108 protein-coding genes and 1 riboswitch (1 of these 109 only partly in view) are annotated in these 115,071 nt (G+C 65.3%); of the genes, 65 read left to right on the forward strand and 43 right to left on the reverse strand.

Translation table 11 applies throughout. The annotated features are described in order from the left end of the window. Window positions 1–835 (forward strand): type VII secretion protein EccB (eccB, locus tag E4P29_RS20680; RefSeq protein WP_135047006.1); only part of this gene is annotated, 835 nt, incomplete at its 5' end. A gap of 24 nt (window positions 836–859) precedes the next feature. Here eccB and mycP read toward each other — a convergent pair. From mycP to E4P29_RS20695, 3 genes are all read right to left on the reverse strand, one after another. Continuing rightward, a complete protein-coding gene (gene mycP, locus E4P29_RS20685; RefSeq protein ID WP_245154431.1) occupies window positions 860–2,242 on the reverse strand; it encodes a type VII secretion-associated serine protease mycosin in 1,383 nt (460 codons plus the stop codon). Beyond that, entirely contained in the window at window positions 2,239–3,795 is a 1,557-nt protein-coding gene (gene eccD / locus E4P29_RS20690) for a type VII secretion integral membrane protein EccD (protein ID WP_135047008.1), read from the reverse strand. Before eccD ends, mycP begins: the two co-directional genes overlap by 4 nt. A 126-nt stretch (window positions 3,796–3,921) precedes the next feature. Continuing rightward, window positions 3,922–4,911 (reverse strand): LLM class flavin-dependent oxidoreductase, encoded by a 990-nt coding sequence (locus E4P29_RS20695; protein WP_027496339.1) that lies wholly within the window; start codon window positions 4,909–4,911, stop codon window positions 3,922–3,924. A gap of 210 nt (window positions 4,912–5,121) precedes the next feature. Here E4P29_RS20695 and eccCa point away from each other — a divergent pair, with 210 nt between their 5' ends. The 8 genes from eccCa to glmM all read left to right on the forward strand — a co-directional run bounded on the left by eccCa (window position 5,122) and on the right by glmM (window position 14,516). Further along, complete coding sequence (gene eccCa / locus E4P29_RS20700; protein ID WP_135047009.1) at window positions 5,122–9,108, forward strand: type VII secretion protein EccCa; 3,987 nt, start codon at window positions 5,122–5,124, stop codon at window positions 9,106–9,108. Then, window positions 9,105–10,589 carry a type VII secretion-associated protein gene (locus E4P29_RS20705; RefSeq protein ID WP_135047010.1) on the forward strand — a complete coding sequence of 495 codons (1,485 nt, stop codon included), beginning with the start codon at window positions 9,105–9,107 and terminating at the stop codon, window positions 10,587–10,589. Before eccCa ends, E4P29_RS20705 begins: the two co-directional genes overlap by 4 nt. Before the next feature lie 160 nt (window positions 10,590–10,749). Further along, window positions 10,750–11,115 (forward strand): WXG100 family type VII secretion target, encoded by a 366-nt coding sequence (locus E4P29_RS20710; RefSeq protein WP_167735572.1) that lies wholly within the window; start codon window positions 10,750–10,752, stop codon window positions 11,113–11,115. Window positions 11,116–11,179: 64 nt separating this feature from the next. Continuing rightward, complete coding sequence (locus E4P29_RS20715; protein WP_135047012.1) at window positions 11,180–11,461, forward strand: WXG100 family type VII secretion target; 282 nt, start codon at window positions 11,180–11,182, stop codon at window positions 11,459–11,461. Between the two features lie 111 nt (window positions 11,462–11,572). Continuing rightward, window positions 11,573–11,914: a TraR/DksA C4-type zinc finger protein gene (locus E4P29_RS20720; RefSeq protein WP_135047013.1), complete on the forward strand. Its 342-nt coding sequence runs from the start codon at window positions 11,573–11,575 to the stop codon at window positions 11,912–11,914. A gap of 184 nt (window positions 11,915–12,098) precedes the next feature. After that, entirely contained in the window at window positions 12,099–12,542 is a 444-nt protein-coding gene (rplM, locus tag E4P29_RS20725) for a 50S ribosomal protein L13 (RefSeq protein WP_027496344.1), read from the forward strand. Continuing rightward, a complete protein-coding gene (rpsI, locus tag E4P29_RS20730) occupies window positions 12,539–13,063 on the forward strand; it encodes a 30S ribosomal protein S9 (RefSeq protein ID WP_027496345.1) in 525 nt (174 codons plus the stop codon). The genes rplM and rpsI overlap by 4 nt, the downstream gene beginning before the upstream one ends. A 106-nt stretch (window positions 13,064–13,169) precedes the next feature. Further along, the gene (gene glmM / locus E4P29_RS20735) at window positions 13,170–14,516 is read left to right on the forward strand and encodes a phosphoglucosamine mutase (RefSeq protein WP_135047014.1); all 1,347 of its coding nucleotides are present in this window, start codon (window positions 13,170–13,172) and stop codon (window positions 14,514–14,516) included. Window positions 14,517–14,519: 3 nt separating this feature from the next. Here glmM and E4P29_RS20740 read toward each other — a convergent pair whose 3' ends face one another. Further along, window positions 14,520–15,560 (reverse strand): LLM class F420-dependent oxidoreductase, encoded by a 1,041-nt coding sequence (locus E4P29_RS20740; protein WP_032365620.1) that lies wholly within the window; start codon window positions 15,558–15,560, stop codon window positions 14,520–14,522. A 150-nt stretch (window positions 15,561–15,710) separates the two neighbouring features. On the opposite strand from E4P29_RS20740, the gene E4P29_RS20745 reads away from it, so the two are divergent. Both E4P29_RS20745 and E4P29_RS26085 read left to right on the forward strand, forming a co-directional pair. Then, window positions 15,711–16,016, forward strand: a complete 306-nt coding sequence (locus tag E4P29_RS20745) for a type VII secretion target (RefSeq protein ID WP_135047015.1) — start codon at window positions 15,711–15,713, stop codon at window positions 16,014–16,016. Beyond that, on the forward strand, window positions 16,013–17,986 hold the full coding sequence (locus E4P29_RS26085; RefSeq protein ID WP_167735573.1) for a hypothetical protein: 1,974 nt from the start codon (window positions 16,013–16,015) through the stop codon (window positions 17,984–17,986). The genes E4P29_RS20745 and E4P29_RS26085 overlap by 4 nt, the downstream gene beginning before the upstream one ends. 282 nt (window positions 17,987–18,268) lie before the next feature. Here the strand turns inward: E4P29_RS26085 and E4P29_RS20755 are convergent, their stop codons facing one another. Continuing rightward, a complete protein-coding gene (locus E4P29_RS20755; protein WP_135047016.1) occupies window positions 18,269–19,129 on the reverse strand; it encodes a dienelactone hydrolase family protein in 861 nt (286 codons plus the stop codon). A 99-nt stretch (window positions 19,130–19,228) separates the two neighbouring features. Between E4P29_RS20755 and glmS the strand changes: the two genes are divergently transcribed. The 8 genes from glmS to tsaD all read left to right on the forward strand — a co-directional run bounded on the left by glmS (window position 19,229) and on the right by tsaD (window position 27,713). After that, window positions 19,229–21,091, forward strand: coding sequence for a glutamine--fructose-6-phosphate transaminase (isomerizing) (gene glmS, locus E4P29_RS20760; RefSeq protein WP_135047017.1), 1,863 nt, complete (start codon window positions 19,229–19,231; stop codon window positions 21,089–21,091). Window positions 21,092–21,154: 63 nt separating this feature from the next. After that, on the forward strand, window positions 21,155–22,588 hold the full coding sequence (locus tag E4P29_RS20765; RefSeq protein ID WP_135047018.1) for an NAD(P)H-hydrate dehydratase: 1,434 nt from the start codon (window positions 21,155–21,157) through the stop codon (window positions 22,586–22,588). 94 nt (window positions 22,589–22,682) lie between these two features. Then, window positions 22,683–23,867 carry an alanine racemase gene (gene alr, locus E4P29_RS20770; protein ID WP_245154432.1) on the forward strand — a complete coding sequence of 395 codons (1,185 nt, stop codon included), beginning with the start codon at window positions 22,683–22,685 and terminating at the stop codon, window positions 23,865–23,867. Between the two features lie 3 nt (window positions 23,868–23,870). Continuing rightward, window positions 23,871–24,884 carry an alpha/beta hydrolase gene (locus E4P29_RS20775; protein ID WP_094715850.1) on the forward strand — a complete coding sequence of 338 codons (1,014 nt, stop codon included), beginning with the start codon at window positions 23,871–23,873 and terminating at the stop codon, window positions 24,882–24,884. 49 nt (window positions 24,885–24,933) lie between these two features. Next, entirely contained in the window at window positions 24,934–25,404 is a 471-nt protein-coding gene (gene tsaE / locus E4P29_RS20780) for a tRNA (adenosine(37)-N6)-threonylcarbamoyltransferase complex ATPase subunit type 1 TsaE (RefSeq protein WP_230074734.1), read from the forward strand. Between the two features lie 115 nt (window positions 25,405–25,519). Beyond that, window positions 25,520–26,194 (forward strand): tRNA (adenosine(37)-N6)-threonylcarbamoyltransferase complex dimerization subunit type 1 TsaB, encoded by a 675-nt coding sequence (tsaB, locus tag E4P29_RS20785; RefSeq protein WP_135047020.1) that lies wholly within the window; start codon window positions 25,520–25,522, stop codon window positions 26,192–26,194. Then, window positions 26,191–26,679, forward strand: coding sequence for a ribosomal protein S18-alanine N-acetyltransferase (rimI, locus tag E4P29_RS20790; RefSeq protein ID WP_135047021.1), 489 nt, complete (start codon window positions 26,191–26,193; stop codon window positions 26,677–26,679). Before tsaB ends, rimI begins: the two co-directional genes overlap by 4 nt. After that, a complete protein-coding gene (gene tsaD, locus E4P29_RS20795; RefSeq protein WP_135047022.1) occupies window positions 26,676–27,713 on the forward strand; it encodes a tRNA (adenosine(37)-N6)-threonylcarbamoyltransferase complex transferase subunit TsaD in 1,038 nt (345 codons plus the stop codon). The genes rimI and tsaD overlap by 4 nt, the downstream gene beginning before the upstream one ends. Here the strand turns inward: tsaD and E4P29_RS20800 are convergent. Further along, window positions 27,698–29,374, reverse strand: a complete 1,677-nt coding sequence (locus tag E4P29_RS20800) for an Hsp70 family protein (RefSeq protein WP_135047023.1) — start codon at window positions 29,372–29,374, stop codon at window positions 27,698–27,700. The genes tsaD and E4P29_RS20800 overlap by 16 nt on opposite strands. Before the next feature lie 521 nt (window positions 29,375–29,895). Here E4P29_RS20800 and groES point away from each other — a divergent pair. Together groES and groL are read left to right on the forward strand one after the other, a co-directional pair. Continuing rightward, a complete protein-coding gene (groES, locus tag E4P29_RS20805; RefSeq protein WP_008718149.1) occupies window positions 29,896–30,195 on the forward strand; it encodes a co-chaperone GroES in 300 nt (99 codons plus the stop codon). A gap of 98 nt (window positions 30,196–30,293) precedes the next feature. Continuing rightward, complete coding sequence (gene groL / locus E4P29_RS20810) at window positions 30,294–31,907, forward strand: chaperonin GroEL (protein WP_135047024.1); 1,614 nt, start codon at window positions 30,294–30,296, stop codon at window positions 31,905–31,907. Window positions 31,908–31,987: 80 nt separating this feature from the next. On the opposite strand, the gene E4P29_RS20815 is transcribed toward groL, so the two are convergent. Both E4P29_RS20815 and E4P29_RS26090 read right to left on the reverse strand, forming a co-directional pair. Then, entirely contained in the window at window positions 31,988–32,281 is a 294-nt protein-coding gene (locus E4P29_RS20815) for a WhiB family transcriptional regulator (RefSeq protein WP_027496361.1), read from the reverse strand. 207 nt (window positions 32,282–32,488) lie between these two features. Further along, window positions 32,489–32,632, reverse strand: a complete 144-nt coding sequence (locus tag E4P29_RS26090) for a hypothetical protein (RefSeq protein ID WP_167735574.1) — start codon at window positions 32,630–32,632, stop codon at window positions 32,489–32,491. A gap of 335 nt (window positions 32,633–32,967) precedes the next feature. Here E4P29_RS26090 and E4P29_RS20820 point away from each other — a divergent pair, with 335 nt between their 5' ends. The 3 genes from E4P29_RS20820 (at window position 32,968) to E4P29_RS20830 (ending at window position 35,533) form a co-directional block, all read left to right on the forward strand. Then, window positions 32,968–33,810, forward strand: a complete 843-nt coding sequence (locus E4P29_RS20820; protein ID WP_135047025.1) for a hypothetical protein — start codon at window positions 32,968–32,970, stop codon at window positions 33,808–33,810. A 135-nt stretch (window positions 33,811–33,945) separates the two neighbouring features. Further along, window positions 33,946–34,524: a sigma-70 family RNA polymerase sigma factor gene (locus E4P29_RS20825; protein ID WP_027496363.1), complete on the forward strand. Its 579-nt coding sequence runs from the start codon at window positions 33,946–33,948 to the stop codon at window positions 34,522–34,524. 127 nt (window positions 34,525–34,651) lie between these two features. Continuing rightward, entirely contained in the window at window positions 34,652–35,533 is an 882-nt protein-coding gene (locus E4P29_RS20830) for an anti-sigma-D factor RsdA (RefSeq protein ID WP_245154439.1), read from the forward strand. A gap of 129 nt (window positions 35,534–35,662) precedes the next feature. Here E4P29_RS20830 and E4P29_RS20835 read toward each other — a convergent pair whose 3' ends face one another. Beyond that, entirely contained in the window at window positions 35,663–36,067 is a 405-nt protein-coding gene (locus E4P29_RS20835; RefSeq protein ID WP_027496364.1) for a DUF5319 domain-containing protein, read from the reverse strand. A gap of 300 nt (window positions 36,068–36,367) precedes the next feature. Here E4P29_RS20835 and guaB point away from each other — a divergent pair, with 300 nt between their 5' ends. The 4 genes from guaB (at window position 36,368) to guaA (ending at window position 42,670) form a co-directional block, all read left to right on the forward strand. Next, the gene (gene guaB, locus E4P29_RS20840; RefSeq protein ID WP_027496366.1) at window positions 36,368–37,891 is read left to right on the forward strand and encodes an IMP dehydrogenase; all 1,524 of its coding nucleotides are present in this window, start codon (window positions 36,368–36,370) and stop codon (window positions 37,889–37,891) included. A 55-nt stretch (window positions 37,892–37,946) separates the two neighbouring features. Next, complete coding sequence (locus E4P29_RS20845; RefSeq protein WP_094650125.1) at window positions 37,947–39,086, forward strand: GuaB3 family IMP dehydrogenase-related protein; 1,140 nt, start codon at window positions 37,947–37,949, stop codon at window positions 39,084–39,086. A 189-nt stretch (window positions 39,087–39,275) separates the two neighbouring features. Beyond that, complete coding sequence (locus E4P29_RS20850; protein ID WP_135047027.1) at window positions 39,276–41,030, forward strand: GMC family oxidoreductase; 1,755 nt, start codon at window positions 39,276–39,278, stop codon at window positions 41,028–41,030. A 50-nt stretch (window positions 41,031–41,080) separates the two neighbouring features. Beyond that, complete coding sequence (guaA, locus tag E4P29_RS20855; protein ID WP_135047028.1) at window positions 41,081–42,670, forward strand: glutamine-hydrolyzing GMP synthase; 1,590 nt, start codon at window positions 41,081–41,083, stop codon at window positions 42,668–42,670. A gap of 5 nt (window positions 42,671–42,675) precedes the next feature. Here the strand turns inward: guaA and E4P29_RS20860 are convergent, their stop codons facing one another. Further along, window positions 42,676–42,933 carry a hypothetical protein gene (locus E4P29_RS20860; RefSeq protein WP_135047029.1) on the reverse strand — a complete coding sequence of 86 codons (258 nt, stop codon included), beginning with the start codon at window positions 42,931–42,933 and terminating at the stop codon, window positions 42,676–42,678. Then, the gene (locus E4P29_RS20865) at window positions 42,930–44,312 is read right to left on the reverse strand and encodes a PspC domain-containing protein (RefSeq protein ID WP_135047030.1); all 1,383 of its coding nucleotides are present in this window, start codon (window positions 44,310–44,312) and stop codon (window positions 42,930–42,932) included. Before E4P29_RS20865 ends, E4P29_RS20860 begins: the two co-directional genes overlap by 4 nt. Before the next feature lie 277 nt (window positions 44,313–44,589). On the opposite strand from E4P29_RS20865, the gene E4P29_RS20870 reads away from it, so the two are divergent. Genes E4P29_RS20870 through E4P29_RS20880 form a run of 3 tightly spaced genes read left to right on the forward strand, consistent with a single transcriptional unit; the run spans window position 44,590 to window position 47,542 of the window. Continuing rightward, entirely contained in the window at window positions 44,590–45,837 is a 1,248-nt protein-coding gene (locus tag E4P29_RS20870; protein ID WP_045842100.1) for a PspC domain-containing protein, read from the forward strand. Next, entirely contained in the window at window positions 45,834–46,481 is a 648-nt protein-coding gene (locus tag E4P29_RS20875; protein ID WP_027496373.1) for a response regulator transcription factor, read from the forward strand. Before E4P29_RS20870 ends, E4P29_RS20875 begins: the two co-directional genes overlap by 4 nt. A 53-nt stretch (window positions 46,482–46,534) precedes the next feature. Then, window positions 46,535–47,542: a MerR family transcriptional regulator gene (locus tag E4P29_RS20880; RefSeq protein WP_135047031.1), complete on the forward strand. Its 1,008-nt coding sequence runs from the start codon at window positions 46,535–46,537 to the stop codon at window positions 47,540–47,542. Between the two features lie 23 nt (window positions 47,543–47,565). On the opposite strand, the gene E4P29_RS20885 is transcribed toward E4P29_RS20880, so the two are convergent. Then, window positions 47,566–48,786 (reverse strand): serine/threonine-protein kinase, encoded by a 1,221-nt coding sequence (locus E4P29_RS20885; protein WP_209205483.1) that lies wholly within the window; start codon window positions 48,784–48,786, stop codon window positions 47,566–47,568. 205 nt (window positions 48,787–48,991) lie between these two features. Between E4P29_RS20885 and E4P29_RS20890 the strand changes: the two genes are divergently transcribed. The 4 genes from E4P29_RS20890 to E4P29_RS20905 are packed head-to-tail and all read left to right on the forward strand — an operon-like array spanning window position 48,992 to window position 52,724. Then, window positions 48,992–49,855 (forward strand): hypothetical protein, encoded by an 864-nt coding sequence (locus E4P29_RS20890; protein ID WP_135047033.1) that lies wholly within the window; start codon window positions 48,992–48,994, stop codon window positions 49,853–49,855. Beyond that, on the forward strand, window positions 49,852–51,426 hold the full coding sequence (locus E4P29_RS20895; RefSeq protein ID WP_135047034.1) for a DNA polymerase Y family protein: 1,575 nt from the start codon (window positions 49,852–49,854) through the stop codon (window positions 51,424–51,426). Before E4P29_RS20890 ends, E4P29_RS20895 begins: the two co-directional genes overlap by 4 nt. Window positions 51,427–51,452: 26 nt before the next feature. Next, window positions 51,453–52,205 carry an alpha/beta hydrolase gene (locus E4P29_RS20900; protein ID WP_135047118.1) on the forward strand — a complete coding sequence of 251 codons (753 nt, stop codon included), beginning with the start codon at window positions 51,453–51,455 and terminating at the stop codon, window positions 52,203–52,205. Between the two features lie 9 nt (window positions 52,206–52,214). Further along, entirely contained in the window at window positions 52,215–52,724 is a 510-nt protein-coding gene (locus E4P29_RS20905) for a hypothetical protein (protein ID WP_135047035.1), read from the forward strand. Window positions 52,725–52,736: 12 nt separating this feature from the next. Here E4P29_RS20905 and E4P29_RS26095 read toward each other — a convergent pair whose 3' ends face one another. Both E4P29_RS26095 and E4P29_RS20910 read right to left on the reverse strand, forming a co-directional pair. Continuing rightward, complete coding sequence (locus tag E4P29_RS26095) at window positions 52,737–52,886, reverse strand: hypothetical protein (protein ID WP_167735575.1); 150 nt, start codon at window positions 52,884–52,886, stop codon at window positions 52,737–52,739. 64 nt (window positions 52,887–52,950) lie between these two features. After that, window positions 52,951–53,961, reverse strand: coding sequence for a helix-turn-helix domain-containing protein (locus tag E4P29_RS20910; RefSeq protein ID WP_135047036.1), 1,011 nt, complete (start codon window positions 53,959–53,961; stop codon window positions 52,951–52,953). A gap of 4 nt (window positions 53,962–53,965) precedes the next feature. On the opposite strand from E4P29_RS20910, the gene E4P29_RS20915 reads away from it, so the two are divergent. Further along, the gene (locus tag E4P29_RS20915) at window positions 53,966–54,730 is read left to right on the forward strand and encodes a class I SAM-dependent methyltransferase (RefSeq protein WP_135047037.1); all 765 of its coding nucleotides are present in this window, start codon (window positions 53,966–53,968) and stop codon (window positions 54,728–54,730) included. Window positions 54,731–54,738: 8 nt separating this feature from the next. Here E4P29_RS20915 and E4P29_RS20920 read toward each other — a convergent pair whose 3' ends face one another. Both E4P29_RS20920 and E4P29_RS20925 read right to left on the reverse strand, forming a co-directional pair. Beyond that, a complete protein-coding gene (locus E4P29_RS20920) occupies window positions 54,739–56,739 on the reverse strand; it encodes an SDR family oxidoreductase (RefSeq protein ID WP_135047038.1) in 2,001 nt (666 codons plus the stop codon). Between the two features lie 34 nt (window positions 56,740–56,773). Then, complete coding sequence (locus tag E4P29_RS20925; RefSeq protein WP_032387027.1) at window positions 56,774–58,903, reverse strand: MMPL family transporter; 2,130 nt, start codon at window positions 58,901–58,903, stop codon at window positions 56,774–56,776. Between the two features lie 127 nt (window positions 58,904–59,030). Between E4P29_RS20925 and E4P29_RS20930 the strand changes: the two genes are divergently transcribed. Both E4P29_RS20930 and E4P29_RS20935 read left to right on the forward strand, forming a co-directional pair. Further along, entirely contained in the window at window positions 59,031–62,306 is a 3,276-nt protein-coding gene (locus tag E4P29_RS20930; RefSeq protein ID WP_135047039.1) for an error-prone DNA polymerase, read from the forward strand. A 55-nt stretch (window positions 62,307–62,361) separates the two neighbouring features. Further along, complete coding sequence (locus E4P29_RS20935; RefSeq protein ID WP_135047040.1) at window positions 62,362–62,862, forward strand: metallophosphoesterase; 501 nt, start codon at window positions 62,362–62,364, stop codon at window positions 62,860–62,862. A gap of 18 nt (window positions 62,863–62,880) precedes the next feature. On the opposite strand, the gene E4P29_RS20940 is transcribed toward E4P29_RS20935, so the two are convergent. The 4 genes from E4P29_RS20940 to E4P29_RS20955 form a co-directional block, all read right to left on the reverse strand. Next, window positions 62,881–63,606: an SDR family oxidoreductase gene (locus E4P29_RS20940; protein WP_135047041.1), complete on the reverse strand. Its 726-nt coding sequence runs from the start codon at window positions 63,604–63,606 to the stop codon at window positions 62,881–62,883. Window positions 63,607–63,645: 39 nt separating this feature from the next. Continuing rightward, window positions 63,646–64,599, reverse strand: coding sequence for a HAMP domain-containing protein (locus E4P29_RS20945; RefSeq protein WP_135047042.1), 954 nt, complete (start codon window positions 64,597–64,599; stop codon window positions 63,646–63,648). Between the two features lie 76 nt (window positions 64,600–64,675). Then, window positions 64,676–66,580 (reverse strand): HNH endonuclease signature motif containing protein, encoded by a 1,905-nt coding sequence (locus tag E4P29_RS20950; RefSeq protein WP_135047043.1) that lies wholly within the window; start codon window positions 66,578–66,580, stop codon window positions 64,676–64,678. A 114-nt stretch (window positions 66,581–66,694) separates the two neighbouring features. Further along, entirely contained in the window at window positions 66,695–67,018 is a 324-nt protein-coding gene (locus tag E4P29_RS20955) for a helix-turn-helix domain-containing protein (RefSeq protein ID WP_245154433.1), read from the reverse strand. Between the two features lie 71 nt (window positions 67,019–67,089). Here E4P29_RS20955 and E4P29_RS20960 point away from each other — a divergent pair, with 71 nt between their 5' ends. Further along, a complete protein-coding gene (locus tag E4P29_RS20960; RefSeq protein WP_135047044.1) occupies window positions 67,090–67,848 on the forward strand; it encodes an SDR family oxidoreductase in 759 nt (252 codons plus the stop codon). 26 nt (window positions 67,849–67,874) lie between these two features. On the opposite strand, the gene E4P29_RS20965 is transcribed toward E4P29_RS20960, so the two are convergent. From E4P29_RS20965 to E4P29_RS20980, 4 genes are all read right to left on the reverse strand, one after another. Next, window positions 67,875–68,429, reverse strand: a complete 555-nt coding sequence (locus tag E4P29_RS20965) for a DUF6764 family protein (protein WP_209205484.1) — start codon at window positions 68,427–68,429, stop codon at window positions 67,875–67,877. Window positions 68,430–68,919: 490 nt separating this feature from the next. After that, window positions 68,920–69,387, reverse strand: coding sequence for a MerR family transcriptional regulator (locus tag E4P29_RS20970; protein WP_135047045.1), 468 nt, complete (start codon window positions 69,385–69,387; stop codon window positions 68,920–68,922). Between the two features lie 28 nt (window positions 69,388–69,415). Then, a complete protein-coding gene (locus tag E4P29_RS20975) occupies window positions 69,416–70,315 on the reverse strand; it encodes an SDR family NAD(P)-dependent oxidoreductase (protein WP_135047046.1) in 900 nt (299 codons plus the stop codon). A 44-nt stretch (window positions 70,316–70,359) separates the two neighbouring features. Then, complete coding sequence (locus E4P29_RS20980; RefSeq protein ID WP_209205485.1) at window positions 70,360–70,824, reverse strand: tRNA (cytidine(34)-2'-O)-methyltransferase; 465 nt, start codon at window positions 70,822–70,824, stop codon at window positions 70,360–70,362. 33 nt (window positions 70,825–70,857) lie between these two features. On the opposite strand from E4P29_RS20980, the gene E4P29_RS20985 reads away from it, so the two are divergent. From E4P29_RS20985 to E4P29_RS20995, 3 genes are all read left to right on the forward strand, one after another. Continuing rightward, window positions 70,858–71,466 (forward strand): pentapeptide repeat-containing protein, encoded by a 609-nt coding sequence (locus E4P29_RS20985; protein ID WP_135047047.1) that lies wholly within the window; start codon window positions 70,858–70,860, stop codon window positions 71,464–71,466. Between the two features lie 56 nt (window positions 71,467–71,522). Further along, window positions 71,523–72,380: a bifunctional methylenetetrahydrofolate dehydrogenase/methenyltetrahydrofolate cyclohydrolase gene (locus tag E4P29_RS20990; protein WP_135047048.1), complete on the forward strand. Its 858-nt coding sequence runs from the start codon at window positions 71,523–71,525 to the stop codon at window positions 72,378–72,380. A gap of 82 nt (window positions 72,381–72,462) precedes the next feature. Further along, on the forward strand, window positions 72,463–72,708 hold the full coding sequence (locus E4P29_RS20995) for a DUF3017 domain-containing protein (RefSeq protein WP_245154440.1): 246 nt from the start codon (window positions 72,463–72,465) through the stop codon (window positions 72,706–72,708). Between the two features lie 20 nt (window positions 72,709–72,728). On the opposite strand, the gene E4P29_RS21000 is transcribed toward E4P29_RS20995, so the two are convergent. Both E4P29_RS21000 and E4P29_RS21005 read right to left on the reverse strand, forming a co-directional pair. Further along, complete coding sequence (locus tag E4P29_RS21000; RefSeq protein ID WP_135047050.1) at window positions 72,729–73,874, reverse strand: homoserine O-acetyltransferase; 1,146 nt, start codon at window positions 73,872–73,874, stop codon at window positions 72,729–72,731. After that, window positions 73,871–75,220: a bifunctional o-acetylhomoserine/o-acetylserine sulfhydrylase gene (locus E4P29_RS21005; protein ID WP_135047051.1), complete on the reverse strand. Its 1,350-nt coding sequence runs from the start codon at window positions 75,218–75,220 to the stop codon at window positions 73,871–73,873. The genes E4P29_RS21000 and E4P29_RS21005 overlap by 4 nt, the downstream gene beginning before the upstream one ends. Window positions 75,221–75,374: 154 nt before the next feature. Further along, a riboswitch (SAM riboswitch) is annotated at window positions 75,375–75,497 on the reverse strand. A gap of 371 nt (window positions 75,498–75,868) precedes the next feature. Here E4P29_RS21005 and E4P29_RS21010 point away from each other — a divergent pair. Further along, window positions 75,869–77,008 (forward strand): MFS transporter, encoded by a 1,140-nt coding sequence (locus tag E4P29_RS21010; protein WP_032367243.1) that lies wholly within the window; start codon window positions 75,869–75,871, stop codon window positions 77,006–77,008. A gap of 3 nt (window positions 77,009–77,011) precedes the next feature. On the opposite strand, the gene E4P29_RS21015 is transcribed toward E4P29_RS21010, so the two are convergent. After that, entirely contained in the window at window positions 77,012–78,067 is a 1,056-nt protein-coding gene (locus E4P29_RS21015; RefSeq protein WP_135047052.1) for an ABC transporter substrate-binding protein, read from the reverse strand. Between the two features lie 135 nt (window positions 78,068–78,202). On the opposite strand from E4P29_RS21015, the gene E4P29_RS21020 reads away from it, so the two are divergent. The 9 genes from E4P29_RS21020 (at window position 78,203) to yhjD (ending at window position 86,398) form a co-directional block, all read left to right on the forward strand. Beyond that, window positions 78,203–78,877 carry a response regulator transcription factor gene (locus tag E4P29_RS21020; RefSeq protein ID WP_032371022.1) on the forward strand — a complete coding sequence of 225 codons (675 nt, stop codon included), beginning with the start codon at window positions 78,203–78,205 and terminating at the stop codon, window positions 78,875–78,877. Further along, window positions 78,874–79,848, forward strand: coding sequence for an ATP-binding protein (locus E4P29_RS21025; RefSeq protein WP_135047053.1), 975 nt, complete (start codon window positions 78,874–78,876; stop codon window positions 79,846–79,848). Before E4P29_RS21020 ends, E4P29_RS21025 begins: the two co-directional genes overlap by 4 nt. Window positions 79,849–79,944: 96 nt before the next feature. Beyond that, entirely contained in the window at window positions 79,945–81,375 is a 1,431-nt protein-coding gene (locus E4P29_RS21030) for a DUF4173 domain-containing protein (RefSeq protein WP_135047054.1), read from the forward strand. Between the two features lie 41 nt (window positions 81,376–81,416). Beyond that, window positions 81,417–81,701 (forward strand): DUF6412 domain-containing protein, encoded by a 285-nt coding sequence (locus E4P29_RS21035; RefSeq protein ID WP_135047055.1) that lies wholly within the window; start codon window positions 81,417–81,419, stop codon window positions 81,699–81,701. 117 nt (window positions 81,702–81,818) lie between these two features. Then, window positions 81,819–82,154: a DUF6412 domain-containing protein gene (locus E4P29_RS21040; RefSeq protein ID WP_245154434.1), complete on the forward strand. Its 336-nt coding sequence runs from the start codon at window positions 81,819–81,821 to the stop codon at window positions 82,152–82,154. 63 nt (window positions 82,155–82,217) lie between these two features. Continuing rightward, window positions 82,218–83,120, forward strand: coding sequence for a membrane protein insertase YidC (yidC, locus tag E4P29_RS21045; protein WP_135047056.1), 903 nt, complete (start codon window positions 82,218–82,220; stop codon window positions 83,118–83,120). Window positions 83,121–83,172: 52 nt separating this feature from the next. Beyond that, window positions 83,173–83,979 (forward strand): exodeoxyribonuclease III, encoded by an 807-nt coding sequence (locus tag E4P29_RS21050; protein WP_135047123.1) that lies wholly within the window; start codon window positions 83,173–83,175, stop codon window positions 83,977–83,979. 272 nt (window positions 83,980–84,251) lie between these two features. After that, window positions 84,252–85,292, forward strand: a complete 1,041-nt coding sequence (gene trpS / locus E4P29_RS21065; protein WP_135047057.1) for a tryptophan--tRNA ligase — start codon at window positions 84,252–84,254, stop codon at window positions 85,290–85,292. 86 nt (window positions 85,293–85,378) lie between these two features. Beyond that, window positions 85,379–86,398 carry an inner membrane protein YhjD gene (gene yhjD / locus E4P29_RS21070; protein WP_209205486.1) on the forward strand — a complete coding sequence of 340 codons (1,020 nt, stop codon included), beginning with the start codon at window positions 85,379–85,381 and terminating at the stop codon, window positions 86,396–86,398. Window positions 86,399–86,442: 44 nt separating this feature from the next. On the opposite strand, the gene E4P29_RS21075 is transcribed toward yhjD, so the two are convergent. Then, window positions 86,443–87,759, reverse strand: a complete 1,317-nt coding sequence (locus E4P29_RS21075; protein WP_135047059.1) for a D-alanyl-D-alanine carboxypeptidase family protein — start codon at window positions 87,757–87,759, stop codon at window positions 86,443–86,445. A gap of 260 nt (window positions 87,760–88,019) precedes the next feature. On the opposite strand from E4P29_RS21075, the gene E4P29_RS21080 reads away from it, so the two are divergent. The 4 genes from E4P29_RS21080 (at window position 88,020) to E4P29_RS21095 (ending at window position 92,195) form a co-directional block, all read left to right on the forward strand. Continuing rightward, complete coding sequence (locus E4P29_RS21080) at window positions 88,020–88,970, forward strand: substrate-binding domain-containing protein (RefSeq protein WP_245154441.1); 951 nt, start codon at window positions 88,020–88,022, stop codon at window positions 88,968–88,970. 27 nt (window positions 88,971–88,997) lie between these two features. Then, the gene (locus tag E4P29_RS21085) at window positions 88,998–90,056 is read left to right on the forward strand and encodes an ABC transporter permease (protein ID WP_032366677.1); all 1,059 of its coding nucleotides are present in this window, start codon (window positions 88,998–89,000) and stop codon (window positions 90,054–90,056) included. 2 nt (window positions 90,057–90,058) lie between these two features. Beyond that, window positions 90,059–90,871 (forward strand): ATP-binding cassette domain-containing protein, encoded by an 813-nt coding sequence (locus tag E4P29_RS21090; protein WP_135047061.1) that lies wholly within the window; start codon window positions 90,059–90,061, stop codon window positions 90,869–90,871. Window positions 90,872–90,956: 85 nt separating this feature from the next. After that, complete coding sequence (locus tag E4P29_RS21095; protein ID WP_135047062.1) at window positions 90,957–92,195, forward strand: acyl-CoA dehydrogenase family protein; 1,239 nt, start codon at window positions 90,957–90,959, stop codon at window positions 92,193–92,195. A gap of 61 nt (window positions 92,196–92,256) precedes the next feature. Here the strand turns inward: E4P29_RS21095 and E4P29_RS21100 are convergent, their stop codons facing one another. From E4P29_RS21100 to sdhC, 4 genes are read right to left on the reverse strand one after another with little or no spacing between them, the layout of a single operon-like run. Further along, window positions 92,257–93,039, reverse strand: coding sequence for a succinate dehydrogenase iron-sulfur subunit (locus tag E4P29_RS21100; RefSeq protein ID WP_027496417.1), 783 nt, complete (start codon window positions 93,037–93,039; stop codon window positions 92,257–92,259). Between the two features lies 1 nt (window position 93,040). Next, window positions 93,041–94,792 carry a succinate dehydrogenase flavoprotein subunit gene (sdhA, locus tag E4P29_RS21105; protein WP_027496418.1) on the reverse strand — a complete coding sequence of 584 codons (1,752 nt, stop codon included), beginning with the start codon at window positions 94,790–94,792 and terminating at the stop codon, window positions 93,041–93,043. A 16-nt stretch (window positions 94,793–94,808) separates the two neighbouring features. Beyond that, window positions 94,809–95,261, reverse strand: a complete 453-nt coding sequence (locus E4P29_RS21110; protein ID WP_027496419.1) for a succinate dehydrogenase hydrophobic membrane anchor subunit — start codon at window positions 95,259–95,261, stop codon at window positions 94,809–94,811. After that, window positions 95,261–95,671: a succinate dehydrogenase, cytochrome b556 subunit gene (sdhC, locus tag E4P29_RS21115; RefSeq protein ID WP_072692119.1), complete on the reverse strand. Its 411-nt coding sequence runs from the start codon at window positions 95,669–95,671 to the stop codon at window positions 95,261–95,263. Before sdhC ends, E4P29_RS21110 begins: the two co-directional genes overlap by 1 nt. A 265-nt stretch (window positions 95,672–95,936) precedes the next feature. Here sdhC and E4P29_RS21120 point away from each other — a divergent pair, with 265 nt between their 5' ends. Beyond that, window positions 95,937–96,350, forward strand: coding sequence for a cytidine deaminase (locus tag E4P29_RS21120; protein WP_135047063.1), 414 nt, complete (start codon window positions 95,937–95,939; stop codon window positions 96,348–96,350). Next, window positions 96,343–97,626 (forward strand): thymidine phosphorylase, encoded by a 1,284-nt coding sequence (locus E4P29_RS21125; protein ID WP_135047064.1) that lies wholly within the window; start codon window positions 96,343–96,345, stop codon window positions 97,624–97,626. Before E4P29_RS21120 ends, E4P29_RS21125 begins: the two co-directional genes overlap by 8 nt. Window positions 97,627–97,635: 9 nt before the next feature. On the opposite strand, the gene E4P29_RS21130 is transcribed toward E4P29_RS21125, so the two are convergent. Both E4P29_RS21130 and E4P29_RS21135 read right to left on the reverse strand, forming a co-directional pair. After that, on the reverse strand, window positions 97,636–99,003 hold the full coding sequence (locus E4P29_RS21130) for an aspartate aminotransferase family protein (RefSeq protein WP_135047065.1): 1,368 nt from the start codon (window positions 99,001–99,003) through the stop codon (window positions 97,636–97,638). Further along, window positions 99,000–99,464 (reverse strand): Lrp/AsnC family transcriptional regulator, encoded by a 465-nt coding sequence (locus E4P29_RS21135; protein ID WP_135047066.1) that lies wholly within the window; start codon window positions 99,462–99,464, stop codon window positions 99,000–99,002. The genes E4P29_RS21130 and E4P29_RS21135 overlap by 4 nt, the downstream gene beginning before the upstream one ends. Before the next feature lie 142 nt (window positions 99,465–99,606). Between E4P29_RS21135 and E4P29_RS21140 the strand changes: the two genes are divergently transcribed. Next, window positions 99,607–101,109 (forward strand): gamma-aminobutyraldehyde dehydrogenase, encoded by a 1,503-nt coding sequence (locus E4P29_RS21140; protein WP_135047067.1) that lies wholly within the window; start codon window positions 99,607–99,609, stop codon window positions 101,107–101,109. Further along, window positions 101,106–102,527: an FAD-dependent oxidoreductase gene (locus E4P29_RS21145; RefSeq protein WP_135047068.1), complete on the forward strand. Its 1,422-nt coding sequence runs from the start codon at window positions 101,106–101,108 to the stop codon at window positions 102,525–102,527. The genes E4P29_RS21140 and E4P29_RS21145 overlap by 4 nt, the downstream gene beginning before the upstream one ends. Window positions 102,528–102,602: 75 nt before the next feature. Here E4P29_RS21145 and E4P29_RS21150 read toward each other — a convergent pair whose 3' ends face one another. Together E4P29_RS21150 and E4P29_RS21155 are read right to left on the reverse strand one after the other, a co-directional pair. Further along, a complete protein-coding gene (locus E4P29_RS21150) occupies window positions 102,603–103,457 on the reverse strand; it encodes a universal stress protein (RefSeq protein WP_135047069.1) in 855 nt (284 codons plus the stop codon). A gap of 19 nt (window positions 103,458–103,476) precedes the next feature. Then, window positions 103,477–104,979: an APC family permease gene (locus tag E4P29_RS21155; RefSeq protein ID WP_135047070.1), complete on the reverse strand. Its 1,503-nt coding sequence runs from the start codon at window positions 104,977–104,979 to the stop codon at window positions 103,477–103,479. 196 nt (window positions 104,980–105,175) lie between these two features. On the opposite strand from E4P29_RS21155, the gene E4P29_RS21160 reads away from it, so the two are divergent. Beyond that, entirely contained in the window at window positions 105,176–106,300 is a 1,125-nt protein-coding gene (locus E4P29_RS21160; protein WP_135047071.1) for an adenosine deaminase, read from the forward strand. Window positions 106,301–106,330: 30 nt separating this feature from the next. On the opposite strand, the gene E4P29_RS21165 is transcribed toward E4P29_RS21160, so the two are convergent. Genes E4P29_RS21165 through E4P29_RS21180 form a run of 5 tightly spaced genes read right to left on the reverse strand, consistent with a single transcriptional unit; the run spans window position 106,331 to window position 109,787 of the window. Beyond that, window positions 106,331–107,611, reverse strand: a complete 1,281-nt coding sequence (locus E4P29_RS21165; protein ID WP_209205487.1) for a primosomal protein — start codon at window positions 107,609–107,611, stop codon at window positions 106,331–106,333. A 15-nt stretch (window positions 107,612–107,626) separates the two neighbouring features. After that, a complete protein-coding gene (locus E4P29_RS26200) occupies window positions 107,627–107,941 on the reverse strand; it encodes a YbaB/EbfC family nucleoid-associated protein (RefSeq protein ID WP_209205488.1) in 315 nt (104 codons plus the stop codon). After that, complete coding sequence (locus E4P29_RS21170) at window positions 107,938–108,276, reverse strand: hypothetical protein (RefSeq protein WP_135047072.1); 339 nt, start codon at window positions 108,274–108,276, stop codon at window positions 107,938–107,940. Before E4P29_RS21170 ends, E4P29_RS26200 begins: the two co-directional genes overlap by 4 nt. A gap of 41 nt (window positions 108,277–108,317) precedes the next feature. Beyond that, window positions 108,318–109,454, reverse strand: a complete 1,137-nt coding sequence (locus E4P29_RS21175) for a C40 family peptidase (RefSeq protein ID WP_135047073.1) — start codon at window positions 109,452–109,454, stop codon at window positions 108,318–108,320. A gap of 6 nt (window positions 109,455–109,460) precedes the next feature. Continuing rightward, window positions 109,461–109,787: a type VII secretion target gene (locus tag E4P29_RS21180; protein ID WP_135047074.1), complete on the reverse strand. Its 327-nt coding sequence runs from the start codon at window positions 109,785–109,787 to the stop codon at window positions 109,461–109,463. Between the two features lie 177 nt (window positions 109,788–109,964). On the opposite strand from E4P29_RS21180, the gene upp reads away from it, so the two are divergent. Both upp and E4P29_RS21190 read left to right on the forward strand, forming a co-directional pair. Further along, the gene (gene upp / locus E4P29_RS21185; RefSeq protein WP_027496434.1) at window positions 109,965–110,588 is read left to right on the forward strand and encodes a uracil phosphoribosyltransferase; all 624 of its coding nucleotides are present in this window, start codon (window positions 109,965–109,967) and stop codon (window positions 110,586–110,588) included. Window positions 110,589–110,620: 32 nt separating this feature from the next. Further along, on the forward strand, window positions 110,621–111,511 hold the full coding sequence (locus E4P29_RS21190) for a DUF2797 domain-containing protein (protein WP_245154435.1): 891 nt from the start codon (window positions 110,621–110,623) through the stop codon (window positions 111,509–111,511). A gap of 1 nt (window position 111,512) precedes the next feature. Here the strand turns inward: E4P29_RS21190 and E4P29_RS21195 are convergent, their stop codons facing one another. Beyond that, entirely contained in the window at window positions 111,513–113,114 is a 1,602-nt protein-coding gene (locus tag E4P29_RS21195) for a phospho-sugar mutase (RefSeq protein ID WP_135047075.1), read from the reverse strand. Next, on the reverse strand, window positions 113,111–113,938 hold the full coding sequence (locus tag E4P29_RS21200) for a purine-nucleoside phosphorylase (RefSeq protein WP_135047076.1): 828 nt from the start codon (window positions 113,936–113,938) through the stop codon (window positions 113,111–113,113). The genes E4P29_RS21195 and E4P29_RS21200 overlap by 4 nt, the downstream gene beginning before the upstream one ends. Window positions 113,939–114,023: 85 nt before the next feature. On the opposite strand from E4P29_RS21200, the gene E4P29_RS21205 reads away from it, so the two are divergent. Further along, the gene (locus E4P29_RS21205) at window positions 114,024–114,728 is read left to right on the forward strand and encodes an enoyl-CoA hydratase-related protein (protein WP_135047077.1); all 705 of its coding nucleotides are present in this window, start codon (window positions 114,024–114,026) and stop codon (window positions 114,726–114,728) included. A gap of 117 nt (window positions 114,729–114,845) precedes the next feature. Beyond that, window positions 114,846–115,071, forward strand: the 5' portion of a protein-coding gene (locus E4P29_RS21210; RefSeq protein ID WP_209205490.1) for a M20 family metallopeptidase. It continues 938 nt past the right edge of the window; the window shows 226 of its 1,164 coding nt (coding positions 1–226); it begins with the start codon at window positions 114,846–114,848; its stop codon lies beyond the right edge, outside the window.

Genomic DNA, 115,071 nt, shown 5'->3' on the forward strand with positions numbered 1-115,071 from the left:
CGACCGAGCTGTCGTTCGCGCGCTGGGCCTCGAGGATGCGACGCCGACGCCGGTGAGTGCCGGTCTGCTCAACGCGGTGCCGCAATCACCTGCGGTGACGGCTCCGTTCATTGCCCGAGCAGGTGAGATCCCCGCTTACCCGTTCGACAACCGGCCTATCGGCTCCGTGGTCAAGGTTGCCGGCCGTGACGTTCGGTACTACGTCGTGCTCGAGGACGGGATCCAGGCCATCAGCGAAACCGCAGCCCTACTCGTCAAGTTTGCCGACTCGCAAGGCAGCCCCGACATCGCGGCCGTCAATCCCGACGTCCTGGCCGACGCTCCCAAGACGATGTCCGGGCTCGATGTAGCGACGTTCCCACCGACGACTCCCGACATCGTCGACTCGGGCCGGCGGCCGGTCGGGTGTCTGACGTGGTCACCTCTCGATGTCGCCGACGGTGGGCCGACTGCGCAGCTGGTCGAATCCGCAGGACGTGCGTTGCCACTCGATACCACCGCTTCACCGGTGGAACTGGCTCAGGCGGACGGCGGCGGTGATGCGGTCGACCAGGTCCATCTGTCACCGGGTAGCGGCGGATTCGTTCGAAGTACCGGTATATCGACGGCCAGTAGCCGTCAGGACAGCTTCTTCTTCGTCGCAGACACGGGAGTTCGCTATGGAGTCGAGGGTGCGGATGCAGCGTCGGCGCTCGGCTTCGGACTGCCGGCACCTGCACCGTGGCAGATTCTGCAATTGTTGGGCAGCGGGCCGACTCTGGGGCGCGGTCAGGCGCTGACCATGCACGACGGCGTCGCGGCGGACCCGCAGGCAGCCGCAGTTCCGTCCAAGTAGTCCCCGGTGAGTGGGCTGCGCCGATCACAGTCGTCGGCGCAGGGGAATGGAGACTGCCATTCCGAGGCCCAGAATCACCGCGACCACCACCGACCCGGTCACCGCTGCATCGCGCGGCCGGTGATCGACGGCGGCAGGTGGGAGCGGCGCACCGATCGCGACCGCGTCTGCCGGGACGGTTCGCTGCGTCGGCGTCACGACGTCGGTCACCGCAGCGAGTGGATCGACGACGCCGTGGCCGACCACCGGATTCCATCCGTCGGCCGGCGCATGAGCTGTTCGCTCGATGCGATCGATCACTTGGAGAGCGGACAGATCGGGCCTGTACGCCCGCACCAGTGCGGCTGTCGCAGCGACGAGCGGTGCGGCGAAACTGGTTCCGGTCATGGGTACTACGCCGTCGGTGCCGCGAATTCCGTTGGCCAGACCGTTGCCCGTCGGCGACAGTGACGTCATGTTGGAGCCCGGAGCAGCCACGTCAACCCATGGCCCGGCCAAGCTGAACGACGAGGGCGAACCGTCCAACTCGACCGAACCGACGGTCAACACGTCATCGAACCAGGCAGGTGTCGCGATGGTCGCAAACCCTTCCCACGGGTCCGCCTCGGGCCGGACCGGGTCGAGCATGGGGTTCTGTGTCCTGCACGCTTCGCTTCCGAAGTTGCCTGCCGCAGCCACGACGACGGCGTCACTCTCACGAACGGCGTACTGCACTGCAGCGCCGAGTGGGCCGTCGGCAACGCCTGCGCCGGCCGGGACGCACGCCACTTCGGAGATGTTGATGACCGATGCGCCTGCGTCGGCCGCCGCCCGGATTGCCATGGCCATCGTCCGTACGTTGCCGTACCCGGCAGCGTTCTCGGGTTCGGTCGTCGTCTCCTGGTCGGTCCTGTTGTCCACGACTTGAAACACGTTGCTGGACTGACGAATCGACAGGATGCGGGCGTCCGGAGCGCCGCCAGCGAACCCGCTACCCGAGGCCGTCTGTGCGGCGATGAGGCCGGCCACCATCGTGCCGTGCGCGTCACAGTCGGCCAACCCGTCGCCGGTGCCGACGTAGTCGCCTCCCGGAATCAGACCCGGCAGACGTGGGTGAGGCGTGACGCCCGTATCGACGACGGCAATCAGTTGACCGGCTCCGCGAGTGATAGGCCACACGGAGGCGAAGTCGAGTGCCTGCTGCGCAGTCGGAACTTCCTGTGCGTCGATCGTTTCGGACGGGACGGCGCACGCGTTCTTCTGCTCGGTCGGTTCCAAGGGTCCGGGAGGGCTCGGCGGTGGCAGTTGCACCGGATCGATGAGCGGGCGTTCGGCGTGCGCGAAGGACGGTCCGATCAGTGCTTCGTAGGTGAGGGTCAGGACAGTGAGCGCGGCAACGGTGTGCGCACGACGCCGGCGCGTGGTCACAGTCCGCGGACGGCGCTGTACAGACCGCACACCCATACTGCGATCGGAATGACGAGGGCGATCGCGGCGTATTCCACCAGTTCTGCCGATCGCCGCATCACCGGCGAATAGTTGCGGGTCGGAACCAGGGCCCCGAACACGGATGCGACGACGGCGGCGGCCAACGCCGCGCCGAACAGCTCGAGTGCACGGTCCGGAAAAGTGATCACTGCTCCGACCGAGAGCGAGAACAGGACGACAGCACCGCCTCCGACGAGTGGGATGGCATGTGTCACAACGGCATACGTGCGTCCGCGCAGGAGTAGCACCAGCGCACACAGTGCAGCGAGGGCGATGCCGGGCCACCCGGAACCGGTCGCGGTGTCGCTCGCCGCCGCAGCGAGTACTCCCATCACCACCACGATCGTGAACGCCGTGAGCAATCCCGTCAGGTAGCTCCGTGCCCGCGTGGCTGCCATCTGCAGATCTGCGAACGACATCGAATCGAGCTCTGCCTCCTGGGCGGTGTCCAATGGGGCACCAGCGGTGGGAACCGGAGGCAACGGAAGCCGCGCCTGCATCATCGACAGTCGGGCCGACACGGCGATTCCGGTCAGACCGACGAGTGCTGCGACGGTACCGATGGCCGCCGGCGTCATCACGGTGAACAACGCGCAGGCCGCCGCGGCGAACGCCGACACTGCCAGCACGATCGACGCAGTGAACACGGCAAGCCCGCCACCGCCGATTCGCAGAGACAACAGAGCGATCGAGCCGGCCATGGCCGAACCCAACATCACGTGGGCGGCGCCGAATTGGCCGGGTACGAACAGAGTTCCACCGGTGAACATCAGCGCCGAGGCACATCCCCCGAAGAGCACCGCGACGGCCACCTGCTCGTACAGCCGGCCGAGGATCATCCCCGCAACGGCGAACAGGACCGCGGACGTCACCGCGGCGACTGCCTCGACCGGGCTGCTCGTGTTCTCGGCACCGGCCCGCACCGGGCCACTCAGAAGGATTCCGCAGGCGAGCAGGACCGTCGAGCCCGTGATGATCGAACCGACCGTGCGTGCAGTACGCGCAGTCCACTGAGCTACGTCGTCGTTGCCGGCCCGGGCCACGGCGTCCATGAGATCGTCGAACAACGGAGTCGGTGCCGGACGCTCGGCGACACCCAACACGAGCAGATCGCCGTCACGTACGCCCAGTTCCGACATTGTGGACGTCGACGGTAGCGGCGGACGTCCGATACGGGACAGCGTCCAGGCCCCCGACAACCCGTCGGACCCGGAGTTCGCGGTCCGGCTTCGGACCGGACCCGGTCCCTCAGCAGGCTCCGCTCGTGACGCGATCATGTCGACGATCCCCGGAATCAACAGCGACACCGGAACGTCCACGGGCAGAGCCATATCCACCTGGGTCGACCTCGCCGACACCGTCACCCGGCATACGTCCTGGGCGAAGACGGCACGCAGCCCCACCGCACGTCGGGCCGGGTCCGATGCGATGGTCGGTTCGGCTGCGTTGGACGGTGTATTCGTTCTTGCGGGACGGCTGTCGGCGCGTGTCATGGATATCCCCCCGGATGCGTGCAGTGCACTGTCGATGCCCGCCCCCGGGCATCGTGCGTCCACACCCTACGACATCACGCCGACACTCGGCCGGTCGTCGTCTCCGCCGAGACCTGCTCGCAGCAGTCAGGCAGGAACCAGCTCGCTCACCTGGGCCAGCAGCTCGAACGACCTGAGCCAGGATCGACGATCGGAGACGCCCGAGGCGACGATCAACTCGTCTGCTCCCGTGCGTTCGGCGAATCGGTCGAGGTACTCCCTGACCATGTCGGGCGTCCCGACGGCCGAGTACTTCGTCATCTTCGAGATCTGTTGCCCCGCCGGTGCTTCCAGCACCATGTCGGCTTCTTCGTCGGTGAAGGTGCGACCCCGTCCGAGCAGCAGGCTCACGCGGCTTCTCTTGGTGCGGAGGAACTGGGCCTGAGCCTCGGCAACCGTGTCTGCGGCGATCACGTTGACACCCACGATGAGGTGAGGTTCGGACAGCTGCGCCGACGGACGGAAGTCGCGGCGATAAATCTCTACGGCCTGTTCGAGTGCGTCGGGTGCGAAGTGCGACGCGAACGCATAAGGCAGGCCGAGGGCTGCCGCGAGCTGTGCGCCGAAGAGGGACGATCCGAGGATGTACAGCGGCACCTCGGTGCCGGCACCCGGCGTGGCACTGACTCCGGGGACGAGAGACTGCTGGGACAGATACCCCTGCAGCTCCTGGACGTCCTGGGGGAATCGGTCCGAGGACGCCGGGTCGCGGCGCATGGCGCGCATGGTCACCTGGTCGCTGCCAGGGGCACGGCCGAGTCCGAGATCGATCCGGTCCGGGAACAACGTGGCCAGCGTGCCGAATTGCTCGGCAATGGTGAGTGGCGCGTGGTTGGGAAGCATGATCCCGCCGGAGCCGAGTCGGATTCGCTTCGTGTGTGCGGCCACATGCCCGATCAACACCGATGTCGCCGACGATGCGATCGTCTTCATGTTGTGATGCTCGGCGTACCAGATGCGCTGGTAACCCCAGTTCTCGGCATGCTGGGCGAGCGTCACGCTGGCGTCGAAACTGTCTCGGATAGTTTCACCCTCGCCCACGTGTGCGAGATCGAGGATGGACAGGGGTACGGACACGGAAGCCGACCTTTCGTTCGTCGAACATGTGCGGCCTTGGAGCCGCATTCTTCGTTCAACCGAATTCGGTGCCGTTCTATTTCTGTATCCCGATGCGTCGACGCAACTGTGGACCCTTCGGTTGCGCATGCGTTAGCCTGTCGTCCACGCGGCCTCGGGGGGAGGTCGCCGCGAATGCAGTTGTGGGGGCGCGGCCGTGGGGGCTGATCGATGAGTACCGTGCGCTTCGTTCGCGGCGCGCGCCGGGAAGTACCGCGGTCACCGGGCGGCGAGGTCGTACTTCAACCGCCGCCTCCCGTACCGCGCGCGGTACCCGGCAATCTCCTGATGAAGCTGATGCCGCTGGTGATGGTCGCCGCCATGGTCGGAATGGTTGCGCTCATGTTCACTTCCGGTGCGGCAGCGAACCCGATGATGTTGATGTTCCCGGCCATGATGCTGATGTCGATGGTGGGCATGTTGGCCGGCGGGGGCAAGTCCGGGGGAGCACGTACCGCCGAGGCGAACGAGGACCGTAAGGACTATCTGCGGTATCTCGACCAGCTTCGACGAGACGTCGCCGACACCGAGCGAGATCAGCGCAGGGCACTCGAGTGGAGCCACCCGGATCCGGCCACTCTGTGGTCGACGGCCGGAACGGAGCGCATGTGGGAACGTCGGACTCAGGACGCCGACTTCGCGCACGTGCGGGTCGGTCTCGGCGATCAGCGTTTGGCGACTCGGCTGGTGCCTCCCGAGACCGGACCTGTGGAAGAGTTGGAACCGGTGTCCGCGGTGTCGCTGCGCCGATTCGTGCGAGCACACTCGGTGGTGGCCGAGTTGCCGATTGCCGTGTCGCTGAGGGGATTCGCCGCTCTGTCGATAGCCGGAGATCGCGACGCCGCTCGTGCGATGGTGCGCTCGATGGTCGCGTATCTCTGTACTTTCCACGGACCGGACCACCTCGCGGTGGCCGTCGTCTGCGGCCCCGACACCGTGGAGCAGTGGGAATGGACCAAGTGGCTGCCGCACACACAACACGACGTTTTGCGAGACGGTGCCGGTTCTGCGCGAATGATCTTCGGCAGTGTCCTCGAGCTCGAGAGCGCGCTGGGGGATGTCCTGTCGATGCGGAATCGCTTCGCACGTGGGGCGGTGACCAGTGGGGTCACGCAGTTGGTGATCGTGGTGGACGGCGGACTGGTTGCCGACCGTTCGACCGACCTCACCGACACCGGTCTCGATTCCGTCACCATCGTCGACCTGTCCGGGTTGTGCGCGCGACTGGCCGCAACCCGTGGACTCCAGCTGATGGTCGAGAACGGCTCGATCGGCGCGGTCAGCGGCACGGCAGTAGAGGTTTTCGCTGTGGCGGACGCGATGAGTACCACCGAGGCACACGCCGTTGCTCGACGCCTTTCTCCGTATCGCGCGCCGTCGTCGCCTTCGGCTCTCGACACCGTCGACGACGAGGGGGCCGCAGTGTCGGGATGGAACAGCCTCGTCGGAATAGCCGACGTCGGTGCGCTCGATACGGATCGAGCGTGGACCGTGCGTCGCGGTCGAGACCGGTTACGGGTACCCATCGGCGTCGCACCCGACGGCAGCGCGGTCGAGATCGATTTGAAGGAGTCTGCCGAGAACGGCATGGGTCCACACGGATTGTGCATCGGCGCAACGGGTTCGGGTAAGTCGGAGTTTCTGCGTACCCTCGTTCTCGGGTTGGTGTCCACCCACGCCCCGCAGCAGTTGAACCTGGTACTGGTCGACTTCAAGGGCGGGGCGACCTTCGCGGGGCTCGAGGCCGCGCCGCACGTTGCGGCCGTGATCACCAACCTGTCCGAGGACCTGGCTCTGGTCGACCGGATGCGTGATGCCCTCGCGGGCGAGATGAACCGTCGGCAGGAGTTGCTGCGCTCGGCCGGAAACTTTGCCAATGTGTCCGATTACGAGAAGGCGCGCGCAGCGGGAGCTGCTCTCGCGCCGTTGCCCGCTCTGTTCGTCGTGGTCGACGAGTTCTCGGAATTGCTCAGTCAGCAACCGGAATTCGCGGAATTGTTCGTGGCGATCGGGCGGCTCGGACGTTCGTTGCACATGCACCTGTTGTTGGCCAGTCAGCGTCTGGAAGAAGGCAAGCTGCGCGGACTCGACAGTCATCTGTCCTACCGAATCGGTCTGAAAACGTTCTCCGCCAACGAATCACGCTCGGTTCTCGGTGTTCCGGACGCGTACCACCTGCCTGCTCAGCCCGGTGCCGGCTATCTCAAGTGCGATTCGGCCGAGATCGTCCGCTTCGCTGCGGCCTACGTGTCCGGGCCGTACGTTCCACCGCGTTCGGCTGCGGGGGCACCCGCCGCGCAGGGCGTCGATATCCGTCCGAGGCCGTTCACCGCATATCCGGTCGTGGTCGATCCGATCGAGAACGACACCCGTGTCGAGCCGATAGCCGAACCGGATCCGGTCGAGACCGACGACACCGGCGCGACCGTTCTCGACGTCGTCGTCGGCCGAATCGCCGGCCGCGGTATGCCGGCCCACGAGGTATGGCTACCGCCGTTGGACAAGGCTCCGACACTGACCCGGATCCTGCCTCGGTCGGTACTGAACGGCGGTGTCGATCCGCTGAGCACCCTTCGGGCTCCGATCGGCATCATCGACAGACCGTTCGATCAGCGGCGGGATCTGCTGACCGTCGACCTGTCCGGTGCCGCCGGACACGTGGCGATCGTCGGGGCGCCGCAGTCGGGCAAGTCGACGGCTCTTCGGTCGCTGATCATGGCTCTGGCGATGACGCATACACCCGCCCAGGTCCAGTTCTACTGCTTGGACTTCGGCGGCGGAACGCTGGCCGGGTTGGCCGAACTGCCGCACGTCGGGTCGGTGGCCAACAGATTGGACGTCGACCGAGTACGCCGGACCGTGGCCGAGGTTGCGGGAGTCGTTCGTCAGCGCGAGAGGACATTTCGTGATCGCGGCATCGATTCCATGGTCGAGTTCCGGCGCCTGCGGGCAATGCAACCGGCCGATCCGAACGACCGGTTCGGCGACGTCTTCCTGGTGATCGACGGATGGCAGTCCGTCAGATCCGACTTCGAGAGTCTCGAACAACAGATCGCGACGCTGACGACTCAGGGACTGGCATTCGGTCTGCACCTCGTTCTGACGGCCTCTCGCTGGGCGGAAGTGAGGCCCGCGACGAAGGATCTGATCGGGACCCGGCTCGAGCTGCGACTCGGAGATCCGTCCGACTCGGACATCGGCCGAACGAAAGCCGCCAGTGTGCCGCAGGGCCGGCCGGGCCGGGGCATGACCAGGGACGGTCTGCACCTGCAGATCGCACTGCCGCGGGTCGACGACAGTCGATCGGTGGCCGACCTGTCCCGAGCTGTCGCAGAGTCCGTCGACGCGATTGCCGCAGCGTCCGCCGGGCCGTCTGCGCCGCCTGTCCGGATGTTGCCGGAGATGATCGAACGGTCGGAGGTGCTCGATCGACTCGCCGGCACCTGGCCCCGCGACCGCGGCACCGTTCCGGAACTGCGGGTTCCGATCGGTATCGACGAGGCCGAGCTGGCTCCGGTGACGGTGGACTTCGCCGAGAATCCACATTTCGTCGTCTTCGGCGACAGTGAATGCGGGAAGACATCCCTGTTGCGCGGGATCTGTCGATCGTTGGTCGACGCGAACCCACCCGATCGGGTGAAACTGATCGTGGCGGATTACCGTCGAACTCTTTTGGGCACAGTCGATTCCGAGCATCTCGCCGGCTACGCGGCCGCGCAGGCGACGTTGACGGCGATGATCGTCGATCTCGCCGGCAGAATGAGCAGGCGCATGCCGGGATCGGACGTCACTCAGCAGCAGCTCCGCGAACGGTCGTGGTGGGACGGCCCCGAGGTATTCGTCGTCGTGGACGATTACGACCTGGTGGCCACTGCGTCCGGAAACCCGTTGTCGCCCTTGGTCGAGCATCTGCCACACGCCCGGGACATCGGACTGCACCTCATCGTGGCACGTCGCTCGGGCGGGGCAGGGCGGGCACTGTTCGACCCGGTGATCGGGCGGCTACGCGACCTGGTGACGCCAGGTCTGGTCATGAGCGGGAGCCGAGACGAGGGGAGCTTGATAGGCACCGTGCGTCCGAGCCCGATGCCGCCCGGACGTGGAGTGTTCGTCGATCGGTCCGGCCACGCGCTCGTGCAGCTCGGACACTCGAGTTGACGAGGCCGCAGTGGCGTTACGCGGCCGTGCATCTGAGTCATTCGGAGATTTCTGTCGTCGCGTCCGGCGCGCCGCTGCAGGGTCCACGCGAACACGTCGGATCCGCATACGCGATATCGGAGGGTGGCCGACTCGTCTTCGGGCGGGCGGGCGCGGACACCGAGATTCCCCCGCTGCTGTGTCTCGACGACCGAACGATCCTCGTAGGCGGCGCAGTGTGGGACCGCGGCGAGGTACTGCACGGGATCGTGTGGTCGGCGCTGCACGGAGCCGGGATACTCGACCGCCTCGATCTGCTCGAGATCGCCTATCCCTCGACGTGGGGCGACGAGCGTTGCGAGCTCCTCCGGGCCGTGTTCGCCGCGTCGGCGAGCGAGGTCGTCGTCGTGGAGACGGCGATCGCCGCGGTCGCGTCGGCGGGGGAGCGCGCACCGGCTGCTGCTGTGGTGATCGAAGTGGGCACCCTCGATACGACGGTCGTTCTCGTGGACGAGGCAGGAACTCACAGCGGCGACATCGGAGCAGTACTTGCTGTCGGAACACGAAACGACAGCTGGCGACGACGAGCCGAAGACTACCTTCGGTCGACGGTGTCGCGATGTCCCGAGGACATATTCATCGTGACGGAGTCGGGCGAGGGCGCGAGGCCCACTGCGGAAGATCCGGCACGATGGCTGACGGGGCTCGATGTGGCCAGGTCTCTGTACCGACGCGCGGGAGCGGAGGTCGAGACTGCCCCACCAGGGCGGGCCGCGGCAGGGCGTTCGGCGGCATGGCTCGACGAGGTGACCGTCGCGGGGCCGCCTCCCCGGAGAAACGGATTGTCGGTTCGAGCGCTCGGTGCGGTCGCCGCATCGGTCGTCGTTGCCGGTGGTGTCGTCGCGCTGACGTTCGTCCTCCGATCTCCGGGAGAGGCGGCCGTCGCGACCTCGGCGCCGTTCGCAGTGCCGGCCACCCAGGCCGTCTCGGCCACCGAAGCCACCTCCGCAACCGACGCCACCTCGGTGGCCGAAACACCTTTGGCGACAACGGTATCGGCGACCGACCTGCCACCGTCGGCGACGTTCGTCTCGGGCCGGGCGTCGCTGCGACTACCGGCGACCTGGACCAGGATGGAGGACCCGGCCCGGATGGTGTTGATTCCGCCGACAGCCCCCGAGCGTCGCATCGTCGTCACAGTGAAGGAACTGGTGCCCGGCTCGACGCTCGAACAGGTTGCGTCCGAGCTCGGTGCGGCAATCGACGCGCGTGGGCCCGACTCCACGATCGGGTCTCTGGAAGCCGCGCGCGATTTCGGCAGTCGGGTGGGGATGTCGTACGTCGAGAGGCCGGCCGATGCGTCCACTGTGCTGTGGCGCGTGCTCGTCGAATCGGATGTGCAGGTGAGCATCGGCTGTCAGTTCGAGGGACCGGACTCGTCCGCGATCGACACCGAATGTGATCAGGCCACCCAGACTCTGGAGATCGTGCCGACGAGTTGAGGCTTCCGCGCAGATTTTCGCCTGATGCCGGAACCGAACGGAGGGGTGGCTGCGTCCAAGGAGGTGTAGGGGAGTGAGCGGGCCGCACGCGGTCCCTCGGTCGAGCGACATGTGCGCCGCGGGCGTACGTGGATACGAAAATCGAAGCAGAGGAGTCGAAGTGGGATATCCAGGGGGACCGGAATCTACGGGTTCGTCGAACGGCGTCACCGTCACACCGCAGGAGCTCGTTGCTGCCGGTGCGACGATCGAAGGCCTGAGCGTGTCGATCAATGCGTCCAACTCGGCAGTGCGTTCCATCGTCGAGCAGACCGCCGAGGCGTGGGTGGGCAAGGCCGGCAAGTCGTTTCAGGATGTCATGGCGCAATGGGACACCAGTGCGCAGAAGATGCGCAGCGCGCTCGAGCAGATCTCGTCGGACATCAAGACCAACGGCCACGGTTACTCCGATGCGGACGACGACAACGTGGCGGCTGTGAATCAGGTGGCGGGATCACTCGGTTCGGGACTGACCACGTTCAACTGACGGCACAACCGGCCACCGCACGACCGACCGCACGACCGAGCTCTATTTAGGAGACTGATTCGACATGAAGTACGACTTCGCTCAGATCGCGGCGTTGACCGAGGCGATGAACAAGCAGGCGAACGTGACCAAAGATCTTCTCGCCGACGTGGACGGCACTGCGAAGAGACTCTACGAATCGTGGGAGGGCGACGCGATGACGTCCTACTACGAACTCCAGCGTCAGTGGAACTCCGCGTCCGATGAGCTCAATCTCATTCTGTCGAGCCTCGTGGCGGCCGCCCGCACCGGCGGCGAGACCATGCACGGGGTTGAGATGGCGAACAAGGCGCGCATGGCGCGCTGACCGTCGACCTCGAACGGCGTATGCCCCGATCGGCTCTGTCGGTCGGGGCATACGACTGTCGAGGGGGCGCGGCACCTGGCGTGGGTTGCGGTGGCGGTGTGTACTGGACGGATGACGGATTTCGGGACGGCTATCGATGCCGAGCGATCTCGCGCCGAACACCGCCTGCACTCCCTTCGCGACGAGCTCGCGTCCGTCATCGAAGGCAGCCGGTGGACCACCGACGACGACGAACACGACCCGGAGGGCTCCACCATCGCCTTCGAGCGTGCCAAGATCGCAGCCCTGATCTCCGACACCGAGTCCGAGATGCGCGAGCTCGACGCTGCGTCCACGCGGTGGGACCTCGGGACGTACGGCATGTGCGAGCGGTGCGGTGAGTCGATACCACCGATCAGGTTGGAGGCATTGCCGGCGGCCCGCCGCTGTGTGCAGTGCGTTCGCCTGTCCTGAGTCGGTCTTCTGCGCCGGAGGCGTTTTGACCTGGGCGCTCGTGCCCGGTATCATTCCCCGTTGGCGTGTATGGGCTCGCCGCGTTTTTTCGATGCGCAGAGCTCTTGTCCTCGGGTCTCAACTGGCCGCCGAGGGCATCCACACGTCTTGGCCAGCAGCGACATCATGAAGACAGGAATTTTCTGTGTCTACTTACGCCCCGAAGGCCGGGGACACCACCCGGACGTGGCATGTGATCGACGCCACGGACGTCGTGCTCGGACGCCTCGCCGTCCAGGCCGCGACACTGCTCCGCGGTAAGCACAAGCCCACCTACGCACCCAACGTCGACGGTGGCGACTTCGTCGTCATCATCAACGCCGAGAAGGTTGCCATCAGTGGCAACAAGCTCGATGGCAAGTTCCACCACCACCACTCCGGTCATCCGGGCGGTCTGAAGTCGCGCTCGACGCGTCAGGTGCTCGAGAACAACCCCGACCGTCTCGTGGAGAAGGCCGTTGTCGGCATGATCCCGAAGAACAAGCTCGGAAATGCCATCGCGAGCAAGCTGAAGGTCTACGCGGGACCGAACCACCCGCATGCCGCTCAGCAGCCCGTTCCGTTCGAGATCAAGCAGGTGTCCCAGTGACGGCGCCGGAGGGAAATGACGTGACGTCGCAGGAGAACATCGAAGAGATCGCCGCCGACGAGTTCGTGGCAGTGGAAGATCCCGAGGTGGCCACGGAAATCGAAGCTGCTGCAGCTCCGGCCCCCATCGTGTTCGATCGCCCGATCCAGACCGTCGGCCGCCGCAAGGAAGCCGTCGCTCGTGTTCGGTTGTCCTCGGGCACCGGCGGATTCAAGCTCAACGGCCGCACCCTCGAGGATTACTTCCCGAACAAGGTGCACCAGCAGCTGATCAAGGCTCCTCTGGTGCTGGTCGATCGCGCGGAGTCCTTCGACATCGTGGCACTGCTGCACGGTGGCGGACCGTCGGGACAGGCAGGCGCGCTGCGTCTGGCCATCTCGCGTGCGCTGATCGAGCTCACCCCGGACGATCGCCCGGCCCTCAAGGCCGCCGGCTACCTCACGCGTGACGCGCGTGCGGTCGAGCGTAAGAAGTACGGCCTGAAGAAGGCCCGTAAGGCGTCGCAGTACTCCAAGCGCTGACGCGTCTTACTCGTTCCATCCTCGAGGGCAGGCTCCAGCAGTATCGGATGCCTGCCCTCGAGGCATTTTCCGACGATGTTCTCTCTGTTCGAAGGGGTCTTCATTCATGGCGCGATTGTTCGGCACCGACGGAGTGAGGGGACTCGCAGGCGGGGTCCTGACGGCAGAGCTCGCCATGACCATCGCCCGGGCTGCCGCCGCCGTGCTGGCACCGGACGTCGACCGTGGTCGACGGACAGCGGTCGTCGGCCGTGACCCCAGAATCAGCGGTTCGATGCTCGGTGCCGCAGTATCGGCCGGGCTCACTGCCTCGGGTGTCGACGTGATCGACGTGGGCGTGCTGCCGACCCCCGCGGTCGCCTACCTCACCGGCGAATACGGCGCAGCGCTCGGCGTGATGATCTCCGCCTCGCACAATGCGATGCCCGACAACGGAATCAAGATCTTCGCCGCAGGCGGGCACAAGCTCGACGACGACATGGAAGATCGCATCGAGGCGCTACTCGGGGTGGACGGTCGTACCGAGAAGCCGGTCGATGTGACGGGCGCTGCCATCGGTCGTATCGACGTCGCGCCGGACGCTGCCGAGCTCTATGCCGCGCACCTCGTGGCACCGCTCTCGCACCGACTCGACGGTGTCACCGTCGTGGTGGATTGCTCGCACGGTGCAGCCTCGACGGTCGGACCGGAAATCTACCGCCGGGCCGGTGCGACGGTCGTGGCGATCAACGCCGAGCCCGACGGACTGAACATCAATGACGGATGCGGTTCGACGCACCTGGAAGGGCTGCAGAAGGCGGTCGTGCAGCACGGGGCCGACCTCGGGATCGCGCACGACGGCGACGCCGACCGCTGCCTCGCGGTCGATGCCTCCGGTGCGGTGGTGGACGGGGACGCGATCATGGCTGTGTTGGCCATCGCGATGAGCGAGGCCGGCACGCTGACCGACAACACGTTGGTGGCCACCGTCATGAGCAACCTCGGGCTCCATATTGCGATGCGCGAGGCAGGAATCACGTTGCGTACCACCGCAGTCGGTGATCGATACGTCCTCGAAGAGTTGCGCCGCGGAGGGTACGCGCTCGGCGGTGAGCAGAGCGGACACGTCGTGCTCCCCGCGATCGGGACGACCGGCGACGGGATCGCGACCGCGCTGCGCCTGATGGAGCGGATGGCCGGAACCGGACGCACCCTCGCGGAGCTGGCGTCGCCGATGCGCACGCTGCCCCAGGTGTTGATCAACGTACGTGTATCGGACAAAGCTGCGGTGGCATCGGCACCGTCGGTGTCGGACGCCGTGGCGGTCGCCGAACTCGAGCTCGGCGAAACAGGACGGGTTCTGTTGCGCCCCAGCGGGACCGAACAACTCGTGCGAGTGATGGTGGAAGCGTCGGAACTCGACGTCGCAACCCGGCTCGCCGAGGAGTTGGCGGGCCGGGTCGCGGCGGTCTGATCGTCAGGCGGTGAGTTCTCGCAAGGCGGTGAGCTGTGCGACGCGTCCTGCGGTGTTCTCGGCCAACGGTGCGACGTTGAGTGTGGTGACGCCGGCTTCGGCGAAGGCTGCCACGCGTTCCTTGACGTAGCTCTCCGGTCCGATGAGGTTCACCGAACGCGCGAGCTCGTCCGGAACCGCCGCTGCTGCTTCCTCTTTCTTGCCGGCGAGGTACAGATCCTGAATCTTCTCGGCCTCGGCTTCGTAGCCGTAGCGCTGAGCGAGGGAGTTGTAGAAGTTCTTTCCCTTGGCTCCCATGCCGCCGATGTAGAGCGCCAGGTGCGGCTTGACCCAGGGGAGGTACTTGTCCGCGTCCTCGCCGATGGCCAGTGTGGGACTGGCGAACACCTCGAGTTCGCCGAGCGACGGATCGCGTTTGGCCTTGCCTGCGGCCAGCGATTCGCCCCACACGTCGGCCGCCTTCTCCGGGAAGTAGAAGATGGGCTGCCAGCCCTCGGCGATCTCTGCGGTGAGCTCGACGTTCTTCGGTCCGAGAGCGGCGATGACGACCGGAATGCGTTCGCGCACAGGGTGATTGATCAGCTTCAGCGGCTTGCCCAAGCCGGTTCCCTTGTCCGCCGGCAACGGGATCTGGTAATGCTTGCCCTGATACTGCACCTTCTCCCGACGCCACACCTGGCGGCAGATCTCGATGACCTCACGGGTTCTGGCGATGGGTGCGTCGTATTTGACGCCATGGAAACCCTCGACGACCTGTGGCCCGGATGCCCCGAGTCCGAGAACGAATCGCCCGTCGGAAACGTAGTCGAGGCCGGCGGCCGTCATGGCCGTCAGCGACGGCGTTCTGGTGTAGATCTGGAAGATGCCCGATGCGATCTTGATCGTGCTCGTCTTGGCCGCAAGGAATCCGAGTTGGCTGACAGCGTCGAAAGAATAGGCCTCGGGCACGAAAATGATGTCGAGGCCCGCCTTCTCGAGTTCGGCTACCTCGGCAACGGTCTCGGTGAAACCACCGCTGTAGTTCAGCATCGTTCCGATGTGCATGGGACTCCTCGTTCTCGAGTAGCTGGTGGAGCTGCTCGGTTGTCTGTTACCGACTTTTCGTATCGGGACGTTACCGCTCGCCGGGGAACCGATGGGAGTCGGCGCACGTCATAGAGGGAAAGGGGCACTTCGAGCTGGAACGGGCGGGCTATGAGCGACGGATTCTGGGTGGACGTGGTCCGCGTGCGGGAGGTGGCCGACTCGATGTCGGCGTCGGCGGAGGCACTGGGTGCGGCAGCCGATTCGATCGCCTCACCGGGATTCGGCATCGCCGCAGCAGGACGGAACTACGGAGACCTGGGCGCGGCCTATCTCGACGCCCACTCCGGGCTCGGGCGAGCCGTGGGGGTGTGGCGATCGTCGGTCGACGACATTTCCGATGCCCTCACCGCCGCGATGGACGCGTACGACATGCAGGACGACGCCGGCGCGCACGCGATCGACTCGTTGCGGTGACCGTTTCTTCCACCTCGCCCGCCGAGACAGCATCGATCGACGAGATTCTCGACGCCAATGCCGTCGGGCTGCTGTATTTCGAGCGTTTCCTGCCGTTGGCCGAGCGCGTGCCCGGCAGCGAAGTCCCGCGTTACGACGAGGTGTGTGCACGGTACGACGAGCAGCGCGGCCTGAATCTGGCGGCTCTGACGTCGGACGCAGATGCGGTCGGGGCGATGGCTGCGGCACTGGGCGAACAATTGGACGAGCAGGCGCAGCTTCTGATCGTTCTCCGACTGCGGTGGCACGGTGAAGCCGGTGAGACGGCGCAAAGTTACGTCGCCACTGAGCAGGAGAGAGCAGGGGTGCTCCTCGATTCGGTGGAGGATGCACTGCAGACGATGTATGCGGCTGTGGACGTACTGCGTGAGGCTGTGACCGACAAGGCCGAGCTCGTCGGAAGCCTCGATACCGATGCCGTCGAGGGACACGATCCCGACCGGATCGATGCGCTTCTGCTGGCTTCGGGGATCGAGTGCGTCCCGGTCGACCGCGCAACCGTGTTCGCCCGGGTGGCGCCGGTGTTCCCGGAATTGGCCGAGCGATTCGCGCGTGCAGACGTATCGGACGAGTTCGCGGCCGAGGTCGCCGACCGCTCTCGAGAATGGATCGAGGGCGAGTTCGTGCCACAGGTGCAACGCACGTGTGCAGCGGTTTCGGCTGCTTGCACGGCCACGGACACGGCCGTTCGAGAGTGTTTGGCCCTGGTGGTGAAGGTCATCGAGGAAGTCGTCCACCCGGTGTTCGACGAGCTCGACGAACGCAGCTGGGTGCCCCGGCCCGTCACCGAGCACTCCAGCGAACGGTCGTCGCCCGAGAACTTTCCAGCGGCGGTCACGGCCGGAGCCGGGGGAGAGGCCGCCGTCACCGGGTCCGCATCGGCAGTCCAACCTCCGTCCGGTGCGCCGGCGGCACAACCGGCACCTGCTCCGGATGCACGTGCCACCGGTCCCGCGGCGTGGGGCGGAATCGAGAACGACAATGGTCGTGAAGAAAGTCGGGTCGATACGGTCGCCGGACTCGTCGACGGCATTGTGGACGGCGTTGTGGACGACATCGTCAACCGGGTTGTCGAGGCGCTGGGCGACAAGATCGGTGCCGAAGCGCCCGACCCGGTCACCGAACCCGGCCCGACTGTGGGCCCCAACCCCACTGCAGAACCCGACCCGGTTACAGAATCGGGCCCGACTGTAGGCCCCAACCCCACCGCAGAACCCGACCCGGCTACAACGCTCGGTGATCCGCCCGAGTCGATCCCGTCGCCGGAATCCGGTCGGACATCGGAGGTCGTCGGCGAGCGAGGCCATCTCGAGGCCGAACTCGACGGCCATCGTGCCCGTATCGCGCTCGAACACGATGGGGCCGTATCGCTTCGACTCGAGACACCGGGCCTGGGGGTGCGCAACTTCGAGTTGCGCGTTGGTCCTTTCGGGTTGCCGGAGATCGTCGAAGTTCCCGGGACCGTCGATCCGAGTGGTGTCGGGGTGTCGAACCGGTCGTCGGTGAGTGTGGAACCGACGGAGCCGTCGGCGGGGGATCGAACCACCACCGAACCAGAACCCGAGACCGAACCGGGTTCTCCTCCTGCCGAGTCCGGCGCTGCCGAGCCGAACACGGTGACCTCACCGTCGGTGGATGTCGCACCGGCCGACGAGCCGCAGGTAGGTAGTGCACCGACGGACTCGCAGCCCGCAACGCCCGCGGATACACCGGCGGTATGCGTTCCTGAAACTTCGGACGAGGAACACTCCGTCCGCCAGGGCTCGGACGAGGCTCATGAGGTGAGCGAGGTGCCTCCCGCGCCTGCCCCCGCGCCTGCCCCGGTGCCTGACGCAGTGCCTGCCCCGGCGGCCGAGGCTCCTCCGGTCACCGAACCTCAGCCCAGCTCGGCGGGATCCGGCGCGGGCTTGAGTGAGGCGGGTGCACTGTGAATTCGGACCCCGCGTGGCGTCGTGAACTGCATCGCATTCGCGACGCGCATCGGGCGGCGATGGCGGATGCCGCAGAACAGCTACGTCATCCAGAAGAGTCGGTGAGACCCGATGCGGGACAGGAGTTTTCAGGCCAACCGAGCGGAGACGACACTCGGTCGGCGACGGGCTCGCTCTTGCGCCCGGCGCACCTGGATCGGAGGCAGGGCGCACCACACGTCGAACCGGACCCCGACGAGCAACCCCGATCGTGGCTGGTGTGACGGCGCCGAGCCGGAAGGGTCAGCCGCGTCCCAGCAGTGCCTTGATCGAGGCGGTCGCCTTCGGCTTGGGCTGCTCGGTCAGCGGCGCGTGAGGATCGACAGCACGGGTGCCGGCGATGTCGCCGTTCGTTCCGGCCAATTCCTCGTAGTCGGAGTCGCCGGTCAGGTGGTAGAGCAGAAATGCGGTCAGTACAGCGCGGGTGCGTTGCTGGGTCTTGCGGTCGGAGCTGTTGACTCCCAGTGCGCGGAGCATTCGCCGGCCTTCGACGAATCCGTCTGCCGTCGAGCCGTCGATCCGTCGGAGGACGGATGGTCCGTGCCAGGCCTGGGCGAGAGCCAGTGAATTGTCGTTGAGCGAATCTGTGTTCGAGCTGTCGCCGACGACCAGTCCGGGCACGTCGAGGCCTGCGGCGGCGTCCTCGGACGATGGTGCCGTCGGTGCCGGAAACAGGGCGGCGACCGCTTTGACATCCGGTCGTCGGGAGGCAGCGAGTACGGCGGTCCCGGCGCCCATCGCGTGACCGACTGTGGCCAGATTCTCGGGATGCACGCTGATGTTGCCCGAGCCCAGGCGAACGCCGGTCATGATGTCGAGCACAGTGCCCAGGTCGGTGGCGAGTCCGCGGTGCGAGGGCACGAGGCCACGCTCGGTGTCGGGTGCTGCCACGACGAACCCCCACGACGCCAGGTGCTTCAGGGTGTCGGTGTAACTGCCGGGGCGCAGCATCCAACCGTGCGCGAACGCCACACCGGGCAGGCCGAAGCCTTCGGCCGGGGTGTAGACGACGCCAGGTTGCCCGGCCAGGGCCAGGTTCCCTCTCAGTACCTTGTGCGGGCCACGCTTGGAGAGAGCAGATACCAGCTTCTTCGGTTTCGCCACGAGAGATGACGCTACCGAATGTGCTCGGGTGTGGGGACGCCGGACACGGCGACCTGAGCGAATGGGTCGTGCGCGTCGTGCCGAGTACCCTGATGCACCATGTGCGGAATCGTTGGATATGTCGGCCACCGCCCAGCTTTGGGTGTGGTGGTCGAGGCGCTTCGGCGTATGGAATATCGGGGCTACGACTCCGCAGGAATCGCGATACTGGACGGCGCGGGAGCGACCGCTGTCGAGCGCAAGGCCGGGCGGCTGGCAAACCTCGAGGCCGAATTGGACGACATCGGCACCGATACGTTCGTCGGGACCACCGGCATGGGACACACGCGGTGGGCGACGCACGGGCGTCCGACCGACCGCAACGCTCACCCACATCGCGACGTGTCCGGAACGGTGGCGGTGGTGCACAACGGCATCATCGAGAACTTCGGTCCGCTGCGGGCCGAACTCGAAACGGCGGGTGTCGAGTTCCTGTCCGACACCGATACCGAGGTCGCTGTCCACCTCGTTGCTCGGGCGTACGCGGACGGGCCTACTGCGGGCGATTTCGTGGCCAGTGCGAAGGCGGTGCTGCGTCGACTCGAAGGTGCGTTCACGCTGGTCTTCACTCATTCCGATCATGCGGACACGATCGTCGCCGCGCGCCGGTCCACTCCTCTGGTGCTCGGAGTCGGCGACGGCGAGATGTTCCTCGGTTCCGATGTCGCTGCGTTCATCGAGCACACGCGCGACGCCGTCGAACTCGGGCAGGACCAGGTCGTCGTCATCACCGCAGACGGCTACGCGATCAGCGACTTCGAGGGCAACGACGCCCAGGGACGGCCGTTTCGGATCGATTGGGACCTCGCGGCCGCGGAAAAGGGCGGCCACGACTACTTCATGCTCAAGGAGATCCAGGAGCAGCCCGCCGCAGTGGCCGACACGTTGCTCGGTCACTTCGACAAGGGCCGGATCGTGCTGGACGAGCAGCGTCTGTCCGATCAGGAACTGCGTGATGTCGACAAGGTGTTCGTCGTCGCCTGTGGCAGTGCCTACCACTCGGGTCTGCTCGCCAAGTACGCCATCGAGCACTGGACCCGGCTGCCGGTGGAAGTGGAACTGGCCAGCGAGTTCCGTTACCGCGACCCCGTGTTGGATCGGTCGACCCTGGTCGTTGCCATCTCGCAGTCCGGCGAGACGGCCGACACCCTCGAAGCAGTGCGGCATGCCAAGGACCAGAAGGCGCGCGTCCTGGCGGTGTGCAACACCAACGGCTCGCAGATTCCCCGCGAGGCCGACGCAGTTCTGTACACGCGTGCAGGTCCGGAGATCGGCGTTGCGTCGACCAAGGCGTTTCTCGCCCAGGTGACCGCGAACTACCTCGTCGGCTTGGCTCTCGCGCAGGCGCGCGGCACCAAGTACCCGGACGAGGTGGCGCGCGAGTTCGCCGAACTCGAAGCGATGCCGGAGTTGGTGCAGCGGGTGCTCGAGACGGTCGAGCCGGTGCGTGCGCTCGCGCGCGAGCTGTCGACGTCGTCGACGATCCTGTTCCTCGGTCGACACGTCGGTTACCCCGTCGCTCTCGAAGGTGCGCTCAAGCTCAAGGAGCTCGCCTACATGCACGCGGAGGGCTTCGCGGCAGGTGAGCTCAAGCACGGGCCGATCGCGCTGATCGAGGACGGCGTTCCGGTCATCATCGTCATGCCGTCGCCCAAGGGCCGTGCGGTGCTGCACTCGAAGATGCTCAGCAACATCCGGGAGATCCAGGCCCGTGGCGCTCGGACGGTCGTCATCGCGGAGGAGGGCGACGAAGCGGTCCGGCCTTTCGCGGACAGCCTCATCGAGATCCCGGCGGCGTCGACACTGCTACAGCCGTTGCTCTCGACGATTCCGCTGCAGGTCTTCGCAGCCGAGGTCGCTCAGGCACGCGGCTACGACGTGGACAAGCCGCGAAATCTGGCCAAGTCCGTCACGGTCGAGTAGACGGTCGAGTAGAAGCACCGGCGGGCTCGACACACACGACGGCACGAGCGGGAGGACCTCGGCATGCGCGGCTACTACACACCCGAGCAGATCAGGAACGCCGAGGCTCCGCTGCTGCAATCGTTGCCCGACGGCACGTTGATGCGCCGCGCTGCGTACGGCTTGGCCTCGGTGGTGGCGCGCGAGCTCTCTACGCGAACCGGCTGCGTCGCGGGGCGACGAGTACTGATACTGGTCGGATCGGGAGACAACGGCGGAGACGGCCTGTGGGTAGGTGCGTTCCTGCGCAGGCGCGGCGTCGCGGTGTCCGCGCTGCTGCTCGATCCGGACCGTGTGCACGCCGAAGGTCTAGCGGCCCTGCGAGCCTCGGGGGGACGGGTCGTCACGGAGCCGGACGATCCGGATCTCGTCATCGACGCCATCGTCGGGATATCCGGGAAGGGTCCGCTGCGTCCCCACGCTGCCGGCATGGTCGATCGGATCACCGCGCCCGTCGTCTCCGTGGACATTCCCAGTGGCGTCGATGCAGAAACCGGTGAGGTGTCGGGACCGGCGGTGACCGCCGATGTCACCGTCACGTTCGGCGCTCGCAAACCGGTGCACGTGTTGGCCGTACCTCGTTGTGGCAGAATCGAAGTGATCGACATCGGGCTGATCCTGCCGGCACCGGAGATCGAGTCCTTCGAACCGGCCGACGTAGGCCGAATCTGGCCGATTCCCACCGCGTCGGACGACAAGTACTCGCAGGGAGTCGTCGGCGTGTTGGCCGGCAGCGCCACGTACCCCGGGGCCGCGTTGCTGTGTGTCGGCGCAGCCGTCGCTGCCACGTCCGGGATGGTTCGGTACGTGGGAAGTGCCGGCGCAGAAGTGGTCTCGCACCACCCGGAGGTCGTCGTCGCACCGGATCTGGATGCAGCGGGGAGGGTGCAGTCGTGGGTCGTCGGCCCCGGCTTCGGCACGGACGAATCCTCGGCGGACATCGTGCGTCGAGTTCTCGAATCGAATCTGCCGGTGGTCGTCGACGCCGATGCATTGACGATCCTCGCGGACAACGAGCAGTGGGTCGTCGATCGCACTGCACCGACGCTGTTGACCCCGCACGCGGGAGAGTTCGCCCGCCTGACCGGATCGGAACCCGGTCCCGATCGCGTAGCGGCCGTACGGGGCCTCGCCGCTCGGTGGGGCGTCACCGTGCTGCTCAAGGGCCGCGCGACGGTCGTCGCCGACTCGGACGGCACCGCGTTCGTCAGTGACGCAGGCGGATCTGCCGCGTCCACCGCCGGATCCGGGGACGTCCTGTCCGGCGTCCTCGGTGCCTTGCTCGCAACCGGAATGGCACCGTCGACGGCGGCCGCGTGCGGGGCCAAGGTGCACGCACTGGCCGCAGCCCATGCCGCGCACGGACCCGACGGCGAATTCGCCGCCCCGATCTCGGCGACACCGTTGTCGAACAGCCTGCGAGAAGCCATCCGGACGGTCCGCTCGGTCGCGCTCTGAGCTGCACTGGGCTCGCCGGCCGACCTGCCGATGTGTCATGAGTTGTGCCACCTGATCCGTAATGTGCGCGGCAGGGATGGCACTATCGAATGTTGTGACTATCGGTAACGGCGACGTGGAGACCGATCCGCGGACGGATTCGGGTGCTCTGGCAACCGTCGATCTCGACGCTGTTGCCCACAATGTCCGGGTTCTGCAGGAATTCGCAGGCGACGCCGCCGTGATGGCCGTCCTGAAATCCGACGCCTACAACCATGGGGCAGGCCCCGTGGCACACGCTGCCGTCGCGGCCGGCGTGCACGAATTCGGGGTCACGACCATCGGCGAGGCCCTCGAATTGCGCGCAGCCGGAATCACCGTGCCGGTGCTGGCGTGGCTGCACCGGGCCGATTCGGACTTCGGTGCTGCGATCGCCGAGGACATCGGAGTCGGGGTGTCCACGGCCGGCCAGCTCAATTCGGTGATCGCCGCAGCCAGGCGGACCGGTCTCACCGCCGACCTCTCGCTCAAGATCGATACCGGCCTCAATCGCAACGGCGTTGCGCGGGCGGACCTCGATGTCGTCCTGGACGCCACCGCGTCGGCGGTCGCCGAAGGGTCCGTGCGATTGACGGGGATGTTCTCGCATCTCGCCTGTGCCGACGAACCGAATCACCCGGCCAACGACGCCCAGGCAGAGCGGCTCCGCGACGCTGTTGCCCGCGCCGGCCGGCGCGGTATCTCGCCGGCCGTCGTGCATCTGTCCAACTCGGCGGCAACGCTGACCAGGCCGGACCTCGGTTTCGACATGGTGCGTCCGGGTATTGCGCTGTACGGCCTGTCGCCGGTGCCCGATATGGGAGATTTCGGCTTGCGTCCGGTCATGACATTGTCCGCGCAGGTGGCCCACATCAAGAAGGTGAACCGAGGTGAATCGGTGTCGTACGGATACACCTGGACAGCTCCGACCGACACGGTGGTCGCACTGGTGGCGCTGGGTTACGCCGACGGGGTCGTGCGCCGACTCAGCGGTCGTTTCGAGGTGACCATCGACGGTCGTCGCTACCCGTCGGTGGGGCGCGTGTGCATGGACCAATTCGTCGTCGATCTCGGCGGCGACAGCTCGGGTGTCGCCATCGGCGACGAGGCGATACTGTTCGGGCCGGGGGACAGCGGAGAGCCGCACGCTCAGGATTGGGCGGATGCGCTCGACACCATCGGCTACGAGGTCGTCACCGGCGTTCGTGGACGTGTTCGACGTCGTTTCGTCGGCACGCGCTCAGGGGAGGCGACGGAATAGGTCATGCTGGGATTGCTGGAGAGTATCGCAATAGTGGTGCGGGAGACGGCGTTTCGATCCAACAAGGATCCGCTGGCGACCGAGAATCTCGACCTGATGGACGCCGATCGAGGCAGTATCGTCACGGCGGACGACGGCGTTCCGCTGGCCGTCCGTGAGGTGGGGCCGGCGGATGCACAACTGACCGTCGTGTTCGTCCACGGATACTGCCTGCGCATGTCGTCGTGGCATTTCCAACGACGTGCGCTCGAACAGCAGTGGGGTTCGAGCGTGCGCATGGTGTTCTACGACCAGCGCGGTCACGGCCGCTCCGGTGTGCCGAGTGCGAGCAGTTGCACCATCGGACAGCTGGGCCTCGATCTCGACGCGGTCATCCGTTCGGTCGTGCCCAAGGGGCGCATCGTCCTGGTCGGGCACTCGATGGGCGGCATGTCGATTCTCTCCATGGCGCGACAACGCTCGTCCGTCGTTCGGCAGCGAGTGATCGGTGCCGTGCTGATCTCCACTACGGCTGCCGGCCTCGCACAGACGGGAGTCGGCCGGAGCCTGCAGAATCCGGCGGTCGATGCTTTTCGACTGGCTGTGCGCACGTCCCCCGGACTGGTGCAATTCGGGCGAGGAGCGGTGCGCGCCATCATTTCACCGGTGCTGCGCGCGGCGTCGTACGGAACCCGGGTGTCGCCACGACTGGTGGCGTTCTCGCAGTCGATGATCGACGACACCTCCGTTGTCACCATCGTGAATTTTCTCGAGACCCTCGAACTGCACGACGAGTCGGCGGCTCTGGCGGAGTTCGAGAACATTCCGGTGTCGGTGGTGTGCGGCGACGAGGATTGGATCATTCCCTTCGCGAGTTCGGAAGCACTCACCGACGCCCTGCCGAAATCGGAGATGGTGCGGGTGCGTCAAGGTGGGCACCTGGTGCAGTTGGAGTTCCCCGAACAGGTCAACGGTGCAATACTGCGCCTGGTGGCGCGAGCCTCGGAGCCCAAGAAGAAGCGGTGGGGCGTTGTCTGATTCCGAGAGTCGACCGAACCCCCGGCTCGACCTGCCCGTCGAGGCCGAACTGGCGACGGCGACGGACACTGCCGAGTTCGGTGCTCGGCTCGCGGACATTCTGGTCGCCGGCGATCTCGTGGTACTCGACGGTCCGCTCGGTGCGGGGAAGACCGCGATGACCAAGGGGATCGCAGCTGGCCTCGGGGTGCACGGTCGCGTCACCTCGCCGACGTTCGTCATCGCCCGCGAGCATCGACCGGGCTTGCGCCCCAACGGTTTACCGCCTGTCGCCCTCGTGCACGTCGACGCCTACCGTCTGGGTATGACGGGACAGTCGGCGTTCGACGAGCTGGACGCGTTGGACCTCGATACCGATCTCGAGCACGCCGTCGTCGTCGTCGAGTGGGGCGAGGGCGTGGTGGAGACCCTGACGGATCAGCATGTCTCCGTGCGCTTGTCACGCGATCCGGAATCGGACGTCCGAAGGGTGAGTGCTCGCCGGGTGAACGGCGATGCGCTCGGTCGGCTGCCCGAGTGAGCGCCGCGACCCGGCGCGCCCGTAGCTGCAGTCGGCAAAGCGGGTACACCGGGTTCGTGGTTCCGCGGCTACGGGAGTGCTGGGTGCGACCACCGGGCGGGTAGCCTTGATCCTCGTGCTCGTACTTGCCGTGGACACCTCGACCCCTGCCGTCACCGCAGGTGTGGTGCGGTTGTCCGACTCCGCTGCCGACGGGGCAGATGTCACCACCGTCGCCACCCGCATCAAGATCGACGCGCGATCGCACGCCGAGGTTCTGACTCCCCACATCCTCGAATGCCTGGCCGAGGTCGGCATCGTTGCTGCCGATCTCGCGGCCGTCGTCGTGGGAGTGGGCCCCGGTCCGTACACCGGCCTGCGGGTGGGGATGGCGACCGCGGCCGCATTCGGTGATGCGCTCGGACTGCCGGTCCACGGTGTCTGCAGTCTCGACGCGATCGCGGCAGACGTCGACGAATCCGGGTCACTGTTGGTGGTCACGGACGCACGTCGGCGTGAGATCTATTGGGCACGTTACGAAGCCGGGGTTCGGGTAGCGGGCCCGGACGTGATCGCTCCGGCCGAACTGGAGCACGGAGGCGTCGACGCTGTTGCCGGTTCCGCGCCTCATGCCGCACTGTTCGGGTTGCCGGTGCGTGACGTGCAGGCCCCGTCCCCGGCAGGGTTGGTGCGGGTGGCTGCCACCGACATCGGCAGCGGGACCGCACCGGGACCGCTCGTTCCGCTCTATCTGCGGCGGCCGGATGCGAAGACCCTCGCCGAACGCGCAGCGGAGAAGGCCGCTCGATGACGGTGACGATCGAACCGATGACGGTGCACGACTGCGCACGATGCGCGTATCTCGAGACGGTGCTCTTCGAGGGTGACGACCCGTGGTCGGCAGACGCGTTCGTGGCGGAACTGGCTGCGCCGCACAATCATTACGTCACGGCGAAGGAGGCCGGCGAGATCGTCGGTTACGCGGGAATCTCTCTGCTGGGCCAGCCGAGCCGCGGCGCATTCGTCGTCGGTGAGGCCGAGGTGCACACCATCGGAGTCGATCCCGCGCACCATCGCCGGGGGATCGGCGGACGACTGTTGCGCGAATTGTTGCGCGTCGCCGACGATCACGGTGGGCCGGTGTTTCTCGAGGTCCGCACCGACAACGACCCGGCCATCGAGTTGTACCGACGTGAGGGCTTCGAAATCGTGGGTACCAGAGCGAAGTACTACCAGCCCAGCGGAGCCGATGCGTTCACGATGCGTCGGCCGGAGAAGACGGAGGCTGCCCGATGATCGTCATGGGCATCGAAAGCTCGTGCGACGAAACAGGAGTCGGCATAGTTCGCTGGCGCGACTCGGGTGTGTGCGAGTTGATGGCCGACGAGGTGGCATCCAGTGTCGAGGAGCACGCCCGGTACGGCGGCGTGGTGCCCGAGGTGGCGTCCAGGGCCCATCTCGAGGCCATGGTTCCGACGATGCGCCGCGCTCTCGCCGCCGCCGACATCGATCGTCCCGACGCGGTCGCAGTGACCATCGGGCCGGGATTGGCCGGTGCCTTGCTGGTCGGAGTTGCCGCTGCCAAGGCCTACGCGGCGGCGTGGGGCGTCCCCTTCTACGCCGTCAATCATCTGGGCGGCCACGTCGCGGTCGACACCCTCGAGCACGGTCCGATGCCGTCGTGCGTGGCACTTCTGGTCTCGGGTGGACATACTCATCTGTTGCACGTCGACGATCTGTCCAAGCCCATCGCGGAGCTGGGTACCACTGTCGACGACGCGGCCGGTGAGGCTTTCGACAAGGTGGCCCGCCTGCTCGGTCTGGGCTATCCGGGCGGTCCCGCGCTCGATGATGCTGCGCGCGAGGGCGATCCGACTGCGATTGCATTTCCCCGCGGAATGACCGGCCCGCGGGACGCCCGCTACGACTTCTCCTTCTCGGGGGTCAAGACGGCCGTGGCCCGCTTCGTCGAGGCCCGTCAGCGAGCCGGAGATCCGATTCCGGTCGCCGACATCGCGGCGTCGTTCCAGGAGTCCGTCGCGGATGTGCTGACGATGAAGGCGGTTCGTGCCGCGACCGACGTGAACGTCGACACCGTCGTTCTCGGTGGAGGTGCAACGGCAAACTCGCGCATTCGCTCGTTGATCGAATCACGGTGCGCCCACAACGGTTTGACGCTGCGAATTCCGAAGCCGCGGCTGTGTACCGACAACGGTGTCATGATTGCCGCCCTCGGTGCTCACCTGGTTGCCGGGGGCGCGGCACCGTCGGCTCTGACAGCTGTGACGGACCCCGGCCTGTCGGTCGCGACCAGTCAGGTACCCGGCTGAGCGGGCTCGGCGGTCCGCGGCGCAGCCGTATCGGGTGACGTTCGGGGTTCGACGATCTGACCGGACACCGGAGGCGGTGGTGACCAGACCGTCGGCGGAGCGGTCAATTCCGGAGTGGGATCCGAGCCACGGACGACCGTCGTGGGAACGGTGATCGATCCGGTCGGTATCTCCGAGCTTTCCGGAACCGACCCTGCCGAGGGCTGAGGTGTCGGTCCTGGGCTGAGTTCGATCGGGCCGGACGGCGTCGTGGGACCCGGAGTCTCACCCGGGGCCGGGGTCGGCTCGACGGGCGAGCTGGTGGTCGGCGCGGGCGTCGTCGTGGGCTCGGGCGAGACCGGCGTCGACGGTTCGGCGGTGACGCTGGTGCCCGCGTCGGGCGACGACGACTCCGGTGCCGGATCCATGGGCCAGTCGATACGCGGGAGGTCGGGAGCGGGTCGCAGCGTCGGCGTGCTGGTCGGTGGGGTGGACGCGGTGAGTCCGGACGTCGGACGCGTGGAATCGACCGTGGTCGCCGCGGGGCCGACCGGGTCTGCCGAGTCACGGGTGGAGGTCGGCGTATCACCGGGCGAGTAACCCTCCGCTGCGGGTTGTCCTGCGTCCCCGGATGCGACGGGTTCGGTGGCGCTACCGGCAGGGGACACGCTGGGGTCGTCTGCCGGGGTCATCGTCTGCAGGCCGTAGGCGAGAACCAGCCCGCCTGCGACGACGGCCGCAGCGATCGCACCCGAGTAGCGACCCATCCGCCCCGCAGTCCGGCGTGCGGCCGAGACCAGTGGGTAATCGTTGTCGGTCACCGATGCGGCGACCACGGCCGCGCCCACGGCGAGCACGGCATCCGGCTCGGGGAGGCGAACCATGCGTGCATGGAACATGTCGGTCAGAGACTTGGCCAGCAGCGGGATGTGGGCACCGCCGCCGATCAGCACGATGGCCTCGGGTTCGTGGGTGCTTTCGTCGAACACGCTGCGCACGAACTGCGCTGCCTCGTCGAAGAGGGGCGACGCAGCGGTCTCGAATGCAGTGCGGCTCACGGTGAGCGGTACGCCGCTGTATCGCTCGATGCGGGCTTCGTTCTCGTGGGAGAGCAGTTCCTTGATCGCCCGGTATCGCGCCGATCCGATTCCGCGGTCGTCGCGAATGTCGTCTCGAAGATTGTCGAGCGTCATGTTCTGGACGAGGTCCTTGACCAGTGCGTCGAGAACGACGCCGCCGATGGCCTCGGTTCGCCCGTAGGACAGAACGAGACCGTCGGTGCGGCGGGCGACGGTCACCGACAGCCCACTGGCTCCCAGGTCCACCAGCGCGATGGTGTCGTACCCGTCGACCAGACCGGTGGTGGCCAGATGTGCCGACGCGGCGGCGGATTCCGGAACGAGCCGAACGTCCCGCGTGGTGTGTGCGAGTGCAGCCCGGATGCGTGCCGCATGCTCTTCGGTTCGGTAGGTGAATGCGATGGAATCGGGCTCGCGGTTGCCGGGAACGAGGGAGGCCATCAGCTCGACTGCGGACGTCACGAGGTCGCCGACATCGATCTTCGCTTGGCGATCAGCCGAGACCGTGCGGTATTCGACTGCATGGCTGCCGTCGGATTCGACGGTGACCAGGGCTGCGCACACGCCCTCGGATCCGGTGGATACACCGACTCCTACCCTCATGGTGTACCTCCGCCCCGTTGTCCGCGCGTGGGAACCGTTCGGTTCCGACGATGTCGTGCAGTGCCTCTCCTGTGTCCAGTCGTGGCACGGCTGTCGATCGTTATCGTTCGGACAGCTCCGTTATCGTAACGTTACCGATCCTGTTGCGCGACCGTAATAATCTGCTCGGTAGGTTACCTCCGCGGCTCGAGTGCGGCCTCACCTGCATCTTCGGCAGTGTCGCGGCGTCGAGAAAAAAGTGTGAAAACCACCGTGTCGCGTGCCGAGGCAACCGGTGTGGGTCGGGTGGAAGTGCGATTCGGCCGAGTCGGTCGCCCGAAGGCAAGCCTGGCGAACCCAGCCCTTGAGTGCTGGCACTCTCGTGTATAGAGTGCTAGTTGGCACCGAGCGAAGTCCCGGCACCCGCGACGACGGGACCGAGTTTCGTGCCGAGTTTGTCAGGACCGCACGAGAAGTACTTACACACAGCTGTCCGGGGATCCGACCCCGGACGCGTACCCCATAACTTTGGAGGGCTCAACGTGGCGAGCGTGAAAATCAAGCCGCTCGAGGACAAGATCCTCGTCCAGGCCAACGAGGCCGAGACGACGACCGCCTCCGGTCTGGTCATCCCCGACACAGCCAAGGAGAAGCCTCAGGAGGGCACCGTCGTCGCCGTTGGCGAAGGCCGTGTCACCGAGAAGGGCAACCGAATCCCGGTCGACGTCAAAGAAGGTGACACCGTCATCTACAGCAAGTACGGCGGCACCGAGATCAAGTACGCCGGCGAGGAGTACCTGATTCTGTCGGCACGCGACGTGCTGGCAGTCATCGCCAAGTAGGCCACAACGCATCCCGCCCCGGAATCCGATTTCAGTGTCGGTCCCGGGGCGGAGTGCGTTCGATCGAGTTTCTTTACTCGAAGGAGTAACACCGAAACATGGCAAAGCAAATCCAATTCAACGAGGAAGCGCGCCGCTCTCTCGAGCGCGGCGTCGACAAGCTCGCCGACGCAGTCAAGGTCACTCTCGGACCGCGTGGTCGCCACGTCGTCCTCTCCAAGGCCTTCGGTGGCCCCACGGTCACCAACGACGGTGTGTCGATCGCTCGTGAAATCGACCTGGAAGATCCGTTCGAGAACCTCGGCGCCCAGTTGGTCAAGAGTGTCGCCACCAAGACGAACGACGTCGCAGGCGACGGCACCACCACTGCGACCGTTCTCGCACAGGCTCTCGTCCGCGGCGGACTGAAGAACATCGCCGCCGGAGCGAACCCGATCGCGCTGGGCACGGGCATCTCCAAGGCAGCCGACAAGGTTGCCGAGGCGCTGCTCGCCGCCGCCACCCCGGTCGAGGGCAAGCAGGCCATCGCTCAGGTTGCCACCGTGTCCTCGCGGGATCCCGAGATCGGTGAACTCGTCGGTGAGGCGCTCACCCGCGTCGGCGCAGACGGCGTCGTCACCGTCGAGGAGTCCTCGACACTGCTCACCGAGCTGTCGGTCACCGAGGGCGTCCAGTTCGACAAGGGCTACCTCTCGCCGTACTTCGTCACCGATGTCGACACGCAGGAAGCTGTGCTCGAGGACGCCTACGTCCTGCTCTACCGCGAGAAGATCACCTCGCTTCCCGACTTCCTCCCGCTGTTGGAGAAGGTTGCCGAGAGCGGCAAGCCGTTGCTGATCATCGCCGAGGACACCGAGGGCGAGGTTCTGTCGACTCTGGTCGTGAACTCGATCCGCAAGACGATCAAGGCCGTTGCCGTCAAGGCTCCGTTCTTCGGCGACCGTCGCAAGGCGTTCCTCGACGACCTCGCAGTCGTCACTGCAGGCCAGGTCATCACTGCAGATGTCGGTCTGAGCCTGAAGGAAGCCGGCCTCGAGCTGCTCGGCCGCGCGCGTCGCGTCGTCGTCACCAAGGACGAGACGACCATCGTCGACGGTGCCGGCTCGCAGGACGACATCGATGCCCGCGTCGGCCAGCTGCGTCGCGAGATCGAGAACACCGACTCCGAGTGGGATCGTGAGAAGCTCGAAGAGCGGCTCGCGAAGCTCTCCGGCGGCATTGCCGTCATCAAGGTCGGTGCCGCAACCGAGACCGAGCTCAAGGAACGCAAGTTCCGCGTCGACGATGCTGTTGCAGCGGCCAAGGCCGCAGTGGAAGAAGGCATCGTTCCCGGTGGTGGTTCCGCTCTGACGCAGGCCGCGTTGTCGCTGGCCGACGATCTCGGCCTCACCGGTGACGAAGCCACCGGCGTCGCAGTGGTGCGCACTGCACTGAACGCACCGCTGTTCTGGATCGCCACCAATGCCGGCATCGACGGTTCCGTCGTCGTCAGCAAGGTGGCCGAGTTGCCGAAGGGACACGGTTTCAACGCCGCGACCTTGACGTACGGCGACCTGCTTGCCGACGGTGTGGTGGATCCGGTGAAGGTGACCCGATCCGCCGTGGTCAACGCCGCATCCGTCGCGCGCATGATCCTGACGACGGAGAGCTCCATCGTCGAGAAGCCCGAAGAGGAATCCGAGGCCGCATCCGGCCACGGACACGCTCACTGAGTCACGGGTAGTACGACGAAGCCCCCAACCCGAACGGGTTGGGGGCTTCGTCGCGTGTGCAGCTCTTGAATGTCGTGCGCTCAGACCGCGATGCGGCGGCGGTTGTGCCGGGCGTGTAGTTCGCGCTCCGTCTCGGACATCCCTCCCCAGATGCCGTACGGCTCGCTGACGTTGAGTGCGTGTGTGCGGCACTGAGCGAGTACCGGACAGCTGCGGCACATCTCTTTGGCGCGCATCTCTCGCTGTGCTCGCGCCCGACCCCGCTCGCCGTCGGGGTGGAAGAACATGGACGAGTCGACGCCACGGCACAAGCCGTGCATCTGCCAATCCCAAATATCGGCGTTCGGCCCAGGGAGGTGGTTCGGCTGCGGCATGGAAACTCCTAGGGTGGTGTGGCTTCGACGGATTCGTGATCCGAACAGCGACAACGTTATGTGGGTCGACGAAATCGAGTCAATAGAGCTCGATCGTGGGCAAATGCATAGCGGAAGGGCAAAGAATTAACACGCTCGATATTTACTTCGAGCCGGTCCCATGTGTGCTCCTCCGGTTGAGAAATCGGCCGAGTCGGGAGACGATGCTCATGGTCCGATGCGGCAGAGGATCGACCGTGACGTGTCGGCGCAAGCCGGCACCACTTCGAATCCCAGCACCCGTTTTCCGAAGAACTGCAGCTCGAAGGCGTTCTCGCGGAAGGCCGAGCGATTGCCGGTCGGGTTCGGCACCGCTGCGCAACCCGTCGAATGGATCGAGCACGGTGTCGGTCGTTCCTATCGAACGGTTCCGATCGGCGGATCCGAATGTGCCCGACGCATTCTTGTTCGACTCCGATAAACGACCCGCCGTTTAACCCATTCGCCACACAGCGTTCAGATAACTGTTTCCGAAACAACACCTATTCACATTGTTAATTCTGGGAAAACTGCAGCGGCGTCCTGAAAGGCCGTCGTGAATGCGACAGCCGCCAGGCGCGACATTCGCATTCGTGGGTTGCGGCGTCTGGCGTTCTCGGGTGGCACGGCGTGTGCCTGCCGTCCAGCTGTGGACATACCCTGACGTCGTGCACAGTTTTTCGAGGTCGTCGACCGCCACCGGAGGGTCCGACAGCGGCGGGCTCGAGCTGAGAGAGGCTGCGTTCGGAGCCGACCCCGGTAGAACCGACCTCCCGGCGGCCACAGATGCGCGGCAGAGTTGGTACCGCGGCGTCGCGCTGGCCGGCCAGGGTCGGTACAACGCTGCCCGGGTCGAGCTCCGGCGATTCCGACCGACGTCGCCGGCACTCGAGTCCCTGTACGAGTCGACCAGGGCGTCATGGCTACGCCAGGTCGGCCGACACCGGCTCGCCCGTGGGTTCGACGGAAGGGCAGTGTTCGTCATCGGGCTCACCGGCGAGGCGCGCACGACGGACACGGTGGAGGCCCGCAGCGATGCCCTGGTCGGATTGGCGGCAGACGCACTGGGTACCGGCCGATTCGGATTCGCGGATGCGTTCTTGGCGCGCAATGCAGAGCTGCTCTCGGTGCCCGGCGTGTCGGACCTGTGGCGTCCGGCACTCCGCGCGCAGTGGGTGGCAGCCGAGCTGGCGATGATGCGTGGAGACGGCACTGGAGCGCTCCGACACGCCGAGTTCGCTCGTGCACTTGCCGCCGACACCGATTCGTTACGGCACCGCATCAAAACCGATCTGGTGATGGCGGCGGCCCTGAGCTGCGCCGGTGCGACCGAGCGTGCATGCGCAGGGGCCGTCGACGTGGCCTGTGCTGCGGCGATGCACGGTTTACTGCCCTTGCGTTGGGCCGCGACGATGCTGTGCGAAGGAACCGGGGGAGCGGATTCGGACATGGTGTCGGCACGCGAGCTGGGAGCCGCACTCCAACGACTGGGCGGATCCGCGGTCGGTTGACCTGGACCGCAGCCGGGCACGGACCGAGCGGTTCGATTGCAGGCCGTCGGTGTCGCTATCCTTGGTTCGTTCCACCACCACGTGGAAGCGCTCCCAGGCGGGTGCGTACCTGTAACGCGGGGAAATTTGTCGACGATGAACAGTGCGGGTGAGGAGTTGGACTCTTTCGTCGTTGCCGCAGCGCAAGGCGATCGACTGGCTCTGTCCCGGGTCTTGGAATTCATCCGACCACTCGTCGTCCGGTATTGCCGGGCTCGAGTCGGTTCGGCTGAGCGTGGTCAGCTTTCGGCCGACGACGTGGCGCAGGAGGTCTGTTTGGCAGTCATGACCGCCTTGCCGCGTTACCAGGATCAAGGTCGTCCGTTCATGGCATTCGTGTACGGCATCGCGGCGCACAAGGTCGCAGATGCTCATCGCAGTGCCTCGCGTAACAAATCGGACCCGGCCGCCGAAGTACCAGATGTCGTCTCGACAGAACACGGTCCGGAGCAGCGAGCTCTGGAATCCGAGTCGAGTCGTCAGATGACTGCACTACTGGACACCTTGCCCGCCAAGCACCGCGAGATTCTGGTGCTCCGACTCATCGTCGGATTGTCGGCCGAGGAGACAGCAGCTGCGGTCGGCAGCACTGCAGGCGCTATCCGCGTGGCTCAGCACCGAGCTATCGCAAAACTGAAGAACGAAGTTGTGAGAGCAGGTGAAATGTATGGCTAGGGACAATGGTCACGGTGGCCCCGGTGAGACCCCGCGTCGCGGAATCTCGCGAATCGGAGAGCACGTGACACCCACTGGACCGAAGCAGAACGATCCCTATGCCGACATCGGCGCAGACGGTGGTCCCGTGGACCTCGTCGCCGTTCGTCGTGACGATGCCTTCATCGACGCGATCAGTGGTGACGGACCGATCGCAACCGATGATGCGGACGATTACCAACTCGCGCTCCTGCTCGCCAATTGGCGAGCGGACGTGATCACACCGTCCATGCCGGCCGGTCCTTCTCTCGACACCGTTGTGGCGGCCGTCGAGCGCGAGAAGATGGCTGCCGACATGGCGCGATCCAGCGCTGCGAACCGCGGGGGCCGGATGCGTCTGTTGCGTCCTCTCGCCGGTGCCGCCGCCGCGATCGCGGTGGTGATGGGCGGTCTGGTGGTCATCTCGTACAACTCGACGCCCGAGGATCCGCTGTGGAGCGTCAAGTCGGTCGTGTTCTCCGAGCAGGCCGATTCGACTGTCGCGCAGATAGATACGACGTCGAAGCTGCAGGAGGCGGAGAACCTTCTGTCGTCCGGCGATGCCGACGCTGCCCGCGCTCTTCTCGACGGTGCATCGAACCGCAGTTCTGCGGTCATCGACGATGCTCAGCGAGCCGAACTCGACCAGTGGCTGGCCCGTTTGCTGCAGGAGTTGCAGGCGTTGACGGTGCCTCCTGTGCTACCCCCGATGGGTGCGGTCCCGTCCGTCCCGTTGCCGGTTCCGAGCCAGGACCCCTTGCTGCCGACGGCTCCGATCGAGACGGTTGCACCGGAGTCCACCGCGGTTCCGAGCACGCCGAATCCGGAAACGACGACACCGGTCAGCCCGCCCGTCACGACGAGCCCGAGTCCGACGACGACCGACGCCACGCCGACGGTGCTCGACAACCCGAATCAGCCGACGGCCACCGCCAGTGGCAGTTCGTCCGAGAACCGCGACCGGATGTCGGTTCCGTCCGGCGGAAGCTGAGCGACCGGCCCTGTTCGCGAGCGGCACAGTTCGCCACCGGCCCTGTTCGACGACGGAGAAGTCCGCAGACAACGAAGAAGCCCGACACGATCATCGTGTCGGGCTTCTTCGTTCGTCTGGCGGATGGTCTCAGCTCTCGAAACCGTCTCCGTGCAGAGCGTCGTTCATGGATGCATCGGCGAAACCGCGGCAGTAGTCCCAGGTGACGTACGCGTCGGGCACCGGGTCGTAGGCCGGCTCGTGCGGACGCACGGTGCCGTCGACGAGGAGCTGCAACAGATTGGCTCGCAGCATGTCCCAGTCGTGGTAGTGGTCCTGCTGGCAGTCCTCGCAGCACACGACGAGTCCACGAATACCGCGGTGGCCCAGGAGTGCCTCGTAGACAGCGAGGTCAGCCAGGTCCTCTTCCACGGCCAGTCGTTCTTGGGGATCGAGAGGCTGGCCGGGCTCGATTGCATCGAGGGCGGCCGACGGGTCGGCTGGGTCTCCGGCGAACGGATCCGGGGGTAGACCGGGAGGCAGTTGATCGCGCACGCCTCCACGGTACGCAGAACTGGTGGGTCTGCGCCAGCCGTTCGACCGCGACATGCCGGACGATCCGTACCGCCGACCCCCGTACGGTCTGCGATTCGGTGCCTCCGAGTGTCCGCAGCGGGAGGCGTGCGCACTGATTGTCCCGCAGGCCGATACCATGGTTCACGGCGCTGAACAGATGAGTGCAAGTGCCGAAACTCCATCCGTTCTCCAACACCGCACCGCGGTGCGCCTGCGAGCTCTCACCGGCCGCATGCCGCGCCCACGATGCAACCAGGCTCTAGGGAGGGCCAGATTCGTATGAGTAGTCCCGGAGCCCACGTCCGCACAGGCGGCGACGATCCCAACAAGGTCGCGATGCTCGGCCTCACGTTCGACGACGTCCTGCTGCTGCCGGCCGCTTCGGATTTGATCCCCAGCGCCGTGGACACGTCCAGTCAGATCACCCGCGAGATCAGATTGCGAGTTCCGCTGGTCAGTTCTGCGATGGATACCGTCACCGAAGCGCGGATGGCCATTGCGATGGCACGTGCAGGCGGCATGGGTGTGTTGCACCGCAATCTCTCGCTGCACGATCAGGCGTCTCAGGTCGAGACCGTCAAGCGCTCGGAGGCCGGGATGGTCACCGATCCGGTCACCTGCAAGCCCACCGACTCGCTGGCCGAGGTCGACGCGATGTGCGCGCGCTTCCGTATTTCGGGGCTCCCGGTCACCGACGAGACCGGTGCGCTGGTCGGCATCATCACCAACCGCGACATGCGGTTCGAGGTGGATCAGAACCGTCGCGTCGCCGACGTCATGACGAAAGCTCCGTTGATCACCGCGCAGGAAGGGGTCACCGCCGAAGCGGCCCTCGGCCTACTGCGTCGCCACAAGATCGAGAAGCTACCGATCGTCGACGGCAAAGGCGCACTCACCGGCCTGATCACGGTGAAGGACTTCGTCAAGACCGAGCAGCACCCCGACGCCACCAAGGACCGTGACGGTCGTCTGCTGGTCGGCGCGGCAGTGGGCGTCGGGCAGGATGCGTGGGCCAGGTCGATGGCACTGACCGATGCCGGTGTCGACGTCATCATCGTCGACACCGCGCACGGCCATAATTCCCAGGTCCTCGAGATGGTCAGCAAGCTCAAGGCAGAGGTGGGCGATCGTGTTCAGGTCGTGGGTGGAAACGTCGCCACCCGCGCGGGCGCACTCGCTCTCGTCGAGGCCGGTGCAGACGCGGTGAAGGTGGGCGTCGGACCCGGATCGATCTGCACCACCCGCGTGGTCGCCGGCGTCGGGGCCCCGCAGATCACCGCCATCCTCGAAGCCGTGGCCGCATGCAAGCCGCACGGTGTGCCGGTCATCGCCGACGGCGGTATGCAGTTCTCCGGTGACATCGCCAAAGCACTCGCTGCCGGCGCGTCGACCGCGATGCTCGGATCGTTGCTGGCCGGCACCGCCGAGTCTCCGGGCGAGCTGATCCTGGTCGGTGGCAAGCAGTTCAAGAGCTACCGCGGCATGGGCTCGCTCGGTGCGATGCAGGGACGCGGGGGAGCGAAGTCGTTCTCGAAGGACCGCTACTTCCAGGACGACGTGCTGGCCGAGGACAAGCTCGTTCCCGAGGGTATCGAGGGACGCGTCCCGTACCGGGGTCCGTTGAATCAGGTCATCCATCAGCTCACCGGTGGGTTGCGCGCTGCCATGGGCTACACCGGGTCGACGTCCATCGAGCACCTGCAGCAGGCTCAGTTCGTGCAGATCACCGCGGCCGGTCTCAAGGAGAGCCACCCGCACGACATCACGATGACCGCTGAGGCTCCGAACTACACCACCCGATAGTCGCGTCGGCCCCTGGTGGCCGAACGATTCGCTCTCGAAGTAGAAAGGTGCGCGCGTGCGCGACCTCGTTGAAATCGGCATGGGCAGAGAAGCCCGTCGCACCTACCAGCTGGACGACGTCGATATCGTGCCGTCTCGGCGCACTCGGTCGTCGAAGGAGGTCTCGACTGCCTGGCAGCTCGACGCGTACCGCTTCGACATCCCGGTGCTCGCCCATCCGACCGATGCGTTGGTCTCGCCTGCGTTCGCCATCGAGCTCGGTCGGCAGGGCGGGCTCGGGGTGATCAACGGCGAGGGGCTGTGGGCGCGGCACGCCGACGTGCAGGCCAAGCTCGACCAGTTGATCCACATCGCCGAGACCGATCTCGATCCCGACGCGCCGATCGCGTTCCTGCAGGAACTGCACGCGGCACCGTTGCAGCCCGATCTGCTGGCCGCCGCGGTCGGCCAGGTGCGGGATGCAGGCGTCACCGTCGCTGTACGAGTGAGCCCGCAGAACGCCCGTGCCCTGACGCCCGCGCTGATCGCGTCGGGTCTGGATCTGCTGGTCATTCAGGGCACGATCATCTCTGCCGAGCACGTTGCGCACGGCGACGACGAGCCGCTCAACCTCAAGACGTTCATCGCCGAACTCGACGTTCCTGTCATCGCCGGTGGCGTCAGCGATCACCGCACCGCGTTGCACCTGATGCGCACGGGTGCGGCCGGTGTCATCGTGGGCTACGGCTCCGTCGAAGGCGGCACGACCACCGGTGAGGTGCTCGGCATCGGTGTTCCGATGGCCACTGCGATCGCCGACGCGGCAGCTGCACGTCGGGACTACCTGGACGAGACCGGTGGACGCTACGTGCACGTCATCGCCGACGGTGACATCACCACCTCCGGCGCGTTGGCCAAGGCCATCGCCTGCGGAGCCGACGCTGCGGTTCTCGGAGCTCCGTTGGCCGTGGCCGCCGAGGCTCCCGGTGGCGGTTGGTACTGGCCGTCCGCCGCGGCGCATCCGTCGATGCCGCGTGGAGCGTTGCTGCCGATGTCCGCGGGGGAGCGTCCGAGCCTCGATCAGGTGCTGCACGGACCGTCGCGTGAGTCGTACGGCTCGATCAATCTGGTGGGTGGGCTGCGTCGCTCGATGGCGAAGTCGGGCTACTCCGATCTGAAGGAATTTCAGAAGGTGGGCCTGAACGTTCGGGCCTGACACAACTTCCCATTTCACAGGGCGCGCACCCGATTCTCGGGTGCGCGCCCTGTGTCGTTCGTCGGGCAGGTTCCGGTAAGCCGACCCTCGGTTGGTGATACCTTCGGTAACAGCTAGAATCGCTTGTGGCGGTAGTCACACAGCGATGTGCATACTGTTCGACAGGTAACGGACGTAGCGGAGGTCACCATGGGTTCAGCTGGACGCGCAACGGATTACGACGTTCTCATCGTCGGCTCGGGCTTCGGTGGAAGCGTCACCGCGCTTCGGCTGGTGGAGAAGGGATACCGCGTCGGGATCCTCGAGGCCGGGCAGCGATTCGAGGACAAGGACTTCGCCAAGAACAGCTGGGATCTCAAGCGCTTCCTGTGGGCACCCAAGCTGGGTCTGTACGGCATCCAGCGGGTGCATCTGTTGCGCGACTGCCTGATCCTCGCCGGTGCAGGGGTCGGCGGCGGATCGCTGAACTACGCGAACACGCTCTACAAGCCGCAGGCACCGTTCTTCGAGGACAAGCAGTGGGCGCACATCACCGACTGGAGCAGTGAGCTCTCCCCGTTCTACGACCAGGCAACCCGCATGCTGGGTGTCGTGCGTAACCCGCACATGACCCCCGCCGACGAGGTGATGAAGTCGGTGGCCGAGGACATGGGCGTCGCCGACACGTTCATTCAGACCCCTGTCGGCGTCTTTTTCGGCGACGAACCCGGCAAGACCGTCCCCGACCCGTACTTCGGCGGTGCCGGCCCCGAGCGCACCGGATGTATCGAATGCGGCGAGTGCATGACCGGGTGCCGCCACGGTGCCAAGAACACCCTGCTGAAGAACTACCTCGGCCTGGCCGAACGTGCCGGAGCCGAGATCGTGCCGATGACGACGGTCACCGGACTGCATCCTCGGTCCGACGGCACCTGGGACGTCGACACCGAGCGCACCGGAGCGCGTCTGCGCAAGGGTCGCAAGACGTACAGCGCTGCCAATGTCGTGCTGGCAGCGGGCACCTGGGGCACGCAGAATCTTTTACACAAGATGAAGGACACGGGCACGTTGCCGCGGTTGTCGGACACTCTCGGTGAGCTGACCCGCACCAACTCCGAGTCGATCGTCGGAGCCGCGAAGCTGGCGGTCGATCCCGACATGGATCTCACCCGGGGCGTCGCCATCACGTCCTCGTTCCACCCCAGCCCCAACACCCACATCGAACCGTGCCGCTACGGCAAGGGCTCCAACGCGATGGGCATGCTGCAGACCTTGATGACCGACGGCGGAGGGAAGATCCCGCGCTGGCTCAAGTTCGTCTTCGCGCTCATCGCCCATCCGATCCAGTTCGTCCGCGTCGTCAACGTCCGGCACTGGAGCGAGCGGACCATCATCGCGCTGGTGATGCAGAACCTCGACAACTCGATCACCACGTTCACCAAGCGGGGCCCCTTCGGCCGCAAGATCTCCAGCCGCCAGGGACACGGACAGCCCAACCCGACATGGATTCCCGAGGGCAACGACGCCACTCGGCGCATCGCGAAGAAGATCGGCGGCGTCGCAGGCGGGACGTGGGGCGAGCTGTTCAACATCCCGCTCACCGCACACTTCCTCGGCGGGTGCGCTATCGGAGAGGACGCCCAGCACGGCGTCATCGACCCGTACCACCGCGTCCACGGCTACCCGACCCTCAGCGTGGTCGACGGTGCGGCAGTCTCGGCCAACCTCGGAGTCAACCCGTCGCTGACCATCAGCGCGCAGGCCGAGCGGTCCGCTGCACTGTGGCCGAACAAGGGCGAGCTGGACCTGCGTCCGGCGCAGGGCCAGCCCTACCAGCGACTCGATCCGATCGCTCCGAACTCGCCCGTCGTGCCCGTCGACGCACCCGGCGGCCTGCGGCTGCCGATCGTGCAGATCAGGTCCGGTTCGGCGGCCACGCCCGTCGAACATTCGGGTGTCGCGTGAGCGATTCGGGTGCTGCGAGCACACCGAATCCGTCCCACTAGACTGGCCAGGTGACCGACTCCTCTGCACACGATCCCGCACACGCACGGCCGGTTCTGGTCGTCGATTTCGGAGCCCAGTACGCACAGCTGATCGCCCGCCGGGTGCGCGAGGCCAGCGTGTACTCCGAGGTCATCTCGCACACCGCGACCGCCGAGGAGATCGCCGCCAAGGACCCCGTTGCTCTCGTGCTGTCCGGCGGGCCGTCCAGCGTCTACGCCGAGGGTGCACCCGAACTCGACTCCGCCCTACTCGAACTGGGCGTCCCGGTGTTCGGTATCTGCTACGGGTTCCAGGCCATGGCGCAGGCGCTCGGCGGAACCGTCGAGCACACCGGAACACGTGAGTACGGGCGTACTCAGCTCAGCGTCGACGGCGGCCGCCTGCACGACGGTCTGCCTTCCACCCAGCCGGTCTGGATGAGTCACGGTGACGCGGTCACCGCTGCTCCCGACGGCTTCACCGTCACCGCGACCAGTGCCGGGGCTCCGGTTGCTGCCTTCGAGAACGAAGAGAAGCGGATGGCGGGCGTGCAGTACCACCCCGAGGTACTCCACTCACCACACGGACAGCAGGTCCTGAGCCGATTCCTGCACGAGACCGCCGGAATCAAGCCGGACTGGACCGCCGCGAACATTGCCGACGCGCTGGTCGACGCTGTCCAGGAACAGGTCGGTCCGACGGGCAAGGCGATCTGCGGCCTGTCCGGTGGTGTCGATTCCGCGGTGGCCGCGGCACTGGTGCAGCGTGCGATCGGTGATCGGCTCACCTGTGTCTTCGTCGACCACGGCTTGCTGCGCGCGGGCGAGCGGGAGCAGGTGCAGCAGGACTTCGTAGCCGCGACCGGTGCCAAGCTCGTCACCGTCGACGCGGTCGACACCTTCCTCGGCGCCCTCGAAGGCGTGTCGGACCCGGAGGAGAAGCGCAAGATCATCGGCCGTGAGTTCATTCGCAGTTTCGAGGGTGCCGTTGCCGAGGTGTTGGGCGAGAACGCCGAGCACGGTGACACCGTCGAGTTCCTGGTGCAGGGCACCCTGTACCCGGACGTCGTGGAGTCCGGTGGCGGTTCGGGTACCGCGAACATCAAGAGCCATCACAACGTCGGCGGTCTGCCCGACGACCTGCAGTTCGCGTTGGTCGAGCCGTTGCGGGCGCTGTTCAAGGACGAGGTGCGCGCCGTCGGACGCGAGCTGGGCCTGCCCGAGGACATCGTCGGCAGACAGCCGTTCCCGGGACCGGGACTGGCCATTCGCATCGTCGGCGAGATCACCGCGGACCGACTGGCGACGTTGCGTCATGCGGATTCGATTGTCCGAGAAGAGCTTACGGTCGCGGGCCTGGATCAGCAGATCTGGCAGTGCCCGGTGGTGTTGCTGGCCGACGTGCGCAGCGTCGGCGTGCAGGGAGACGGTCGCACCTACGGCCACCCCATCGTGTTGCGTCCGGTGTCGAGCGAGGATGCGATGACCGCGGACTGGACCCGGTTGCCGTACGACGTGCTGGAAACGATTTCGACTCGGGTGACCAACGAGGTTCCGGAGGTCAACCGAGTCGTACTCGACGTCACGAGCAAGCCGCCGGGCACCATCGAGTGGGAGTAGCGGGTTCAGTGCTTTCTGCTGGGACCCAGCAGTAAGGCCGCACCCACCACGACCGCAGCGATGACGAACACCCAGCGGAACTGAACCTCGGCCAGGGCGGTGACGGCGTCCTGGCCGATCAGCGCGGCGATCGCCACGATCAGCGCGGCAAGTCCGGCGAGGAACAACGGAGCCGACGGGCCTTTTCTGCTCGAACTCTGCGCCGCGGTGTCCGAAGAACTGTCTCCGTGGCCATGGTCGGTGTGAATGCCGTTGTCGCTCATTGCTGCACCACTTTCAGTTCTCCGAATGTCGCATCGCCCTCGATCGTCAAGACCGGCGCGTCGGGTCGTGCGTCCTTTCCGGCGCGGACGCCGGGATCACCGCACTCGGCCGAACCGAATTCGGCGTTGCATCTGGTCTCGATGCTCATCGTGCTCGGTACGGTCACCACGGCACTGCCGAACGTCACATCGATCGTCACCGTCTTGTTCTCGGTGAGCGTCAGGCCGGTGAGGTCGAGATCCAATTCACCGAAGCCGACGTCGTAGGCCGGGGCAAGTGCGGTGGCGGTGAGTGGGGCCACCCGTTGCGCGCCCGACACACTGTCGTCCAGATTCACTGGCCCGACAACCGATGCGAGAACGACGAACCCGGCCAGCGGCGCGCCGACGACCAACAGGCCGTAGCCCTTTCGCAGAAATGCACCCAGGATCAGCCCCACCGCGATGATCGACAACGCGACGGCACCGACGCGGCCCGGCGTGATCCACTCGGAACCTGTCAGCGCTCCGAATCCGGTGGTGACGGCAGCGCCGAGCAATGCAAGGCCGAGAAAGCTTGCCGTCCAACGCGATCGACGCTTACGTTCGATCGCTGCCGGTGGGAAGGTGCCGGCCGGTTCGGGGAGATCCCACGCAAACGGTGCCACTCCCAACGGGTCCCACGACGGAGGTGTCATGGCCTGGGGTGGGGTCGGAACGGTGGAGGCAGGCGTTCCCTCTGCGAGGGTGTTCTTGGTGAGGTCGACGGTCGGCGCAGTACCGGATTCCGATACTTCCTGCCGTGTCGGCTCGTAGCTCTTGGGCAGCGTCGTGTACGGGGTGTACTGCTCGTACTGAAACTGCGGCGGCCGGTATTGCGCGGCGGACCACTGCTCCGCGGAGGTGGTGGTCGAGCCGAAGGGGGTCGGTGCGTACTGCTGCCTGGTTAATTCCGCTGTTCGCAGGTACGGCGGCGGCTCGGGGCAGCGCTGGTGAAGCAACCACAGTCCGCCGAGCATCGCCGCGAGAGAGATCACGCCGGACCCGCCGAGACCCACCCCGGCCGGACCGAGCGTCGACAGTGCAATCACCAACGCGACGGCCACGACGACGGTCTTGGTCGTCGAATCGGAGCTGTGCCCGCGGCCCACCATGGATTCGACCCCTGAGGCGGAGTCTCCGGCGCGGCTCAGAACCAGCCACGCCGCCAGGTACAGCACGATTCCGGTGCCGCCGAAGAGGGTGGAGACGACGAATGCGACCCGGATCAGTACGGGGTCGACGTCGTATCGGTAGCCGATACCGGCTGCTACACCCGCCACGTGTCCGCGTTGCGGCAAGCGGTGCGGACGGGTGCGCCACATCTGCTGTAGCTGATCCGAGACGGTCACGTTGTTCATGACAACCATCGTGTCGGCTGGAACCTCGGAACACATCAGGGATTCCCCTGATCTCGTACCCCGGACTTGCGCCCGGATCTGTTGCAGGCCGAAAGATCAGGGCGAACCCTGATGCGGTATCACCCCCGGCCGTGCCAGGATCGTGGGCGTGCACCCTGTCGACAATCCAGTCGTTGACGCCGCCCTCGGCGCGTCCGCCGTGACCGGTGCTGCGCCGTCGACCCGTCCGCTCCCGCCGCATCCTGTCCTTGCGTCGGGTTCGGCTTCTCGTGCAGCGTTGGAACGTTCGGCCCCCGCACCGTATCGACGCCGCGGCGGCGGTCGTATCGTCGGCGGCGTCGCGGGCGGACTCGCCGATCATCTGGGTGTCGACGTGTTCAAGATCCGGGTGGCGTTCGCGTTGCTCGCGGCGTCCGCCGGTGCAGGGATCGTTGCCTACGGACTCATTTGGATGTTCACCCCGGTCGGCGACGACACGGCACGTCCGAGCGCTACCGAGCGGCAACGAGCATTGGGACTGGCCGCCATCGGCCTCGGACTCGCCGTCGGTCTGGCCTGGTTGCTCAGCGGTACTGCGGCATCGGTTGTCGTGCCGGTCGTCGTGGTCGTCGTCGGTGCTGCCCTGGTGTGGCGAGAATTCGATGCCGAGGGGCCGCGGACGGCGCTGGGTCTGCCCAAACAACCGACCGTGCTCAGCTGGGCTCGTGTCGTCGGCGGCGCGACGTTGATCGTCCTGGGCCTGGCCGTGGTGGTGTTGGCCCGCGTCGATCTCGCGTCGCTTCGGTCGTCCCTGTTGGCCGTGGTGGTCACCCTCGTCGGAGTCGGTCTGTTGACGGTGCCGATATGGTTGCGGACCTGGCGTGCGCTCGGGGCCGAGAGATCGGCGCGTATCCGAAACGACGAACGTGAAGAGATTGCGTCGCATCTGCACGATTCGGTGCTGCAGACGTTGGCGCTCATTCAGAAGCAGGCGGATCGGCCGCAGGAGGTCATGCGGCTGGCGCGTGGGCAGGAGCGAGAACTGCGCAAGTGGTTGTTCGACGGCGGCGACACCGACAACTCGAGCTTGGCCGATGCGCTCAAGACCATCTCCGGCGAGGTCGAGGATCAACACGGCGTGACGGTCCGTCCCATCACGGTCGGGGACGTGCATCTGTTGCCGGACGACGTCGAATCGGGGCTGTCGCGAGAGAGCTTCACCGCGCTGTTGGGGGCCACTCGTGAAGCTCTGGTCAACGCGGCCAAACATTCCGGTGAGACCAACATCGATCTGTTCGCCGAAACCGAACCTGAGCAGGTCAGTGTGTTCGTCCGCGACCGCGGTACGGGCTTCGACGAGTCCGCGGTGCCCGAGGACCGACAGGGACTGGCCAAGTCCATCCGTGGACGAATCGAACGCCGCGGCGGTTCCGTACAGGTGCGGTCCACAGTCGGTAAGGGAACCGAAGTACGAATCTTCATGCCACGCAACGGCGGGGCAGTGACCACCGAGTCCGAATCCAACCATCAGGAGCAGCCGACGTGACCGACCCTTTCCGCGTTTTTCTGGTCGACGACCACGCGGTGTTTCGCTCGGGAGTACGCGCCGAACTGGGCCGTGAGGCGGACATCGACGTCGTCGGGGAAGCAGGCGGAGTCGCCGAGGCGGTGTCGGGGATCGATTCCACCAAGCCCGACGTGGTGCTCCTGGACGTGCACATGCCCGACGGTGGTGGCGTGGCCGTGCTCAACAGAATCGCCGAGGGCCCGGTGTGCTTGGCGCTCAGCGTGTCCGACGCAGCGGAGGACGTCATCGCCGTCATCCGGGCCGGCGCGAGGGGGTATGTCACCAAGACCATCTCCGGCTCGGAATTGGCCGATTCCGTCCGGCGCGTAGCCGGGGGAGACGCGGTGTTCAGCCCTCGTCTGGCCGGCTTCGTCCTCGACTCGTTCACCGGCCGCAGCGCAGCTCCCGAGCCGCCGTTGGATCCGGAATTGGATTCGTTGACGCCCCGTGAACTCGAAGTGCTGAGGTTGCTGGCGCGCGGCTACACGTATCGCGAGATCGCCGAGGATCTGTTCATCTCGGTCAAAACCGTCGAAACCCACGCGTCCAATGTTCTTCGGAAGACCCAGCAATCGAACAGGAATGCTCTGACGCGGTGGGCGCACAAGCGTCGAATCGATTAGGCCGTCTGCGTTGGGCTTGACCTTCGACCGGCGTGAAGCTTCAGGATTTCGACATGACTGATTCGGACGAAGATTTCCTGACCATCGGTGTGTTCGCTCGCGAGAGCGGGCTGACCCCCAGCGCCCTACGGTTCTACGACGATTGCGGGTTGCTGGCCCCGGCGTCCATCGATGCACAATCGGGCTATCGCTACTACACTCGCGCACAATCGAAGCGGGCGAATATCATTCGCCAGCTGCGCGAGATCGGGCTGCCACTCGACAAGGTTGCCGCTGCCCTCGACGGCGATGGAACTGCCGCCATCGAGATCGTGGATCGACACGTCGACGCTCTGGCCGCACAGGCGCGGGCGGCAGCCGAGGCAGCAGTGTCGATTCGCCGGCTGTTCGACGAAAAATATTGCACGGCAACGGTATCAGCCGATAATTTGGCCTCGGCGATGGCGCAGGTCTCGTCGGCGGCCGGGACGAGCGAAGAATTTCCGGTACTGCAGGGCGTGCTGATCGAGGTGGACGGAAGCAGTGTCACCCTCACCGCGACGGATCGGTATCGATTGTCCACGCGCAGTCTCGTCGCGCAGTGCTCGCGTGGAATGCCGTGGTCGCGAATCGCGGCCGCCGGATCCCTCGAGGCCGTCCCCGCCTCGGGCACCCTCGTGTTGACGGCAACCGACGAGTCGATGGTGATCGACTCCGACGGCCCTCGGGTGGTTGTGAACACGGTCGACGGTGATTTTCCCGACTGGCGCACGATGATGGACGGTCTGGCTCCGACCGTGACGAGGGTTGTGCTGCAACGAGATTTCGTTCCCATCGATGGCGGTACCCTGCGCATCGAGGCCGGGCCCGACGGCTTTTCGGTCGATGGTGTTCCGGTTCCCGCACGGGTGACCGGCTCGCACAGCGTGGTGTTCTTCGATGCGGCCGTTCTGCAGGCCGCCGTCGCAACGGCCGTCGGACCGGATCTGATGCTCGATATCGCTGCACCGGATCAACCGATGCTGGTGCGTTCCGCGGTCGACGGCGCTCTGACGACGTTGGTGATGCCGGTTCACGGCTGACCGGGCAGACTGCGCGGGAGCTGTTACAGCAACAGGACGACGGCCAGGATCAGAAGAATCACGATTACGACGAGTCCGCCGAGGACGGCCGTCGCCGGGATGGACGTCCGGTCGCCGATGACGTCCTCGATGCGCATGAGTGCGTCCTGGACCGGGTTCTTTCTCTTCTTCGGCAGGTCGAACGGTGGCGGTGAGTACGAGGAGGGAGTCGGATCCGTTCGGCTCTCTCCCGGTTGCACGGCGGGCAGACCGGCGATGGTGCGTCCGAATTCTCGGGACGGTCGGCGAGATTCCGAGACGGGAGTCGACCGTCTCGCCCAGGCGGGGACGACGCCGTCCGCTGAGGTCAGAGGTACTCCGCGCAACTGAGAGATGGTGCCGCGCTTGCTTATTGCGGCAAGAATGATCTCGTCACGGGCCTGCGCCATGGTGGGGCGTCGAGCTGGATCGGGCTCGAGCATGTGCAGTAGTGGGCCGGAGAGGTCTCCGCTGCGAGTGGGAGAGATGATCTGCCCCTTGGCAACTCGGTGCAGGAGTGCGATCGAATCGTGATCGATGCCGAAGGGCGGCGCCCCTTCCATTGCGGTGTACAACGTGGCACCGAGGGAGAACACATCGCTGGCCGCAGTGGGGTCCTGGCCGCGGGCGACCTCGGGGGCGAAGTATGCGGGGGTGCCGGTGATGACGCTGTCGTCGGCTTCCTCAACGTCACCCTTGGCTCGAGAGATGCCGAAATCGCTGATCTTGACGATGCCCAGATCCTTGCCGCGGTCGGCGATCAGAATGTTGCCCGGCTTGATGTCGCGATGCACGATTCCGGCCTCGTGTGCTTCGGTCAGGGCGTCGGCGATCTGCGCGCCGATCTGAGCGACTTCGAACGGTGGTAGTGAGTCGGTGACGCCGAGCGCCTGCGCGAGGCTGCGTGAGGACAGGTATTCCATGATCAACCACGGCTCGCCGTCGACGAGAGCGACGTCGTGCATCGCGATGGCGTGTGGGCTCGACAGGCGGGCCGCGATCCGTCCTTCGCGCATGGCCCGGTTGCGCACGTCCACTGCCTGTTCCGGGGTCAATCGGGTGGTGGAGGTGACCTGTTTGACGGCCACCTGCCGGTGCAGAAGGGTGTCGGTGGCGAGCCAGACCGCGCCCATGCCGCCACCGCCGAGCTTGCCGGCGAGACGGTATCTGCCGGCGAGGAGGTAGTCGGGCCCGACTCCCCGTCGAACACGCTGCTGATCGGTCACGTCCACAGGTTAGTGGACGATGCCGCGGTGTGCCCGCAGCAGCGGTACTACCGCCTCTACCAGGGGCTACGGCATCGCCTTGACGAGTTGCCGTCCGAACGGCTTTACTGGGTGCAGATCGAAATTGTGTTCGAATACGCCACTTCCCGCGTCCGTCGAACACCGGTGTTTCGGCTCGATTTTTCATGCAGTGAAGGGGAGTGACATGTCTGTTTCCGAGGCTGCAGCACAGGCTTCCGTACCGCCGGATGCGCTCGACGGGTTGTCGCTTCCCGAGCGGGTGGCGCTGCTGCGCAGTCGGATGGCTGCCGTACCGTCTCGCGGTGAAACGGCCTCGGTGCGCATCGAGAATTCTGCTCCCGTTCGTCCCCGCCCTACCGACCCCGATTCCGACGTCGATTCCGACGCCGTCGACGGCTCGGAGCAGGTGTCGGTACCGACCCGTAGGCGGCCTGTTCTTCCGGTGCCGTCGGCGCTGATGGAGGTTCTTCCGCACGGTGGTCTGGTGCGCGGAACGGTGGCCTCGGTGTCCGGTGCCGGTTCGTTGTTGATCGGGTTGGTGGCCGCGGTGACCGGTGCCGGTGGCCATGTCGCAGTCATAGGCCAGCCCCGCTTCGGGCTTCTGGCTGCGGTGGAGATGGGCGCGCAACTGAGCAAGTTGGCTCTGATTCCCGATCCCGGCCCCGACCCGGTGGAAGTGGCGGCGATCCTGCTCGACGGCGTCGATCTCGTCGTCCTCGGCCTCGGTGGCATGTCGGTACCACCGACTCGGGCCAGGGCCGTGGTCGCGCGCGCCCGCAGTAAAGGGTCGACGTTGGTGGTGACCGACGGGCACTGGGACGGAGCCGAGCTACGACTCGACGCATCGGTGCACGGCTACGACGGCCTCGGCACAGGCCGTGAGCTGGGGCGTGGCCGGCTGCGCGGAGTTCGATTGTCGGTGTGCGCGCGGGGCAAAGCGATGCGTCCTCGTACGGTTCGATTCGACTTGCGTGCGGAGAACGGCCGCATCGAATGGCATGCCGAACAGCAGGAGTCGAATCCGTTGTCGATCGCGGTCTCGACATGAGCACCGGCCAGTCCAACCGTGTTCTGGCGCTGTGGTGTCCCGACTGGCCTGCCGTCGCCGCAGCAGCTCAGACCGATCTACCGGCGACGCACCCGGTGGTCGTCACGTCGGCCAACCGGGTCGTCGCCTGCTCGGCCACGGCACGAGCGTCGGGCATCAAGCGTGGCCTACGTCGCCGGGAGGCGCAGGCGCGGTGCCCCGACGTGCATGTGGCCGTTGCCGATACCGATCGTGATGCACGCCTGTTCGAGCCCGTGGTCTCGGCTGTCGCGGCCATCGCCCCCGGCGTCGAAGTGCTGCGGCCGGGCCTGTTGGTTCTCGCAGCGCGTGGTGTCGGACGGTACTTCGGTACCGAGCATCGCGCCGCGGAGCGGTTGATCGACGAAGCGTCGGCTGCCGGTGTCGAATGTCAGATCGGGATTGCCGACGAGTTGTCCACCGCAGTCGTCGCCGCGCGGTACGCACAGGTTGTGCCGCGCGGTGGTGGTGCCGGGTTTCTTTCGCCGTTACCGATCGCCGAACTCTCGGCGGAGCCCAGTATGGCTGCGGCCGATCGTGGCGAACTCGTGGATCTGTTGCACCGCTTGGGTTTACGCAGAATCGGGGACTTCGCTGCCCTGTCTCCCTCGGATGTGGCATCGCGATTCGGTACCGATGCCGTGCTGGCGCATCGCAGTGCCCGCGGTGAGCCCGAAAGGCCGCCGTCTGCCCGTGCTCTGCCTCCCGACCTGGATGTGGAGAATCTGTGCGATCCGCCGATCGATCGGGTGGATGCAGCCGCGTTCGCCGGGCGCGCATTGGCCGAGCAACTGCACACCAAGCTCGCCGCGGCTGCTGTTGCGTGCACTCGGTTGCTGGTGCACGCCAGTACCGGCAACGGTGAGAATCTGTCGCGAATCTGGCGGTGCGCCGAGCCGTTGACGCCGGAGGGCACGGCCGATCGCGTGCGGTGGCAACTCGACGGCTGGATCACCGGACGCAGCGAGAACAAGCCGACGTCGGCGATCACCGTCCTGCGCCTCGAGCCGATCGAAGTGGTGGCAGCAGGGGAGTTGCAGCTGGGCTTGTGGGGCAGCGTCGGTGACGAGGACGACAGGGCGCGTCGGGCGTTGGTACGCGTTCAGGGGCTGCTCGGCGGCGAATCGGTGCTCGGGGGTGTTCTCAGCGGTGGTCGCGGGCCGGCCGAGCGGATCACGTTGCGTCCACTGGGGGACGAGCTGGTGCCGCTGTCCGATCCATCGGCCCCGTGGCCGGGCCGACTACCCGAGCCTGCACCGGCGGCGGTGATCGAGACACGCCCGGCTGTGACGCTGATGAATCGAGCGGGTTCGGGAATCGGCGTCACCGACCGCGGTGTGTTCGATGCGCCGCCCAAGAGATTGCGGTGGGGGACCAAGGAATGGGAGTTGACGGGCCTGGCCGGGCCGTGGCCCGTCGACGAACGGTGGTGGGACAGCGGGCAAGGATCGACGGGGCCGACGGCGCGGGCACAGGTGGTGCTCGACGACGAGAGGGCGTTGCTGCTGGTGTTCGACGACGGTCTGTGGCGGGTGGAAGGAATCTACGAGTAGGAACCGCTACCGTCGGGGAAATGCAGATGATGTCCGAGACGGTCGACCTCGATGGCGTCGACATCGCGTATCGTTCGTTCGCGCCGCTGGACCACACGAGTGCGGTGCCGGTGATGCTGGTGCACGGCATGGGCGGAGACAGCGGAACCTGGGATCGCTTCGCTCGGGCTCTGACCGCGCACGGTCGCCGGGTGATCACCGTCGATCTGCGCGGTCACGGCAAGAGTGCCCACACGCCCACGTACGAGTTCGACATGTTCGGCGGTGATCTCCTCGCCCTGATCGATCACCTCGGGCTCACCGAAGTCGATCTCGTCGGGCATTCACTCGGTGGATACGCGGTCTCGCTCGTGGCGCAGCGTCGCCCGTCTCTCGTCCGACGCCTGGTTCTCGAAGAACTTCCGATACCGATCAGGCCGGGGGACGCCCCGCCGAGCCTGACCGGCCGGATGCCGTCGGTCACCGAACTCTGGCATGCGGCGACCAGCGTTGTTCTGCATCCCCGTGCGGTACTCGCGTTCGATCGATCGATGACCGCTACTGCTCTCGAGCAGTTCCGTCGGCCGAACCCGCGGTGGTGGGAGTCGTTGGCCGACATCACTGCTCCGACGTTGGTACTTCGTGGAGGTCCGGGCGGCATGGTCGATCCGGTTCGGCTCGACGCGATGGTGGCGAGCATTCCGAACTGTCGAGTGGAGGTCTTCAGGACCGGGCACAGCATCCACCGCGATGGCTACTCCGCATTCGAAGCGGTAGTTCGTCCATTTCTGACGCAGTAATCTGCTCTCATGTCGCTGACTGTGCTGGATCGGAAGCTGCTGGGATGGTCGGCGTTGTTCGTCGTCTCCCAGGCCAATATCGCCCGGTTGCTCGGGCCCGCGGCACCGAAAGTGCTTGCCGTGCAGACGGCCTGGTCCGAACAGCGGTACCGGCAGATTCTGGCGAGCATGGACGAGACGGAGATCGCCCGCTTCCGCAGTCATTATCTGCCCGACTTCGTCCACCCGGCCATCTATGCCATCGCACTGCGTGTGGGTGCGAGGAGCTTGGCTGCGAAGACTCCGCTGAGCCCTGCAGTAACGACGGCATTGGCTCTCGCTCCCGTGGCCTCCGCTGCCGGTGACTGCATCGAAAACATCGTCGGGCTGATACTGGTGGACAACCGAGAACAGATCTCCGACACCGTCGTACGGGCCACCACCGTGGTCAGCGCCGTCAAGTGGATACTGGCCATCGGCTCACTGACATACCTGAGTCAGGGATTTCTGCGAGTGTGGGCAAGAGCTCTGTTGCGCTGAGGAAAAACCAGGCTAGAAGACGAAAGGCACCAATCGTTTCGAGCGTGCCATGTACTCGGCGTACGCGTCTCCCAATCCCTCGAGCATGGCCTTCTCCTCCGACGGGATTCTGCGTACGTACCCCCCGGCCAGAAATGCCACCATGGCGGGGGAACCGCCCACTCATGATCGAGTGATGCGATGTCAGCGCGGTGAATCACCGACTGACAGCGTGACGGTGGGCGGTCTATCGACTCCGCCCGAGCAACTCTTCCCCCAGCGAAGTGCGTACGTACAACACCGATCGTCCCTGTCTGACGCGTCGCACCACCGCTGCTTCGCGCAGAACGCGAAGATGCTGGCTCGCTGCGCTGGGTGAGACGCCCAGTGCCCCAGCAAGTTCCCCGGTGGTGGTGGGCGCAGCGAGCAGCGTGAGAATCGTTGCGCGTCGGTTGCCGAGAAGATTGGTCAGCGCTCGGTTCGGGGCTGTCCGCCCCATGTCCCACACTGCGCCTCGCCCGCGGGCCGGATACACCAGGGAGGGAGCTCGCGTCGGGCTCGTCTGAGTGATCGCGCCGTGCACGAACACCGACGGAATGAGAGGAAGTCCACGTCCGTCGACGTCGACCCACACCTGGTCCTCGAGCCTGTCGACCCACAGCACGCCATCGTCCCATCGGACACGAGAATCGAGATGCTCGAACATCTTTCGTGCCCCGAAGTGTGAAAGCTGTTGCGCGCGGTAGTCCAGATCGCCCTCCAGTACCGCTCGGATCCTGGACCAGTCGGGTTCGAGGCACGTTGCCCAGTAGTACGAGAGCGCGTGGACTGCACGGGTGCGCACTGCGCGGGCCGGACCGATGAGGACCGCAGGAATGTCAGCGGAGAAGGCGGCCGCGATATCGCGTCGGATCTCCGCCGCCGGTGTTGCCCCGACAACGGCGATCTCGTCGTCGAAAGCCGGCGACTGGGTGGGCGGTCGGGGTGCGAGGAAATCCGGGATTCTCCCATCGGGAGAGACCAGCGCCGTCAGCATCTCGGTGTCACACTGCTGCCACGCCGTTCGGACGCGTCGTCGCCAGGGCTCGTGCAGTGGGTGCCGGTTCGGAGCGGTCCATGTGCGCAGGCTCAGGACCGTCTCGAACAGAGGCGAGACGGTCAGTGACGTGTCCGCCAAGTCGGCGGCCCGAAGATGCAGAGCCAACATGTAGCCCCACACTAAATGGTGGACGCCCTCGGCGTGGCTCGCTGTACTCATTTACATGCCTATCGACTTTCGTGATCCGCGCAACAACAACACCTACTCGAACCGTGAGGCCGACCCATCTTGGATCGATGCCGTCGTCCGTATCGTCGATCCGGTCGGTGCGCACGTGGTCGATCTCGGGTGCGGCGGCGGAACCTATGCGCGGGCATGGCGTTCGATGGGGGCGAGTGTGACGGCGATCGATTCGAGTCCGCCGATCCTCGAATCGGCCCGACGCTCGTCGCCCGAGGATATCGAATTCGTCTGCGCTGGTGCCGAGCACACCGGCTTGCCCGACGGACAAGCCGACATCGTGTTCGCTCGCGCCCTCGTTCACCATCTGCCCGACGCCTACACCGTGGCGCTCGAGTCTGCTCGGCTTCTACGACCGGGTGGGACGGTGATCATCCAGGACCGCACGGCCGAGGACGCCGGGCTGTCCGGCTCTGCAACCAACCCGCGCGGCTATTTTTTCGACGCCTTTCCACGGCTGATGGACATCGAACTTCGACGACGGCATGGCGTCGACGATGTCCGTGGCGCGTTGTCCCGAGCTGGATTCGTCGATGTCGCTACGGAGCAACTCTGGGAAACCCGTCGCCGTTACTCCGGCCGTGACGAATACCTCGACGAGATCGCGGGCAGGACAGGCCGCTCGATCCTGCACGAACTCTCCGACGTCGAACTTACGGAGTTGGTCGAGTATCTGCGTGCTCGCCTGGCCGAAGGTGAGTTGATCGAACGCGATCGCTGGACCCTGTGGACTGCCGTGGCCCCCTGACGTGCACGTCACCAACTGGTGCCGGGCACCAACCTGCCGATGCGGCGGACAACCTTGCCTATACGCGCGCTGGGGGTCGACGGGTCGTACGGCCGAACCCGATAGGGCACTTTCCCGTCTTCGACGGGTGCCGGCGTTTCGCCCTTGGCGGCGGCCGACTCGGCGAACTTTCGGTAGTGCTGATGCATCGTGCGATCTTTGCCCTTGGGGCTGAAGATGGCCCCGAACTGTCCGAGTGTTCCCAGTGGGGTGTCGATTCGTTTCGGCTTGTCGCTCAGCGCGCGGATGACGATCGCGGCCGCCTTCTCCGGCGAGAAGACAGTGCCGACGTTCTTGTCGCCCGTCGGGGTGATCATCGGGGTGTCCACCAGCGGCATGTGAATGGTCGTGTAGGTGATTCCGTCCGAGAGCGTCTCTGCTGCAGCAACATCGGTGAAACCGTCGAGCGCTGCCTTGCTCGCCACGTACGCCGAGAACCGAGGAGGGTGCCCCAGCACTGCAGCGCTGGAGATGTTGACCACATGCCCGAAGCTGCGTTCGCGCATGTGCGGCAGTAGCGCCAACACCACACGAATCGCTCCGAAGTAGTTGACGGCCATGGTTCGTTCGTAATCGTGCAGTCGGTCGGTGGAACGGTAGAGCGCGCGGCGAATGGATCGGCCCGCGCTGTTGACGAGCATGTCCACATGCCCGTGGTCGTGCAGTATGGCTTTCACTGTTCGTTCGACCGACTCGCTGTCGGTGACATCGCACGAATACCCATGAGCGACATGGCCGTCGGCGCGAATCTGCTGGACGACCTCGTCCAACTGATCTCGGCCGCGCGCGAGCACGATGACCACCGCTCCTTTTCGCGCTGCGGCTTCCGCGCTGGCCCTGCCGATACCGGAGGACCCGCCGGTGATGACGATGTGACGGCCGAACAGCGGACCGCGTGGGTCGTCTCGGCGGTTGCGCTTGGGGTCGAGATTCTCGATCCAGTATTGCCACAGGCGGTCGGCGTACGTCCGCAGCGGCGGCGGTGCGATGGAGCTGCCCTGCAATGCTTTCTGTGTCGCTGCGGACTCGAAGACGGTCGGCAGAGTCAGATGATCGAGCATCACCGGCGGCACGCCCAGATCGCGAAGCGCAGCGTTTCGTTGTTTCCGAACCGCTCCGGACGTGGGTGACACCACAGGGGCAACCAGCTTCCCTGGGATGTCGACGATTCTGGCGCGTGATCCGGCAGCCGAAGAGAATGCGGAGTACACCTCGGCCATCGACTGAGGCTCCGGATTCACCAGGTGAAAAACGCTGCTGGACGGGGTGTCTCGGTGAACCAGTTCCAAGATGGCGTCCGCGACGTAGTCGACCGGAACCAGGTTGGTGTGTCCGATCTTGGGTACCGTGATCGGCAGGACCGCAGGCAGTTTCGCCAGCTCGGCGAACAGTGGAAAGAAGTAGTACGGGCCATCGATCTTGTCTGTCGCGCCGGTCTCGGAGTGCCCGACCACGGCAGCGGGGCGGTACACCCGCCAGTCCGCGGAGCTGCCGCGAACCAGTTTCTCGGACTCGAACTTGGTGCGGTGATACGCCGTCGGAAAGTTCTGCCCCTTGTCGAAATCGTTCTCGGAGAACGTCCCTCGGTAGTCACCTGCCACTGCGATCGACGAGATGTGGTGCAGACGAGCGCCGGTCCTTTTCGCCAGTTCGATCACCGACGCCGTTCCGGCGACATTGGTCGGGGTTTGCTCGTCTCCCGCCGTGAGGTCGTAGACGGCACCGAGATGCAGAATGTGATCGACGTCGGCCGGAACGTCTTTCAGGCCGAGTCCGGGTTCGACGAGATCGCCGATCAGCGGGCGGATTCTGTCGCCGCCGTCCAACTCGTCGGCCAGCTTCTCGAGTCGAGCGACCGATTGTGGTCGAACGAGTACATGGACGAGGGCGTCCGCATCACGTCCGAGAAGTCGGGGCAGCACGTTCTTGCCCAGAAACCCGGTACCGCCGGTCACGATGTAGCTCGCCATGCGAGGCGACCTTACTCCTCGGTAAGTTCGACGGCTAGTGCCCCATACCGGCCTTCTCGTGCACCTTCTTCATCCACGCCGGGGCCCACCAGTTGGCTTCGCCCATGAGCTTGACCAAGGAGGGCACCAGCAGCATTCGGATGATGGTGGCGTCGATTATCAGCGCCAGAATCACGCCGAAGCCGAGGAACTTCATGATAGACAGGCCGGAGATCGTGAACGCTCCGGTGACGACGATCAGGATCAGGGCCGCGGCAGTGACGATGCGTCCGGTGCGTTGAGCTCCGAAAATGACGGCCTCCTCGGTGGAAGCACCTGCCGAGCGCGCTTCGACCATCCGAGACATCAGGAACACTTCGTAGTCGGTCGACAGGCCGAAGATGACTGCGAGGATGAGTACGACGAAGGTCGACTCGAGTGGACCGGGCGTCACTCCCAGCAGGCTTGCACCGTGACCTTCCTGGAACACCCAGGTCAGGGCTCCGAAGGTCGCTGCCAGGCTCAGCCCGGCCATGAGAACTGCTTTGATCGGCAGCACTATCGAGCCGAAGGCCAGGAACAGCAGGACCAACGTCGAGATCACCATGATCGCGATCATCACCGGCAGCCATTTCGCTATCGCGGCATTACCGTCATCGACGTTCGCGCGTCCGCCGCCGACGAGGATTTCGGTGCCGTCCGGGGGAGTGATCGCGCGGAGGGCAGTCACCGCATTCGATTGGGACCGAGCCTCGGTCGTTCCGTCGCTGGGTTCGCTGTAGGACGCCTGGAATGCCACCAGATCGTCCTTGGATCCGAGGAATTCGGCGCGGGCAACGCCGGGGGTGGCGTTCATCGCTGCGGTCAGTTCCGCAACGGGTGGGCCCTGAGGCTTGACGCCGTCGAGACCCCGCAGCACCACGGTGGCACCGTCGCCGGTGGACTCGAAGTCGGTGGCGAGGGTTTCGAAGGCTGCCCGTGCCGGGTCGTTCTTCGGTAGTGCCGTGTAGTCGACCTCTCCCAGGGAGACCTTCAGAATCGGCGTGGCGACGATCAGCAGGCCCGCGACGATGACGGCGGCGACGATTCCTGGATTCTTCATCACTCGGGTGACGACACCGCCCCAGAATTTGTGCGCGCGTGCGTCACTGCGGTCCGAGGCGGTACGCGACCAGGTCCACGAGTTGATGCGAGTGCCAAGAAGAGCGAGCAGGGCGGGCACCGCGGTCAGGGACAGCAGGGCGGCGCTGGCCACCGCGGCCATGGCACCGAAACCGAGGGATCGAATCACCGCCTGCGGGAAGACCAGCATGCCCGCGAACGCGCAGATCAGCAGCAGTCCGGAGAAGACGACGGTGCGGCCCGCAGTGGACACGGTACGTACGGTCGCCTCCATCGACGACGACCCAGTTCGGAGTTCCTCTCGGAATCGGCTGACGATGAACAGTCCGTAATCAATGGCCAAGCCGAGGCCGAGCAACGACGCGACGTTGATCGAGAACGAGCTCACCTCGGTGAATTCGGTGAGCACCCGCAGGATTGCCAGCGAGCTGAGCACACTGAGAATCCCGACGAACACCGGTACTGCTGCGGCGATCACGCCACCGAAGATGAAGACGAGAAGCAGAAGTGTGATGGGGACGGCGATGATCTCCGAGCGCACGAGGTCTCGCTCGAGGGTTTGGCTGAGCGAGACGCCCACGACCGATGCGCCGGCGAACTGCGACTCGATGCCGGGGACGACGAGTTGTGGAGGCAGCTCACCGAACGTGTTGAACGTAACTCCCGATTTCGCACCGAGGGAGATGGTCACCAGTGCTTTGGTCCGGTCTTTCGAGACCAGGAATTCCTTGGTCACCGGGTCCGCGGTCCAGTAGGAGTTCACGTTTCCGAGGGTGTAGCGGCTGCGGAATTCGTCGAGTGTCGACTGCACCTGTGGTCCGATGTCGTCGATCGTGCGTCCGTCGGGCGCGGTGTAGATCGCGACGATGTCGGGGGTCGGTTGGCCGATGCCCTGGACCAGCCGCGCGACCTGCGACGATTCGCTGCCTGCGTCGGCGTATCCACCCTCGCTCAGTTTCGAGAAGACGCCCAGTCCCAGCACGCCGCCGACGGCCACGACCGCGACGACGACGGCGAGCACCCATCGCTTGTGCGATACGACGAACGATGCCCAACGCGTCACAACTGTGCTCCGGCTCTGTGGAAGGGGTGAGTAGCGGTTCGACTGTAGTTGATCGTGTCGGACCCTCGTGTTCTCATTAGAACAAGTGTTCGATGGTGCGTGTGGCCGTGTGAAGGAGGTGGTCTCGATGGGATGGAACGACGGGCCACCCACCTGGTCGGAAATGGAGCGAGTCCTCTCCGGGCGCCCCAAGCCGGTCGTCGAAGGCGATGGGGGCGACAGCCCGGCGTGGTCGCGCAAACGTGACGCCTATCAGGGTCGCCGGCCCGAATCGGTGGGGCCGTCGACACCGTATGCAGAACTGCATGCGCATTCGGCGTTCAGTTTTCTCGACGGAGCATCGCAGCCGGAGGAAATGGTCGAGGAAGCGGTGCGTCTGGGACTCGAATCCATTGCGATCACCGACCACGACGGCTTCTACGGCGTCGTGCGGTTCGCCGAGGCGGCACGAGCCCTCGGCATCGGAACAGTGTTCGGTGCCGAGCTGTCGCTCGACACCCACCGGTCCAGGGCCGGAGCGGCCGATCCCGACGGCACGCATCTTCTGGTGCTCGCTCGCGGACAGGAAGGGTATCGGCGGCTGTCGCGTCGGATCGCGGCCGCGCACCTGGCCGGCGGAGTCAAGGGTGAGCCGCAGTACGACGTGGACGAACTCACCGAATCGGCGGGAGGGCACTGGCAGATTCTGACCGGTTGTCGCAAAGGGCATGTCCGCCAAGCGCTCTCGCGGGGTGGGCCGGAGGCGGCCGATCTCGCGCTGCGCGATCTGGTCGATCGGTTCGGGGCCGAGCGCGTCACCGTCGAGCTCACCAGGCACGGTACTGCCGACGACGACGAGCGCAACGACGCACTGGCAGCGCTGGCTCGCCGGTACGGTCTGCCGATGATCGCCACCACGGCGGCGCACTACGCCAGTCCGCGTAGCCGAAGATTGGCCATGGCGATGGCTGCGGTACGTGCCCGGAGCAGTCTGGACGAGGCGGCAGGGTGGCTGGCACCGACGGGCGGTGCACATCTGCGGTCGGGGGCGGAGATGGCAGAGCTGTTCGAGCACTATCCCGGTGCAGTGCGCGGTGCCGTCGAACTGGGTCGAGAATGTACGTTCGATCTGAAGCTGATCGCGCCTCGTCTCCCACCGTTCGAGGTGCCCGACGGTTACACCGAGATCGGTTACCTGCGGCGACTCACGTTCGAGGGTGCTGCCCGGCGGTACGGCCCGCAGTCGGCGAACCCGGCTGCATATTCGCAGTTGGAGTACGAGCTCGACATCATCGAGCGGCTCGAATTTCCGGGCTACTTCCTGGTGGTGCACGACATCGTTCATTTCTGCAAGACCCACGACATTCTGTGCCAGGGGCGAGGCTCGGCGGCGAACTCGGCCGTCTGCTACGCCATCGGAATCACGAACGTCGATCCGGTTGCCAACAAGTTGCTCTTCGAGCGGTTCCTCGCACCCGAACGCGACGGACCACCCGACATCGACATCGACATCGAGTCGGATCGGCGGGAAGAGGCCATTCAGCACGTGTACGCCAAGTACGGCCGTACCCATGCCGCTCAGGTCGCCAACGTCATCACCTATCGCGGGAAGTCCTCGGTACGAGACATGGCCCGCGCTCTCGGGTTCTCCCAGGGGCAACAGGACGCGTGGAGCAAGCAGATCACCCGGTGGTCCGGAATCGGCGATCAGGACGGCGACGGGATCCCCGATTCCGTTCTCGACCTCGCGCGTCAGATCGAGGGCTTTCCGCGTCACCTCGGCATCCATTCGGGAGGAATGGTGATCTGCGACCGACCGATCGCCGACGTGTGCCCGGTGGAGTGGGCGACGATGGAGAATCGCAGTGTGCTCCAATGGGACAAAGATGATTGTGCCGCAGTGGGTTTGGTCAAGTTCGACATGCTCGGGCTCGGGATGCTCTCGGCTCTGCACTACATGATCGACCTGGTCGCCGAGCACAAGGGCATCGACATCGACCTCGCCGCGATCGATCTGTCCGAACATGCGGTGTACGAGATGCTGCAACGGGCCGATTCGGTCGGTGTGTTCCAGGTCGAGTCGCGGGCCCAGATGGCCACTCTTCCGCGGCTCAAGCCGCGTAACTTCTACGATCTCGTCGTCGAGGTCGCCTTGATTCGTCCCGGTCCCATCCAAGGTGGCTCGGTGCACCCGTACGTCAAGCGGCGCAACGGACTCGAACCGGTCACCTTCGATCATCCGTCGCTGAAGAAAGCTCTCGATCGAACTCTCGGTGTGCCGTTGTTTCAGGAACAGCTGATGCAGATGGCCATCGACGTCGCGGGCTTCAGTGCCGCCGATGCCGATCAGCTGCGTCGAGCCATGGGGTCGAAACGGTCGCCGGAGAAGATGGAATTGCTTCGTGGACGGTTCTACGACGGAATGCGTGATCTGCACGGCATCACCGGTGCAGCCGCGGATCGAATCTACGAAAAGCTTTCGGCGTTCGCTAATTTCGGTTTTCCCGAGAGCCATTCGCAGAGCTTCGCCTCGTTGGTCTTCTACTCGTCGTGGTTCAAGTTGCACCATCCGGCGGCGTTCTGTGCCGGTTTGCTGCGTGCTCAGCCGATGGGCTTCTACTCACCTCAGTCTCTGGTGGCCGATGCCCGACGGCACGGCGTGGTCGTGCACGGTGCCGACGTCAACGCCAGCCTCGGCCATGCAAATCTCGAGGCAGACGGTCTCGAGATCCGCATGGGTTTGGCGGACGTGAAGTTCATCGGGACGACACTTGCCCAGAAGATTGTCGACGCGCGAGATGCACACGGGCCGTACACCTCGTTTCTGGATCTGACGGGACGCGTCGAACTGTCGGTGGCGCAAGCGGAAGCACTGGCCACGGCCGGCGCGCTGGGGTGTTTCGGCATCACTCGTCGAGAGGCGTTGTGGGCTGCCGGGGCGGCCGCGGGGGAGCGGCCCGGTCTGCTCCCCGGCGTCGGTGCATCGACGAAAGCGCCTGCGCTGCCGGGTATGACGGACCTCGATTTGGCGTCGGCCGATGTCTGGGCCACGGGAGTGTCACCCAATTCCTACCCCACTCAGTTCTTCCGGGATCGGCTGGATTCCCTCGGCGTGGTGCCCGCGAATCGGCTGCTGCAGATCCCCGATGGCGACCGGGTTCTCGTCGGCGGTGCAGTGACGCATCGTCAACGTCCGGCAACCGCGGGAGGCGTCACGTTCATCAACCTCGAAGACGAAACCGGCATGGTCAACGTCGTGTGCTCGGTGGGATTATGGGCGAAGTACCGCAAACTCGCAATCACCGCTCCGGCGTTGCTCATTCGCGGCAAAGTGCAGAATGCCGAGGGAGCGGTGACCGTGGTGGCAGACCATCTGCAATTGATGGATCTGCGAGTTGCGTCCAGGTCGAGGGACTTTCGCTGATGGGCTCACCCTGCCCACGCGTCGTCGAGCACAACGCCGGTGCAGAATCGAAGGCGTGAAGCTACTGATCATCGCGGACACTCACCTGCCCACCCGAGCGAAAGTGCTGCCCGATCAGGTGTGGGCCGCCGTCGACGACGCCGATGTGGTGATCCATGCCGGCGATTGGGTGAATCTCGCGACGTTCGAGGCACTCTCGCAGCGATCTCGTTCGCTGGTCGCCTGCTGGGGAAACAACGACGGCGACGAACTGCGTGCGGTCATGCCCGAACGTGCCGACGTGGTACTCGGCGGCGTGCGCTTCACCGTCGTCCACGAGACCGGAGCCGCGACAGGACGCGAGCGCCGGATGGCGGCCGCATATCCCGATACCGACGTCCTCGTGTTCGGACACAGTCACATTCCGTGGGATACGACGGCCGACAACGGTCTACGGCTGCTCAACCCTGGATCTCCGACGGACCGGCGTCGGCAGCCGTTCTGTACCTACCTCACCGCCGTTGCCGATGGCGGCGAGCTGACAGACGTCGAGCTGCATCGACTTCCGCCTCGCTGATGGGCAGCCGAAAGTCCGTCACATTCCGCCCGCGACTCTGACGACCGTTCCGGTGGCGTATCGCGCGTCCTCGGACAACAGCCACGACACCGCGCCGGCGATCTCGTCGGGTACTCCGGGGCGGCCGAGGGGGATGATCGACGCCATTTTCCGTGGTCGCTCACGGTCTTTGTGAAACTCGGTCTCGATGACTCCCGGCGCGACGGCGTTGACAAGAATGTTCAGCGTGGCAAGCTCTTTCGACAGACCGACCGTCAGGGTGTCGACGGCTGCCTTGGCCGCGGCGTAGTGCACGTACATACCGGGACTTCCGATGGTGGCCGCCGCGGAAGAGATGTTGACGATGGCACCGCCGTGGTCGGCCATCGCTTGTATGGCGTACTTGCAGCAGATCAGGACGCCGAGCAGGTTGACGTCCAAGTCTGCCCTGATCGATTCGATGTCGTTGTTCGCCAGGGTCCCCACTGCGCGCGCGGATCCGGCGTTGTTCACCAATCCGGTGACAGCGCCGATCTCGGCAGCAGCAGCGAACAGATCGATCACCGACCGCTCATCGGTGGTGTCGGCACGTATCGCGACGACCGTTCGGTCGGCGCTCGATAGATCGTTCACCACTGCTTCGGCGGTCGCAGAATCCGAGCGGTAGGCGATCACGACGTCGTGCCCATCGGCCACGAGACGCCGAGATACTGCAGCTCCGATTCCGCGGCTGCCGCCGGTCACGATCGTCAAAGGGGCATTCATCGTTCGACAATAGAGGGGCTCGGCGGCGACAGCTAACCGTCACTGCTGGGTCGGTGCGGGCTCCCTGGCATGGTCGACCAAGTCGTGCACCAGTCCGATGATGACGTCCATCTGTTCGATGACCTCCACGCGCAGGCGGTCCTGTTGCTCGTCGGGCATGACCGGGGCATTCGGGCCGTCGAGGGACATCAACAGATCGATGTTGGTGCGCAGAGCGGTCAACGGTTCCATCAGTTCGGCACCTGCGTCGACTATCAACTGCCCCTGTCGTGCGCGCGATCGGGAGAGCGCAGCCAGCATCTCGTTGAAACTGTTGGCTAGTGACGCCAGTTCGTCGTCTCCGTTGACGTCGATGGGCTCGAAGTCACCCGTCCTGGCCACTCGTTCGGTGCCGGCGCGCAACCGTCTGACCGGACGGAGTCCGGTGCGAGCGACGGCTGCGCCCGCCACACCAGCGAGCGCGACGAGAAACGCCCCGACGAGGATCAGGGCAAGCGTGAGTTTGCCGAGCAGTGGTGAAGTACCGCTGAGTGCTTCGGCGACCATGATGGTCTCACCGGAATCGGTGCGTTCGGCGGAAACGTAGTAGCCACGAATCTCCCGAAGTGACCGATCGGTGCGGCCTTCGGTGACGGCCTTTTCCGGGTCGTCGAGCCCACCATCGGAGTTGGTGAAGGGGTAGGTGCCGTTGGACGAGGACACCAAGGTGCCGTCGGTGGTCATCAACGCCACTTTGACTGCGGTTCCTTCGGTGTCCTCGATCCCGAACCCGAAGAGATCGGCCGGCACTCCTGACGCTGCGCTGGCGATCAGCGCATCACTGTTCCGGCCGACACGGTCGATGATCTGTGAGCGAAGCGCCTGTTCTGCGACGAGGTAGATCGCCAGAGCGCTGACAGCAACGGCGAGCGCGGCCAGGCTCATCGTCAACACTCGAATCCGTCCGTGCAACGACAGCGCCCTCGGGCGGGTGTGCGCACGTGAATACCTCATGGATCGAGTATGCCGGTCGGCAGCGACCAGAATTCGGGAGGCTGCCACGAGTAGGCACTGCAGAGCGCACCGATACTCAGAAGGGCGGCTCCTCGTCTTCTTCGTTGGTCGGTTCTGGCTCGGGGGTCGGGTTGTCGGGTGGGTCGAGGTAGGCGATGATGCCGGATCGTCTGGGCTTGGTGGGGATGTTCGGGCGGAGGTCATTGCCGATGATGGGTACGGCTGTTCCGTTGGCAGGCAGAGTGATCCGCGTGGTCTTCGATGTCGAGGTCCACAGGATCGCGCCGCCGGGGAGCATGACTGCTTTCCAGTAGCCTGCGGTTTTGACGCTGTGGTGGTATTCGCAGAGGCATTGGAGGTTGTTGACGGTGGTCCAGCCGCCGCCGAGGGGGTTGTCGTGGTCGAACGGGATCACGTGGTCGAGTTGGCAGCGTGCCGCGGGGCGGTGGCAGCCGGGGAAGCGGCAGTGGCGGTCGCGGAGTCGGACGGCGGCGGTGGTGAGGGCGTCGGGTCTGTAGATCAGGGCTCGGTCGGTGAGTGGGTCGCGTCGAACGGATGTTCCGAGGGTGGGGTCGGCGGCGATGGCAGCTTCGAGTGCCGCGGCGAGGGATGCATTGCCGAGGTAGATGCTTGTCGGTGTGTGCATGATGCGGCGGTTCGACCGGATCATCGAGGGTAGGTCGAGGGCAGAGCTGTGCCGTGTGCCCCTGCCGACGGGGGTGTGGGTACAGAACAGGGCTGCAGCGGAGGCCAGGGCATTCCGCCGTCGTTGCCGGGTGTCGTCATAGGCGGTCGGCTCGGGTGGGGTGTCGGTGGTGGTCGAATGAGGTTGTGATGCAGATGAATCCGGGCCCGTGCCGCGACGCGGTCCTGGGTGCGGTGGTGGTGGTGCGGCGTCCGCGACTGCGCTACTCGTGCCCGTATCCGTTTGCGCTGCAGGCGTATTCGTTTCCGCTGTATTCGATTCTGCCGAGTCCGGAGGTGCCGGCTCGGGTTCTGTCGTGCTCGGCTGGGCTGCGGTGTCAGCAGGGGCTGCGGTGTCGGCGGGAGTTCGTTCCCATTCCCCGGTTTCCGGGTTCTGCACGGCCAGTCCGAGTGTCTCGGCGAGGGTGACTGCTTCGGTGAGCAGGATCTGCCACTGACTGTTGCGGGCCAACTCCCGTGCCAGATCGGGGTCGATGGAACCGTGCCCGGCCAGGTACGCCGGGTTCGCCAACAGTCCGATGAGGGTGGCGATGTCGACGGTGATCATCGTCAACGGCACCCGACGATCCGGCAGAGCCGCATCCTTTTTCGGGCAGCCCGCGCCTTGGCACAGGCATGTCAGCCTGGGTTCACCGTGCATTCGCGCCATGAACGCATCACACAGTCGTTCCTGTTTGCCGCGGGGGTCTTTCGAGCAGAGCGTATCGGCCATCTCTTCGAGCAGCTGCCATGCGGCGGCGGCTTCGGGCGCGGTCAATTCTGCTCGGATCCGGGTCAATTCCCCAGCCGGGGCGTAGGAGACATTGCGGAACTTCTTCGCGAATTCGCGTAGTGCTGCTGCTTCCTCGGGCGCGACGCGCAGCAGAATGTCCCAGATCTCCTGCTCGAGCGGGCCCGGTGACGACCGTCGGGCTGCTTCGACGATGTCGCCCTCCACGGACTTGACGATGTCGTCGGAGAGGTTGTCGAGGATCCGGCACACCGTACGTACGCGGGGGAGGTCGATGTCGCCGGCCTCGAATGCGGTTTTCACCAGCGGCAGTCGAGTGTGCAGTGCCACGCCGACGGACACGTACGCTTCGGCGAGGGTGGCGGAGCAGCTCAACGCCAGTGCCATCTCGGTGCGTCCGTATCGGCTGTACTGCCGATGCTTCGCATCCTGAGCGATACAAGTGAGGTGGAAGTCGTAGCAGGCAGCGATCTTTCGGGCCGCATGCCGGTTCTCTTCCCGCGCGGCAGCGGTCAACGCATCCAACGACACCACTGGTGCAGCCATTTTTTTTCACCCCCCGGTGACCCACAGTTCAGAACGCGTGTTCGAACTGGATGAAGACTATCTCGACCCACCGACAAGAATCTAAAGGTGCCCGTCGGCACGTGCTGAGGCTGCTCAGGTGCGGCGAACGGTGGGGTCGCTGTCCTCGTTCCATCGCTGTGCCCACTGCCACAGCGGTTCGAGGGCGGGTCCGAGTTCGTCACCGATCTCGGTGAGACGGTAGGAGCCATCGGAGTCCTTCGTCAGCACCCGCGCGTCGACCAGAGTGCGCAGCCGGGTTGCGAGCACGCTCGAGGAAATGTCGTCGGTGCGTCGCCTCAGTTCGAGGAAGCCGAGCGGTCCGCTGCGTAGCTCGAACAGGATGCGCATGTTCCAGCGCTGCCCCAGTAGGTCGAGCGCGGCCATCATGGCGCGGCGCGATGCATTTGCCCTTTCCATCGCGACTCATCATAGTGGTTCGAAAATCAAAGCAGTTCGAAATTCGAAGCAGTACGAGGAATCGAGGACGAATGGTCGGACGTGCAGATGGAAAGACGGTGCTGATCACCGGCGCATCTCGTGGAATCGGAGCAGAAACCGCGTTGCAGCTGGGTGCACTCGGTGCTGCGGTCGCGGTGAACTACCGCGAGAAGAAACGTCGAGCCGAGGCTGTGGTGCGCGCGATCGAGGAGGGCGGCGGCAGGGCTCTCGCTGTCGGTGCCGACGTCACCGACGCTGACGCGATCGACGCCATGCTGAACGTAATCGTTGCCGAGTTCGGCGCAATCGACGTTCTGGTTCTCAATGCCTCGGGCGGCCTGGAGTTCGGTGCAGAACCCGATTACGCGATGAGTATCAATCGCGACGCGCAAGTGGCGCTGGCTTGGGCGAGTATCGACCGGATGAAGCCGGGCTCGCGGATCGTCTTCCTCACCAGTCATCAGGCGCATTTTCACGGTACGAAACCGGTCCCCATCGAATACGAACCTGTTGCTGCAAGCAAGCGAGCGGGGGAGGATGCCCTACGTGGGATGATTCCCGAGTTGGATTCTCGAGGAATCGAATTGGTCGTGGTGTCCGGGGACATGATCGAAGGCACGATCGTGGTCACTTTGCTCGAACGCCGTAACCCGGACGCAGTTGCGGCGCGAACCGCACAGGGCGCGCTCCCGACCGTCGCCGAGTTCGCGTCGGCTGTGACGGCAGCTGCCATCGGGCCCATCGAGAAGTCCGGCCGGACCGTCTACGTCGGTGGAGCCGACTACCTCGACGGGTCCGTGTCGGGGTAGTCGGCTCCGATCGATCGAATGAAGAATCAGCTACCGAGAACGCAGAACTGACCGCTCGTGAGGTTCAGTGCCAACGACAGCGGCCCGACGCAGTCGACGCCGCGTGCCTCGGATGTGGCACCGGATCCCCAACCTGCGACGGCGAGAGTCGTCTGGCCGGCATCTGCCCACGAGTGCGCGATTCCGCCGCCGAGTGCGAGCGCGTATGCCGTGCCCGCGTTCTTGCTTGCTCCGAGCGCGACACCGTAACCGTTGGCGTAGGTGTTGGTTGCGCCCGGCCCGTCGTTGACGCTGACGGCAGTACCGCTGTCAGCGGCACCGGCGGTGGCGCTTCCGGGTCCGTTCGAGGTGGCTCCGCAGCTCGCTGTGTCGCTCACCTGGATGTCGTTGGCCGAGGGCGGAGACACACACGTGACCGGTGCTGCCGACGCGGTGGCGGTGCCGGCGAGGGCAGCCACCGTCAGGCCCGATCCGATGGTGAAAATAGCTGCAGTGCGGGCGATTCGACTACCGAACCGACTGGACGTTCGCGCTGAGGAGGAGTTGGAAGAAACCGTACGGGGCAGGGAAACAGAGAACAACAGAAAGCTCCTTCACGAGCGAAACGGGTCGGTGCGGCACACGGTACCCCGCTCCAGGGGTCCATGGCAGCAAGCCGGCGCACATTGTGTAACGGTGCCGATGGCATCGGTAGATGAATCGTCGTAGAAGTCCGGTTTCTCGGACCCCTGTGGCATCGGTCGACCCGATTCGTTCCACTCTTGTACTGCCCGCATTCTACGTGCGCAGTTCTGTCGATTCCGTTCCGTCAGTTAATGATTGGGTCTTGTCCGTCGGCAAGGTGCCGGTCTCCGAAGCGGGTGGCGATGCTCCGAGTCGGCATGCCCGGGCGGCCGTCGAACGAAAGGAAATCGTTATCGGAAGGCCGGCGAGCCGTCGGACGCGGCTCGATGGTTGGGTCTCACAGCACAAGCGCCGATTCGACCAGATCGATTTGTCGACGCTCACAATAGATTTGACGGAAGAGGACGCGGACATCCCGACCGGGCCGAACGGTCTTTTTCATACGAGTCACGGACCCGTGGCACCGCCGTACGTTGCGATCTTGTACTCGGTTGCCACGAGAGACAGTTGCAGTTCTCGGATGTGCTTGCGAACAGCGTCGCGATGCGCGACGAGCATCTCGAGACGTTCCGGGACAGTCCGGTCGCCGCCGTCGACCAGCTCGACGTATCGCCTGAGGTCGCGCATCGGCATACCCGAGAGCCGCATCCTCGTCAGGAACACCAGTCGACGGATGGCCGCGGAATCGTATTGTCTGTGCTCGAGTCCATCGCGATCGACGTCGATGAGGCCGCATCGCTCGTAGTACCGCAGCGTGTGTGCGGAGATGCCGAGTAGTTCGGCCACCTCGGAGATACCGAGCGGTTCGGGCAGTTCCGACGGCTCTATCAGGTCTCGCAGCAGCTCCACCGTCAACGGCGCAGCCGAGTCCACGGCAGCCGACAGCGCCCTGTTCATCAATTCGTTCATCGACATGAGAGGGAAGATAGTCCGACCTGGGCGGTCATACCGGGCGGACGGATTCGGGCACACCGGGGAAATCCGCGCTTGCGGACAATTCGGCATGGGCGTTCAAGGAGTCGAGCTCCCGACGGTACGACTCGCGTAGCCGTCGAACCGCTTCTCGACCCAGTGGGATGCGCAGGGGAGCGGACTCGGCGTCGACCAGTCGGCGAATGATGTGCGCGGCGCGGACCGGATCGCCTTCTTGCCGTCCGTCGACGTCGAGCATGTCGACTCTGAGCGCGCCCAGCAGCGCGGTGTAGGCATCGATGGGGTCGGCGATCTCGAGTACATCGGCATTGTTGAACCCGGTCCTGAACCGACTCGGTTCGACGACGAGAACTCGAATGCCGAACGGAGCTACCTCGCCGGCGAGGGCTTCCGACCAGCCTTCGAGCGCAAACTTGCCTGCAGAGTACGAGCCGGCACCCGGGAACGAGACTCGGCCTCCCTGGCTGCTGACCTGCACGATGGTTCCCGCGCTGCGTTCTCGCATGTGAGGCAGGACTGAGCGGGTCAGAGCAGCAGGCCCGACCACGTGTTGTTCGAGCATGTCACGCAGTCGCGTGTCGTCTATCTCCTCCGCAGCGCCGATCTGCCCGACTCCTCCGTTGTTCACCAGTACGTCGACGCGTCCGAAACGGGCAATCGCGGCCTCGACGACGGTCGGCGCGGATTCGGTGTTTCTGACGTCGAAGGCGATGGTCAGTAGGGAACCCGGGTGCTCGGCAACCAAGTCGTCGAGACGTTCGGGTCGCCGCATCGCTGCGACGACGGTGTCGCCTGCCTTCGCTGCGACGACGGTGTCGCCTGCCTTCACGGCGGCGACGGTGAGCGCCCGGCCCAGTCCGGAGGATGCTCCGGTGATGAGCCAATGCCGTTGTTCGAGCGGTTGTGTCATGAACGGAAAAGCTATGGCTTCGAGCGCAATCGAACGCAAACCGCTCAGACGCTGCCCTGATAGCCGTGTTGGCGCCAGGCCTCGTACATCGTCACTGCTGCGGCGTTCGCCAGGTTGAGTGATCGTCGTCCGGGGATCATCGGGATGCGCAGCTGATCGGTCACATGTGGGTCGGTCAAGACGTCGTCGGGGAGTCCTGTGGGTTCGGGTCCGAACAGTAGGACGTCACCGGGTTGGTAGGCGACGTCGGCGTACGAGCGTGTTGCGTGCGCGGTGAAGGCGAAGACCCGTTTCGGGGCCAGCGCGGACCACGCCGACGGCAGGTCCTGGTGCACGGTGACCGATGCGAGGTCGTGGTAGTCCAGGCCCGCGCGTTTGAGCTTGGGTTCGGACATGTCGAACCCGAGGGGGCCTACGAGATGCAGTTCGCATCCGGTGCCGGCGACGAGACGAATTGCATTGCCGGTGTTCTGCGGAATCCGGGGCTCGAAGAACATAAGTCGAAACACCCGGTTCACTCTGCCACCACGAGCCCGGGAAGTATGGGGCAGGTGGACGACGAGCAGACCATCGGTGAAGATTTTTCGGATTCTCGACTCGACGGGCGGGAGTGGTCTGGCAGACAGTTCGTCCGGTGCACCTTCCGTGACGCGGATATGAGCAATGTGCGAACCGACTCGGTCGTCTTCACCGAATGCGACTTCACCGGTACCGACCTCACGGATTCGGTGCACACCAACTCGGCCTTTCGTTCGTGTACGTTCACTCGAACGAACCTGCAGCACAGCGTCTTCCGTCACTGCACGTTGATGGGTTCGGTATTCGTGGACACCCGCATGCGTCCCGCCACCTACGACGAGGTCGATTTCACGTTGGCCTCGTTGGGTAATGCCGACCTGCGCGGCGTCGATCTGACCGGATGTCGGATGCGGGAAGCGAACCTGACCGCGACCGATCTTCGCAAGGCAGTGCTGCGGTCCGTCGACCTCGCGGGAGCACGAACCGTCGGTGCCAAAATGGAGGAGTCGGACCTGCGCGGAGCCGTCGTGGACGCGTCCCTGTGGGTCGGGGCAGGGGTGCGCGGGGCAAAGATCGAACTGATGCAAGCGGTGGCCTTCGCGGCTGCGCAGGGTCTGATCGTCGAGAGCTGACCGCGGTGATCGGCCCGGCGCGCCGACGGGCGGGCGGAACCTGAAACAATGGCCCGGTGACTGCAACGATCCTCGATGGCAAAGCGACTCGTGACGAGATTTTCGTCGACCTCACCGCCCGTGTGGCACGTCTGCGTGAGCAGGGCATCACTCCCGGTTTGGCCACGGTGCTCGTCGGAGATGATCCTGGTTCGGCCGCGTACGTGCGGGGCAAGCACAACGACTGCGCGAAGGTGGGCATCACTTCCATTCGACGCGATCTTCCCGCCGATATCACCCAGTCCGATCTCGAAGCGGTCATCGACGAGCTCAACGCCAACCCCGAGTGCACCGGGTACATCGTGCAGCTTCCGTTGCCCAAGCATCTGGACGAGAACGCCGCGCTCGAGCGCATCGATCCCGACAAGGATGCCGACGGTCTGCACCCGATCAACCTCGGACGCTTGGTGCTGGGCAAGGACGCCGCATTGCCGTGCACCCCGCGGGGCATCGTCCACCTGCTGCGGCGCTACGACGTCGCACTCGACGGGGCGCGCGCTGTGGTCATCGGCCGCGGTGTGACGGTGGGGCGGCCGATCGGACTGCTGCTGACCCGCCGTTCGGAGAACGCGACGGTCACGTTGTGCCACACCGGAACTCGTGACCTAGGCGCAGAGGTCTCCCGCGCCGACATCGTCATCGCGGCCGCCGGGGTTCCCGGTTTGATCACCGCAGACATGGTCAAGCCCGGGGCGGCTGTGCTCGACGTCGGGGTCACCCGCACCGAGGACGGATTGCGCGGAGACGTCGCGGACGACGTCGCCGAGGTGGCCGGTTTCCTGTCGCCCAACCCCGGTGGAGTCGGGCCGTTGACGCGAGCGTTTCTGCTGTCCAATGTCGTGGAGCGAGCCGAACGCACTGCGGCCCAGAGTTGAGCGAGCCGAGGTGAACGACGCACAGGATGCGCGAGGCGATCACGTGCCGGGCTTCCGAGCGGCGCTCGCTCGGAATCTACCGATGGTCGTGGTGTCGATCATCGTCCTCGCCGCGCTGGTCCTGGTTCTCGCCGACCGCTGGCGGCGCGGCTCGTTCATCTTCGGGTGTGCAGCGGTGGTGGCAGCGTTGCTGCGACTGTGCCTGCCCGAGTCACGCGTCGGCAGCCTGAGGGTGCGCAGCAGGGGCTTCGACGTGTTGGCGCTGGGAGGCGTCGGCGGTGCCATCGTCTTTCTGTCGCTGTCGATCGATCCCTTGGGGACGGACTGACGTAGACCGATCGACTCGGGTCAACGCCGTCCGAGGCGGGCGAGCTCCATCGTCTCGGCGAGCAGCTTCGCCACCGAATCGGCTTCGGTGAGAAACCCGTCGTGGCCGTCTCGCGACTGGATCACGTCGAGCCCCCGGCACTGGGGGAGCTCACGCGCAATTTCCTTCTGCAGTCGGAGCGGGTAGAGGCGATCGGAATCGACGCCGCCGACGATGGTCGGAACCGGCACGGACGCAAGGGCTTCGGCGACGCCGCCGCGTCCTCGGCCCACGTCGTGTCGGTTCATCGCTTCGCTCAGAAGGACGTACGTTGCCGCGTCGAATCGATTGACCAGTTTGGCGGCCTGATGCTCGAGGTAGCTCTGCGCGGAGTACCTGCCGCCGGCCCACGGATCCTCGTCGTTCTGCGGAGAGTTTCCGAACCGAATGTCGAGTTCGCTCTCGGTTCGGTATGTCAGATGCGCGATGCGTCGAGCGATCCCGAGTCCGGCGGTCGGGGCGGTGCCGGTGTCGTGGTAGTTGCCGCCGAGCCAACCCGGATCGGCCTTGATCGCAGCGATCTGGGTGGTTTGCGTTCCGATCTGGTCCGCTGTCGCGCGGGCACCGACGGCGAGCACCAGCGCGGCACCCACCCGATCCGGATGTCCCACAATCCATTCGAGGGTGCGCATGCCACCCATCGACCCGCCCACGACGGCGGCGAACCGATCGATACCCAGAACGTCGGCCACCGCGACCTCCGCCGCCACCTGATCGCGAATCGAAATTTCCGGGAAGCGAGAACCGTACGGGGTGCCGTCGGGGGAGATGCTGCTCGGCCCGGTGGTACCTCCGCAGCCGCCGAGCACGTTGGTCGCGACGACACACCATTCGTCGGTGTCGATGGGGCTGCCCGGTCCGACCATCCCGTTCCACCAACCGGGCAGTACGTGGTCGGCATCCGGCGGTCCCGAAACGTGGGAATCACCGGTCAACGCATGTTCGACGAGCACGACGTTGCTGCGATCGGCCGCCATCTCGCCCCAACGCTGCACCGCCACGGTCACGTGCGGAATGTGAGAACCGTTCTCGAGATCGAGACCACCGATGTCGATGGTTCCCAACCGCCCGTCCGGAGACGGAAGAACCGCCTCCGGACGAACGCCTGTGCTGAAGCTGTGACTCAAGACGCCGCCGCGCGGAAGCCGACCTCGAGATCGGCGATGATGTCGTCGATTCCCTCGATACCGACGGCCAGACGCACCAGGCCGGGAGTGACGCCGGAGGCCAACTGCTCTTCCGGGGTCAACTGCGAATGCGTGGTGGATGCGGGATGGATGACGAGAGAACGCACGTCTCCGATGTTAGCCACATGACTGTGCAGAGTGAGAGCGTTGACGAACTTCTTGCCCGCGTCCACTCCTCCTTGCAGCTCGAACGCGATGATCGCGCCCTGCCCCTTCGGTAGCAGCTGCTGCCCACGCTCGTACCACGGCGAGGATTCGAGTCCGGCGTAGTTGATCGAGACGACATCGTCGCGACCGGCCAGGTAGGCGGCCACTTTCTGTGCGTTCGCCACGTGCCGCTCGATTCGGAGACTCAACGTCTCGAGACCCTGGCTGATGAGGAATGCGTTGAAGGGTGACACTGCAGCCCCGATGTCGCGCAACAACTGCACCCGCGCCTTCAGGGCGAAGGCCGGAGCGCCGAGGTCGGCGAAGACGACGCCGTGGTAACTCGGATCCGGGGTGGTGAAGTTGGGGTGACGGCCCTGCGTCCAGTCGAACGTTCCGCCGTCGACGATGACGCCCGCGATCGCCGTGCCGTGACCGCCGAGGTACTTCGTCGCCGAGTGCACGACGATGTCGGCACCGTGTTTCAGCGGTTGCAGCAGGTACGGCGTCGCGACCGTGTTGTCGACGATCAGCGGAATACCGTTCTCGTGGGCGATTGCCGAAATGCCGGGGATATCGAGAACGTCGTTCTTCGGGTTGGAAATCGTCTCACCGTAGAACGCTTTGGTCGACGGTGTGATGGCCGCACGCCACTGCTCGAGATCGTCAGGATCGTCGACGAACGAGACGGTGATCCCCAGCTTGGGAAGCGTGTAGTGGAAAAGGTTGTAGGTGCCGCCGTAGAGCCGCGGGCTCGAGACGATGTGATCGCCCGCCTCTGCGAGATTGAGAATGGCGAACGTTTCTGCGGCCTGTCCCGACGCGAGCAGTAGCGCCGCGACGCCCCCTTCGAGTGCGGCGATGCGCTGCTCGACGACGTCCTGCGTGGGGTTGATGATGCGGGTGTAGATGTTGCCGGGTTCGGCCAGGCCGAACAGTGCGGCCGCGTGGTCGGTGTTGTCGAAGGTGTACGAGGTGGTCTGGTAGATCGGCAGCGCACGCGCGTTGGTGGCGCCGTCCGGGGTCTGACCCGAGTGGATCTGCTTGGTCTCGAAGCTCCAGTCGGCCGAGGGATCGGTGAACGGATCCTCGGTCGGTGTTCCGGTGGAGTCGACGACGTCGGGGGTCGAATCGGTCATGGCTGGTGATACTCCGTTTTCTCAGACGTGTTTTTTGTCGAATGAAGCTCGAGAACTCGAGCGTTACGGGGCGTATCGGTACAGCAACACATGAGAACCTCCTGACATGCCTCGGCCCGTCAGGACCGAAGATCAGTGGGTCCGCTTCGGAGCGGACCCGCGCTTGTCGATACGACACGGATGTGTCGCATCGGCCTGGTCGTTCACCCGGGGCACCCCACCGCGGTTGGAGGGTTGCCGGCCAGCAAGCCGGGGCTCGATGCTGGCACTCATGACCTGGCAGGAATCTTAGCGGGTACGGGTGTCCCGGGGGAACGAGGGCGCTCGCGACCCTCAAGCAGATGCTCTGGTGAGGACAATCACCGCCCGACGACTCGAAAACGAGCCGCCTCGGGGAAGACAATGGAGTCGACGAGCGTTATGCCGTCCGGTCGGGCTGTGCTGAATCGATCAACCAGGTCGTCGATTTACCGCGTCGTCGATCCACCAGCCCCTGGCCCGCTCTGTAATCCGATTGCTTACGAAGGTTGTTCTGCTGTGACTGTCACCGATTCCGCTCTCGCCAGAAACGTCAGCGCCGTGCGCGGCAAGGTGTCGAGTGGCTTGAGTGTCGGCCATCGACCGCACTCGACCCGCCGCAGGCTCGCCATGCTGGCCCTGTCCATCGGCGGCTTCGGCATCGGCACCACCGAATTCGCGTCGATGGGCCTGCTTCCGGACATCGCGACGACGATGGGAATCTCGGAGCCGTCGGCCGGTCACATGATCTCTGCCTACGCACTCGGCGTCGTCGTCGGTGCGCCGACAATCGCTGCTCTTGCGGCGCGTGTTCCTCGGCGCATGTTGTTGCTGGCGCTGATGGTGGCGTTCACGCTCGGCAATCTCGGGACGGTCTTCGCGCCGAGCTTCAACGAGTTGGTGGCCTCCCGGTTCGTGGCCGGTCTGCCGCACGGCGCGTATTTCGGCGTTGCCGCACTGGTGGCAGCGCACCTCGCTGAGCCGGGCAAACGAGCCAAAGCCGTCGCGATGGTGATGATGGGTCTATCGGTGGCGAACGTCGTCGGTGTACCGGTGGCGACCTGGATCGGCCAGGCCCTCGGGTGGCGAAGCGCATTCGCGCTCGTCGCCGTGATCGGGTTGCTCACCGTCAGTGCGCTGGTCCTGTGGATGCCGCGACTCGACGCCATGCCGACCACCAGCCCGATCACCGAGCTCGGTGCCCTCCGCCGTGGCCAGGTCTGGATGACCCTGTTCGTCGGCATCGTCGGATTCGGCGGCATGTTCGCGGTGTACACGTACATCGCGTCGACACTGACCGACGTCGCAGGCCTTGCCCGTGCACTGGTTCCGGTGGCATTGATGATCTACGGCCTCGGCATGGTTGCCGGCAACTACGCGGGCGGTTGGTTGGCCGACAAGTACAAGCTCAAGGGCACCTTCATCGGGCTGGCCGCGACCGCAGTGTCCCTGGCCGTCTTCGTCGTCGCGGCTCACAACCCGGTGACCGCGCTGCTTCTGGTGTTCTTGATCGGTGCGTCCGGCTCGTCCGTCGTCCCCGGACTTCAGACCCGTCTGATGGACGTGGCGGAGGACGCGCAGACTCTCGCCGCGTCACTCAACCACGCGGCGTTCAACCTGGCCAATGCCATCGGAGCCGCGGTGGGCGGTGCGGTGATCGCCGCAGGTCTCGGCTACACGGCACCGGCCGCCGTCGGCTCGGGACTCGCTGTTGCCGGCCTGGGCGTTCTGTCCGTCGCCATGTGGATGGAGAAGCGCTCGGCGGCATGAGGGTCAGGACGTGATGGTGGTGGCGGTTCCGCCGAGCGCCTCGGACATTGCCGGAGCCACCTTGTCGATCACGTACGGCAGGCTCAGCACACTCGTGAAGTAGATCGCCCCCGCCGTCACCCCATCGGTGAAGACGAGGTTGCCGTCCTTCACCGGCTGCAGAGCGTTGTACACCGGTTCCTTCTCCAACTGGCCGCGATCGCCCGGGTTCTCCGTTCCCCAGATCAGCACGTCTGCAGTGTCGAGGACCGACAGGTTCTCCAGCGGGATGCTCGCCTGCGCACTGCCGTCGGCCGGCACGAACGCGTCGATGTCGTCGGGGATCACAAAACCGAGCTTCGTCAGGAAGTCGGTGCTCAAACCGTCCTGGTACGCGATGGCCTTGCCCTCGTAGAACGCGTTCTGCAGGAAGATCGCCTTCTTGCCTGCGAACTCGGGGTGAGCCGCCGCGGCATCCGCGAACTTCTGATTCACACCGTCGATGAGTCCGTCCACTTCGGCTTTCTTGCCCATTGCCCGGCCGATCTTCTCTGCCTGTACGTCCCAGGGCTCGAAGTAGGCGGTCGACGCGTCGGACTGGGCGAGCGTGGGTGCGATGTTGCTCAGAGTCCGGTAGCTGTCCGCGGTGAGACCGGCGTTGGTGGCGATGATCAGATCGGGCTCGAGGGCGGCGATCTTCTCGGTCTCGAAGCCGTCGCCGTTGTTGGTCAGCACCTCGGGCTGGGCATCTCCCAGCGCGTCCCGAGCCCAGGGCCAGGTCGCGTACGGCTGGTCGCCGTACCACTCCGTCACTCCGACGGGGATCACGCCGAGGGCCAGCACCGTGTCCTGTTCGGTGTATCCCGCCACCACGATGCGGGTGGGTTCCTCGGGAACGACGGTCTCGCCGAACGCATGCTCGACCGAGACGGGGAAGACGCCGGAGGCGGACATTCCGGTTGTGGGGGAGTCGGCACCGTCGGATGCGCCGTCGGAGTTCGAGCAGGCGCTCAGTAGTCCCGCCGTGGTCAGCGCGATCGCGCACACCGCCAAAGTTCTCCGAAGTGGTCGGGTACGCATCGAATGGGCCTTTCGTCCGGGCGGGTATCGAAAGGAAGGGTAGCCCATCCTTAGTCAGACATTCACGTCAACCTTCACCGAACCTCCACATTTCCCGACGAAGTCCTCCATGTCCGACCTCTAGGGTCAATTCTCATGAGCCGCACAGTTCTCGTAGTCGACGACGAACCCACGATCTCCGACGCCGTGGCCGCTCGACTGCGAGGCGAAGGGTACGACGTGGTCACCGCCGCAGACGGCCCGTCCGCGGTGGAGGTGTGTGGCCGGATCGACCCCGACGTGGTGGTGCTGGATCTGATGCTTCCCGGTTTCGACGGACTCGAAGTATGTCGACGCATCCAGGCGTCCCGGCCGGTACCGGTACTGATGTTGACGGCCAAGTCCGACGAGACCGACATGCTCGTCGGGCTGGGCGTCGGTGCGGACGACTATCTGGGCAAGCCGTTCAGCATGCGCGAACTGGTTGCACGTGTGCACGCTCTCATCCGGCGTGCCGAACGCGTCGTCACTCCCGAGCAGTACACCACTCGAATCGGCGACGTGCACATCGATCACCGGGAGCGACGCGTCTCCACCGACGCGGGCGACATCCACGTCACCAGAACCGAATTCGACATCCTGGCGTATCTGGCCGCTCGGCCTCGCACGGCGGTGTCCAGGGAGACCCTGCTGTCGGAACTGTGGGGCTGGGACGATTCGGCCAGCAGTCGTACCGTCGACAGTCACGTGAAAGCGTTGCGGCGCAAGCTCGGTGGCGACCTGATTCGTACTGTCCACGGCGTCGGTTATGCAGTGGAGGCACCACGATGAGGCCGATGCTGCCGCGTCCGCTCGATCCCTTGCGGTCGTTCAAACTCAAGGTCTCGCTCGTGGTGGGCATCGTGCTCGTGCTGGCGAGTGTCGTCTTCTGGATCGGGGCCGGCTGGCAATTTCGCTACACACTTCTCGCCGCATTGATCGTGTCCCTGGCCGCGACACAATTCGTTGCGCACGGCATGACGTCGCCCCTGCGGGAGATGACCTCGGCGGCCAAAGCGATGGCGAGAGGCGACTATTCGACCCGGGTGCGTGCCACGTCCCGGGACGAGGTGGGCGAGCTCGCCACCGCGTTCAACACCATGGCGAGCGACTTGGAAGCCGCCGAGAAATACCGCCGCGAGCTGATCGGAAACGTCTCCCACGAATTGAAAACTCCGATCGCTGCCTTGCGTGCAGTGCTCGAGAACATGGTCGACGGGGTGACCGAACCCGACCCGGCCACGTTGTCGGTGGCTCTCGGCCAGACCGAGAGACTGGGAAACCTGGTGACCGAACTGCTCGATCTGTCGAGGGTCGAGGGCGGAGTGCTGAGCATCGCCCCGACGGAATTCCCGGTGCGCCCCTTCCTCGAGGAGGCGACCGGCGTTCACCGAGAACGAGTGTCGATCGTCGTCTCACCCGGTGCCGGGACGGTCGTCGCCGATCGTGCTCGAATGACGCAGGTGATCACCAATCTCGTCGACAATGCCGTACGGCATTCGCCGCAGTCGGGCACGGTGAGTATTCGAGCGCATCGAACCGGTGACCGGTTCGCGTTCGATGTTCGCGACGAGGGGCCCGGCATCGCACCGGCCGACCGTCACTCGGTGTTCGACCGGTTCACTCGCGGCGGATCCACCGACGGCGGAACAGGTCTCGGACTCGGAATCGCACGGTGGGCCACCGAACTGCACGGCGGGACCATCGACGTTCTCGACAGTGAGTCGGGCTGCCACATCAGAGTGGCCATCCCCGGGCGCTGACGACCCACCTTCTCTCTCTCACACACACCTCGACTGCTCGTCCCTGGACCGCAGCCGCGGTTCGGCATGCCTCGAACACAGAAATGGATCACAGTCATGACCACGATCGGAATACCCATGCACCCCAGAACGCGGCCTCGTCGATCGCTGTGGAGCCCTCGAACCTGGCCGGTGCTGCGACACTCTCGGGCACCCCGCGCGGCACTTCTCGGAGCGCTTGCTGCCGGGCTCGTCGCTGCAGTGGTATTGGGCTACAACAACTTCGGCGTACCCATTACCGCCGCGAGCATCATGGCCGTCGTCGTAGCGGTTCGGCGCGCGTCGTTGTCGCCGTGGGAGTGGGTGGGTGTGGCGGGGGTCCTCGCGTTGTGCAGCGTCGCGGCGCTACGAGAGGCGGAGTGGATCGTCGCTCTGTCCGTTGCCCTTGCGGTCGTCGTCGGGTCGGTGGTTCTCTCGCGGGCCTGGACTTGGACGGGCATCGCTCTCGGCGCCGTGCTGCCGCTGCTGCTGCCCTTGCGGGTTGTGCGGTGGACGCGACGAGGGGCGGGAACCATCGATCTCGACGGGCCCAAGCCGATCCGAATCGGCGTGGTCGCCGCCGTCACCGTCGCGCTCTGTGTGGTGTTCGCCGCGCTGTTCGGGGCGGCGGATCGACGTTTCGCGGATGCTCTGGGCTCGGTCACTCCGCAGTTCGATCTCGGATCGATCGTCGGGCGAGTGGTCGTATTCGTACTGACGGCTGCGGGTGCGCTCGCAGCCGCGTACGTGGCCGTGCATCCGCCGCGCTTCGACCGCGTGGCGGCGACACCGCGTCGCACACTTCGGTTGTGGGAGTGGGCAATTCCGCTCGGCGCTGTCGTCGGTCTGTTCGGGGTGTTCGTCGCCTTTCAGATTCCGAGCTTGTTCGGTGGCCAGGGACACGTTCTGAGCACAGAAGGTCTGACCAACGCCGAGTACGCACGCCAAGGCTTCTGGCAGTTGCTGACGGTGACGGTGTTGACCTTGCTCGTCATCGCGGTCACCGTGACCAAGGCCGAACGAACGGACCTACGCGACCGACTTGCATTGCGGGTTCTGCTCGGCGCGCTGTGCGCACTGTCGGTGGTGATCGTGGCATCGGCGTTGCATCGAATGTCGTTGTACGAGGAGCAGTACGGCTACACCACCCTGCGGCTGTTCGTCACCGCGGTCGAATGGTGGTTGGGTTCGGTGTTCGTACTGCTGCTCATCGCGGGCGTACGGATGTCGGGTCGCTGGCTTCCGCGAGCAGTCGGTGTGGGAGCAGTGCTGACCGTTCTCGCCCTCGCGGCCGTGAACCCGGACGCGTACGTTGCGCGGCAGAACGTCGAACGATTCGAGGAGACGGGGCGCATCGACGTGTTCTACCTCGGCGGGTTGTCGGCGGACGCAGATTCCGAACTGGATCGCCTACCCCAACGTGTTCGTCAGTGTGTTCAGGCCCGAGGCCCGGTCTTCTGGGGAGACAGCTGGTACCAGTGCACAGACCCGACGGTATCTGTACCCTGAGCAACGACTCGACGATCGGTGACGAAGGACGGAGGTGCACGATGGGCTATCAGAATCTCGTCGTCACGTCGGTGTTGTTCTTCACGCTGCTACTGACTACTCCGGCCGGACCGGCGGATCTCGCACTGATCGTCGTCGCTGCTCTGGCGGCGGTGGTGTTCTACGCGCATCGCGCCGGGGCGCTGAGCCTTCTGTACCGCCCTTCGGACGTCGGACCGAATGCGGAGGAGCGACACCTTCGTGGCTCCTTCCGACGTCAACACCGCCCCGACGCACCCGGTCGCCCGCAGCCGCGAGCACCCGGTCTCCTGGTGGGAGCGCTGTAGTTCGACAGTTCTCCCACGCCTCACGTGCCCCTGGTCCACGAGGTTCATCTCGGGAGAATCGTTATGTTGTCCATCGCCGATGCCACCCGCCGTGTCTGTTCGACGGGTGAGTTCGATGTGAGTTCGAGGCGTGCGGTGCCGCCGTGGCGAGCCGCAGTGGTCACCCTCGTCGGAGTGGCGGCAGTCCTGCTGGTCGTCTTCGCCGTCGTCGACGCCCAGCCCGCGGCCCAGATCGCGTTGTTCGGTGCGCTGGTGGCTGCGGCACTGCTGGTGACGAGTGCATCGGTCGACGTCCTCGTCGTGGTGCCGCCCGCGTCCACAACCGCCGGATCCGACGGTGGCAGACTCCGCGGGGCCTACCGCAGACAAGAGCAACCCGACGCGCCAGGCCGCCCTATGCCGAGAGCACCCGGATCGGTTCACGGACCGGATCGGTGGCTCCAGTTCCGCTGAGCCACTGCGAGATCCGGTCGAGATGTCATCCGACCGATTTCTCTCTCAGTGAGGCACTCCATCATGCTCGATTTCGTCTATTACCCCGTCTCCGCGGTGCTCTGGTTCTGGCACCGGGTCTTCGGCTTCGTGCTCGGCCCCGACAACGGCGTCGCCTGGGCGTTGGCCGTCGTATTTTTGGTCTTCACGCTGCGAACGCTGTTGATCAAACCGTTCGTCGGTCAGATTCGTTCACAGCTCGCCATGAAGAAACTCCAACCCAGGCTCGAGGAGGTACGGAAGAAGTACTCCGGTGACCGGGCTCGACAGGCCACGGAAATGCGCACAGTGCAAAAGGAACACGGCGTGAACCCACTGATGGGTTGCCTCCCGCTGCTCGCGCAAGCACCGGTGTTCATCGGTCTGCTGCACGTGTTGCGCTCGTTCAACCGGACGGGAACCGGGTTCGGGCATCTCGGTATGTCGGCGCAGGAGAATGCGAGTACAGCCAACTACGTGTTCGGTGCGGGCGACGTGCAGTCGTTTCTCGACGCGCGGCTGTTCGGCACGCCGATCTCCGCTGCCGTCAGTAGCTCGCGAGATGTTCTCGAAGCCTTCGGTCCGTTCGGTGGGGTGCCGTCGGTCTGGAGCATCGCGGTCGTCGCGGTGCCGTTGATGATCGTTGCCGCGGTGGCCACCCACCTGAACTCCCGGGCATCGATCGCGCGCCAGGATGCGGCCGCCGCGGCGAACCCGCAGACCGCGATCATGAACAAGCTCGCGCTGTGGGTCTTCCCTGCCGGGGTGCTGATCGGTGGCCCGGTGCTGCCCGTTGCGGTGCTGCTCTATTGGGTGAGCAACAACATCTGGACCTACGCCCAGCAGCACATCGTCTACCGACGGATCGACCGGGAGCCGGTCGCGGTGCCGGAAGTGACCTCGGTGGTGACGGCTCCGAAGCCAGGAGCCAAACCGAAGAGAAGGTGAGCCCGTGGAGGCCACCTGCCGGGTGTCGGTGGCCTCCGCTACGGTCGTCGGCGTGCCGATCACTATTTCAACTGTCAACGTCAACGGGATCCGCGCGGCGGTTCGCAAGGGCATGCTTCCGTGGCTCGAGGCCACCGATGCCGACGTCATCTGTCTTCAGGAGACGCGGGCCAACGACGGCGAGCTGACCACGGCACTGGCCCCGGCCCTCGATGTGGGATGGCATCTGGCGTCGGCGGAACCGTCGGCGAAGGGACGCAACGGTGTGGCCCTGTTGTCGAGGGCCGCGCCGGAGGCGATCAGAACCGGCATCGGTGTCGCTGAATTCGCCGATGCGGGTCGTTACATCGAAGGGGACTACGGTGACGTCACCGTGGCGAGCCTGTACCTGCCGTCGGGCGAGGTGGGGACCGATCGACAGGACGAGAAGGAACGCTTCATGGCGGCGTTCGCGAAGTATCTCGCCAAGACCGCCAAGGCAATGACGTCCGCCGAGCGCGACGTCGCGGTCTGCGGCGACTGGAACATCGCCCACACCGAAGCAGATCTGAAGTCGTGGAAGACCAACCGCAAGAAGTCGGGTTTCCTACCCGAAGAACGTGAGTGGGTATCGCGATTGCTCGCCGAGAAGTCACCGTGGACCGACGTCGTTCGCGAGCTGCACCCCGGCGTCGAGGGGCCGTACAGCTGGTGGTCCTACCGCGGTAAGGCGTTCGACAACGACGCCGGGTGGCGCATCGACTACCAACTCGCCACCAGTGATCTGGCCGAGCGTGCGAAGGAAGCTGTCACCGAAAGAGCGGAGGCGTACGACGAGCGCTGGTCCGATCATGCGCCGGTGACGGTGCGCTACCGCTAGGAGCGGAGCCTGCGGAGTGACCGGGGTGGGTAGGAGCGGAGCCTGCGGAGTGACCGGGGTGGGTAGGAGCGGAGCCTGCGGAGTGACCGGGGTGGGTAGGAGCGGAGCCTGCGGAGTGACCGGGGTGGGTAGGAGCGGACCCTGCGGAGTGACCGGGGTGGGTAGGAGCGGAGCCTGCGGAGCGACCGGCACGGTGAGGAGCGGAGCCTGCGGAGTGACTGGTGTGGCAAGGCAACGGGTACGGGTCGGGGACGGCGTGAAAAGATTGCCGCATGTCTTCTCCTGACTCGATCGACACGTCGCAGGGTCCGCGTCGTCGGGTGCTTTCGGGCATCCAACCGACGGCGGATTCGTTCCATCTCGGTAACTACCTGGGTGCGGTGCGGAACTGGGTGGAGTTGCAGGAGGAGTTCGATGCGTTCTACTTCGTTCCCGATCTCCATGCGATCACGGTTCCGCAGGATCCGAAGGAATTGCGTCGGCGCACCCGGATAGCGGCCGCGCAACTGTTGGCGGTAGGTATCGATCCCGAGAAGTCGACGTTGTTCGTGCAGAGCCAGGTTCCCGAGCACGCTCAGTTGGCGTGGGTTCTCAACTGCATCACCGGGTTCGGCGAAGCCGGCCGGATGACGCAGTTCAAGGACAAGTCCGCCAAGCAGGGTCGCGATCACACCAGCGTCGGGCTGTTCACCTATCCCATTCTGCAGGCCGCGGACATCCTGCTGTATCGGCCGAATCTCGTTCCGGTGGGCGAGGATCAGCGTCAGCATCTGGAGTTGACTCGCGATCTGGCGCAGAGGTTCAACTCGCGGTTCAAGAAGACCTTCGTGGTTCCCGATGCACACATCATCAAGGGCACGGCCAAGATCTTCGATCTGCAGGATCCGACGGCGAAGATGAGCAAGTCGTCGTCGAATCCGGCGGGCATCGTCAACATCCTGGACGATCCGAAGGTGTCCGCGAAGAAGATTCGTTCGGCAGTGACGGACAACGAACGCGATATCGTTTTCGATCCGGAGAACAAGGCGGGCGTCAGCAATCTTCTGGTCATTCAGTCCGCTCTGTCGGGGAAGAGCATCGACGATCTGGTCGCCGGTTACGCAGGCAAGGGCTACGGCGATCTCAAGTCCGACACTGCCGACGTGTTGACCGAGTTCGTGGTTCCGCTGCGCGAACGAATGGACGGATTCATGTCGGACGTAGCCGAATTGGATCGCGTCCTCGCCGTCGGTGCGGATCGAGCCAGGGAGGTCGCGAGCAGAACGCTCGCTCAGGTGTACGACAGGGTGGGGTTCCTTCCTCCCGGCGCTTAGCCCTGTCAGTACACGATATTCGCGCTACACGACATTTCGAGGACACGGCCCGAACAGCCGCCGACGACAGCGAAAAGGTGAGTGCCATGCCCGATTTCAAGGCCATGCTCGACGATCGGCGTGCTCGGTGGCCGTGGCTGGATCACACTGTTGTTGCTGCGCAGCGGTATCAGGGGCAGAAGGGCGATTACTACGCCGCTGGGATGACGTATTTCAGTGTGCTGGCGTTGTTTCCGCTGCTGATGGTCGCTTTCGCTGTTGCCGGGTTCGTACTGGTGAATCAGCCGGAGTGGCTCGCCGAGATTCAGTCGCAGATCGCCGAGAACGTCCCGGGTAGCTTCGGTGAGACGATCAGCTCGCTGATCGATACCGCGATCGAGTCCCGTACCGGTGTCGGTGTCATCGGTCTGCTCGGCGCGCTGTACGCGGGGCTCGGGTGGGTGGCCAATCTGCGTGAGGCCCTGACCGCGATGTGGGAAAGCCAGCACGAGTCGGGCGGATTCCTTGCGACCAAGGCCAAGGACCTCGCGGCTCTGCTCGGCCTGGGAGCGGCACTGGTGCTTTCTCTCGGGCTGTCCGCGTTGGCCGGAGGCGGCGTCATGCGTGGCATTCTCGAATGGTTGAACCTCGATTCCGTTCCCGGTGTCGGAGTGGCGCTGCGAGTCTTCTCGATACTGCTCGCGCTTGCCGGAACCTGGGCGCTGTTCACCTGGGTGATCTCACGTCTGCCCCGCGAACCGGTGTCGTGGCGCAGTGCGGCCAAAGGTGCACTGTTGGCCGCAGTCGGGTTCGAGATCTTCAAGCAACTCGGCGCGATCTACCTCGCGTCCGTCACGAGCGGGCCCGCCGGAGTCGTGTTCGGGCCCATCATCGGTCTGTTGGTGTTCGTGTTCACGACGTCGCGGTTGGTGCTGTTCTCGACTGCGTTCGCAGCCACCACTCGGGAGAGCCTTGCAGACGCCCATGTTCCGGCACCGGATCCCGCGGTGATCAACACCCGGCTCGAGGTGAGCGACGGCCCGGGGGTCAAGGGTGGTCTGGCCTTGGTGGGCGCGGGCGCTCTGGCCGCGCTGGGTATCGCTGGATTTCGCAATCGGCGACGCTGACACCGAGGCGACCGACTCGCGACAGTCAGGGGCGGCGGGGGAGTTCAGGGGCGGCGGGAGAGCGTGCGTGCGCCCCACAGCAAACCGGCCACGACCAATGCTCCGATGACCCCGATTGCAATGCGTACGACCGTGTCGCCCTGCGCCTGCAGATCGGATTGTCGGCTACCCGATTCGGCACTCGACGCCGACGCAGGGGGTTGAGCAAGGGTCGGCACCGCGCCGGTCGCGCGTGTACTCGTCACCGGCGACGTGGAATCCGGTTCGACCAGATCGCCGACGCTGCTGCTCGGGTCGAGGGCGAACCCGTAGTCGAGCAGCCGAGCGGCCTGTTCCCATGGCCGGATCGGCAGCACGTCGCCTTTCATGATCGTCACGACCAGACGGCGACCGTTGCGTTCGGCACCCGCCACGAAGGTCTGGCGGGCATCGTCGGTGTAGCCGGTCTTGCCGCCGAGAGCGCCCGGATAGTTGTAGAGCAGCTGGTTGTCGTTGGACAGCGTGAAACCGGGGCGGTCCTGGTCGTCGGGGATCGTGGGATCCTTCGGGTAACCGGGGAATTGCACGTTCTCGGTCGAAATCAGTTGCGCGAAGGTCGAATTGCGCATGGCCTCCCGGTAGAACAGTGCCAGGTCGTAGGCCGAGCTGGCCATGCCGGGCCCGTCCAGGCCGGAGGGGGTCGCGGTCCGTGTGTCGAGCGCGCCCAACTCTGCTGCCTTGGCATTCATCTTCTCGACGGTCGCGGCGTCGCCGCCCAGCTGAGCCGACAAGGCATGAGCGGCATCGTTTCCCGACGCCATGACCAGGCCCTGCAACAGTTGCAGATTGGTGTAGACACCGTTCTTCCCGATGCCGACGGCGCTGCCTTCCGCGTCGGCATCCTCGGCCGTCGCGGTGATCTGTTTACCGAGGTCCAGCTCGTCCAGGGCGACGAGGGCGAGCAGTATTTTGATCGTGCTCGCCGGGCGGTGCCGGCCGTGTGGATCCTTGGCGGCCACGACCGATCCGGAATCGAGGTCTGCCACTACGAACCCGGTTGCCGAGATGTCCGCGGGTAGTGGGGGCGCGCCGTCCGGTACGATCGCGCCGCACTCGGCCAGTCGGGATCCGCCTACCGGGTCCGCCGGGATCGGAACCGGTTGTGGCGCAGTGCTACCCGGAGCCGGAACTTCCGAGGAATCGATCGCCGGGGGCGGCGACGCCGCGAACGGGCACGCGTCGGTGTTCGGCGTCGTGAACGGTGGCGTCGTCGATACAACGGGTGGCTCGACTGCCGGCTGAGCCAGCGCAGGGCCGCCGCCGACGCCGGCGAGAGCGAGAGCTGTCGCCCACACGGCTACGAACTTTCGAGTCCTTTTCATCGCGAATTACCATAGGCGCTGCAGAGGTCACCGAGGCCGCGACCCACCGGGGAGCGGGCCGGTTCGAAGGCCCTGCCAAACTACGTCCATCGTCTGTGATCGGCATTACGTTGTACAGGCAGTGATCCGCCGAGCTGTACTACCGACAGCTCGGTCGCCCGAGAGGAACCCGGATGACATTTCGACAGGCGGCCCGTACCGGCTCGCTCCGCTCGGTTCGACGCCGCGCCGGTGGGGCAGGGGTCGCGCTCGGGTTGGTGATGGTGCTGACGCTGTCGGCCTGTTCGAGCACCGGTGGGGCACCACGATCTACCGACAACGGCAGCAATGCGGGAGTGGCGAACACGCCTGCGGCGACGGTAGCGATGATCACCCACGAGGTACCGGGCGACACCTTCTGGGATCTCATTCGAAAGGGAGCCGAGGCCGCAGCCGCCAAGGACAACATCGAGCTCCGCTACTCGGCCGATCCGGAGGCACCCAATCAAGCCAATCTGGTTCAGAGCGCGATCGACTCGAAGGTCGACGGCATCGCTCTGACACTGGCCAAGCCCGAGGCCATGGCTCCGGCTGTCGAGGCGGCAACCGCAGCGGGCATCCCGGTCGTGGCCTTCAATTCCGGCTACGACGCATGGAGTGCAATGGGGGTGCAGCAGTACTTCGGTCAGGACGAAACGATCGCGGGTAGGGCTGCCGGGGCGCGGCTCACCGAAGACGGTGCGCGAAAGACCTTGTGCATCATCCAGGAGCAGGGTGCAGTAGCGCTCGAGGCGCGCTGCGCAGGAGTTCGACAGGGCTTCACCGGGGGCAGCACCGAAGTTCTGAACGTCAACAGCAAGGACATGCCGTCGGTCGAGGCGACGATCACCGCGAAGCTCCAGCAGGACCCGAGCATCGACCACGTGGTTGCGCTCGCGGCCCCGATCGCACTGACCGCGGTGCAATCGAAGGCCAATGCCGGTAGCGACGCCACCGTCGTCACGTTCGACACCAACGCGGCGCTCGTCGACGCGATCGAGTCCGGTGATGTCGCCTGGGCCATCGATCAGCAGCCCTATCTGCAGGGTTATCTCGCCATCGACTCCCTGTGGCTCTACCTCAACAACGGCAACACCATCGGCGGCGGCACCCCGGTGCTCACCGGCCCGGCCTTCGTCGACTCGACCAACATCGAGGCCATCGCCGAGTACGCCCGCAACGGAACTCGCTGAGCGTCGTCCGGACGCGGAAGGAACATCATGCCAACACAGGCCGACCCGGCTTCGGGAACGCACGCCGTGATCCTGGACGAGCGGGTGAAGAAGCAGAAACCGTTGCAGCGCTTGCTGATTCGCCCAGAGATGGGCGCCCTGTTCGGTGCGATCGCCATCTTCGTCTTCTTCTGCATCGTCGCGCCGCCGTTTCGGTCTCCCGAGGCGCTGGCGACCGTGCTGTATGCGTCGTCGACGATCGGAATCATGGCGATCGGTGTCGCGCTGCTGATGATCGGCGGCGAGTTCGACCTGTCCACCGGGGTCGCGGTCACGTTCTCCTCGATCATGGCGTCGATGCTCGCCTACAACCTGCACCTGAACGTGTGGACCGGAGCTGTGCTGGCGCTGGGCCTCGCATCGGCGGTCGGCTTCGTCAACGGGTATCTGGTGACGAAGACGAGAATTCCGTCGTTCCTGATCACGCTGGCGTCGTTCCTGATGCTCACCGGCATCAATCTGGCCGTGACCAAACTCGTCACCGGACAGGTTGCGACCCCGTCGATCTCGGACATGCAGGGCTTCGACTCGGCGAAAGCCGTGTTCTCCTCGTCGTTCTCGCTGTTCGGGGTCTCCATCCGCATCACCGTCGTGTGGTGGGTCGTGTTCACACTCGTGGCCACGTGGGTGCTGATGAGAACTCGCATCGGTAACTGGATCTTCGCCGTCGGCGGCGATCAGGAATCGGCCAGGGCTGTCGGTGTTCCGGTGACCAAGGTCAAGATCGGCCTGTTCGTGTTCGTAGGGTTCTGCGCGTGGTTCGTCGGGATGCACCTGCTGTTCGCGTTCGACACCGTGCAGTCCGGCCAAGGCGTCGGCAACGAATTTCTCTACATCATCGCGGCAGTCATCGGAGGGTGTCTGCTCACGGGTGGGTACGGCACCGCCGTCGGAGCCTTCATCGGTGCGTTCATCTTCGGAATGACCAACCAGGGCATCGTGTATGCCGGCTGGAATCCCGACTGGTTCAAGTTCTTTCTCGGCGCGATGCTCCTCTTCGCCGTGATCGCCAACAACTCCTTCCGTAACTACGCGGCGAAAAGGTGAGCATGACTACCTCCTCGGATCAGCCCGTCCAGTCGCCGTCGGGCACGTCGGTGCCGCTCATCGAGCTGAAGAACGTCGGTAAGAACTACGGCAACATCGTTGCGCTGCACGGAATCGACCTACGCGTCGGTGCCGGTGAGGTCACCGGAGTTCTCGGTGACAACGGCGCGGGCAAGTCCACGTTGATCAAGATCATGGCGGGCCTGCACAAGCAGTCCGAGGGGGAGCTGTTCGTCGACGGCACACCGAGGACCTTCGACTCGCCGAGAGATGCTCTCGACCTGGGTATCGCGACGGTCTACCAGGATCTCGCCGTGGTCGCGCTGATGCCGGTGTGGCGCAACTTCTTTCTCGGCCAGGAGCTCACGAAGGGAAGGCTTCTCAAGACTCTGGACACGAACGCCATGCGCGCGACGACCATCGAGGAGCTGCGCAAGATGGGCATCGATCTGCCCGATGTCGATGCTCCCATCGGGGCGCTGTCCGGCGGTCAGCGGCAATGCGTGGCCATTGCGCGCGCGATCTTCTTCGGAGCCCGTGTGCTGATTCTCGACGAGCCCACCGCGGCGCTGGGAGTCAAACAATCCGGGATGGTGCTGCGCTACATTTCCGCCGCCAAAGAGCAGGGACTGGGCGTCGTGTTCATCACCCACAATCCTCATCACGCGTACCTGGTGGGCGATCATTTCGTCCTGCTCGACCGCGGCCGCCAGAAATTGGATTGCACCTACGACGACATCTCGCTCGACGAGCTCACGACCGAAATGGCCGGGGGCCAGGAGCTCGCAACCCTCACCCACGAACTCGGTCGCTGACGACCCGCGATGGGTGAGACAGGGGCACGGCGGGTAGAAGAGCAGTAGTGGTGCCCGAGCGCGGCACCGGACGAAGGAGTCGACCATGAGCAAGCACGAGCCCCTCGGGCCACTGTCGCCGGACTTCCTCGAATCGGATTTCTACGGGTATCAGGGCTTGCTCGACGAGGCCGAAGTCGACGTGGTGCTGCGTACCCGCCGGTTCCTCCAGGAGCAGGTTGCGCCGCGAGCCAACGAGTTCTGGGAGAAGGCCGTCTCACCGGTACACCTGATGCCGGCCATCGCCGACCTCGAAATCGCGGGTCTGGGATACGCCTTCAAGGAACCGGGTCGTTCCGCAGGCTCCACTCCTGTGGACCGCAAGGCCTCGCGCAAGCTCCTCACCGGCTGGCTCGAAATGGAGTTCGCGCGGGTCGATCCGTCCACCGGAACGATGTTCAGCGTGCACAGTTCGCTGGCCATGAGCAGTATCTCCATCCTCGGCTCCGAGGAGCAGCGGCAGCGCTGGTTGCCCAGCATGCGGCGGATGGAGACGATCGGGGCGTTCGGACTCTCCGAACCGCACGGCGGATCGGACGTCGCCGGCGGGCTGGAGACCACGGCTCGCCTCGATGGAGACCATTGGATTCTCAACGGAAGCAAGCGATGGATCGGTAATGCGACCTTCGCGGACCTGACGATCGTCTTCGCCAAGGACGAGGCCGACGGCGAGGTCAAGGGCTTCGTGGTCGAGAAGGAATTCGAGGGGTTCCGGGCCGAGAAGATCGAAGGGAAGTACTCGCTTCGCGCCGTGGAGAACGCCGACGTCCATCTCGAGGACTGCCGCGTCCCGGTCGCCAACAAGCTGGCCGAGGCCAACTCGTTCGCCGACACCGCCAAGGTGCTTCGGTTGACCCGCGGGGGAGTGGCGTTCCAAGCCGTCGGCGTCATGATGGGCGCGTACGAGCGAGCCGTCGCCTACGCGCGCGAACGGGAGCAGTTCGGGGCCCCGATCGCCTCGTTCCAGCTCATCGCCGATCTCATCGCGCGGATGACGGCGAACATCACTGCGTCCCTCGGGATGGCCGTTCGCGTCGCACAACTGCAGGGCAACGACGTCCATCACGACGAGCATGCGGCGCTCGCGAAGACGTTCTGCACGACGCGTCTGCGCGAGGTGGTCGGATGGGCCCGAGAGATCATGGGCGGCAACGGAATTCTCATCGAGCACGACGTCATCAGGTTCTTCTCCGATGCCGAGGCGTTGTACTCGTACGAAGGCACTGCTCAGATCAACAACCTCATCGTCGGCCGCGGCGTGACGGGTTACAGCGCGTTCGTGTGACGGACAGACGAAAGCGCCCCTTCGCGTGTGCGAGGGGGCGCTTTCATCGTAGCCGTCGTGATCAGCGAGCGAACAGCAGTGCGCGCTTGACTTCCTGGATGGCCTTGGTCACCTGGATGCCACGAGGGCATGCGTCGGTGCAGTTGAACGTGGTGCGGCAGCGCCACACACCCTCGACGTCGTTGAGGATGTCCAGGCGCTCGGTGGCACCCTCGTCACGGCTGTCGAAGATGAACCGGTGCGCGTTGACGATGGCCGCCGGACCGAAGTAGCTTCCGTCGCTCCAGAACACCGGGCACGAGGTGGTGCAGCACGCGCACAGGATGCACTTGGTGGTGTCGTCGAAACGGGCGCGGTCCGCAGCCGACTGAATGCGCTCGCGGGTCGGCTCGTTGCCCGTCGTCATGAGGAACGGCTTCACGGCGCGGAACGCGTCGAAGAAGGGCTCCATGTTGACGATGAGATCCTTCTCCACCGGCAAGCCACGGATGGGCTCGATGGTGATGTTGAGGGTCTTCGACGAATCCTTCGGCAGCATGTCGCGCATCAGCACCTTGCAAGCGAGACGGTTGACGCCGTTGATGCGCATCGCGTCACTGCCACAGACGCCGTGGGCGCACGAGCGACGGAACGTCAGCGTTCCGTCGAGGTAGCCCTTGACGTAGTGCAGCAGGTTCAGCAGACGGTCGGTGGGCAGCGTGGGGACCTGGAAGGTGTCCCAGTACTGGCCGTCGCCGCTCTCGGGGTTGAAACGAGCGATCTTGAGCGTGACCATGACCGCGCCGTCGGGCACGGGAGGTAGATCGTTCTGTTCGGACTTCTTGTCCAGTGTGGGTGCGCTCATGTCAGTACTTCCGCTCCATCGGCTCGTAGCGGGTCTGGATTACCGGCTTGTAGTCCAGGCGGATCTCGGTGAGCAAACCTTCGCCCTCCTTGTAGGCCATGGTGTGCTTCATGTACTCGGCGTCGTTGCGATCGGGGAAGTCTTCGCGAGCGTGTCCGCCGCGTGATTCCTTGCGATTGAGCGCTCCGACGACGGTCACCTCGGCCATTTCGAGCAGGAAGCCGAGTTCGATGGCTTCGAGCAGGTCGCTGTTGTAGCGCTTGCCCTTGTCCGCGACGGTGATGTGGTTGTAGCGCTCCTTGAGGGCGCGCACGTCCTTCAGCGCCGTCTCGAGGCGTTCCTGCGTACGGAAGACCGATGCGTTGTTGTCCATCGACTGCTGCATCTCGGAACGGATGTCGGCCACCCGCTCGTGACCGTGGTCGGACAGGATCAGCTCGAGCCAGTCCTGCACCATCTTCGCCGGCTCCTCGGGGAGCGGGGTGAAGTCCACCGAGTTGGCGTACTCGGCCGCGGCGATGCCCGCACGACGACCGAAGACGTTGATGTCGAGCAGCGAGTTGGTTCCGAGACGGTTCGCGCCGTGTACCGACACACAGGCGCACTCACCTGCCGCGTACAGGCCGGGGACGATGTCCTCGTTGTTGCGCAGCACCTCACCGCGAATCTTGGTGGGGATACCGCCCATGACGTAGTGACAGGTCGGGTAGACCGGCACCGGCTCCTTGACGGGGTCGACACCGAGGTAGGTGCGCGAGAACTCCATGATGTCGGGGAGCTTCTCGTCGAGAACTTCCTCGGGGATGTGGGTGACGTCGATGTAGACGTAGTCCTTGTTGGGACCACCGCCGCGTCCCTCGAGAACCTCGAGCACCATCGACCGCGCCACGATGTCGCGGGGAGCGAGGTCCTTGATGGTCGGGGCGTACCGCTCCATGAAGCGTTCACCCGACTCGTTGCGCAGAATTCCACCTTCGCCGCGGACGGCCTCGGAGATGAGGATGCCCAGGCCTGCGAGGCCGGTCGGATGGAACTGGTGGAACTCCATGTCCTCCAAGGGAAGTCCCTTGCGGAACACGATGCTCATGCCGTCGCCGGTCAGAGTGTGCGCGTTGGAGGTCGTCTTGTAGATACGTCCCGAGCCGCCGGTCGCGAAGATGATCGACTTGGCGTGGAAGATGTGCAGTTCGCCGGTGGCGAGTTCGTAGGCGATAATGCCGGTGGCGACCGGCCCGTCGTCCGTCTCGGTCAGGCAGAGATCGAGCGCGTAGAACTCGTTGTAGAACTCGACGTCGTGCTTGACGCAGTTCTGGTAGAGCGTCTGCAGAATCATGTGACCGGTGCGGTCGGCTGCGTAGCACGCGCGGCGCACGGGGGCCTTGCCGTGGTCACGGGTGTGGCCGCCGAAGCGTCGCTGGTCGATCTTGCCTTCGGGTGTCCGGTTGAACGGAAGACCCATCTTCTCGAGGTCGAGCACGGCGTCGATGGCCTCTTTGGCCATGATCTCCACCGCGTCCTGGTCGGCGAGGTAGTCGCCGCCCTTGACGGTGTCGAACGTGTGCCACTCCCAGTTGTCTTCCTCCACGTTGGCCAGGGCGGCACACATACCGCCCTGGGCCGCTCCGGTGTGGGAGCGGGTGGGGTAGAGCTTGGTCAATACGGCTGTCCGAGCACGGGGTCCGGCCTCGATCGCAGCACGCATTCCGGCACCGCCTGCGCCGACGATCAGTACGTCGTAACGATGTTCCTGCATGTAAGCGTCAGTGTCCTTAGCTCGCCGAGATGTTGGGATCGAAGGTGAAGATGACGTAGGTGCCGACGCCCATGATGAGGATCATCGACAGCACCAGCAAGGTCGTCAGCCAGAATCGCGTCGAGTCCTTGCGGGAGTAGTCGGCGATGATGGTGCGTAGACCGTTGCCGCCGTGCAGCTGTGCCAGCCACAGCATCGTCAGATCCCAGAACTGCCAGAACGGGCTGGCCCAACGGCCGGCGACGAAGGCGAAGTTGATGCGGTGCACGCCGTCGTCGAGCATCAGCATGATGAACATGTGGCCCAGGACCAGCACGACGAGTGCGAGGCCGGAGAAGCGCATGAACAGCCACGCGTAGAGCTCGAAGTTGCCCTTGCTCTGACGCCGCGGCGAACGCGGGTTGGCCAGGCTGGCCGGACGGTCGTAGTTCGTGCCGAGGACCTTCGCCTCGGGACCCTGCGTCGACATCAGTGACCACCCGCCGTGAACATGTTGTAGAAGATTCGTCCCGCGCCCGGGATCATGACGACGAGCCAGACGACTGCAATGACCCAGAGCATCAGCTTCTGGTACTGCGGTCCCTTGGCCCAGAAGTCGATCAGCATGACTCGGATGCCGTTCAACGCGTGGTACAGCACTGCCGCGACGAGGCCGAGTTCCATCAGTCCGACGAGCGGGGTCTTGTAGGTTTCGATGATGGCGTCGTACGTCTCGGGATTGACGCGAACCATCGCCGTGTCGAGAACGTGGACGAACAAGAAGAAGAACGTCAACACGCCTGTGATGCGGTGCAGAACCCAGGACCACATTCCCGGGTCCCCGCGGTACAGAGACCGCTTGCGCTCCTTGACCGGAGCGGCTTCCGTCGTGCTACTCATCGAGTGCAATGCCTCCAACGTCGTTGGTGGACGCGTCGAGCCCGGTGGCCGGGCTTAACCTGGCTCGATTTGTCGCGATTCGGCCCTAGTGCTGGTTGTACTAGCCGCTTGATAGAAACTGTAAACCCATTCGAAACACGGAACTAATTCGACTCGAGGTTCGTACGGTGCCGAAATCCGGTGTTAGGTTTGCCTTCCCAATTCATTCGGGCGGTTTCGGACGGATCTCTGCATCAATTCAGACAGCGTGATTGGATGGGTGACCATGAACGAAATCGACTGGAATGCGTTGCGCGACAATGCCCATGGGGCCATGAGGCGCGCATACGCCCCGTACTCCAACTTTCCAGTGGGGGCAGCAGCCCTGGTGGACGACAATCGCATTGTCACCGGGTGCAATGTGGAAAATGTCTCATACGGTTTGGGCCTGTGCGCCGAGTGCGGGTTGGTGTCGAACCTGCACTCGACCGGTGGGGGCAGGCTCGTTGCTTTTTCCTGTTGCGATTCCCGACGCGAGATCCTCATGCCGTGCGGGCGATGCAGGCAGTTGCTGTACGAGTTCGGCGGCGCGGATCTGCTCGTCGATACCGCCACCGGGCCGCGTCGGCTGGCAGAGTTGCTTCCGGACGCATTCGGCCCCGACAACCTCGACGAAGGACGCGTGAACAACCATGCCTGACGCCGTATCGATCATCAGCGCCAAACGCGACGGACGCGTTCTCGACGACGAACAGATCGAGTGGGTGATCGCCGAGTTCACCCGCGGAACCGTCGCGCCGGAACAGATGTCGGCATTGGCGATGGCAATTCTGTTGCGCGGATTGTCGCGTCGGGAGTTGAGCACGTGGACGAACGCCATGATCGCGTCGGGCACGCGAATGGACTTCTCCGCGTTGCCGCTCCCGACCGTGGACAAGCACTCGACCGGTGGCGTCGGGGACAAGATCACCCTGCCGCTCGCGCCTTTGGTCGCTGCGTGCGGAGCCGCGGTGCCGCAACTGTCGGGTCGCGGGCTCGGGCATACCGGGGGCACCTTGGACAAGCTCGAGTCCATCCCCGGGTGGCGAGCAGATCTCAGCGGCGACGAGATGCACAGGATTCTTGCCGACCCCGCCGTGGGCGCGGTGGTCTGCGCAGCAGGCGCGGATCTGGCCCCGGCCGACAAGAAGCTCTACGCCCTGCGCGACGTCACCGGAACCGTCGAGTCGATTCCGTTGATCGCCAGTTCGATCATGAGCAAGAAGATCGCCGAGGGCACCGGCGCGTTGGTGCTCGATGTGAAGGTCGGGGCGGGCGCGTTCATGAAGAACGTCGACGATGCACGCGAACTGGCAACGGCGATGGTCGAACTCGGAACGGACGCGGGCGTACGGACGCTCGCGGTGTTGACGGCGATGGACACTCCGCTCGGCCTCACCGCGGGCAACGCGCTCGAAGTGCAGGAGTCGGTGGAGGTTCTCGCCGGCGGCGGGCCGGCGGACATCGTGGAGCTGACGATCACGCTGGCGCGCACGATGCTCGCCGCAGCCGGCATCGAGGGAATCGACCCGGCCGACAAGCTTGCCGACGGTTCGGCGATGGACCGGTGGCGCACGATGATCGCGGCTCAGGGCGGCGACCCCGACGCCGCGCTACCCGTCGCCCGTGAGAGCCAGGACCTCACTGCGACGCAGGACGGCGTCGTCACCGGCGTGGACGCGATGGGCGTCGGCCTCGCGGCGTGGCGACTCGGCGCGGGCCGGGAGAGGCAGGGCGAGCCGGTGCAGAGCGCAGCGGGCGTGCGTCTGCACGCCAAGCCGGGCGATCGGGTTCGCGCCGGGGATCGGCTGGCCACCTTGTACACCGACACCCCGGAGAAGTTCGACTACGCGCAGCAGGCCCTGGAGGGCAGTTGGGAGATCGGCACCACCGCCGCGCAGCCGACCCCCCTCGTCATCGACCGTATCGGGCAGTAGCGCCGTCGGTCAGATCAGATTGCCCGCCTCGGTCAATACGCTGCGCAGGATCTGTTCCATCTCGTCGAACTCCTTCTGCCCGCAGATCAGTGGCGGAGCCAGCTGTACCACCGGGTCGCCGCGGTCGTCGGCTCGGCAGTACAGCCCGGCGTCGAACAGGGCGGTGGACAGGAACCCGCGGAGGATGCGTTCTGCTTCGGCGTCGCTGAACGTTTCCTTCGTGGCCTTGTCCTTCACCAATTCGATTCCGTAGAAGTACCCTTCGCCGCGCACATCGCCGACGATCGGCAGATCGTGCAGTTTTTCGAGCGTCGCGCGAAACGCCGGTGCCTTGTCTGCGACATGCGCGTTGATCCCCTCGCGCTCGAAGACGTCGAGATTGGCCATGGCGACGGCGGCGGAGACGGGGTGCCCACCGAACGTGTAGCCGTGGGCGAAGCTCGAGGTGCCGTCGTCGAACGGCTCGAACAGTCTGTCGGAGGCGATCATCGCACCGATGGGGGAGTAGCCCGAGGTCATTCCCTTGGCGCAGGTGATGATGTCGGGTACGTAGCCGAAGTCGTTGCAGGCGAACATCGATCCGATGCGTCCGAACGCGCAGATGACCTCGTCCGAGACCAGGAGGACGTCGTAGCGGTCGCAGATCTCTCGGACCCGCTCGAAGTATCCGGGAGGGGGAGGGAAGCAGCCACCGGCATTCTGGACCGGCTCGAGGAACACCGCGGCCACCGAATCGGGGCCCTCGAATTCGATGGCCTCGGCGATGCGATCCGCAGCCCAGATTCCGAACGCCTTCGGGTCGGTATCCAGGGGAGCGGGAGCGCGGTAGTTGTTGGTGTTCGGGACTCGGAACGCGCCTGGCGTCAACGGCTCGAACGGTTCCTTGAGCGCGGGGATTCCGGTGATCGCGAGCGCACCCTGTGGCGTGCCGTGATAGGCGATGGCCCGCGAGATCACCTTGTGCTTGCCGGGCTTGCCGACCTTCTTGAAGTACTGCTTGGCCAGCTTCCACGCGCTCTCGACTGCCTCGCCACCGCCGGTGGTGAAGAAAACTCGGTTGAGGTCCCCAGGGGCGTATCCGGCGAGCCGTTCGGCGAGTTCGATGGCAGGCTCGGTGGCGTACGACCACAGTGGGAAGAACGCCAATTCCTTGGCCTGCTTCGCTGCGGCCTCGGCCAGTTCTTCGCGGCCGTGCCCCACCTGCACCACGAACAGGCCCGACAGTCCGTCGATGTAACTCTTGCCGTTCGAGTCCCAGATGGTCGAACCTTCGCCGCGGGTGATGATCGGGGGAGTGACCCCGGCGCCGTGACGGGTGAAGTGGCCCCACAGGTGCTTGGCTGCGGAGGCGTCGAGTTCGGCTGTCGTTCGTGTCATCGTGTTCCCCAATTGTATTGCTGCTTGACGAGTTTGAGATAGACCAGAGTTTCGGTACTGGTGACCGCGTCCAGGCTGCGGATCTGCTTGTTGAGAATCCGTAGAAGTTGTTCGTCGTCCTCGCACACCACTTCGACCACGATGTCGAAAGAGCCTGCCGTGAGGACCACGTAGTCGATCGCGTCGATCGCCGAGAGTTGCTCGGCCAGAGTGTGACTGTCTCCGGTGCACTTGATGCCGATCATGGCTTGCCGCTTGAATCCGACCTGTACCGGATCGGTCACGGCAACGATCTGCATGACACCGGAGTCCGTCAGGCGTTGAACACGTTGCCGCACGGCGGCTTCCGAGAGCCCGACGGCTTTGCCGATCGCGGCGTAGGAGCGCCGCCCGTCCTCCTGAAGTTGTTCGATGATGGCCTTGGAGACGTCGTCGAGTGCGATGGGAGACTGATCCGGCATTGGTCGATCTTGTCATCGACACCGTCGCCGGCACAAGCGAACGGCGATGAAATTCGCAATAAATATCGATGGCGACGACAGAATCGGTTGTCGTGGGTTCGGAAACCGGGCGAATCCGTGGATCGGTCGTTATCGTGCAGTCATGGCGAACATTCCTGGTTGTTGGATCGATGGACGCGCAGTGGACGGCAGCGGTGACCGCTGCGGCGTCGAGAACCCGGCGACCGGAACCGTGGTGTCCGAGTTCGGTCTGGCCACGTCGGCGGACGTCGAGACGGCTATCGTTCGAGCGCGCTCGGCGCTACCGGAGTGGGCCACCGCAACTCCGGCCCAGCGCGGTGCGGTGCTCGCCGAGTTGGCGCGATCGGTCGCGGCCGACGCCGAGTTCGCAGTCGAAGAGGTGGCCCACACCGGCAAAACCGTGCGTCTGGCAACGGAGTTCGACGTTCCGGGAAGTGTCGACAACATCGAGTTCTTCGCCGGAGCTGCCCGACATCTGGACGGCAAGGCAGCGGCCGAGTACTCGGGCGAACACACCTCGGCCATCCGACGCGACCCGGTCGGCGTGGTCGGATCGATCACGCCGTGGAACTACCCATTGCAAATGGCGGTATGGAAGGCGATACCGGCGTTGGCGGCCGGGTGCTCGATCGTTCTCAAACCCAGTGAACTCACGCCGCTGACCACGTTGCGTCTGGCGCGCTTGGCCACGGAAGCAGGCGTACCCGACGGGGTGTTCAACGTGGTCACCGGAACCGGAGCGGAGGCCGGAGTCGCGTTGTCCTCACATGCGGGCCTGGACCTGATGACCTTCACCGGGTCCACTCCCGTCGGCAGGCAGGTGATGTCGCAGGCAGCCGTGCACGGCACCCGGGTGCAGCTCGAACTCGGCGGCAAGGCCCCCTTCGTGGTGTTCGACGATGCCGACCTCGAGGCAGCAGTGCACGGTGCCGTCGCCGGTTCGTTGATCAACAGCGGACAGGACTGCACGGCAGCCACCCGCGCCATCGTCGCCGACTCGCTCTACGACGACTTCGTTGCCGGAGTGGCCGAAGTAATGGAACGCGTCGTCATGGGCGACCCGACCGATCCGGCGACCGACATGGGCTCGCTGATCTCGATCGCACATCGGGATCGTGTTGCGGCCATGGTGAATCGGGCTCGCGACACCGGAGCCCGGATCGTCACCGGAGGCCGTGTCCCGGAGGGCAGGGGTGCTTTCTACCCGCCGACGTTGATCGCCGATGTGGGTGAGCAGGACGAGACCTACCGCGACGAGGTGTTCGGACCGGTGCTCACGGTGTCCAGGCATCACGGCGACGACGACGCGATTCGGCGGGCCAACGACACCGCGTTCGGACTGGCGGCCTCGGCGTGGACCCGCGACCTGTATCGCGCAGGCCGAGCGTCGCGGGAGATCGCGGCCGGTTGTGTGTGGATCAACGACCACATTCCGATCATCAGCGAAATGCCGCACGGCGGGTTCGGAGCGTCGGGCTTCGGTAAGGACATGTCGAGCTACTCGCTCGACGAGTACCTCACCGTCAAACACGTCATGACCGATATCACCGGTGTCGCCCGAAAGCCTTGGCATCGAACCATTTTCGCCGCTGCAGGAACAGACGATCAGGAGCGCCGAAGATGAGTGCTCAGTGGGCGACCACCCCCACCGATCGCGGCGTGGCGATGGTTCTCGGAGCAGCGCCGCAGCCCTTCTGGCTCGATCGACCGGAACGACCGACGCCCAGGCCGCGGCACTCCGGTTCGACGTCTGCCGATCTGGTGGTGGTCGGAGGCGGGTTCACCGGACTGTGGGCAGCAGTGCAGGCGGCAGAGGAGAACCCCGACCGATCGATTGTCTTGCTCGAAGGCGACCGCATTGCCGAGGGTGCGACCGGGCGCAACGGCGGCTTCTGCGCGGCCAGCCTGACGCACGGACTGGGCAACGGACTCGACCGGTATGCCGACGAACTGCCCGAGTTGCTGCGGATGGGAACCGAGACGCTCGACGCGATCTGTGCGACAGCGGAGAAGTACGGAATCGACGCCGACATCGAACGCACCGGCGAGCTCGACATTGCCAATTTCGACTGGCAGGTGGGCGACCTGCGTGAGCTCGGCGACGAGGGGAGACGACTGTCGCAGCCTATGGAATACCTCGACGCCGCTGCAGTGCAATCCCGAATCGCCTCACCGATGGCCCGCGGCGCACTCTTCGACCCCGACGTCGCGATGATCGATCCGGCCAAACTCGCCTGGGGCCTGGCCGACGCGGCGGAGTCGCTCGGCGTGCGTATCCACGAGAACACTCGGGCCTTGTCGATCGACAAGGCCGGCAACGGTATTCGGGTGAAGACTGGCTACGGCACCATCGAGGCCGCCAAGGTTCTGCTGGCCACCTCGGCATCGAAATCATTGCGCCGCAAGCTCCGTCACTGGATAGTCCCGGTGTGGGACTACGTGATCATGACCGAACCACTGACGCCGGCGCAGCTCGCCGCAATCGGCTGGTCCGGCCGCGAAGGATTGGCCGACTCCGGCAACCGATTCCACTACTTCCGGTTGACGGCGGACGATCGCATCCTGTTCGGCGGGTGGGACGCGCACTACTTCTACGGTAGCGACACCGACCCACGCCGAACCCAACATCCAGAAGAGTTCGCGTTGCTCGCCGAACACCTGCTGCAGATGTTCCCGACTCTGGAGGGAATCCGTGCGACCCATGCCTGGGGCGGATCGATCGACACGTGCTCGCGGTTCAGTGCCTTCTGGGATCTCGGCATGAACGGACGAGTGGCGTCGGTGGCCGGGTTCACCGGCCTCGGCGTCGGCGCGTCGCACTTCGGGGCCCGCACCGCGCTCGATCTACTCGACGGCAAGGACACCGAGCGCACGCGACTGAAGATGGTGCGTACCAAGCCTTTGCCGTTTCCGCCCGAGCCCCTCAAGTCGATCGGGATCAACATCACTCGTGCACAATTCGCTCGCGCAGATCGCAACCAGGGACGACGGGGTTTGTGGCTGAAGGGAATGGACGCGTTGGGTCTTGGCTTCGACAGCTGACAGAGCGGTTTCGCCGCATGTGCACGGAAACTCGACCTCTGCTACGAATTTCTACTCACATGCGGCGAAGCCGCTCTACTCGTGCGGAACGACGACCACCGGAACCGGGGCAGCACGCAGAATCTTGGCGGCACTCGAGCCCAGGAACACCCGCTTGGGGGTCGCCAGCCGACTCGAGCCGAGCAACAACACATCGCCCGATTTCCACTCGAGGTTGCCCACGGCCTCGTCCAGCGTCGACCCGTCGGCCACCACGGATTCCAGGCCCTCGATGCCGGGGAGAGTGCGGGCCGCGAGTTCCAGATTCTCCTGCGCGGCAGCGACTTGCCGTCGACGCGCGTCCAGTGAAGTCTCGTCGCTCGGGGTTCCGGTCGATTCCAGAGAGACCAGCGAGACCAATCGAAGAGGCACGTGTGCAGCGCTGGCGAGAGTGAGAGCGAACGGCAACGGGTTCGGGGCGGATGACCGGGTGGGGACGGCGACGGTGAGATCGGTGATCGGTGCGCTGGAGAGCCGGTAGCCCCGAGGCGCAAGTGCCAGCGGAACTTCCGAGGCGTGCAGAAGCTGACCGGCGACCGAGCCGATCGAATGTCGGTTCAGCAGGCCGTCACGGGCACCGCCGACGACGATCATGTCGGCATCGGTGTTCACCGCGAAGTCGATCAGGGCGCGGGCGAACGACTCGTGGCTGAGCACGTGCGTGGTTACCTCGATGCCCGACGGGATCTGGGCAGCCGCGTCGTCCACCCAGCCCCTTGCCTTGGCCTCGAGAATTTTTCGATACGGTCCGCTGCCTTCCATGACAGGTTCGTCGACGGCCATGACCAGCACGATGTCGATGGACGCGTCGAGGGCGCGGGCGAGGGCGGTGGCCAGGGCTACGCCGTCGTCGCCGCTGGGCGTGGCGAGATATCCGACGGTGATCTTCATGAGTTTCGGTCCTTCTCTTCTAGTACGTGTCCGGAACCTTGACTTCGGTGGACGCGGTGAGCGTCCTGCCCTGGAAGAAATTCTTGTTGCCCACGAAGCAGAGCAGCATCAGTGGGATTCCGAGTACCAGCATGCCGACGCCGAGCACGAACACACCACCGACCGAACCGTAGACGGTGTAGCCGTAGTCGGGCTTGATCATGTCCACCGCGCTCTGCACGAAGGCCCACGTCATCGACAATCCACCGAGGAGCGGAAAGATGCCCCGCATGAACAGGTTTCGTACCGACGAGAACAAGGTGCGACGGAAGTACCAGACGCAGGCGTACGCGGTGATGCCGTAGTAGAACGCGACGGCCAGACCGAGGGAGGCCACCGAATCCTGCAGCGCATTGGCGCTGACGAACGTCAGTACGAGGTAGAACAGCAGCGCGGCACCGCCCATGACGAGTGTGCCGAATCCCGGTGTCATGTACTTGGGATGGACACTGGCGAATCGCTTGGGAATGGCCTCGTAGACGGCCATCGACAGTGTTCCGCGTGCCGTGGGCAGAATGGTCGTCTGCGTCGAGGACAGTGCGGAGATGGACACCGTCAACAACAGCAGAGACGCCAGGATCGAGCCGGCAACCGGATCTCCGAGAATGGTCAGGACGTCGTCGACGTTGTCCGGATTGTTCAGACCGATACCGGTGTCTCCGAATCCGGCGAAGGACTGGACGGCGTACCCGACGAGAACGTACGTGGCGACGAGAATCAAGGTGGTGATCACGGCGGCGCGTCCCGGCGTCTTCTCCGAATCCTTCGTCTCTTCCCCGACGGCGAGGCACGCATCCCACCCCCAGTAGATGAAGATGCACAGGATGATGGCCTGGGCCGCGTCGGACATGGAAACTCCGGTCGGTACCAGCCAACTCCACTGCGGCGTGATGGCCTGTGGCCCTGCAGTTCCCGTGCCCACCTTGACCAGCGCCGTCACCGATACTCCGATGAGGACGCCGAACTGAACGACCAGCAGCACGTTCTGCATGCGTTCGCTGATCAGAATGCCGCGGAAGCTGACGTACGTCATCGAGGCGATGAAGAAGGAACCGAGGAGCACTTTTGCTGCGGTGGATTCGGCCAGACCGGAGAACCCCAGGAATTCGAAGAGGTAGATGGCCGCGATCTCCGCGACGTTGGCGAGCACGATGATGGCCGAGACCGCCAGGCCCCATCCCGCCATCCAGCCGACCCAGGGCCCGAAGGCCTTGGTGCCCCAGGTGAACGACGTTCCGCAGTCCGGTGTGTCGCGTCCGAGTTCGCGGTAGGCGAAGGCGGTGAGCAGCATCGGAACGAAGGCGATGAGAAACATCGACGGTGCTTTGTCGCCGACGGCCAGTACGACGTATCCGAGGGTCGCGGCCAAACTGTAGGCCGGGGCGACGGCGGACAGGCCGATGACGATGTTGCCGACCAACCCGAGCGCGCCGGTGTTGAGTCCCTTGCCCGGGATCGTGTTCGACGGTTCCACAGTGGACATAGTCCCTCCTACGTGTCTCGGGTTGAACACTACGATTTCCGTCGCGAATCCGCTGTGTATCGACGGATTAGTTTTCATCGGAGTAACAATGCAACGGAATCGGTTGATCCGAGGGGCGAAATTGCCGGATTTCGACGACTCGCCGGGCGGATCGCACAGACGCGCGCACGTGCACGCCGCGCGCTACCGTCGACACATGAGCACCGCGGAGAACACTCAGTCCTCGATCGGTGGCAGTGCGCCACTCGATCTCGCGTCGATCAGGTCGGCTCCGAAGGCATTGCTCCACGATCACCTCGACGGCGGACTCCGACCGCAGACCGTGCTCGAACTGGCGGACGAATGCGGATACGACGGATTACCCGCGACCGACGGTGCCGCTCTGGGGGAGTGGTTCCGCGATGCAGCGGACAGCGGATCGCTCGAGCGCTACCTCGAGACCTTCGCGCACACCGTGGCGGTCATGCAAACCCCCGAGGGATTGTTCAGGGTGGCGCGCGAATGCGCCGAGGATCTGGCCGACGACGGCGTCGTGTACGCGGAAGTACGCTTCGCGCCGGAACAGCACCTCGAACGTGGGCTGACTCTCGACGAGGTCGTCACTCACACCCTCGCCGGTTTCGAGGCGGGCATCTCCGCCGCGAAGGTGCGGGGCAAGAACATCATCATCGGCACCCTGCTGACGGCCATGCGGCACGCAGCGCGTTCGCGGGAGATCGCCGAGCTGACGGTACGTTTCCGTGACCGCGGAGTGGTGGGTTTCGACATCGCCGGGGCCGAGGCGGGCTTCCCTCCCAGCCGCCATCTCGACGCCTTCGAATACATGCGAGCCAGCAACGCGCACTTCACCATTCACGCGGGCGAGGCCTTCGGTCTGCCGTCCATCCAGGAAGCGGTGGCGTTCTGCGGAACCGACCGACTCGGACACGGAGTGCGAATCACCGACGACATCACCACGAACTCCGACGGCCCGCCGTCACTGGGTTTGTTGGCCGCGTACGTCCGCGACACCAGGATGCCTCTGGAGTTGTGCCCCAGTTCCAACGTGCAGACCGGTGCCGTCGAATCGTTGGCGACGCACCCCTTCGATCTGCTCGCACGACTGCGGTTTCGCGTCACCGTGAACACCGACAACCGGTTGATGAGCGACACCTCGATGAGCCGAGAGATGGTCAAACTGGTGGATACGTTCGGCTACGGGTGGAGTGACCTCGAGCGATTCACCATCAATGCGATGAAGTCCGCGTTCCTGCCGTTCGACGAGCGACTGGCATTGATCGACGACGTCATCAAGCCCGGCTACGCGGTGCTGATCGGCTGACGAGCGGGCGCGCAGCCGGGCGAGAACGTCCTACTTCTTGCGGAGACGGCTCTCGAACTCTCGCTCGAGGGCGCGCCAGGCCTCGGCCTCGACGTCGAACGGTGCGCTCGGGGCCAGTCGATCGGGACTGGGCTCGAGGGTGTACGAGACGTACCAGCCCAACGGTGTGGACGTGGCGAGGGCCTCGTCCACCGAGCTGTCGCCGGCGAAATCGGCTGCATCGGTGAACAATTCGACGGCAAGATCGAGCTGGTCGACGTCCACCGCGGTTGGCCCGTCGGCAAGGTCGTCGGCGAGTCCGGGCAGTACGTAGACGTTGTCGTCGGTGATCGTGATGTCCAGGGAGCCGTCGATCGCGGCGGTCTGAACATCGGAGTAGGTGCTGACCTGCGCCAGATCGTGATCGTGATCGTCGGCGAGATAGCGAGCCAGCGAACGCTCGGACCCGAACACGCTGATGGCTCCACCGCGGCCGAGGAAGACGGGCTTGTCGCCGAGGTAGCACCGCAGGGTGTACAGCGTGTCGTCGGACGTGATGATGCGAATGGGATCGATACCGACGGTGGTCCAGAACGTCTCCTCCGCCGCGGCAGCGGCGATGGGATCGCGGTCGACGTCGTCCTCGTCGCTCTCTGCGTCGTCGTCGGACTCTTCGTCCTCGGTGTCGTCGTCGATGTCGTCCGTTGCGTCGTCTGCATCGACGGCGTTCTCGGCAGCCGCGGTGATCTCCGCCTCGGCGACGGCAACGGCGGCGCTGTCGACGTCGGGGGAGGTCACGATGGAATCGACTGCGTCGAGGACGTCGTCCCAATGCTTCGCCACTGCTGCACCGATGCGGTCCCACAGCTCGGCACCTTCACGGCCGAGAAAGTTCTCGACGCCACCGGCCACTGCTCCGACGAACGGATTGGTTCCGAAAAAGCTTGTGACGGGCCGTAGTTCGCAGACATCACCGATGGACGAGACAATGTCGAAGGTGGCCTGTAGTTCGGCGAGAACGTCGGCTTCGGGGTCTGTAGCCACCAACTCGGGCACTGCGACGAGATCGAACCGATGCAGCTCGTCGGGCTCGAGTTCGTAGGCCGCGAGAGCGGATACCACCGGCCACGACGGGTGGTCGACGAGGTCGTTGTCGTCGTCGGATCGGACGAATGCGGCGAGCTCGGCGACCGTGGCGAATCCGTAGAGATCTTCCTCGTGTCCGAGGAATGCCTCCCATTCGTCGTCGCCTTCTCGCCACTCCGGTGCCCACAGTGTCGAGAAGTCACCGGCGGTCAGACCGAGTTCGATCGGGATGATGTCTCCAGCCATGGCGCGAAGCCTATCTCAGGAGTCTGTGAACGAAGCCTGCAGACTTTGCAGGATGGTGTTGCGCTGGTCGAGCGCTGCGGACGCCGCCTCGGCAGCTGTGACAACTATCGTCGACGCGAGTTCGTGGGCGCTCACCGATCCGAGATCCTGAGCGAGATCGAGCCCGACCATGGCCCCGGTACCGTCCGCGACGACGGTCACGAGCCCGTTGGGCGAGGCCACTCGAATCCTGATGTGGTCGACGCGCTCCTGCGTCTCACACAATCTGTCGAGCCGGTGTCGGGCGTTGTCGATCACGGCGTCGATATCGGTGGGGTGAGGGTGGGTCATACCGGTCGCAACCAACTCGTGGGCGCCGGTTCCTGGGCCAGATCGTCGTTCGCGTCGGCGGCCGTTCGGGCGTGGGTCGGTAGACCGAGGCGATCGAGGATGTCGGCGGGAACCCCGTCCTCGGCCAACCGGATTCGGCGCTGTGCTCGAGCGGCTGTGGTCGCCCGCGTGCATCGATCCAGGATCGTCGACGCCAATGCTGTTCCCCCGTAACGCAATTCTCGTGGGTCGATACCGATTGCGATCGGCACTCCATGTTCGGTGGCGCGAACGGTCACCGAGCCGGATCGAGTTGCCGATACCGCGCTGACGACGGTGGTGTTCGCGTCCGTCATTGCCTTCCTCTCATTCGGTCTGCCTCTCGTTGGGTCGACTGTCATTGGGTCGGGCGGTAGAAGCCCTTGAATGCCATGTCGCTGTTGGTCGTTCTGATCGGTCCTACCTGCACCGGGTCTCCCGCCTCGACGAGCTGGCCGTTGCCGATGACCATCGCTACGTGGCCGTCCCAGACCGCGAGATCGCCGGGCTGTACGTCACCGGCCGCGACCGACGAGCCGATGTCCTGTTGCTGCGCCAGACGGGGGATGTCGACGCCCTGCTGTGCGTACGCCCATTGGGTCAACCCACTGCAGTCCAGTCCGGCGCCCGGCGTCGTACCGCCCCAGGCGTAGGGGACGCCCTGCTGCGTCAGCGCGCTGCGAACGGCACCTGCGGCTTCTGCGTTGGGGGCGGTGACGGTGCTCCCGTCGGGCAATCGCACCTCTACTCCTCGGTCGGTCGGGTACGCGCCGGTGTCCCCGGCGCGGGGTGAATCGATCGCCGAATTGCCCAGGAAGTGCTGTGCTCCACCGGCTCCGGGGGAGTCCGGTGTGCCGCCGGTTTGTGAGAGCGACTGCGCGAACGTCTTCGCCAGCTTCTCCCCGGTCTCGATGACCTGCGCCGTTGCGGGTGAAGTCATCAGATTGGAGGGCGAGCCCGGCACTGCTGCCGGGCCGGAATCGATGGGTGCGGGGGCCGCGGGTGGGGAGGCCAGCTCGCCTGCTGTCGCGGCGTGCACGGCCAGTTCGGCGCGTACGCGCGCGACCACCGCCAAGGCGCGCTCGAGGTGCTCGATCGCGGCCGAGATCAGCATCGTCTGCCCGATCGGGGTGGCGATGATCGGTCCTGCGGAGAGGGCGATGCCCACGAACGACTGCACTATTGCCTGTAGTTCGACGAAACCCTGCTCGGTATCCCGACATGCCCGATCGACGACAGCGGCGATGTCGTCCGCGTGGTCGGCAAGAGCCAGAGCACTGGCATGAGCGTTCTCGGCGTACCGAAGTGCTGCGTCCGCGGCCTTGCCGTTCCAGTTCGAAGCAAGTTCGGTGATCGCGATGCGGCCGATTCCCTGTGCGGCCTCGATCGCAGCCGACGACAGTCGCAACACATCGGCCGGGCCTCCGGAGGGAACGGTACCGCCGCCGAATGCACCGAGCAGCTCGAGGATGGGACGAGAGAGGAGATCGATCATCGCCGCTTACCGAGCGTCCGGCGCACCGGAGCGGGACGTGACGGCCGCCCTGGTTGCATCGTCGGTGCGGGCGTACGACACCGCGGCTTCGGCGGCCGCGGAACCGAGGCTTGCCACCGCTCCCGCCAGGCGAACGACCGCATCGGTATGCGCCAGATGGGTTCCGGTCACCGTGGCCAGAAATTCCTGCCCGATCAGGCCGAACACCGGTGCCAACACGGCGGGCCCGCAGGCAGCGGCGGCAGCACCGGCCGCCGCGATCTGCTCGGCCATGGTCGACGCCGCTGCGCCGTAGGCGAGCACCCCCTCGGTCTCGACGACGAGTTCGTCCATGAGTCCCCCTGAAATCGCGTGCGTTCGCGCAGTCGCCGAATGCGACGCCCAACTGGTTCGACGCGAGTGCGGGCACATCGGTTCCCACGACTTGCTGTTCGCCGTGCGTCTCGGCGATTTCTTCCGGTGGGGCTCATCGTGTGGGGCCTCATGGTGCTGGGCCTTATCCTGTGAGACATGGATACACACGTGGTCGACCACCCACTGGCCGCCGCCCTGCTCACCACCATGCGGGACGAGCGGAGCGACAACGCCACGTTCCGAACTGCGCTCCGCCAGCTCACCCACATGCTGGTTTACGAGGCCACCAGGGACGCCGACATCGACACGTTCGAGGTGCGTACTCCCGTCGCAGTCACCCAGGGCACCCGGTTGGCTCGTCCGCCGCTGCTGGTGCCCGTACTGCGTGCCGGTCTCGGCATGGTGGAGAAGGCCAGCGGTCTGATTCCGCAGTCTCGCGTCGGGTTCGTCGGGATGGCCAGGGACGAGCAGACGCATCAGCCGGTGCCCTACATGGAGTCCCTGCCCGACGACCTGTCCCAGACTCCGGTCTACGTACTCGACCCCATGCTGGCGACCGGCGGATCGATGGTGCACACGATCGAGCTGCTCGTCGGACGCGGCGCAACCGATGTCACTGCCATCTGCGTCGTGGCCGCCCCCGAAGGTGTCGCAGCGCTCGAAGCATCGGGACTCCCGGTGCGACTCGTTGCCGCGAGCATCGACGACGGACTCAACGACAATGCCTTCATCGTCCCGGGCCTCGGCGACGCGGGCGACCGTCAGTTCGGACCCCGCTGATTCGCTCCGGTGCAACCCTGCTCGCGCTCGGGGTGTCCTGGCCCTCCGCCGGGCCTGACACCCCGCGGTTGCGGCTGCTCGACATCGAGACCGAGCAGGTGGAGTTCGAGGAGTTGGTGGGCAACACACTGGGCTACCGCGCTCTCGGCGGCGCGGCAGACCGATACTGCACGGGCCGAACGGCATTCACTGCGGACGGGCCGCCGCGGTACGTTCCGTGCCCGGGCCGAGAGCCTGCCGTCGGGTCGAGCCAGTGCGCACGGTGCGCGGACAAGGACGTGTTTCGTTTCGTTCATACCGTCCACCGCAGCGGATTCGTCTCCCGCGATCTGGAAAAACATGTCATGGCACCGCATTGGCTCTATCTGGCGGCGTTTGCCAACGGCACCTTCAAGATCGGGACAGCCGCGCAGACTCGCAAATGGGGTCGGCTCGCCGAGCAGGGAGCTATCTGTGCGCAGTACGTCGCGTACGCGGACGACGGCAAGGCCGTGCGTGTCGCCGAGGACCTGGTGACCGAAAGGCTCGGGCTGCGGCAGGCCGTACGGTCGGCGACGAAGGCAGCATCGCTGTGCGTGCCACTCGATCTCGAACGGTTGGAGGCAGGCACTGCCGCGCGTGCGGAGCAGGTCCGTCAGCTGTTGACCGACGCCGCGATCGGCGGATGCCGGCCGATCGCGGAGCGGTGGACTCCGCCCGCGGGACGGGAAGCTTTGAGTGAGAACGATACTCGGGTTGCCTACCCCGTCGATGTCGCAACCGGCTCCCATGGACTGCAGATCAGGACATGCGTCGGGCAGGCGGTGATCGCCTCGGTAGACGATCAGGCCTACGTCGCGGATCTGGCGGCATTGAAGGGTCGGCGCATCGAACTCGGGGCCTTCACGTCCGATCTGCCTGCAGTGCAGTCGGCACTGTTCTGAGTTACAGCTCTCGTGCGAACACGGAGAGCTGGGCCAGGAGTTCGTCCGCCGTCGATCTCGCCCTCGCCAGATCCTGCCGGTCCGAGACGGGCTCGACAACCTCGAGGTACGCCTTGAGCTTGGGTTCGGTCCCGGACGGCCGCACGATGACCCGGAGCCCGGAGCCCGCGATTTCGACTGCGTCGGTGCGCAACTCGTCGTCCCGGTCGGCGTAGTCCATGACGGTCACCGTGCGTCCGGCCAGCTCCGTCGGCGGCGTGCTGCGCAGTCGGCGCATCATGTCCCCGATGTCGGTGAGATCCTGTACCCGACGGGACACCTGCGCTCCGCTGTGAACGCCGAATTCGACGGCCAGATCGTCGAGTACGTCGAGTAGCGTGCGTCCGTCCTGCTTCAGCGCTGCCGCGAGGTCCGCCAGTACGACGGCTGCAGAAATCCCGTCCTTGTCTCGCACCACATTCGGATCTACGCAGTGACCGATCGCTTCTTCGTAGGCGTACACGAGGCCGTCTCCGGCGCGCACGAGCCATTTGAAACCGGTCAGTGTGCGGGCATACCGCGCGCCGCGGGCCGGTGCCAGTGCCGAGAGCAGCTGCGAGGACACGATGGTGTTGGCCACCAGTGAGCCGGGCGGTGCGTCACGCAGCAGGTAGTCGGCCAGCAGAGCGCCGGTTTCGTCCCCGGTCAGCATCCGCCAACCGTGAGCGTCTCGAACTCCGACTGCGCAGCGATCGGCATCGGGGTCGAGTGCCACGGCGAGGTCGGCGTCGGTCTCGGCCGCCAGCGCGAGAACCGCGTCCGCAGCACCCGGCTCTTCCGGGTTGGGGAAGGTCACCGTCGGGAAGGACGGATCGGGCTCGAACTGCTCCTCGACCACCCGGATGTCGCGGAACCCAGCGCCGCGCAGTGCCGCCACGGCGAGTTCTCCGCCGACGCCGTGCAGTGCGGTCAGGGCGATACGAACATCGCGTGATCTCGAACGAGGCAGTCTCACAACGGAATCGAGGTAGCGCGACGCGATGTCAGAGCCGCTGGGCTCGACGGCTGTGCGAGGCACGTCGACTGCATCTGCGCCGGCATCGATGAGCGCCTCGATCTGGGCATCGCTCGGCGGAACCAACTGCGACCCGCCCCGCAGATACACCTTGTACCCGTTGTCGGCGGCCGGGTTGTGCGAGGCGGTGATCTGCACCCCCAGCTCGGCATCGAGCGCCCGTACGGCGAAGGCGACAACGGGCGTGGGGAGTGGTCGAGGCAGAAGGACCACCGAAAATCCCTGCGCAGCCAACGTTTCCGCCGCCGCGAAGGCGAACTGTTCCGAACCGGTTCGTGCGTCACGGCCCACCACGACGGTGGATCCGCCGAGGCCCTGACCGAGTAACCACGCTGCGATACCGGCGGTTGCTCGCACGACCACGGCGACGTTCATGCCGTTCGGGCCGGCGCGCACCGGCCCTCTGAGGCCGGCGGTGCCGAAGGTCAACGGACCGCTGAATCGGTCCGCGAGTTCGGAATCGGAGAGGCCGTCGAGTTCGTCGCGGCTCGCCGGATCGGGATCTCCCGCGATCCAGCGTTGCACGCGCTCGGTGAGATCCTCGATCACAGTCGGGTGACCAACTCGTGCAGCAGAGCGCCCATCCGAGCTGCCGAATCCTTGCCCGCAGCGAGCACTTCGGAGTGATCGAGGTGTTCTCCGGTCATGCCGGCAGCGAGGTTGGTGACCAACGAAATTCCCAGCACGCGAGCACCCTTCGCACGGGCGGCGATCGTCTCGTGCACCGTCGACATGCCCACCAGATCCGCACCGAACGTGCGCAGCATCTTGATCTCGGCCGGCGTCTCGTAGTGCGGGCCCGGCAGTCCCGCGTAGACGCCGTCCTCGAGAGACGGATCGATCTCGGCGGCGAGAGCGCGAAGTTCGGGGGAGTAGGCACCGACGAGATCGACGAATTCGGCTCCGACGAGCGGCGAACGGGCGGTCAGGTTGAGGTGATCGGAAATCAGAACCGGTTGGCCGACGCTCATGCCTTCACGGATGCCGCCGGCGGCATTGGTGAGGACGACGGTCGTCGCGCCTGCCGCGATCGCGGTGCGCACCGGGTGCACGACGCGTCGGAGGTCGTGGCCCTCGTAGGCGTGCGTACGGCCCTGCAGTAACAGGGTGTGGGTCCCGCCCACGTTCACCGAGGTGATCGTGCCGGAGTGGCCCGATGCGGACGGCGGTGCGAAGCCGGGAAGGTCGGCCATGCGCACGGTCGCGGTGGGGGAGCCGAAGACATCCGCGGCCGCCTGCCAGCCGGAGCCGAGGACGATGGCCACGGTGTGGGTGTCGATGCCGGTCGCTGCAGCGAGAGCGTCGGCGGCCGTACGCGCGGCCGCATCGGGATCGGTCACGGGATCGGTTGCTCGTGCGTCGGAAGTTGCCACGATGAACAACAGTAAGAGATCGCTGTGGTGTCTGTGGAACCGAGACGGTGTGACCGGGAAGTTACCGCCGAGTAGTATCCGCTGCATGCCTTATCTCGAACGCGACGGCGATGTCCACATCTTGTTCCTCGGTGCCCAAGAGGGCACGGACAATCCAGAGAACAGGTTCCATCCCGACTGGATAGACGCCGTCCACGCGCTGCTCGACGAGGTCGAGGCATCGACCGGACCGGCCGCGCTGGTCACCACCTCTGCAGGCAAGTTCTACAGCAACGGACTCGACACCGATTGGCTGTTCGCGAACCTGGACCGGATCACCTGGTACCTCGATCGCGTGCACACGCTCTACACGCGGCTGTTGGCATTCCCGATGCCTACGGTCGCAGCGGTGCAGGGCCATGCATTCGGTGCGGGCGCAATGTTCGCAACAGCGCAGGACTTCCGCATCCAGCGCGCAGACCGAGGCTTCTACTGCCTGCCGGAGGTCAACCTCAACATGCCGTTCACCGTCGGCATGTCTGCCCTGATCAATTCCAGGCTGCCCAAGCAGGCCGCCGTCGAGGCGATGTTGACGGGCCGTCGCTACGGCGGGGCCGATGCGGTGGCCGCAGGAATCGTCGAGGCCACGGCGTCCGAGGAATCGGTTGTCTCCGACGCCGTTGCCAAGGCGGCGGCGCTGACCAGCACCCGGGGAGCGAACCTGGCCGGCATCAAGAGTCGGATGCACGTGGACCTGCTCGCTGCGCTGACGACGCCGACGGACGACAGCAACTTCAGCTTCGGTAACTAGCCCCGTCCGGCACTGTTCGGGCTCGGAGTCGGCACAGCCGTTCCGACACGCCGCCGCGCTAGTGACACACTGTCTCTCGTGATCGACGAACCGAACAGTGCCGCCGTGGGCGAGGAGATCGGCCGCGCGCTCGCTCACACAACCGACGAAGTGGTTGCGCTGTCGCACTCGATTCACGCAGAACCGGAACTGGCGTTCGAGGAATATCGCAGCGTTGCGAAGGTCCTCGACACGCTTCGCGCCCACCATTTCGAGATCGAATCCGGGGTCGCCGGCATCGACACCGCATTCACCGCGTCGGTGGGTAGCGGCGAGCTCGTGATCGGAATCTGCGCGGAGTACG

Source organism: Rhodococcus sp. 1R11, assembly GCF_004563845.1.
Lineage (GTDB): Bacteria > Actinomycetota > Actinomycetes > Mycobacteriales > Mycobacteriaceae > Rhodococcoides.

Coding starts and splice junctions, on each gene's coding strand:
- E4P29_RS20905 (WP_135047035.1), top strand. CDS start 52,215: ATGTCGCTGACTGTGCTGGATCGGAAGCTGCTGGGATGGTCGGCGTTG.
- E4P29_RS20800 (WP_135047023.1), bottom strand. CDS start 29,374: ATGAGGGTAGGAGTCGGTGTATCCACCGGATCCGAGGGCGTGTGCGCA.
- E4P29_RS21180 (WP_135047074.1), bottom strand. CDS start 109,787: ATGGACGAACTCGTCGTCGAGACCGAGGGGGTGCTCGCCTACGGCGCA.
- E4P29_RS21175 (WP_135047073.1), bottom strand. CDS start 109,454: ATGATCGATCTCCTCTCTCGTCCCATCCTCGAGCTGCTCGGTGCATTC.
- E4P29_RS21170 (WP_135047072.1), bottom strand. CDS start 108,276: ATGACGGACGCGAACACCACCGTCGTCAGCGCGGTATCGGCAACTCGA.
- E4P29_RS21030 (WP_135047054.1), top strand. CDS start 79,945: ATGACCACGATCGGAATACCCATGCACCCCAGAACGCGGCCTCGTCGA.
- E4P29_RS20955 (WP_245154433.1), bottom strand. CDS start 67,018: ATGGAAAGGGCAAATGCATCGCGCCGCGCCATGATGGCCGCGCTCGAC.
- yhjD (WP_209205486.1), top strand. CDS start 85,379: ATGCCCGATTTCAAGGCCATGCTCGACGATCGGCGTGCTCGGTGGCCG.
- E4P29_RS20995 (WP_245154440.1), top strand. CDS start 72,463: ATGGTCGTGGTGTCGATCATCGTCCTCGCCGCGCTGGTCCTGGTTCTC.
- sdhC (WP_072692119.1), bottom strand. CDS start 95,671: ATGAGTAGCACGACGGAAGCCGCTCCGGTCAAGGAGCGCAAGCGGTCT.
- E4P29_RS20900 (WP_135047118.1), top strand. CDS start 51,453: ATGATGTCCGAGACGGTCGACCTCGATGGCGTCGACATCGCGTATCGT.
- E4P29_RS21165 (WP_209205487.1), bottom strand. CDS start 107,611: ATGGCTGGAGACATCATCCCGATCGAACTCGGTCTGACCGCCGGTGAC.
- E4P29_RS21160 (WP_135047071.1), top strand. CDS start 105,176: ATGAGCACCGCGGAGAACACTCAGTCCTCGATCGGTGGCAGTGCGCCA.
- glmS (WP_135047017.1), top strand. CDS start 19,229: ATGTGCGGAATCGTTGGATATGTCGGCCACCGCCCAGCTTTGGGTGTG.
- E4P29_RS20930 (WP_135047039.1), top strand. CDS start 59,031: ATGGGATGGAACGACGGGCCACCCACCTGGTCGGAAATGGAGCGAGTC.
- E4P29_RS21010 (WP_032367243.1), top strand. CDS start 75,869: ATGCTGGCCCTGTCCATCGGCGGCTTCGGCATCGGCACCACCGAATTC.
- E4P29_RS20910 (WP_135047036.1), bottom strand. CDS start 53,961: ATGAGTACAGCGAGCCACGCCGAGGGCGTCCACCATTTAGTGTGGGGC.
- E4P29_RS21025 (WP_135047053.1), top strand. CDS start 78,874: ATGAGGCCGATGCTGCCGCGTCCGCTCGATCCCTTGCGGTCGTTCAAA.
- E4P29_RS21145 (WP_135047068.1), top strand. CDS start 101,106: ATGAGTGCTCAGTGGGCGACCACCCCCACCGATCGCGGCGTGGCGATG.
- E4P29_RS21155 (WP_135047070.1), bottom strand. CDS start 104,979: ATGTCCACTGTGGAACCGTCGAACACGATCCCGGGCAAGGGACTCAAC.
- E4P29_RS21205 (WP_135047077.1), top strand. CDS start 114,024: ATGCCTTATCTCGAACGCGACGGCGATGTCCACATCTTGTTCCTCGGT.
- glmM (WP_135047014.1), top strand. CDS start 13,170: ATGGCGCGATTGTTCGGCACCGACGGAGTGAGGGGACTCGCAGGCGGG.
- E4P29_RS21110 (WP_027496419.1), bottom strand. CDS start 95,261: ATGTCGACGCAGGGTCCCGAGGCGAAGGTCCTCGGCACGAACTACGAC.
- upp (WP_027496434.1), top strand. CDS start 109,965: ATGGATACACACGTGGTCGACCACCCACTGGCCGCCGCCCTGCTCACC.
- E4P29_RS20775 (WP_094715850.1), top strand. CDS start 23,871: ATGCTGGGATTGCTGGAGAGTATCGCAATAGTGGTGCGGGAGACGGCG.
- E4P29_RS21135 (WP_135047066.1), bottom strand. CDS start 99,464: ATGCCGGATCAGTCTCCCATCGCACTCGACGACGTCTCCAAGGCCATC.
- E4P29_RS20975 (WP_135047046.1), bottom strand. CDS start 70,315: ATGACACAACCGCTCGAACAACGGCATTGGCTCATCACCGGAGCATCC.
- E4P29_RS20895 (WP_135047034.1), top strand. CDS start 49,852: ATGAGCACCGGCCAGTCCAACCGTGTTCTGGCGCTGTGGTGTCCCGAC.
- E4P29_RS20865 (WP_135047030.1), bottom strand. CDS start 44,312: ATGAACAACGTGACCGTCTCGGATCAGCTACAGCAGATGTGGCGCACC.
- rimI (WP_135047021.1), top strand. CDS start 26,191: ATGACGGTGACGATCGAACCGATGACGGTGCACGACTGCGCACGATGC.
- E4P29_RS20815 (WP_027496361.1), bottom strand. CDS start 32,281: ATGCCGCAGCCGAACCACCTCCCTGGGCCGAACGCCGATATTTGGGAT.
- tsaD (WP_135047022.1), top strand. CDS start 26,676: ATGATCGTCATGGGCATCGAAAGCTCGTGCGACGAAACAGGAGTCGGC.
- eccD (WP_135047008.1), bottom strand. CDS start 3,795: ATGACACGCGCCGACAGCCGTCCCGCAAGAACGAATACACCGTCCAAC.
- E4P29_RS20970 (WP_135047045.1), bottom strand. CDS start 69,387: ATGTCGATGAACGAATTGATGAACAGGGCGCTGTCGGCTGCCGTGGAC.
- E4P29_RS21005 (WP_135047051.1), bottom strand. CDS start 75,220: ATGACCGATTCGACCCCCGACGTCGTCGACTCCACCGGAACACCGACC.
- E4P29_RS20985 (WP_135047047.1), top strand. CDS start 70,858: ATGGGGCAGGTGGACGACGAGCAGACCATCGGTGAAGATTTTTCGGAT.
- E4P29_RS21140 (WP_135047067.1), top strand. CDS start 99,607: ATGGCGAACATTCCTGGTTGTTGGATCGATGGACGCGCAGTGGACGGC.
- E4P29_RS21120 (WP_135047063.1), top strand. CDS start 95,937: ATGAACGAAATCGACTGGAATGCGTTGCGCGACAATGCCCATGGGGCC.
- groL (WP_135047024.1), top strand. CDS start 30,294: ATGGCAAAGCAAATCCAATTCAACGAGGAAGCGCGCCGCTCTCTCGAG.
- yidC (WP_135047056.1), top strand. CDS start 82,218: ATGCTCGATTTCGTCTATTACCCCGTCTCCGCGGTGCTCTGGTTCTGG.
- E4P29_RS20850 (WP_135047027.1), top strand. CDS start 39,276: ATGGGTTCAGCTGGACGCGCAACGGATTACGACGTTCTCATCGTCGGC.
- trpS (WP_135047057.1), top strand. CDS start 84,252: ATGTCTTCTCCTGACTCGATCGACACGTCGCAGGGTCCGCGTCGTCGG.
- E4P29_RS20715 (WP_135047012.1), top strand. CDS start 11,180: ATGAAGTACGACTTCGCTCAGATCGCGGCGTTGACCGAGGCGATGAAC.
- E4P29_RS21100 (WP_027496417.1), bottom strand. CDS start 93,039: ATGAGCGCACCCACACTGGACAAGAAGTCCGAACAGAACGATCTACCT.
- E4P29_RS21095 (WP_135047062.1), top strand. CDS start 90,957: ATGAGCAAGCACGAGCCCCTCGGGCCACTGTCGCCGGACTTCCTCGAA.
- E4P29_RS20720 (WP_135047013.1), top strand. CDS start 11,573: ATGACGGATTTCGGGACGGCTATCGATGCCGAGCGATCTCGCGCCGAA.
- E4P29_RS20940 (WP_135047041.1), bottom strand. CDS start 63,606: ATGAATGCCCCTTTGACGATCGTGACCGGCGGCAGCCGCGGAATCGGA.
- E4P29_RS20890 (WP_135047033.1), top strand. CDS start 48,992: ATGTCTGTTTCCGAGGCTGCAGCACAGGCTTCCGTACCGCCGGATGCG.
- E4P29_RS21080 (WP_245154441.1), top strand. CDS start 88,020: ATGGTGCTGACGCTGTCGGCCTGTTCGAGCACCGGTGGGGCACCACGA.
- E4P29_RS21020 (WP_032371022.1), top strand. CDS start 78,203: ATGAGCCGCACAGTTCTCGTAGTCGACGACGAACCCACGATCTCCGAC.
- E4P29_RS21125 (WP_135047064.1), top strand. CDS start 96,343: ATGCCTGACGCCGTATCGATCATCAGCGCCAAACGCGACGGACGCGTT.
- E4P29_RS20765 (WP_135047018.1), top strand. CDS start 21,155: ATGCGCGGCTACTACACACCCGAGCAGATCAGGAACGCCGAGGCTCCG.
- E4P29_RS20950 (WP_135047043.1), bottom strand. CDS start 66,580: ATGGCTGCACCAGTGGTGTCGTTGGATGCGTTGACCGCTGCCGCGCGG.
- E4P29_RS20880 (WP_135047031.1), top strand. CDS start 46,535: ATGACTGATTCGGACGAAGATTTCCTGACCATCGGTGTGTTCGCTCGC.
- sdhA (WP_027496418.1), bottom strand. CDS start 94,792: ATGCAGGAACATCGTTACGACGTACTGATCGTCGGCGCAGGCGGTGCC.
- E4P29_RS21130 (WP_135047065.1), bottom strand. CDS start 99,003: ATGACACGAACGACAGCCGAACTCGACGCCTCCGCAGCCAAGCACCTG.
- E4P29_RS20920 (WP_135047038.1), bottom strand. CDS start 56,739: ATGGCGAGCTACATCGTGACCGGCGGTACCGGGTTTCTGGGCAAGAAC.
- eccCa (WP_135047009.1), top strand. CDS start 5,122: ATGAGTACCGTGCGCTTCGTTCGCGGCGCGCGCCGGGAAGTACCGCGG.
- E4P29_RS21085 (WP_032366677.1), top strand. CDS start 88,998: ATGCCAACACAGGCCGACCCGGCTTCGGGAACGCACGCCGTGATCCTG.
- E4P29_RS26200 (WP_209205488.1), bottom strand. CDS start 107,941: ATGACCCACCCTCACCCCACCGATATCGACGCCGTGATCGACAACGCC.
- E4P29_RS20960 (WP_135047044.1), top strand. CDS start 67,090: ATGGTCGGACGTGCAGATGGAAAGACGGTGCTGATCACCGGCGCATCT.
- E4P29_RS20860 (WP_135047029.1), bottom strand. CDS start 42,933: ATGAGCGACAACGGCATTCACACCGACCATGGCCACGGAGACAGTTCT.
- E4P29_RS21090 (WP_135047061.1), top strand. CDS start 90,059: ATGACTACCTCCTCGGATCAGCCCGTCCAGTCGCCGTCGGGCACGTCG.
- E4P29_RS21015 (WP_135047052.1), bottom strand. CDS start 78,067: ATGCGTACCCGACCACTTCGGAGAACTTTGGCGGTGTGCGCGATCGCG.
- E4P29_RS20745 (WP_135047015.1), top strand. CDS start 15,711: ATGAGCGACGGATTCTGGGTGGACGTGGTCCGCGTGCGGGAGGTGGCC.
- E4P29_RS20915 (WP_135047037.1), top strand. CDS start 53,966: ATGCCTATCGACTTTCGTGATCCGCGCAACAACAACACCTACTCGAAC.
- E4P29_RS21150 (WP_135047069.1), bottom strand. CDS start 103,457: ATGAAGATCACCGTCGGATATCTCGCCACGCCCAGCGGCGACGACGGC.
- E4P29_RS21035 (WP_135047055.1), top strand. CDS start 81,417: ATGGGCTATCAGAATCTCGTCGTCACGTCGGTGTTGTTCTTCACGCTG.
- E4P29_RS20945 (WP_135047042.1), bottom strand. CDS start 64,599: ATGAGGTATTCACGTGCGCACACCCGCCCGAGGGCGCTGTCGTTGCAC.
- E4P29_RS21075 (WP_135047059.1), bottom strand. CDS start 87,759: ATGAAAAGGACTCGAAAGTTCGTAGCCGTGTGGGCGACAGCTCTCGCT.
- E4P29_RS20740 (WP_032365620.1), bottom strand. CDS start 15,560: ATGCACATCGGAACGATGCTGAACTACAGCGGTGGTTTCACCGAGACC.
- E4P29_RS20825 (WP_027496363.1), top strand. CDS start 33,946: ATGAACAGTGCGGGTGAGGAGTTGGACTCTTTCGTCGTTGCCGCAGCG.
- guaB (WP_027496366.1), top strand. CDS start 36,368: ATGAGTAGTCCCGGAGCCCACGTCCGCACAGGCGGCGACGATCCCAAC.